The organism is Mucilaginibacter sp. GW822-FHT03E02, from assembly GCF_058801545.1.
This window is the reverse complement of record NZ_JBXANJ010000001.1, coordinates 692,057-807,399: the sequence shown is the minus strand read 5'-3', so window position 1 is coordinate 807,399 and position 115,343 is coordinate 692,057. Positions and strand designations below refer to the sequence as shown.

Genomic DNA, 115,343 nt, shown 5'->3' with positions numbered 1-115,343 from the left:
ACACTTTCGTCGCATCCATGAAAACCAAGTATTAATCCTGATCTATCGGAATACATATATCTCTATATTGCCTTTTTACTTTTCCCTCCCGATTGAGCAATCCAATGTCAGTGAGAAATTTTTTTGATTTATCTTCATCTTTGGCAATATCATTAGCTTCCTTTCTTATTTTAGAAAGGTATGTTTTCAACTCTTTGTCGCTCATGATTAATTGATTGATAGTTCAATAACAAATATACGATTTTATCAAATATAATTGAAAGCACCATTTCGTTAAAAAACTACTTCCATTGGGAACTTAACAAGTTCAGAAATATTTGTACCAAACCTCGACAACGTTTACCTAACCAGGAAAAAAATCACAGCTATTAAGGCAATTACGCACAATTCAATAATCCACAGCTTTTTAAGTTCGGCAAAAAAGTTGCGGAACATCAGATCCATAAAAAACACAACCGCAGCAAATAACAGGAATATCCAACCAATGGTACCGCTCCAGTTTTCTAAAGGTCGGCCGGCAATGGCTGCTCCGTTTATCCAGATATAAACAGCCACCACCAAAAAAAATGTGGTTGCAAAATTTAACGGGGTAATGCGCAATTTCATGTAATTGACTGTCTGTTTAAAGTTTTTAAAATCGGTTAACGTTTTTTTCGGGAGGATGATGACCTGGTTTTTCCGCCGGCGGCTTTATAGGCTTTGCCATATTTTACCTTGTTCTTGGCCTCGTCAAACTTTTTATGCTGATTGAGGGTTTTCTTTTCGTGGAAAGCGCCTTTAAAATCCGGGTCGTCTTTACGCTTTTGCATATCAATTTCCTTGGCAATTTCCTGGCGCTCATCGTAGCCTGTTTCCTCAATAAAAACATCATCCGGAATAGCCGAAACCGGAATACTTTGCTTAATGAGTTTTTCTATCTTTTTAAGGTAATATTCCTCGGCAGGGCCGCAAAAAGTAATGGCTTCGCCCGATTGCAGGGCCCGGCCGGTGCGGCCTATCCGGTGTACATAATCCTCTATAACAACAGGTACGTCGAAATTAATTACGTGGCTTACATCGCTTACATCAATACCGCGCGATGCTACATCGGTTGCTACCAGTATTTTAACCTCGTCGTTTTTAAACGAGTTGATAGAGTTGATACGAGTGTTTTGCCCTTTATTGGCATGTAACACTTTAACACCTCCTTCGCCAAATTTGCGCAGCAGAAATTTGTAAACATCATCGGCCACAACACGGGTTTTGCAAAATATCATCAGCTTGGTAATCTCTCCCTCGGCCTCCAAAAGTTTTTTTAACAGGTGAATTTTGGTTTTTACATTGGGTACATAGTACAACAGTTGGTTAACCGTTTGCGCAGGCGTGGCCTGCGGAGTAACCTCAATAATGGTTGGATATTCCAGGAAGTTGTTGGACAGCTCATGAATCTTATCGCTCATGGTGGCCGAAAAAAGCAGGTTTTGCCTTTTTACCGGTACCACTTCAAGCAGGCGGTTAATCTGGGGCATAAAGCCCATGTCCATCATTTTATCGGCCTCGTCAAGTACAAGCACCTGCAGGGTTTTGGTAACTATATGGCCTGCCAGGTATAAATCCATAAAGCGGCCGGGGGTGGCTACAATGATATCTACACCTTTATTGAGGTTTTCTATCTGTGTTTTTGGGCCAAGGCCGCCGTATAGTACCACAACCCTAAGGTCGGTGTTGGCGGCAAAGGTTTTAACGTTTTCCTCAATCTGCATGGCCAGTTCGCGCGTGGGCGAAATAATTAGCGCGCGCGGGGCTTCGCCCTGGGCATATTTAAGCTTCATGATGATGGGCAAAACGTAAGCGGCCGTTTTACCGGTACCGGTTTGCGCTATGCCCATTACATCCTGCCCGTTCATGATAGGAGGGATGGCTTTTTGCTGTATAGGCGTAGCTTCGGTATAACCGGCATCGGCAATGGCGTTTAAAATTTGCCGGTTAAAATTAAATTCTTCAAAAGATACACCCATGGCGCAAAGATAGGCTTTTTGTTGATAGGGCTATTGGATGCCATATCTAATTGTATGCAGGCAGTTCAATTGAATCATAGGCTAAGGTATATCAAATAATAACTTATGAAATTAAGCAAAGTGAGCCATCGATAAAAAAGCGCGAAAGGACTTGCAAGTCTTTGCGTTGCTGCTTTAATCAATTTACGCTACCTTCCCGAGTATTCCTTTAAAATACTCCCGCTTTTAACCCCGTTAGTTGTTGTTGACCAATCATAAAGCATGCCCAGGCTGTTATTTGTAAGCCTTATAACTTTAACCGTATACGTCTCTGCATCATAATTACCACCATTTAACACGTACGCGGCGGCCTTAATAGTTAAGTTGCCCGCCGAAAAATTATATGTGAATCTGGTGTTTTGGTCGTTACCGGTACCGTCCTGATTAAAAACCCACCAGGCATCGCCGTGGTATGATGAATCAACCTGCATTTTTACACTCCCCTTGTTGTAAAAATACATGGTATCCCTTAAAATATTCCATTTACCGCCTGCAAGCTTACTATTGGCTGCTAAAGTTACACTGCCTGAAGAATCTTTTTTACAGGCATTAAATACAAAACAGGCTATCAGGATCACTAAAATATTTTTCATTGTAATAAGTTTAGGAAACTATTTTACAACGAAAAAATCAATTTATATCAATTTATTTTTTAATATTTTCATTCAATACGAAACTGCCTGACATTTAGTTATATATGATATATCGAGCGAATAACCTGAAAGTCTTTACTTATCTTGGCCTAACCTTTAGTATCACTTTTACGTTTAAAGCCGTAATAAAGGATGCATGAGATGTTAACCATATGCAGTACTTTACCTTATCTGTTTTATTGCCTGGTGGTTATATCCCGTTGCTTTCGTTTTTTACACCTATAAAATTCAGCAATGAAAAAACACTTATTTACACTTTTATTTATTGTGGCGGCTTCTTTTGCTGCAAAAGCTCAAATTGGCACCGGCCGGTATTACACTGGCGGTAGCCTTAACTACAATTATGATGGGTATGGCTACACCAATACCTATTCGTTCGCGGCGGGTACCACGGTTTATACCAATCATGGTATATCTAACCTGCAAATTAACCCCGATTTTGGAATGTTCCTGTCAAAAAACTGGACTATTGGTATCCAACCCGGTTACTCACGTACAGGCGGTACCGAAACATCTGTTTACACTGCCCTGGCCGGTAGCGGCACTACCAGTTATCGCTATGATCATAAATACCATACCGAAGCTCTGTCGTTAGGTATCCACTTCAGGTACTATTGCATGCTGAATGACAGGATAGGCATATTCCCGCAATTTGGCGTTACCGAGGCCAATGACATCAACAACTTTAATTCCGGCTCGATAAGTGTTGGCGGCAACCCCAACATCGTGTTTTTTGCCACAAAAAAGCTGGCCGTAAATCTTGGCTTTGGCAACATTTTGTATACTCATGACTATCAAACCAAAGCCAATTCCTTTAACATAGGCTTGAATACCAACATTGGTTTTGGTATAAATTATTACTGGGGGAAACAGTAGTATCTGATTTACGATTAGTCGGAAGCCTTAAGTTATGTCTGCCCTGAATAACGAAATCAGGGCAGGCATTAGTAAGGGAAAGGAGGTAATAAAAGATTCAACCATTCCCACGAACCCCGCAACACGCTCCCCGCAACCGAACCTCATTGTAAAAATCTTATATCAACATCTTATATCAACAAATAAATACTTTGGCAATTCATGTTGCGTTCATAAAAAATGCTTTTTTTAGTAGCTTGAATAATTATTTCAGTATTTTTAGTTAATGCGGCCAATCCGGATAGTTTTTATAGCCTTTGTTTTATTATGCCCGTTGTTTGTTTTGGCGCAATCCGCTACTATTACCGGTAAGGTGGTGCACGGCGAAAGCAAATCGCCATTGGCCAATGCCAGCGTGTTTTTAAATAATGCTACTTACGGTACCTCAACCGCCGAAGATGGCACATTTACCCTATCGGGTGTTAAACCCGGCCAGTATGAATTAATTGTTACCGTAGTGGGGTATGAAGACTATGCACAAACTGTGCAGGTAGGTAATGTGCCATTAAAGCTCGATATATCGCTCACCCAAAAAGTACTCATGCTGCGCGAAGTGGTGATAAGCAGCAATGCCGACTGGAAAAAAAACTATGAGCAGTTCAGGAGGGAGTTTATAGGTACTACCGAGAATTCTAAATTATGCAAGGTGCTTAACCCGCGCGTGCTTAACCTTAATTACCACCGTAGCAAGCAACGGCTGGAGGCAGATGCCGATGAGTTTTTGGTAGTCGAGAACAAGGCCTTGGGCTATCGTACCAAATATTTGTTGAAAAACTATGTGAGCGATGGTATTGAGCATACCATACAATACTCGGGCAGGGCATTGTTTGAAAACCTGCCGGGATCTGCCGAGCAAAAAAAGGTGTGGAAACATAAGCGGGAGGAAGCTTACTACGGCTCGCCCCAGCATTTTTTCAGGTCGTTATATAAAGACAAATTAAAGGAAGAGGGTTTTGAAGCTCACGACTTTACCCGCGCCCTGAACCGCGAACGGCCGCCAGAAGAACTGATTCAACAAAAAATAAAAAGGTATAAAGAAACCAACCGCGACTCGGTTATGCACTGGTACAAACTAAGCAACCTTACCAAATGGAGCGATGAAAATGTGGTGAAGATTCCATATCAGCCGATGGAGATTTTGCGCAGCACACCCGAGGCTGGGATTTATGCCATCGCCTTTCCGCACTTTTTGTACGTTGTATATACCAAAAAGCACGAGCTTACCGAATTTAAGGATGTATACCGCCCGCTGGATATGGAAAACTTTGAAACCAGTATAATTACCCTGTATGGGAGTTATGCCTTGTTTGATAATAACGGCACCGTAATATCAAATCCGGCCCCACTTTACGAAGGCACCTGGTCAAAAGCCAAACTATGCGATTTGCTGCCGGTTGACTATGAGCCGGGAGATTAAGCTTCGCGTCATTAGTCATTGTCGCTTCGCTTGTCATTGGTCATTAGTCATTTCGCTTGTCATTGGTTATTGTCGCTGCGCTTGTCATTGGTCATTAGTCATTTCGCTTCGCTGTCATTAGTGGATTATTTGAAAATTTTTAAAACAAGGACTCCCCAATAAAACTTGGCCCTAAATGACCAATGACCAATGACCAATGACCAATGACCAATGACCAATGACCAATGACCAATGACCAATGACCAATGACCAATGACCAATGACCAATGACCAATGACCAATGACCAATGACCAATGACCAATGACCAATGACCAATGACCAATGACCAATGACCCAATTAAACCACCTTCCCTTTATCCAGCGTTAAAACCTTATCAACACTGTTTGGGATTTCATGTTGATAGTGGGTTACATATATCATGGTTACATTGCTTAGTTTGCAAATGGTATCTACCATGTTTTTAAAATGAAGCTGCTGATGGTCATCCATGCCCTGGCAGGGTTCATCAAAAATAAGGAGTGAAGGGTTTTTTACCAATGCACGTGCAAGTAAACACAAACGTTGTGCACTTGCAGGTATGTTTTTTAAAAGCATCCGGGCATACTGGTCAATTTCAAGTATTTTCATCCATTGTAAGGCTGTGGCGGCCATTTGTTGGTTGCCTGGCCTAAATAATCCAAGGGTGTCGTAGTATCCCGATTCAACTACCTGAAGGCAGCTGTTATCAGTAGGGAAATATTGGTGCAACTCCGGCGATACAAAACCTATTTTCTTTTTTATATCCCAGATACTCTCTCCGGTACCGCGCTTTTTATCAAATAAAACAATGTGGTTGGCGTAAGCTTGCGGATTATCACCATTTATTAAGCTGAGTAGTGTTGATTTGCCTGCCCCATTGGGGCCAAGCAGGGCCCAGCGCTCGCCTGTTTTAATTTCCCAGTTTACATCATCCAGTACTACCTTATCGGCGTATTGAATGTGTACCTTTTCCATTTTTACAATATGGTTGTAGGCTATGCGCGGTTTATCGGGATTTAAAAGTATGTTAAGTGCCGCTATATCAATGCTGTCGGCAACATCGGTCATAAACTCTTCCGGCCTAAAATCGGCCCTGGTAGTTTCATGAATAATTGCGCCGTTTTGTAACACGGCTACGTTGGTGATACCTTCCGGAATTTCGTGCGCTGGCGTGGCAATAATTAAATTGATGCCAGATGCGGTAATCTGGCTGACAATGCCATTAAACTCTTGTCTTGTTTTTACATCAAGTCCGGTTAATGGATTGTCGAGTAATAATAAAACGGGGTTTTTAAGTAGGGCAGCTGCCAACATCAGGCGCTTTGTCTCGCCGTTTGATAGCTTTATTAATTCCTTATCCTGCAGATAATCAAGGTTTAACAATAGTATTACCTTATCTAAGGTCCAGTATTCGCCAACAGTATCAGTGGTAATGTTGTTTAAGTAATTGTTAACGGTTAGGGCATCCTCCGAGTCGGACGAGTTATATCGCTGCTGATAGTAAAAATCGGAAGTGTTTGATAAGTTACGGAAGTGGTGCCTGGGCTCAACAATGGCAACCAGTTTTGTTTTAATGCTAATGCCAGTTGTAACCAGGCTTTCGCCATCCTGCTCGTTTTCAGGATGATAAACGATGGAACCGCCTGTAATATTAAAGCGGCCTGCAATAGTTTGTAACAAGGCACTTTTGCCCGAGCCGCTTGGGCCTACGAGCGCCCAGTTTTCGCCTTTGTTTATTGTAAATGTAAGATCCTTGAACAAGGTGTTGTTCAAAAATCTTACGGTTGCATTCTTTATCGAAAAAATAGCTTTATTCATGGTTGCTCAATGGCGGGCAAAATTAACCATCTGCCCCGAAAAGCACCCAGGTGTGATGCTATTTTTATTTTACCATGAATAATTGGATGCGCACTTAAGCGGTTTTCTTAAGGGGTTGATTAGGTGCAATGTTGGCGCTACTCTTGTTTAGCCTGTTCCAGCCCTCTATATCAACCAACTCACCTTTAACAAAGTTATTACATTTTTTATTTGGACAAGTAACAATCCAGTATTTTTTTGATTGTTCAATTTGAGGTCTTGTGCCACATTTAATGCAATTTTCGCATTGAATGTTTGGTTGTATTTGAAAAGTCATAGCAATATGTAGTTATAAATAGATAATTCAAAATTATGATAATGTCGCGATACCACCAAAAATTTAGCAAAAACCTGCGCTATAAGTATGTTAATACTTATAGTGTGCTGCGGCCGAAATGTTGTTGACGCTTTCTTCTCAAATTAGTATTCTACAATAAGCGTTCCGTTTTTTTAATTGTTTGTTGATTGGCACCTATTTGATATATTAATAGATAAATAAAAAGCGTGTTGTGGATAGCCCTTCAGTTAAAGGCAATTATTGGGTGTTTATCCAATTAATATATAGCCGGATATGTCGAAACCGGCGTATGTTTTACTATACATTTTGAGTTAAATTTAGGCATTGGGGTTCTACGGGGTAATAAAGCGCTAAATGCAAAAAAGGCCTGATTCTTGCGCTGGCTAAAGCGCGATGGCAAATGGCTGTCACTACACTTCATTAACTCAAATATTATTATGAAAAAGATTCATTTACTGATGATCGCACTGATCATGTTTACGTTAAACAGTTGCTCGGTTATCACCGGCATATTTAAGGCAGGTGCCGTTGTTGGTATTATCGCCGTTATTGTTGTTATTTTGGTTATCGTTTGGTTGATCTCATTATTTAGGAAGTAAAGGATTGTTATTTCCTATGGGGATAATTAATAATTATTTAATTAAACAATTTAATTTTTGATAGGTTGTAATTGTATAAAAACATATTTATCATGAAAAATACACAAGCAACAGCAGAAGTTTTGAATGATCTGGTTCAGATTAATAACGACAGGATAAAGGGCTATGAACGTGCCCTTAAAGAATTGAAAGATGGCGAAACTGATTTAAGGATGCTTTTTTTAAGCTTAATTGACGCAAGTAACCGTTATAAGAACGAATTGGGCAAAGAGGTTGAAGTTTTAGGAAAAGATATTGATACAGGTACTTCAACCGGTGGTAAAATACACCGCGCCTGGCTTGACGTGAAGGCCGCTTTTACCGCTCATGATACACGTGATATTTTGGAAGAATGTGAGTTTGGCGAAGATGCTATTGTAAAAGCTTACCGTGACGCATTGGCCGAAGAATACATTCCCGAATTTTTACGCGACCTGATAACCGGGCAAAGGACCGAAATACTGGAAGCCCATGACGAGATAAAAGCATTGCGGGATAGTGTTCACTGAATTTAGTATCAAGTATCAAGACAGCGCAGATGCGCTATCTTGATACGACGCGGTATCCCGAAACTAGATTTTCCCAAAAAAATCTTGACACTAACTGCTTGGTACAAAAAAAACGCCTCCGAAACCGAAGGCGTTTTTTTAGAAATCTAAAAAAAATAAGATTACATTTTTTTAGCAGTGTCTTTCTTAGTTGTGTCTTTCTTAGCAGTGTCAGTTTTAGCTGTATCTTTCTTAGCAGTGTCCATTTTTGCAGTGTCCATTTTAGCGGTATCTGTACCTGAAGCAGAACCAGAACCTTTACAAGCTGCAAATGAAGTAGCGATAGCTAAGGCAACTAAGCCTAATTTGAATGAATTTTTCATGTTCAATTTTTTAATGAGTGATTTATTAGTTTTTCTGTTAATACAGTAAACAAAAAAAGGTAACCCATAATTTTGAAAAAAATTATCGATTACCCTTTTATAATTGTAAAAAAACTAAAAAATCAGTAAAAAGGGCCCCAAAATTATACTAATAAGCCCTTTTTACAGTGTTGGACAGTTATTTTTTAACTGTGTCTTTTTTTGTAGTGTCGGTTTTAGCAGTATCTTTCTTTGCTGTATCAACGGCAGCAGTATCTTTCTTTGTAGTATCAACTTTAGCAGTATCAACATCTGTTTTTGAAGCGCTACCGCCACAAGCCGAGAAAGAAACAGCAATAACTAAAGCAACTAAGCCGGTTTTTAATAAATTTTTCATGTTCTTGAGTTTAAATTTTAATGTTTTTTGATCGTTTTCGGTAGTTAATACCAATCTTTAAAAAAGGTAACCCATAAAAATTAATAAAAAAATAAATTCTATAGGTTTTGTAGTGTATACTGTTGAATGTAATTTTTTGTAGCCCGTTTTTTTATTGCAGATTTGCCCCGGTAATTATTTTGACCAGGGTTACCTTAGCTGCATTCGCAGTATTAATTTAGGGCGAGGGTGGGAAATTAAGAATCAAGGCAGTATAATGGTTGGTATTCAACCTTGATATTGTTTGCAGTTAAAAAAAGCATTGGTGCAGAAACAGGTAAAAACAAGACCGTTCGTCTTGAATCTTGATTCTTAACTCTTGATTCTGCTTCACTGGGTAATTATTTTTTACAACGTTGGGTTACATTTTGGCATAAACAGTATTAATAGTGAGTAAAGACTTAAAAGCTTCGGCACCAACAGATAGCGAAATAGTTCTTGGGATACTTAACAATTCGGAAATAGTTCTGAAAAGACTATATACAACCTATTTCCCGATGATATTACAGTTAATTATCAACAATAACGGAAACGAGGATGATGCCAAGGATATATACCAGGAAGCTATCATTGTTCTTTATAACAAGATAAAATCGGGCGAATTTGAATTAAGCAGCAAGCTTAAAACATACATTTACTCGGTTTGCCGCAGGCTTTGGCTTAAAAGGTTAAGCCAGATGAACAGGTACGGGGGCGATATCAGGGATTTTGAAGAGTACCTGCCTGTTGATGATGAGGTTGAAAAACATAATGACCGGGATATACAGTTTAATAAAATGGAGGCGGCCCTTCAGTTATTAGGAGAACCCTGTAAAACTATTATGGAAGATTTTTATATACATAACAGATCGATGCAGGAGATCTGTGAACGTTTTGGGTATACCAATGCCGATAATGCCAAAACGCAAAAGTATAAATGCCTGCAAAGGCTGAAGAAATTATTTTTTCAGCAGAAGTAAAAGGAGTGTAAAGAGATGAGCGAGAACCTTATTCTGGAATTGATTGACAGGTACCTTAACGGCGATATGACCGCTGCCGAGCGTGCCGAATTTGAGACATTGCGTAAAAACGACGCTAATGTTGACAGCAAGGTAATAGAACACAAACTATTTGTAGGGCTAATCAAACAATACGGCGAACGCGTTGAGCTGGAGAAACGCCTGGATGCTATCCACAGCGAGATTGATGTGCATACATTGAAAGAAGAGCTTTTAATTAAGCCCAACTGGATAGTAAATATGTGGAGGCACCACCATTCAAAAATATCGGTAGCGGCATCGATAGCTATTTTTGCTGTATTGACCACTTTGATTTTTACGGGGAAGCTTAATAATCATCAATCTAACTATGAGAAGTTAAGCGAGGAAATAGGCAGAATAAAAAAATCGCAGGCGACACTCGAAGGTAGAACCAGTGGTTTGTTAAAAGATATGAAAGGCAGTAAAACAAATACCAATCCCGGTAAATACCGTGGTACGGGGTTCGCTTTATCATCTAACGGTTATATAGCCACAGATTTTCATGTTGTAGAGGGTGCCGATTCGGTAGATGTTCAGAATGCAGCAGGCGAATCATTTCATGCTAAGGTGATCTATACTGAGCCACAATATGATATAGCAATATTGCAAATTAATGATCCTGCATTTAAAGATCTTGGTAATGTGCCTTACAATTTCAAAAAATCACTTAGCGATTTAGGCGAAGATGTTTATACCTTCGGATACCCAAGTGGTGAAGAAAATTTCGGTCCCGGATCGTTAACTGCGAGGAATGGTCATTCCGGAGATTCTACAGAATACCAGGTTTCTATCCCGGTTAACCCGGGTAATAGCGGCGGCCCGTTATTGGATAGCAAGGGGAATGTTATTGGTATCATCAGTGGCAGACAGCCCGATGTGGCCGGTGCAGGATTTGCAAAAAAATCGACCTTTTTACTAAAGGCGATACAGAATATACCAGCTGACTCATTGAGTAAAGATTTAACCTTAAGCACAAAGAATACCCTTGCCGGCCTAAGCCGCCCGCAACAAGTCAGAAAACTAAAAAACTATGTATTCATGGTTAAAGTTTATTAACAACGCCCAATTCCAATAAAAATTAATAATTAAAAGGAGATACCGTAAGGTGTCTCTTTTTTTGGTTAGGGGGCTTTTTTTTCTGAACCGGGATTAAGCAGATTTATTGGATTTTTTTGATTTTGATTTGCAGACGGAGGAATAGTTGATAGTTTAAGAAAAAAAAACCGAAAAAATCTGATAAATCTGCTTAATCCGAGTTCAGAGAAATGCGTTAGGGATTGGCGCGGATACCGGCCGGGCGAAGGGACAAGAGGGCAGGCAGCGGCTAAGGCCTGTGCAGTATGAGCAAAAAGCCCGGCCGCAGGCAACGCCCATTTTAGTATCAAGTAGTAAGTATCAAGTAGCAAGACAGTAGTCTACCGATCTACTTCCCCAAGTACAAAATCTATCGACCCTACAATGGCAATCAAATCGGCAATTAGTACGCCTTTTGAAATTTCGGGAAGTACGGAGAGGTTGTTAAAGCTTGGTCCGCGGGCTTTTACCCGGGTGGGGATCTCGGATTTGCCGTCGGCTACAAAGTAGAAACCCAGTTCGCCTTTGGCGCCTTCGCAACGTACGTAGTAATCCTGTGCTTTGGGGATAGTTTTGCGGGGCATTTTGGCGCGCGGATCAAAATCGGGCGTGCGTTTCAGTTCTTTTTGCAGGCGGTCGAGGCATTGCTCTACAATTTTTACAGATTGTTGAATTTCGTCGACACGCACTTTGTAACGGTCCCAGCAGTCGCCCATTTTGCCCATCAGGCCGGTACCTATGGGAATCTCGAAATCAAGCTCGGGGTAGGCCGAATAATTATCAATACGACGTAAATCCCATTTAAGGCCCGATGCCCGCAGCATAGGGCCGCTGCATCCGTAGTTAATGGCCACATCTAAAGGCAGTACGCCAACATTTGCCGTGCGCGATATAAATACCTGGTTATCGGTTAGCAGCTGGTTAAGTTCAACCATTTTGGGTTTAAAATACTCCACAAAATCGCGGCAACGCTCCTCAAAGCCAACCGGCAAATCGTAAAACAAGCCGCCTACCCAAATGTAATTATACAGCATACGCGAGCCCGAAGCCCACTCCAGCATGCCCATAATATGCTCCCTATCCCTAAAGCACCATAAAAAAGGAGTAAAAGCGCCAATATCTATACCGTAGGTGCCAATAGCTATCAGGTGCGATGCAATGCGGTTAAGCTCGCAAACCAATACGCGGATGTATTCGATACGTTTAGGGATGTCTTTATCGATACCCATCATCCGTTCAACCCCCATTACAAAAGCGTGGCTGTTGTTCATAGATGCCAGGTAATCAAGCCTGTCGGTAAACGGGATGGTTTGTTGGTAGGTTAATGACTCGGCATGTTTTTCGAAGCAACGGTGCAGGTAACCAATATGCGGTATCACTTCCTTTACAATTTCGCCATCGGTTATCAGCTCCAAACGCAAAACGCCATGGGTAGATGGATGCTGCGGGCCCATATTGAGCACCATATCCTCTACGCTGGCATCGGCAATTTTTTTATTGTAGTTGAGAAGCGCTTCTTCGTATTTTGAATTAGTAATAACCAATGTTGCGTGCTGTTTTGTTGGAGCCAAAAATCAGTATTTTTTTCATTTATCGGGCAAAATTCGCGTAAAATTAAATACAGGGCATAAATTTTAATGAGCTTTTAATTGCACCGCTGCCGGCATTCTTTAAAATACTTTAGGCTTTTTTACTGTCAGGTATCGCCCGGTAATTATAATTTTATAGTTTTATGGCAAATTATTTCCCTGCATAAATAATTCAAAACTCAAAGTATTTAATCACCAATCAAAAAATGAAAAAAGTAATTCTTGTAACAGGGGCATCATCCGGTTTAGGTTTGGCTACCGCAACAGCACTTGCTGCCCAGGGCCATACTGTTTATGGTACCACGCGCGATATCAAACGCATCAGTGATGTATCATTTATGCCTTTACAAATGGATGTTACCGATGACGCATCTGTAAACGCGGCTATTGCAACTATTATTAAAGCCGAAGGCAAGATTGATGTTTTGGTTAACAATGCAGGTAACGGTATTACCGGCCCGCTTTATGCCATGCCGGTTGATGCTGCAAAAAAACAGTTTGAAGTTAACTTTTTTGGCGTTGTACGTGTAAGCAGCGCCGTTTTGCCGGGTATGATTGAAAAGGGTACAGGGCTTGTTATCAACATTGGCTCGCTGGCTGGTTTGTTTGGCCTCCCTTACCAGGGCTTATACAGCGCATCAAAATTCGCGATAGAAGGCTACTCCGAAAGCCTGCGTATGGAATTGCAAAATACAGGTGTTAAGGTATCGGTTGTAAATCCTGGTGACTTTAAAACCGACTTTACCGGCAACCGCGAAAAGCTGCCTTTTACCCTTAAAAATGATAAACTGAAAGCCGAATTTGACGCAGCCGTTGCCGCCATGGAAAAAGATGAAAGCATTGGCGCTGCGCCTTCAAAACTGGCAGCTCAAATTGTAAAAATAGTAGGCAAATCAAAACCTGCCCACAGTTATCTGGTGGGTGCCATTGGCCAAACCATTGTACCTACCCTGAAGGCCATTTTACCAGGCCCCATCTTTGTAAAATTAATGAACGACCATTACGGGATTAAGTAGGTAGGTGAGTGGTTGATTTAATTTGAGAATTTGAAGATTTGAGAATTTGAAAATGCTTCTTTTTCAATTCTGCTTATTCTTTAATTCTGATTCAGAATATTAACTACTCACCATCGACCCCTCACCAAAACAATGCAAGAAAAAAACAACAAGAAAACCATCTGGGGATGGGCTATGTTCGATTGGGCCAACCAGTCGTATAATATGGTGATAACATCTACCATATTCCCGGCTTATTATGTAGGTATTACGCAGTACAATAATCCGAAGGGTATGGTTACTTTTTTTGGGCATAGGTATGCAAACACGGTACTGTCAAACTATATCCTCGGGCTATCGTACCTGATCATTGTAGCGCTATTGCCAATTTTAACTTCCATCGCCGATTACAAGGGCCACAAAAAACTGTATATGCAACTGTTTACCTGGCTGGGGGTACTTGCCTGTTTTGGTTTGTATTTTTTTGACATGAAGACCTTTGAGTTTGGGATGATATGTTTCGGACTGGCCTCTGTGGGGTATTGTGGCGGCTTTGTATTTTATAACTCCTACCTGCCGCAAATAGCCACCATTGATAAACAGGATGCTGTAAGCGCCAAAGGCTTTATTTATGGCTTTGCCGGTAGTATTGTGGTGCAGGTACTTTGTTTGGTGTTTGTGCAATGGCATGCCTGGTTTGGCATGACAGAAGACAAATCGGCGCAGCTTTCGTTTCTGATAGTTGCCTTATGGTGGATAGGCTTCTCGCTTATTCCATTTTACCTTTTACCCAAGGGGACGCCAAATGCAGGATCGCATGAGTATAATGTGGTTACCGGTGGCTTTAAGGAGTTGGCTAAAGTTTTCAAAAAAGTTAAGCAGCTGCCCTTATTAAAACGGTTTTTACCGGCATTCTTCTTTTACTCGGTAGGCGTGCAAACCATTTTGCTGGTGGCGGCCAATTTTGCCGCCAAAGAGCTTAAAATGCCCGATGATGCATTGATAGGCATAATACTGGTTATCCAGGTGGTGGCCATCATTGGCGCTGCAATAACCGCTAAAGCATCAGAAAAATATGGTAACGTTAAAGCCCTATCGGTTATAGTAGGACTGTGGTGTGTAATATGTGCATGTGTTTATTTTATTGCAAACGCAAACCAGTTTTATGTTGCCGCCGTTTTTGTTGGCCTGGTTATGGGGGCGGTACAGTCGTTATCGCGCTCAACTTATTCTAAATACATACCGCCAAACATTCCCGATACAGCGTCGTATTTCAGCTTTTATGATGTTACCGAAAAATTATCAATTGTGGTAGGTTTGTTCACCTTCGGCTTTGTAGAAGGCTTGACAGGCGAAATGCGCGATTCGGCCCTGGTGCTGGATGTTTTTTTTGCTATCGGGTTTATTTTACTGATCACGTTGTTGCTATTTGAACGCAAAGTGAAAGCTGCCGAAACGCTGGCGTAAATTGTCTGAATCAGAATTTTTCACCTTTTGTTTGTTTTTAAGAGGTGTTCAAGAAGGCTACGCCGCTTACAGAATTTAAGAATTAACAGGATAAAAGTTGCATGGTAACTTCTGGACATTCTTAAATTCTGCAAATTTTGATTCAGACAAAAAAATCCTGTTAATCCTGCAAAATCCTTAAATCCTGTTCAATAAATAAGCCCGATGAATTGCTTCAACGGGCTTCCTCACTGTAACTATTTCCCCCTCAGAAAATGATGTGATAAGGTCGTATATTTTCTAATTACTCAGCTTTTATAGTCTATAACAGGTTTGGTTGAACAAACATAGCTTATATATGAGGTTTATAAAATACCCCGAAATAGGTATTTATGAGAAATAATACGTGGCTAATTGAAGTTCGGCAGGTCTGTTTGCCTGATTTTGATAATTAGAGATTGAAAAGACACAGCATCTGCCAAAACTGAGTACATTTGCGGTTTGTTAAGTAAAAGTAATGGCTAAAGTTTCTATCAACCTGGCAACAGGCTCGCTGCAAAAAGAAGATATCATTGTAGGTATCGATCTGGGTACTACCAATTCGCTGGTGGCTTTTATTAATCCCGATAAGCAACCGCATGTTATAAACGATACGGGTAAGGGCGTATTGGTCCCTTCAGTAGTCCATTTTGGGCCTACAGGCGATGTTTTGGTAGGTAACGAGGCTAAAGAATATCTGGTAACCGATCCGCAGAATACCGTTTTTTCGGTAAAACGTTTATTGGGGCGCAGCTATCATGATATCGAAAATTATAAAGATTTTTTCTCGTACAAGGTTATTGACGATGATACCGAGAGCCTGGTTAAAATTAAAGTAGGCGATAAATTTTATACGCCTATTGAACTATCGGCGCTGATACTAAAAGAGTTGAAAGCTCGTGCCGAGCATGCGCTTAAAACCCCGGTTAACCGCGCAGTAATAACGGTTCCGGCTTATTTTAACGATTCGCAACGCCAGGCTACCCGCGATGCCGGTAAACTGGCCGGGCTGGATGTTTTACGTATTGTTAACGAGCCAACTGCAGCAAGTTTAGCCTATGGTATTGGGCTCGACCCCGAAGAAGTAAAAACCATAGCCGTGTATGACCTGGGCGGCGGTACGTTTGATGTATCGATACTGCAAATCCAAAACGGCATTTTTGAAGTATTGGCCACCAACGGCGATACCTTTTTAGGCGGCGATGATTTTGACCGCATTATTGTTGATTACTGGATTGAAAAAAACAACCTCAATAAAACCGAAATAATAGCCAATAACGAACTTGCCCAGCAACTGCGACTTAAGGCCGAGGAAGCCAAGAAAGCATTTGCCCACCAAAGTTTGTTTAACGAAAAGATAGGCGAGATATGGTGTACGCTGGACAGGAACAGGTTTGAAGAACTGATTATGCCCAAGGTGCAGCAAACCATTACCAGCTGCCAAAACGCGCTTAAAGATGCCAAACTGACCGTAGCAGAGATTGATGAAGTGATCATGGTAGGCGGATCAACCCGTACGGCATTGGTTAAGCAAATGGTGGCCGAATTTTTTAACCGCCCGGTACATGATGATGTTAACCCCGATGAGGTGGTTGCATTAGGCGCTGCTATACAGGCCGATATATTGGCCGGTAACCGTAAAGACATCTTATTGCTGGATGTTACGCCATTATCCCTCGGTATCGAAACCATGGGCGGTTTGATGGATGTAATTATCCCCCGCAACAGCAAGGTGCCTACCAAAGGCGGCAGGCAATACACTACATCGATAGACGGGCAGGTGAATATGAAAATTGCCGTTTACCAGGGCGAGCGCGACCTGATCAAGGAAAACCGTAAACTGGCCGAGTTTAACCTGAAAGGCATCCCGAGTATGCCAGCCGGTTTCCCGAAAGTAGATATCAACTTTTTGCTGAATGCCGATGGCATCCTTACCATACAAGCTATTGAATTGCGCAGCGGCGTTAAGCAGGAGGTAGAGGTAAAACCCACCTACGGCATTACCGACGAACAGGTAGAGCAAATGCTGATGGATAGCATTACCCACGCCAAAGACGACGTAGCCGAGCGTATGCTGATAGAAGCACGTACCGAAGGCGAGCAGATGGTTTATACAGTGGAGCGGTTTTTGCAAAAGAACGGCAGCTATGTATCGGCAGAGGAAACCGAACAAACGATCAGTTATATAACCGCTTTAAAAAATGCCATTGCTACCGGAGATAAAGACCTCATTTTGAAAAATATAGACAAAGTAAACGAATTTACCCGGCCCTTTGCCGAACGTTTAATGGATCAGGCAATAAGCACTGCGATGCGTGGCAAGAGTATTGAATAATATACAGAACTAACTTTATAGATGAGAAGAATTACAGCAGTACTTACATTTTTGGCCCTCGCGGCTGTTTTTTTACCAGGTTCATTTAATAAAGTTTATGCCAATAGTTTTACAATCCGGGATACTACACTTAAAAGCGGGGCTACGCTTGATACCGCGAAGTACGATTCGCTGATGAAATATATGGCCAATGGCGATAAAACAGGTAAATGGCCTGTAAAAAACGCACCGCTACCCTTACCTGGCGCTATTTTGCCGTTTAACCGGGTAGTCGCTTATTATGGTAACATGTACTCCAAAAACATGGGCATATTAGGCGAATATGAGCCAAAAGTGATGATGGCTAAACTAAAAGCCGAATGCGAGGCCTGGGAAAAGGCCGATACCCTTACGCCAGTGATACCCGCCCTGCATTACATATGCGTAACTGCCCAGGCCGATGCCGGCCGCAATGGCTTACATAACCTGCGGATGCCTTTTAGCCAGATAGATAAAGTAATAGCCATGGCAAAAACCATGAATGCCCTTGTTTTTCTTGATCTGCAGGTTGGTTTCAGCACCGTACAAATCGAGATTCCCAAACTTGAAAAATATCTGCTGATGCCTAATGTACATTTAGGTATCGATCCGGAGTTTAGCATGAAAGAGGGGAGTGTACCCGGTAAACGCATTGGTACATTTGATGCCGACGATATTAACTATGTATCCAAATACCTGGCTGGCCTGGTCAGGAAAAATAACCTGCCGCCTAAAATTTTTATCATACACCGCTTTACCAAACGCATGGTAACCAATTATAAAGACATCAAACTAAGCAGCGAAGTTCAGTTGGTGATGGATATGGACGGCTGGGGCGGCCCCGACCTTAAAAAAGGAACCTACAAATATTTTATTGCTGCCGAGCCTGTACAATTTACCGGCTTCAAGCTGTTTTATAAAAATGATATCAAAAACGGCCCTAAACGAATGCTAACACCTAAAGAGGTTTTGGCACTGAAACCGAGCCCTGTTTATATACAGTATCAGTAAAATAGAATCAAGAATTAAGAGTCAAGAATCAAGACAGGATTTTTTTTGCTTAGCTGCCGCGAGGTTTTACCTCGTGGTGAACCATGGCTTCAGCTTTCAGCTGAAGTAGATAAAAGAGCTTAACTCAGTACGGTTAAAGTTATACGTCATCCTACGGAGGAAGCTGTTTTGTCATTCTGCTTATTCTTTAATTCTGTAAACGGCGTAGCCTTCTTGAACACCTCTTAAAAACAAACAAAAGGTGAAAAATTCTGATTCAGACAATTTGCGATAGGGATAAAAGCGGATACCGGCCTGTGAATAAGGCCTGTGCAGTATGAGCGGTTAGCCCGGGCCTCAGGCATCGCCCTTACTATTAAAACATTGCCATTTTCTTGATTTTTATATAGAGGGTACGCTTTATATGCTTTTCAAATGATATATTAGCCTACCTAAATAATCATAATGAAGCCGTTTTGTAAATATCTTCTGATCTTTTTAATTGTTTTGGCCGGGAAAATATCTTCGGCCCAGAATATGGGAGCAATGAATTCTATGCAGGCGCAAATGCGGATGAGCTCGCAGATGCAAATGAGTATGATGGCCAGGATGCATTCAGATGGCAATCTTAAATATAAGTTTTTTGTAACAATGGCGGATAGCAGCCGGAAAGAAGTAACCTCAACAATACTAATTGATAAAAGCACGCATAAAAATTATTTGTTATATGTAGATAAGAGCCTGCCAAAAGGTGATACAAACCGAAACCAACGGATATATCCCAATCAAACAATAAGTATCGAACGTAGTAGTCCCCTGATAGTTGAGTTGAGGGCGCCTGTAAATACTCCGCGCGAAAAACTCTATAAAGGAATAGCTAAAGATAGTTGCTGGATGTTTAAGGTTTTATCGGGCAGTATTAATGTATACGCGTATTTAAGTTTCGAAACTGATCGGTATTTTGACGAAGGAACGATAGTTGGAATCCAATTGCACGATGATGGCCCCATAGTAAAATGCACAGAGGAAAACTTAAAACAGATGGTGGGAAATGATATTGATGCATTGGAAAATATCCAGCGCAAAAATTATGTAAAGGCAATAAATAAATATAACCGTAACAGGAGGAAAGAAGCTGAAAAGGCAGCGGGGAAATAAATAGCGAGCGTCTGTTTGGATCAAAGAAATGATCACATAAAAAGCGCCTTAGTTCAAGGCGCCTTTTTTATGTCGCAACAAATTTTTACAATTTGCCAATGGCTTCCTGCTCTCTTAGCGCGGTAATGTTATTTTTATCGCTGTAGCTTTCGGTTTGGCTGGCAAAGTCTTGCAGGATGCTGGCAATAGTGTCCAGGTTATCGGCAACACGCTGGTGCATGTCGGGCAAATCTTTTTCCAGGCGTTTATCGCCAAGGTCAATGTTATCTACTTCTATTTTAGCCAGTTTGGTGATGATTGCCTGCTGGCTGTTTTTTAAATCTTCCAGTTCATGGACAATTTTCTCCATCAGTCCGAATTTCTTTAGCTTATCCATAAGTTGTGTTTTTTAATTGTTATATCTACTCAACCTCAAATAACAAAAATTGTTTACCATTTGGATATTTGATATATAACTAATACTTTAGTTTAAAGTAACTAATGTGTTAGTTGATATGAAGAATATAATAATCTGCCTGTTTTTAGCGTGCTTAATTAAACCTGCAATTGCCCAGCAAAACACAGTCGCAAGTGATGCTTTGCTGTTAGATTACTACCAAAGCCAGCGGTTTGCCGAGGCTGCCGACCTGTTAAAGCAAACTTATCCGGAGCCTGTAACCGATATAAAAATACTGGGCAAACTGGCCTATACATCGCAAATGGCCGGCAAGCTGCCCGATGCCGAGGGGTATTACCAACGCATGTATGCGATAGATTCGACCAGTAAGGCGGTACTTTATAGCCTGGGTTCTATCAACTTAAGGCGGGGCAATAATGTTAAGGCGTTAATGTACTACCAGGTATTAGCTCAAAAAGATTCGACCAATTTTTATGTTTTTAAACAGCTGGCAAAAATTAGCCAGGATAAAAACGACCTGGATAAGATGACCATGTACCTGCAAAAAGCCAATAAGCTAAACCCTGCCGATGCCGATGTAGCATCGGACTTAAGCGATATGTATGTAACCCTAAAGCTTAACGCACAGGCCGAAAAGGTGCTGGATGGAGCTATTAGCCAGGATCCCGAAAATATCGTGCTATTGCAAAGCCTGCTGAAGCTTTCATACGCCGAAAAGAAATATGATATAGTAAAAAGCACCTGCCTGAAACTGATAGCGTCCGGGGCCGATAATGGTTTGGTACTGACTAAACTGGAATCGGCCTATTACAACCTGAAGCAATATGAATGCAGTATAGATGCTTTTAAACGGATCCCGGAAGTAAGCCAGTCGGAAACCAGCTACTATATTGCCGCGCTGGCTTATAAAGAACTCAAAGATCAGCCTATGGCGATTGAAAACCTGGGCAAGGCTATTGAAGCAGGCATATCGCCCAATATAAGTGATTATTACACCGAAATGGCTGATAGCTACGATGTACGGAAAAAATACAAATCGGCGATAGCGGCCTATGAAAAAGCCCTTCAATTTGATGAGAAGCCGATTATTTACTACCTGATGGCTACGATGTACGATGGATCGCTTAAAAACAAAAAAATGGCCGTTAAGTACTACAAAAAATTCATGACCAGTAAGCCAACCGGTAAACAGCAAAAGTATGTAAGCTATGCAATGGCAAGGGTTACGGAGTTATCGCGGTAGGGCGTGCTTTTAATGCAGCGATGGATTTCAATGTTATAGTCTTCACCAGAAAAGAGCATGGAATTGTGCGATTCCTTCCTTGGGGGAAGGGGAGGTAGGGGTTAAATCAGTCGTTCAAGCAACTTTGTAATTCGCCGCTCGTAAAACCCCTCCCTGCCTTTGCGCTCATTGCCGGCCGCACCCCTCCCGTTGGGAGGGAATAAAAAAAAGCGCGTATCTACTACCTATTCATCAACCGTGCCACGTACTTACCTATAATATCAAACTCCAGGTTCACTACTGATCCTTCGCGCACGTTGTGCAGGTTGGTGTGCTCAAAAGTGTAGGGGATAATGGCTACCGAAAAGCTATTGGCCTGCGAATTAACAACCGTAAGGCTGATGCCGTTTACGCAGATAGAGCCTTTCTCGACAGTTACATTGCCCGTGGCCGCATCATATTCAAAGGTATATTCCCAGCTGCCGTCAAGCTCTTTAAAGGCGGTACAAACGGCGCTTTGGTCAACATGGCCCTGTACTATGTGGCCATCCAGGCGGGCGTTCATTTGCATGCAGCGTTCCAGGTTTACCGGTTCGCCAATTTTAAGGTGCGACAGGCTGGTTTTATTCAGCGTTTCTTCAATAGCGGTAACCACATGCAGTCCGTCGGCTACGGCCACTACCGTTAGGCAAACGCCGTTATGCGCTACCGACTGATCGATTTTTAACTCGTGCGCAATAGCCGATTCAACCGTGATATGTAAATTGCCCTGATCCTGTTTCAGATCGGCTATTTTTCCTAAAGTTTCTATAATGCCTGTAAACATAAGCGAAGTCCCCTAACCCCTGAAGGGGGAATTTTTTGATTGACAAAGCTATAATTATACAGCGGTTTGTTTGTCAGTGTAAAATGAATTTATTTGAAATTACTGGCTACATCCAGCCGCTTATTGCGGAGGTCGTTGCCACCTTCGATAACCGATTTCAGGTTGGCCAGGTAAAACGTCCAGCCTATCTGGCATTGCACAAACAGGTTTTTTGACGGATCATCTTCTTCAGGAATGTTTTCCTGGGTTAATTCAACAACAGTTAATCCGTACTTGCTTTGGATATCGACGGTAACAATGCTGCCGCCCGAAAAAGTGAACTTCAGCAAATCGGAGCCATTGTTGTCAAGTACCTGCCCGTTCTCTACGGCGGTATCATCAAAACCATGCCAGTACCAGGAATAGGTATCTTCTTTTTTGATAAACTCTTCGGGTTCGCGTAGGCGGCCTGCAATGGCATAAAAATCGGCCTTACGTAAAAACCATTTTTCGAGGCCGGCCGAAGTGGCCCATGCCTCATAAATGCTGCGTACATCGGTGTCAAAATCCGCAGTAATTTTAAATTTACTCCATCTTTCGTCTGCCATGGATTTAATTATTTTAGGTTGTAGTTGGATATAAAAATAACAATATTACTTTACGCTTGTATAATAAAAGCTGAAAGCTGCCATTGATAAGATTTATTTCGCGCAAAGACGCAGAGGCGCTAAGTGATTTGGTTATTTTTTCTTTGCGGCTTAGCAACTTTGCGCGAAAAAATTAATATTATTGATATTGGGTAACGGAATATGGTTGACCATGAAATTTAAAATGCTTCCCTGCCGAAAGCTTATAAACCTTAAAAAACTATGCCCAAACAAAGTGCAGGATTACTGCTTTATCGCAAATTTAACGATGTGTTACAGGTTTTCCTGGTTCATCCGGGCGGCCCGTTCTGGAAAAATAAGGATGATGGCGCATGGTCAATCCCGAAAGGCGAATATGAGGGCGACGAAGACCCGCTTGCAGCTGCCAAACGCGAGTTTTACGAAGAAACCGGGCAATATATCGACGGAGAATTTATACCCTTAAAACCCATTAAACAAAAAAGCGGCAAAATAGTGCAGGCATATTTGGTGGAAGGTGACATAGATGCCCACAACATTAAAAGCAATTTATTTGAAATAGAATGGCCCCCAAAATCGGGCAAAATGCAGCCGTTTCCCGAGGTGGATAGGGCAGGATGGTTTACTGTTGACGAAGCGAAGGTAAAGATTAATGCGGGGCAGGTGGGGTTGGTGGAGGAGTTGGCGCACAGCCCCCTCTAAATCTCCCCCGGTTGGGGAGACTTTAAATAATTTTCATAATTTTATACTTGCAAAGCCCTCCCTTCCGGGGAGGGTTGGGAGGGGCTCCTCCTCAAATATTTAACTTAGTACAATGAAGTTTTTCAAATACATTCCCGCCGTTTTATTATTGATTACCATAGCATCATGTAAGCCCAAACCAAAGGCAGTAAATATCCCGGTTGTTGGTTTTGTTGATGCTTTTGAAGATGCAACCATATCCCAGGCCCGTACCGGCTTTACCGATGCCTTGAAAAAGGAGGGCTTTAGCGAAGAAAAGAAAACGGTACAGATAGAGTACCGCAATGCGCAAAGCAATATCCCCACCCTTACACAGATCACCAATTACTTTATATCCGAAAAGGTTGACCTGCTGGCTACCTGCACCACTTTGGCCACGGTAACAGCCCTGCAAAACACCAAAACCATTCCCGATTTTGCGATGGTATCGCCCGTACCCGAAAGGATGAAGCTATTGAATGATAAAGGCGAGGCCCCTGCAAACCTGTTTGGTGCTTTGGAGGATCTTAATTATATCGACACCTCGTTCTCTATCATTCCCAAACTGCTGAAGCCCAAAGGGGCTAAATTGGTTATCGGGATGATTTATAATCAAGCTGAACCACAATCGGCAGATGCACTTAACCGGATCAAATCATTGGCCGAAAAGCAGCATATAACTATTGTCGCCTTGCCGGTAAACACTTCGGCAGATGCCCAGCTGGTTACGCAGTCGCTGTTAAGTAAAAATATTGATGCCTTTTTTGCCAACCCCGATAATACCGTTTTTGCATCCTTTGAAACCATCCTGAAAAGCTGTAATGAAAAAAATGTTCCCATTTTTACCAGCGAAGCCGGTTTGGTACAACGCGGCGCTGTAGCCGCTTTTGGTGCCGATATTTACCAATGGGGGTACCAGGCAGGCACTCAGGCTGCCCAGTACTTAAAAACACATAAAACCGGCGGCCTGAAATGGGAAATGGTAAAAGTGAGGAAGCGGGTATACAATCCCGCTGCTGCAAAAAAATATAACATTACCGTACCATCAAACTTCGAAGCTGTTAAATAATCACTTTACTGTAAATTAGCTTTCAGCTTTACACATTAAGCTTTCAGCTCCAAAATATGGATTTTTACCTTACCGCTTTGTTGCAGGGATTGTGCTTTTCGGCCATTGCGCTGGGAATTTATATCTCTATGAAGATTTTTAATATTCCTGATATCACCACCGATGGCAGTTACGCTTTAGGCGGTGCTGTTACGGCTGTAATGCTAAGTCGCCATTTATCACCCTACCTTATTTTACCAACTGTGATTATAGCTGGCGGGCTTGCCGGAGCTTTAACGGGGCTTATTCATACCAAGCTAAAAATAAATGCTTTGCTGGCCGGTATCCTGGTCATGACTGCCTTGTACTCCGTCAATCTTACTATTATGGGGCGCTCCAATTTGCCGCTTATAGGTACGGCTTCGTTGTTCTCGCTTTTAAACATCGTGGCCGATCCTAACCAAAACACATTTATCCTGCTCTCGGTGTTCGTGGTCATAATAACCTTACTTATTGGCTACCTGCTCAAAACAGATTTCGGCATAGCCATGCGGGCTACCGGCAACAGCGAATCGATGATCCGTGCATTGGGTGTTAATACCGACAGGATGAAAATTACCGGCCTGGCTCTGGCCAATGCGCTTACGGCACTCAGCGGATACCTCATCGTACAGTTCCAGGGTTTTGCGGATATCAGCATGGGTATCGGGATAGTTATTGTAGGTTTAGGTTCGGTGATTATTGCCGAAACGCTCATCAACTGGTTTCGTATTACCAAAGTATGGGTTAGTTTGGCCCTGGTTTTAGCGGGCGCGGTAATATTTCAGCTGGTGTTGGCTTTTGTATTGGCCATTGGTGTTGATGCCAATTTGCTTAAGTTGGTTACCGCCGCCTTTGTGTTGCTCATTGTTAGTCTTCCCCGTTTATCATTCAATAAAGCCTCATGATAGCTATAAACAATGTACATAAGGTTTTTAATAAGGGAAAGGCCAACCAGGTAAACGCGGTTAATGGTATCACGCTTCAAATTAAAAGCCAGGAGTTTTTGGTGATAGTAGGCTCCAACGGATCGGGTAAAACCACCCTGCTCAATCTGGTTGCAGGCAGCGTTATGCCGGATAGTGGTACAATTGCTATTGATGATAACAATGTAACCAAACTGGCCGACTATAAACGCAGCCAGTGGATAGCCCGTGTTTTTCAAAACCCCATGAGTGGTACAGCATCAGACCTCAGCATCCTGGATAACTTCAGGCTGGCGGCTATTCGTACCAGGTCCAAGGGTTTATCTATCGGTATTAATGATAAATTTAAGCGCGAAGTAAAAGATAAGATTGCCACCCTGGGCATGGGGCTCGAAAATAAAATTGAGCAGTCCATGGGCACGCTTTCGGGTGGGCAAAGGCAGGCCCTTACGCTTTTGATGAGTGTAATGGATAGCTGCAAGGTTTTACTGCTTGATGAACCTACGGCAGCGCTCGACCCCCGCTCGGCCGACGTAGTGATGCGCACTGCAGATAAGCTGATTAGCGATTTTAAGCTTACCGCCATACTAATTACCCATAACTTAAAAGACGCCTACACCTATGGCACACGAATAATACAAATGGGCGAGGGGTTGGTAATCAATGATTTAAATAAAAAAGAAAAGGCCGCGTTGAAACAAAATGATCTTTTTGACTGGTTTGCTTAAAAACTGGCAAAGTAATTGTAATGGTATTAGTACCATGAAAAACAATAATTTTGAAAATATATTCGACGCCTACCAGTTGGTAGCCGGCGCAAAAATAAAAGGAAAACAACAAGACGAAATTTTCGAGCTTGGAACCTATGATGCCCTTAAACGCGGCTACACCCTTTATCCGCTTGATCACGGCGTTAGATACGACGATTTTAGCGTACTGGTATCTGAACGGGAATTGAAAAATAATTTTATGATAGAAAGCGGTAGAGGGAATACGGCTATTGCGGCGTAGTTGCTCTTACAACACTGTCAGGCAGACGTAATCTGAAAGAGGGAATGATGACGATTTAATCCCCAATGTCATGCTGAACTTGTTTCAGCACCCCACATGCCAGGTGTACTTCATGTGGGTTACCTGTCCTGTGAGATCCTGAAACAAGTTCAGGATGACTTCCGTTTTCAATGTGTCATTCTGAGTGGTAAAATTTCGCGAAATTCTGAAAGGGAAATGACATTCAAAAATAAAAGACTGTCATCCTGAGGAACGAAGGATCTATTCGCGAACTTTTCTATCGGTCATGCACAGCTGATAGATCCTTCGTTCCTCAGGATGACAGGGAAATCGAACATGTCATGGGTAGGTACATAGCATCTATTGTACCCACGCAAACCACCCCTGCAAAGTTCATTATTAGATTCTTCGTACCTCAGAATGACAGGATGTGTTAGGTTTTAGACAAAGGCAAGATGCTCCTCGGAGTGCATAGAAGATCTTAGGTTGCGGCGGTTGAATAGACACACTGCTGGCGTCTGTTTTAAGGCGAGGTATCATAATTCCCCCCCATTTTGCAAATTGCCACATTAATTGTAAATTTGTAAAAAAATAAATGATGCTGTTTAAAAATTCATTCTGTAAAACTATAATGTGGCCCATGGTGCCGCAGCAGAAGGGTTATGCATCAATCATACGCTTCTCCACCCCGGTATAGCGGCAATACTTTTTATACCGAAACATTTTTATTACACATCATTATTTATTACAACAAGTGCTGAGTTTTAGCACAATTTTTATACAACAAAAATTTATGGACACTTATTATACTATCGAAGAAAAGTATTTGCAGGCCGTGGATAAACTCTCTTATGGTAAAACTACCAAAGGGCTTAAATTACTGAACGAAATTATCAGCAACGATCCTTTATACGCGCGTGCCCATCACCAATTGGGTATGTTATACTATTACGAAGTTAAAGATTACCAAACCGCGGGTTACCATTTTAAAACCTGTATGGAGCTGGAGCCTTCATTTCCGGATAACTACACACATTATCTTGATTTGCTTGTGTTTTTGAATATGGAAAAACTGGTAAACAACGTATCTGTTAAAGCCCTGAATACGCCCGGAGTTGATACCGCCGAAGTTTATAGCCTGCTTGGCTTGTTCCACGAAAAAAGCAAAGACTGGACAAAAGCCTTAATTAACTATCAAAAAGCCTTTATGGAAGTAACCGACCATAACGATAAAATTGATATTGAGCAAAGCATGAAACGCATCCGCTCAAAAATGAAGCACACGCTGGCTTATACTTACCAGATAACGGAGTAAGGTCAAAGGCGAAAGGTAAAAGGTGAAAGGCGAAAGGTAAAAGGGGAAAGACCCAAGGTCCGACATAGAAGGACGAAAGCAAAAGAGGCTGTATCATAAATCATGATCAGCCTCTTTTTTGTGCAATTCATTCGTGTACCTGATGGAGGCAATTTTCGTACAAGCGATGCTACCCATGACAAGTTAAAAAACGGAAGTCATCCTGAACTTGTTTCAGGATCCCACAGGACATGTGACCCGCATGAAGTATACTTAGCACGTGGGGTGCTGAAACAAGTTCAGCATGACATTAGGGCGAAATCATTGTCATTCTTCCTTCAGAATTTCGCGAAATTTTACAACTCAGACGGTCGTTTTGATTTATGATAAAGCCTTTGAAAAACCTTTTCAGTTTTTTTAACCTTTAACCTTTAACCTTTCGCCTTTCACCTATTTCGCCGCCCTTACTGTTTTTACCTGCGCCGCGCTTACTGCCGATGCTTTGTTGCCAAAGCTATTCCTTACATAAGTAAGTACATCGGCAATTTCCTTATCCTGCAAAAAATCGTGCGAGGCCATGGTGTTGGAGTAGCGTTCGCCGTTAATGTCCACATCATCGCTAAAACCGTTTAGCACAATCTTTATCAGCCGTGTTTTATCGCCGGTTACGTAGGTGGTTTTGGCCAGCGGAGGGTTCATATTGGGCACGCCCATACCATCGGCCTGGTGGCAGGTTACACAGTACTCCATAAATACTTTGCTTCCGGCGTCCATAGCTGCTTTTAGTGCTGCCACATTAGCTGTTCTGTTAACCGGCTTATGCTTTTTGGTTTGTGCCTGTAATCCGGCAATGGTAAAAAATGTAATTAACGGTATTAGTACGAGGGCTTTTTTTAAGTCCATTGTTATTTTTTATACGTGATTTTGTAAATAGTTCCCTGGTTATCGTCGGTTACGTAAAGCGAGCCATCTGGTCCCTGCGCCAATCCGCATGGGCGATGCTCGGCACTGCCTTTGGCCGCTTTTTCGGCACTTCCTGCAAAATTATCTGCAAATACCTCATAAGCCCCGCTTGGCTTGCCATCTTTAAACGGCTGAAAAACTACAAAATATCCGGCCTGCGGTTCTGGCGCACGGTTCCACGAACCATGGAAAGCTATGAAAGCGCCGTTTTTATACTTTTCGGGAAATTGGCTTCCGGTGTAAAACAATAAGCCGTTGGGTGCCAGGTGGCCAGGAAATGCGGCCGCCGGATTTATGGCTGTTTCGCCACCTTCTTTTTTACCATCGCCGCCATACTCGGGCATTAATATTTTTTTGTTTCGCTGCCAGTCGTAATACATATATGGCCAGCCGGCGTTATCGCCTTTTTTAATGGCATACATGCACTCGGCAGGTAAATCGGCCGATTGTTTGGTGGTAAAATATTCAGGGAACAGGTCATGAAGCTGGTCGCGGCCATGCTGCATTACAAAAAGTTGGTTGTTTTGTTGGTTCCAATCCATCCCCACCACATTACGCAAGCCGGTGGCATAACGGATGCCATCGCCATAGTGCTGGTTAAGCTTATCAGCTTTAAACTGCCAGATGCCGCCTGCCGAATCTAAAATAGGGCAGCCTTTTTGGCCCGGCGAGCCTTTTTTTCTATCGGCTACCTGGCAGGCGTTGGAATACGCGCCAATATTAACATACAGGTTGCCATCGTTATCAAGCGTTATGGCTTTGGCCTCGTGCTCGTTGCGGCTTAACAGGCCTGTTACAATTTTTTCGGGCTGACCGGGGTTTATTACTTCACCTTTGTCATTCAATTTATAACGGAAAACTTCTTCGTCAGATGAAGCGTACAGATAGCCGTTTTTCACAAAGGCGCCGGTGCCTTTATAATCGCCAAAGCTTGTTTTCAAAGTGGCTTTATCACCATCCTGTGTTAAATACAAAATGGTTTTGCCATCTTTTATGGTGTTAAGCTTTACGTAAATGTTGTTTTGCGGCGTAATGGCTATTTCCCTGGTACCACCCAGTTTTTCGGCAATTGCGGCTGCGCTGAAACCTGCAGGAAGCTTAAGACCGGCACTGCCTGTAGTTGCTGTTGTGCCGGTAGTGTCGCTGCCATTTTTATTATCGGTGTTGCCGCTTTTGCAACTGTTAAACAGTATAGCACCGGCAATAGCTGCAACAGGCAGCATTGTCCATACGATGTTTCTTTTTTTCATGGCTTCTGATTGATTATCAAAATAAATAAATATACAGGGAATCCCGAAATCTGATTTGTAGTAATTGTATGACAATTAGGATTTTTCGGAAATCATTCCAGATAGCGGTTAATACGAGCTATAGGTAATACCGCCAAATTAAATTTCTCACAATCGATGCCGTTAACAAATTAAGTACTGATTTATAGCTGTTGTAACATATATAGCAACAATGGATTAAACCATTGCCTTTGCAAGTGGTCATAGCTATATAAAATTTAACAAAATGAAAAAGTTATTCATATTATCGGCAATAGCAATGAGTGGTTTAATAGCTAATAAAGCAAACGCTCAATTATCAATACATGTAGGTTTTAATGTTCCTGTGCACCGTGTTTATGTGCCAAGCCCTCCGCCTGTTGTGGTTGAAGAGCAACCGGTTTATAACGATGATTATGCCCAGGTAAACTACAACGATGATAGTGATGATTATTACTATTTACCCGAAGTAGAGGCTTACTATAGTGTTTCTAACCATTACTACTACTATAATAATGGCCGTGACTGGGTAACCTGTGCCTACTTGCCAGGCGCTTACCGCAACTATGACTGGCGTACCGCTACAAGATACGAGGTACGTGGAAACCGCCCTTATATGCACCACGATGTATACAGGCAAAGGTGGGGTGGTTATGCCGGCGACCGCGGCAACTGGGGTCACCGTTTTGAAAGACGATACGATGGAGGATATGCTTACCAAAACCGCGATAACAGGTTCAACAACCGTGGATGGGACAGGGGAAGAGATAATAACCGCGACCGTGGTAACTGGGGTGGCAGGCCAGATAACAGAGGCGACCGTGGTAACTGGGGCGGCAGGCCAAACAACAATGATAACCACGGTGGCGGCAACCAAAACCATGGCAACTGGGGCGGGCAGGATCATGGCAACCAAAACCAGGGTGGCGGTCATGACCGCGGCAGCAATGGCGGTGGTCAGGACCATGGAAACCGCGGCGGTGGACGCGATTTTGCCGGAAACCGCGGCGGGTTTGGTGTAAGGCAATAAGCTTTCTGCTGATACCAGATAATACAATTCATCTCCCCATATATATAAATGAAAAGGCTGCCTATACGGGCAGCTTTTTTTATGCAATGTTCCGGAGGATGAGGCCGATGCCCCCAATAAAAAGTAGTAGTCTGTTTACCTACACATTTCGTTTTATTAAGCAAAAAATCCTACTTTGTATCCAAATTATAAACCTCTCCCCGGGATATGAAAAAGATTGTTGCTTTACTGCTGTTTGTTGCGTTTGCTGCTGATGCCCTTGCGCAGGGTAATACTTTGCAAATTGGTACACCGGCCAATGAAAAATTCTCTGCCGACCGCTTGCAGCGTATTGATAACATGATTGAGCAAACCATCGATTCGGGCTATATCAATGGGGCAGTAGGGTTGATAGCCCGCAACGGCAAAATGGTTTATTATAAATCATTCGGCATGGCCGATGTTGAACAAAAAAAGTTGATGAATAACGATGCTATCTTTCGCATCGCCTCGCAAACAAAGGCAATTACCAGTGTAGCTGTAATGATGCTGTTTGAAGAAGGTAAGTTTTTGCTGGATGATCCTATCTCCAAATACCTGCCAGCGTTTGCTCATCCAAAGGTGATAGATACCTTCAATCCTAAAGATACTACTTATACCACTGTACCCGCCAGGCGGGAAATTACCATTCGTGATTTACTTACCCATACTTCGGGGATAGCTTATGCCCAGATCGGCTCGCCCACGATGAATGCCGTTTATGCCAAAGCCCATATTCCGGCCGGCTTTGTTACCGATAAAATACTACTGGCAGATGCCATGAAAAAACTGGGCCCATTACCATTGGAGCACCAGCCGGGCGAACGCTGGACTTACGGCCTTAACATAGATGTTTTAGGCTACCTGGTCGAAAAACTATCGGGCAAAAGCCTGGACCAGTTTATGAAGGAACGCATTTTTGATCCCCTTGGGATGAAGGATACCTATTTTTATATCCCCACAGCCAAGCAAAACCGGCTGGTGGCAGTGTATACCCCCGATAAAAAAGACCACCTTATTAAATGGAATGCATCTACTTTTGAGGGCCTTAGCGCCGATTACCCCACTGTTAACGGCACCTATTATGCGGGCGGGGCTGGTTTAACATCCACAATTAAAGATTATGCCACTTTTTTGCAAATGATGCTGAATGGCGGCGTTTATAACGGCCAGCGTTTATTAGCACGGCACACTGTTGAACTAATGACCACCAACCAGATCGGCGACCTTTACATTAACCCCGGTAAAGATAAATTTGGATTAGGCTTTGGCCTGACAACCGATATAAGTTCAAAAAAGCTGGGCATAAGCGAAGGCTCATTTGCCTGGGGCGGCTTCTTTGGCACCCTGTATTGGGTTGACCCAAAAGAACACCTCGTGTGCCTGTTGTTTGTTCAGAATTGGCCATTGCCACACAACGCCTTCCAGGATAAATTCCGGGCGATGGTATACCAGGCGCTTACGGATTGAGTTTTTGAAAATATTGTAAATTGGAATATTTTTATTCCCTCCCAACGGGAGGGGTGCGGCGGACGTCGTGCGCAAAGGCAGGGAGGGGTTTCGCCGCGCGACTATGAACCTTGTACGCGAACGCTTCATAAACCCCTACCTCCTCCTTCCCCAAGGAAGGAATCGCACAACCCTCTGTCTTTTTCGAAATTGTACTGATACTAATACGTGCCCTTAGGATTCTCCAACTCACCTTTCAAAACCTCCCAAACATTCCCGGCAACAATTTTAGCGCCTTTTTCTGTTGGGTGGATGCCATCGCCCTGGTTAAGGTCGGGGTGGCCGCCTACGCCTTGTAACAGAAATGGCACCAGGGCCATATTATTTTTGGTGGCCAATGTGGGGAACACCGCTTTAAACTTGTTTACATAATCGGCGCCCATATTTGGCGGTACCTGCATGCCCAGCATGACCAGTTTGGCCGAGGGATATTTTGCCTTTACCTTATCAATAATAGATTGCAGGTTTCTGGCAGTTTCGGTAGGCGATATGCCGCGCAGGCCGTCATTTGCACCCAATTCCAGTATAAATATATCAACTTTTTGTTTTAATGTCCAGTCTATCCGGCCGTTGCCTCCGGCAGATGTTTCGCCGCTTACCCCGGCGTTAATCACTTTATAGGGCAGCTTTAACGAATCTATTTTTTTTGCGATAACACCGGGAAAAGCATCAGCCGGGTCATCCAACCCGTAGCCTGCTGTCAAACTATCGCCAAAAAATAAAATCGTTTGCACTTGTGCCGATGCAGCAGACTTCGCGGCAGTATCGGCCGGCGCTGATGCATTGGAGTTTGATTTATTGCTTCCGCCGCAACTTGCCAAAGCAAATGTGGCCGCAAGCATAAAAAAGATTTTTACTTTGTTCATAAAACTAAATACAACGCGGTTAAGCGTTTGTTCTTAATATCTCTAAAGGCGGCTTGTTCAATACGCCCCTGCTGTTTAACAAACCAATAATTACCGTTAGCAAAGCGATGATAAAAAATAAAATCAGCGCGGGTATAAAGCTAACCGAATAGGGGATCTCGAAACTATATTTCGCTAAAAACCATGTACCTGCCACGGCTATTAATATACCTGTTAATGCCGATAAACTACCTAAAAACAGGTATTCTAACGCTGTTATAGCTAATATTTGTTTACGGCTGGCCCCCAATGTTCTAAGCAAAACGCTTTCCTGTATGCGCTGGTACTTGCTGATGCGTACCGAGGCTATGAGTACTACTATACCCGTAATGATGCTGAACGCGCTCATAAAACGGATTACATAACTGATTTTGCTTAACAATTCATCTAAAATACTTAAAACCAAACCCAAATCGATAATGGATATGTTAGGGAACTGCCTTACAACTGCCTGCTGAAACGCCGCCGACACTTTGCTTGAGGGCACATGCGTCATCAGCACCTGGAATTGCGGTGCATCTTCCAGCACACCGGTAGGGAAAACCACCTGGAAATTGGTTTGTACTTTGCCCCAATTAACTTTACGCACGCTGGCTACATAGGCAGGCATGGGCACACCCTGAACATTAAACACCAGCTTATCGCCAATTTTAAGGTGCGCACGTTTTTGCAGGTTCTGTTCTACCGAAACGGGGATGTCTTTCCCGGCCTCGGCCTTGCCTATCCATTTGCCGTCCAGCAGTTTCTCTGATGATGATAATGTATCCCTGAACGTTACCCTATACTCCCAGGAAAACACGCCATGCGGGATTTTGATGGTGGTATCTTTAATTACATCAGCGGCGGTTTTGCTGTTTATTTGCTCCAATCGTACAGTTACTATCGGCACCTGCTGTAAAACTGGCAATCCGTTTTTACGGGTTACATCGGCTACCGCATCCTTCTGGCTTTTTTGGATATCAAACAAAATCATGTTGGATTGATTGCCGCTGCTTGATAAATTTACCTGGCTAATGAGGATACTCTGGATAAAAAACAGCGTACAAATAAAGGCCGTGCTTAGCCCGATAGAAACCATCAGGATTAAAGTTTGGTTATTTGGTCGGTATAAGTTAGCAAAACCCTGTCGCCATAAATAGCTCCAGCCGCTGTTGATAAGCAGTTTCATCACGCGCATCAGCAACCAGGCCACGGCGGCCAATATCATAAAGGCCACTAAAATACCGATAGTGAAAAAGATACTGCCTATCCAGCTATCTAACTGTAAATAGGTAAAGCCCAAAACAAAAGCGATAATAAGCAGGTAAACCAGCCAGCTTAAAGGATCGCGTTTGCGGCCTGCCTCGTCAAATGACATGCGCAGCGTGTTCAGCGGTGATATATTACGCACCGATATCAGCGGCAGCAAAGCAAACAATATCGATATAATTACCCCCAATAAAATACCCTGACCAATTGCCAGCCATGATATCTCGACAGAAATAGTGAAGGGCAAAAAGTCTTTAAAAACTATAGGCAGCAAATGCTGGATGGCCGTACCCAAAGCCGCGCCCGCTACGGAGCCTATCAGCCCGATGCCAACGATCTGGATCAGGTAAATCAAAAACGCCTCAGACGCTTTAACGCCCAAACAGCGCATAATGGCTATGGAGGCTATCTTTTCGCGTACATAGATATGGATGGCGCTGGCTACGCCCACGCAACCCAACAATAAGGCAATAAAGCCCACCAGCGATAAAAAACGGCCCAGGTCGCCAAAGGCCCTGCCGGTGTTTTCCTTGCGGGTTTCAATGGTATCGTAGTTCATGCCATTTTTATCCAATATGGGGTCCAGCTTTTTGGTTAGCTTTTCCATATCAACTTTATGGTCGTACTTGTAGTAAAAAGTATAGTTTACGCGGCTGCCCGTTTTCATGAGGCCGGTTTGCTCCAGGTATCGCATCGGGATGTACACCACCGGGGCTATGCCCGCCATAGCGCCACTTTGCCCGGGGGCTTTATCTAACGCGCCGGCAATCAGGAAATGTTCGGTGCCTATGCGTACCGAGTCGCCAACCTTGGCACCAAATTGCAGCATCAGCGTTTTATCAACCAGGGCTGTTTGGCCTTGCTTAAAGGAGGTGCCGGCAATCTCGGGCGTGGTTTCTATAGCGCCGTAGTAAGGGTAATCGCCCTGCAAAGCCCTGATCTGTACCAGCCTGGTGCCTTTGCTTTTAGGGAAATAGGCCATCGATGCAAAACTCCGCTCGGTTGATCTTTTATCGCCCAGCGAGTCGAGCATCTTCTTCAGCTTCGGATCTACGGGTCTATTGCCCGATATCAGCAAATCGGCGCCAATGAGGGTTGCGGCCTGGCCATTTACATCGTTTTGCACATTGTACCTGAACGAGTAGATAGCCACCAGCGCGGCAATCCCAAATATGATGGCCGATATGAACAGGAACAACCTCGACCGGTTTTTCCTGCTATCGCGCAAGGCCATGTTAAACAGCCAGGCAACGTTTGTTTTTCGTTTATAATTAACCGGATTGGTGTCCATAACTTACCCGTTAATTGTTTTTTCGTCGGATACCAGCTTGCCGCCTTTTATCCTGATGATGCGTTGTGTTTTGGCGGCCAGGTCAAGGTCGTGGGTTACTACAACCAGGGTAGTACCGGCTTCCTTGTTTAGGTCGAAGATGAGTGTAATCACCTTTTCGCTGGTTTCGGCATCCAGGTTTCCGGTTGGCTCATCGGCAAACAGGATCTTGGGCGCGTTTGAAAACGCACGTGCCAATGAAACCCGCTGCTGTTCGCCGCCGGATAGCTGGGAAGGGTAGTGATGCCCGCGGTCGGCGAGGCCAACTTTGTCCAATAAATCCAGGGCACGCGCTTTAATGTTTTTTTCGTTCCGTAACTCCAGCGGCACCATCACATTCTCTAAAGCGGTAAGCGTTGGCAGCAATTGAAAATTCTGAAAAATAAAGCCCACGTACTGGTTACGCACCTGCGCGCGCTGGTCTTCGGTTAAATTGCCCAGGCTGATGCCATTTAACTCTACCGATCCTGTACTTGATCTATCCAGCCCGGCACAGAGCCCCAGCAGGGTAGTTTTGCCGCTGCCCGATGGCCCGACGATGGCATTGGTAGAGCCTTCGGTTATCGCGAAATTGATGTTGTCAAGCACGGTGAGCGTACGCCCTGCGCTTTGGTATGTTTTACTGAGATCTTGAATTTTAAGGATAGTTTCCAACGGATAATTTTTATGCTTTGATGATTTACCAACCAATTTGTTACCACATCGGTTTGCATAAATATCCGTGAAATAGCCTGTTTATAGCTATAAGCTGATGTGTTTTTTAATTTAATGACATAACCGTGTTTTAAGTCTAAAGTCCGGAGTTCTAAGTCTAAAGTATTTAGCCCCAAAAAATCGAAATAGGTACCGGTGACTAAACAATTTTAAGATAGCATTTCCGGTTTTCCGCCAAAGACTTCCGACTTAAGACTTCCGACTTGATAACCCCTCGCTAATCTTCGATGTTTGCGTAGCCACAGCAGCGTAAGCATACATAGCAACGGCCTTCAGTTTACTCTGGCGTTTTTTAAATGTCCACACATCCTGCATAAACTCCTTGTGGTTTTTGCTGTTGAGGGTATCAAACGCTACCGAAATGGTTGGCGTAAGCGAGTAAGCCGTATGCCAGGTGCCAAACGGGATAAATAATGTTTCGCCGGGGCCAACTACAAAATTTATTGGGGTGGCATCTTTAAACAGCGGATGTTTTTCGTAATCGGGTTCAAATACGTTCACTTCCGAGCGCCATGGATCATCCGGGCGTGGGTAAAGCAGGTGCTCCTGTCCGCGTGGGAAAACGGTAAAACGTTTTTGGCCGTACAGTTGGGTTATCCAGGCGTTTAAATGGTAATAATCAATATGCATGTACGGAAATCTGCCGCCCGGGCCGCCAATAAACAGTTCGGTAGCGCCGCCCCATTTGCCAATGCTGAACATTTTATTTTTTAACCAGTTTGGCGATGCGTAATTTAAATCCAGCGGATCTAAAAGCGGCATCAACTCCGGTATGGTTGCCGGGATATCAAAAATAATAGGATATACAGCGGGTTTTTCTTCGGTACTGGCTTCTACCATGTCCATAGCATCCTTCATGGTAAGGATATTGCCACGTACATCCGTTTTCCTGTCGGGATAGTTTTCCCTGAACCAATCGGGAGTAAACAGTCCATTAGCTTTCCAAACTTTGGCGGCATTTGTAAAAACCAGCGGAATGCCCGGTTTATAATGTTCTTCCATAAATTCGTCGTAGGTAATGTTGTCTCTTCTGATAATGTCCATGGTTTGTATTGGGGTTTATTGATACAATGCTAAGTAAAAGATTTAACTATTTGATTGATATTTAAGCCATAGCGCCAGGCTTTTTTTAGCGATGGTTTTTACGTGAATAATTAAGGATGGGTTATAGAAGAAGGCTCGCGATAGTCCCTTGATTTGAACGCTGGCCACGACTCACCCCGGCTACGCTGCGCTGGCCGACCCTCTCTCCGGCTGCGCCGCAAAGAGGGTTAAAACGTATTTTTCTTTTCGAGCCCCTCTATGCGACGCAGTCGGAGAGGGGCAGAACGAGCGTAGCGATGTTCGTGGTGAGTCGTCGCCGCTATACTATAAGCCAGTGATTTTACCACTAACAATCGGTGTAACCGTTACCAATCATTTCCAATCAAACGTTACCTTTGCGCCTAATGAAAGTATCCGGATTTACCTTTATCAGAAACGCGGTTAAAAACGATTATCCAATTGTGGAGGCTATCAACTCCATTTTGCCCCTTTGCGATGAGTTTATCGTAGCCGCAGGCAACTCTGACGATGGCACCCGCGAACTGATTGAAGCCATTGGATCGCCAAAAATCAAGATCATCGATACCGTTTGGGACGATTCGCTGAAAGATGGCGGGCGGGTGTTCGCGGTAGAGACGGATAAGGCTTTCGCGGCCATATCGCCTGATAGCGACTGGGCATTTTACATCCAGGGCGATGAGGCGGTACATGAGAAATATCATCCGTTGATAAAAAAGGAGATGGAGGATGCGCTTAACAAACCTAACATTGAAGGCCTGCTGTTTAAATACCTTCATTTTTACGGCTCCTATGATTACTACGGCGATTCGCGCAGGTGGTACCGCCGCGAGATCCGCCTGGTTAAAAACATCAAAGGTATGCATGCCTACCGCGATGCGCAGGGTTTTCGGTTAGATGACCGTAAAATAAAAGTAAAGCTGATTGACGCATACGTTTACCACTACGGCTGGGCCAAGCCCCCGCAGGGATTAAATAACAAGATCCGCAACTTTAACAAGTTTTACCACGATGACGCCTGGATGGAGCAAAACCTGCCCGAAACTTTTGAGTTTGACTACAGCAACGCCGATAAGCTGGTCCGCTTTACCGACACTCATCCCGCATCCATACAAAAACGCATTGCCGCCACCAACTGGAACATTGATTTCAGCACCAAAGAACTGCGCAAAGCGATGACCTTTCGCCGTAAATTTTTGCAGTTTGTAGAGAAGTATACCGGCTGGCGGATAGGGGAATATAGGAATTATGAGATAGTGGAGCGGTAGGTAATAAGCCCCACCTAAATCCTCCCCGGTAGGGAGGACTTAAAAAAACGAAGCGGACGAAGCTAAAGTCTCCCCTTCCGGGGGAGATTTAGAGGGGGCTTTGTGCTTCGTTTTCCTTAATGACCGTACCCGTCAGTTGATAAGTATAAAAAAAAATCAAATATTCTGCGCAATCACAAACCCGCTGGCCCAGGCCCATTGAAAATTGTAGCCGCCAAGCCAGCCGGTTACATCTACGCATTCGCCGCCGAAGAACAGGCCGGGGATTTTTTTCGCTTCCAGGGTTTTGGACGATAGCTCGCCGGTTGATACCCCGCCGCGCATTACTTCGGCTTTGTCGTAGCCTTTATCGCCGGCGGGTTTTACTTTAAATTCGTGGATTAATTGACTAATGTCTTCGATTTCGGTTTTGGTGAGCGATGCGAGGTTTTTCTCTACGGGCAAGCTATCGCTCAACGCTTCGGCAAATTTGCGGGTGTATAGGCCGGCCAGGTAGGCCAGCAGCATTTTTTTGCCGTTGGCTTCTTTTTCCTGCTGAATCAGGTCGGCGATGTTTTGGTTGGGGAGCAGGTCGATGTAGATGGTTTCGCCGGGTTTCCAGTAGGATGAGATCTGCAATATGGCCGGGCCGCTTAGTCCCCAGTGCGTAAAAAGGATGTTTTCTTCAAAGCTGATCCTGTCGTTCCAAACGCGGCAAAAAATGCTGTTGCCGCTTAGTTGCTCAAACCAGGGCTGATCTTTGCCGGTAATGGTAAGCGGCACCAGGGCAGGGGCGGTATCGGCTATTTTTAAATCGAACTGGCGGGCAGTGCGCAATCCAAAATCGGTGGCGCCCATTTTGGGGATAGGCAGGCCGCCGGCGGCAATAACCACGCTTGGCGCGCTTAAAAATTCCTGTTTGCCATTAACCTCAGCCCTAACGGTAAAACCATAGTCAGTTTTTTCCACCATTTTCACCTCGGCATTGCACCATATCTCCTGTTCCATATCGGCACACAGGTTGGTGAACACTTCTACTATATCTTTAGCCTTATCACTTTCGGGGAATAGCTGGCCCAAGGTTTTTTCTTTGCCTATAATGCCGTAGGTTTCAAAAAAACTGATGGTATCGTCCACCGTCCATTGCGAAAAGGCTGATTTACAGAAGTGTGGATTTTGCGATATAAATTGCTGGTCGGTAGCGTACAGGTTGGTGTAATTACAGCGGCCGCCACCACTTATCAGGATCTTGGCGCCTACGCGGTCGGCTTTTTCCAGCACCAGGGTACGCTTGCCCAAAAAGCCGGCTTGCACCGCGCACATGAGGCCGCAGGCACCGCCGCCAATAATTATTGCGTCAAAATCTGTTTGTTTTGTTAATTTTGTTGTCATGACCGAGGTTTCGCAAATATCAGAATTTGGAAAGATACTCATCTTTCTTATCACCGGGATAATAATGGTGTGCGTGATATTTTTTTTCAACCGTTTACTGGCGCCCAGTAACCCCAATTACGAGAAGCTAACTTCCTATGAATGTGGCGAAGAGCCTACCGGCAATGCCTGGCTGCCCTTCAATTCGCGTTTTTACGTTATCGCCTTAATATTTTTATTGTTCGATGTCGAGATGGTGTTTGTATTCCCCTGGGCTACCGTTTTTGGCAACCACGAGCTCATAGCTGCCGATAACCGCTGGGGGTGGTTCTCGTTAGCCGAAATGTTTGTTTTTTTAGGCATCCTGATATTGGGCCTGGTTTACGTTTGGGCCAAAGGCGATTTGGAATGGATAAAAGCCAAACCAACCGTACCCACAACCGATGTAAACATCCCGTTATCGTTTTACCAACAATTGAACCTGGAGCAAGGCAAATTTGTTGTAAAACCATTTAGCATGACCAACGAACCTGTTGCACCGGAGCCTGTTGCTGCCGAAGTAACTGAGGAAGCAACCCCGGTACGCAAGCCCATGTTTAAACCCACCTTTAAAAAGCCCACAAATGAGTAGCGATATAACCAGCGAAGACGGCGGTGTAGTGATCACCAAAATGAACGACCTGCTTAACTGGGCGCGTTTATCATCCCTGTGGCCCCTGAGTTTCGGGATAGCCTGCTGCGCTATTGAAATGATGGGTTCCATGGCATCTACGTATGACCTCGACCGTTTTGGAGTGTTCCCCCGCCCGTCAGCCCGCCAGGCCGATGTGATCATTATAGCAGGTACCGTTACCTTTAAAATGGCCGAACGCATTAAACGCTTGTACGAGCAAATGCCCGAACCCAAATACGTGATCAGCATGGGCTCATGCTCCAACTGCGGCGGCCCGTATTGGCAGCACGGTTACCACGTGGTAAAGGGAGTTGACAGGGTGATCCCCGTTGATGTATACGTGCAAGGCTGCCCACCCCGCCCCGAAGCTTTGATTGGCGCAATTTTGGAATTGCAGAAGAAGATTGAAGGGGAGAGGTTGATTGGGGCGTAAACATTGATTAAACCTTACTTCCATTAAAAAGATTCGTTATGCTTGAAAATGAGTTAGTCGAAATTAATAAAAAGGCAAAATCTTTTTTTTATTTGGAGCTGGCCATACTTTCATATTCATTTCCCATCCGGGAATTGAATATAGCCGCAAGCGAGGATTTTCTTTATTATCACGATTTTGAAATAAAATTCAGAAATGTTTTTTCGATGATCGTAAATTCAGATTGGAAAGTAAATACGGCGGAGGGCATTATTGAACTCGTTACCGATCTAAATGAGTTAAGAGCGATAAACTTGAAATATAGTGTAGAGATTGGTAATAATATCTTCAAACTCAAAAATGAGGATAATATTGATTTTTATGTAATAGCAGAGAGCGTAGAGCTTGTAGATAAAGTTGTTACATACCAATAGCATTTTATAAAATCAGCTCAAAAGGTGTTAAAGTAAATGATTTAGAATGAACTGTTTTAATGACCAAACTGCATCAATTTAAAAACTATATCACTCTTTTAGTGATCGCCATTATTTTAGTTGGCGCTTTGTTTATTTTAGTAAAAAAGGTCGACAAAGATAAAGCAGCTAAGGTTGTTGAGATTCGTAAGCATCCCCTATATTTGAAGGGAGTGATAACAAAACTATCTTCGTTCAAAGGACACAGTGTCCGGATTAATTTTGTTGTTAACGGAACCACATATGAATATGATGGTGGTTGGGACAAGAATCCCAACGATTTAGATAAAGGGGATTCTGTTTGGCTTAAATGCTCGGTTGACAATCCGGAGGTGGCTATTTCGGAGCTGGAAAAGGACTACTAAAATTTGTTTAATCAGTTTAATAAAGGCGCAATAAATGTCTGCACGTATATGGCCGAAGTACTTTATAAATCATCACCAAAGCTTTTTATTATAGCAATAACATCCCTGGGTACTTTTTTCTTCGCGCTTTTATCCCGGCTGGCCTGGTCGCAATATGTAATTGCAAAAGGTAAGATGGCTCTGTTTTTTTTCTTTTTGTTTCTTGCGGTTTCTTTAGTTTTTTTTTATTTGTTCATTACTGTCAAAAGGGTGAAACTTACTGCGGATAGTCTCATTATCAGCTATTTTTTACTTCCTTTTAAAGATAGGTTCTTGTTTTCGGAAGTTAAAAGTGTATCTCAGAACTCAAAAAAAATCGAGGCCTCGGTCGGTAGTTCGTGGCAAATGGCAACAATATTTGTTAATGTAACTACCACATTCAATTTCACAGATGGAAGACAAATAAAATTGAATAGTATTGGTGAGTTAGATTTTGACATTTTCGTTGTAGTATTTAACAAATTAAAACGGAAGGAAGGAAAAGTGAGAAAACCAAAATGGGACGGCATTCTTTACCTCATCGACAACTTTAGCGGAATTTCCTGGTTAATTTTATTGATGGTTTTAATTTGCGGGTTATCATATGCATTGATAACGAAATAAAATTGACAAGCAGATATGTTTAACTGGTTTAAGAAAAAGAAAAGCTTAAAAGATCAGGTACTATCATTACTCCGTATTGCGGAAATATTGGGGCTTAATCAGCGCGATTTAGATAACTCAAAAGAATACCTGGAATATAACGAGTATGGATTATGCTTCGATATCCTGATAACCCAAATGCATGAGTATAATATCGAGATAGATAACGATATATACTTACTGATAAACGATATTGCAGCGAAGATGAAGTTACCTGTTGAAGAATATTCCTTTATGCAGGAGTTGGTGCGAAACGAGCATTAAATTCCCAAACCTGTTAAAGATGAGTTGGGTAAAATTATTGGTAGCTTTAAGTGATTTTTTAGCTAAGCTACCCAGCCAGACCTATCCATGAAAAAACTATTGTTGATTCTGTCAATTATATTAACTGCAAAAGCTTGCTTTGGGCAGCACCCCGATCAAAAGGTTATTATTCAATTATACTCAAAAACAATAGAGAACTATTTTAACCAATTAGCTTCGCAAGCTGTAAAATCCAATAGTTTGGACATCAAGCCTCAATTTATATTAATTGGAGACTCCGTTACTTCCGAAATCCCGACCATCTACCCCAATTTTACCCTCAAAATTGTAAAAGATCAAAATGATGGCATCCGCGAAGTTGAAAAACTGCCCAACAAAAAGGGAATGGTTAACGTCATCAGCAAAAAAATCAATATCGATACACTGGATATCAGCATAAATAATTGGATGGTAAGCGTAAGGAGAACCTTCGAAATACACGACTGGCAACTTGTTACCAAACATGTTCATTTGCGCGCAAACTGTGGTGGTACTCTTGGCTATATTCCTACAGGCAGAATGGTTTATAATGCCCGGTCAAAAGAGTGGAGCTATGTGTCGGGAGGGGAAATACTGGCTGAAAAGAGAAAGCGTAGCCCTTATCTTTGATATTATAATTAGAAAGTATAAAAGTCCTCGTAGTCCTATTGTCAGCTTTCATTCTTTCTTCAATTGTTTCTCATTTTTTTGTTGGGGAAACACAAATTGTTGGGTAGTAATGTGGCATTTGGATTATCCAAACATTCAAATAAACGCCGGCTACGACTCACCCCGACCAGGCTTCGCCGGTCGACCCTCTCTCCGGCTAAAGCCGCATAGAGGGCGAATCCCATTTTTGCTTTTTTTCTTTTATTTTTTTGCCCCTCTATGCGACGCAGTCGGAGAGAGGGGCAGACGGGCGCAGCCTCGTCGGGGTGAGTCGTTTACGCCATGCTTCCTCGGGTCCAAGGTTATTACCCCTCCGGGTTCAACCGCCAAATACACCTTTTATCACATCCGCGCTGCGTTGGCCATTGTTTCGCTAAATCCAAAGGTTACAAAGATTTTTTAGGTGAAAAACAGCTATCTAAAACCTATCTTTAAACAACCAATAAATTATGAAAAAACTTATCGCTTTATTCCTGCTGTTTAGCAATTGGGCTAACGCCCAAACATCCACCCCCAAACAATCATTTTTCCCGAAGGGGACGGTACTTTATGGCGACATTAATTACGCCGGCGATACGTTAAAAAAACACCTGCTGGATATTTACCTGCCGCCGGTGGTAAAAAGCAGTTACCCGCTTATTGTTTGGGTACATGGCGGCGCCTGGATGCTGAATGATAAATATGCCGATATGGGTTACATGACCGAAACTATTAAAGGTTTTATTGACAGGGGGTATGCCATAGCCTCGATAGATTATCGCCATAGCACAACCGCGCCTTTCCCTGCGCAGATTCAGGATTGTAACCAGGCGGTGGAGTTTTTATACCAACACGCGGCTAAATACAAACTGGATAAGGATAAAATTGCTCTTATCGGGTTTTCGGCAGGCGGGCACCTGGCTTCGCTGGTGGGGTTATCCAATAACGATAATATTAAAGCATTTTATGCTGATGGCAAAAAGCCTTCGTTTAAAATTAAGCTGGTTCTTGATTTTTATGGGCCGTCGGATTTTCTGTCGATAAAAGGCAATGAATCAACCGACCCTAACAGCCCGCTAACCCTGTTGCTTGGCGCCAGGGTATTTGACCGGCCCGACCTGGCAAAAATGGCCAGTCCGGTTACTTATGTTGATAAAAACGACCCGCCATTCCTGATTGTACAAGGCGAAAAGGATGAATCTGTAAACCCCGGCCAATCTATTTCGCTCAGTTTACATCTCAAACTTGCCGCCGTAAAAAATGAATTGATTATTGTGCCCAACGCCCCGCACTATGGGGTAATGTTTGATGCGGAAGATGTCAGGAACAAGGTGTTTGCCTGGCTGGATGAGTATTTGAAGTAATTTTTTGTAGAGACGCATCACATGCGTCTCCCGCGTTTAAGTTTACGCACAAAGTTGGCCTACATGGCGAGAGACGCATGTGATGCGTCTCTACATTTTTCTTACGATAGCATCACATTGCGCTCTTTAACAATCTCTTTCAGCAGTACCTGTAATATCACCGCGTTCCAGTCATTGGCGAAGTTTTTGCTTTTGCACTGCTTTTTGTTTTGGCAGTTGTAAATCATAAAATAGGTACTATAACTGCTAACGGCTATGGTGTGCCAGGGTAAAATATCTTGCTGGTCCCAGCATATACCGTCAAAATGAAAACTGATACCGCAAAGCTCAAAAGTCTGGTGAATTTTGTAAAGGTCGTGGTAATAGTTAAACAGGTTTACAAAATAGTTTTGCCATAATTGCTGGATAATATCATTCCAAAGCTTGCCATATAATTCTTTACGGATACCGTAATAACTACCCAGTTTAATGCGCGAAATTTTACGGTCGTAGGTTTGCACCTCGATAAAATACTGGCGGCCAAAAACAAACTGATAGCCGCTTACCCAGCTAACCCCATACCTAAAAGCTGCAATATTGGCGGCAGGCAAAAAAGCAGAAGAAGCAAACGGCGATTTTTTTTGTATAGTAATGCCATCTGTATTAAATACCAGCTTTCGGGTTATTTTTTGCGTAATAAGGCCCGGTATTTCAATTGTGTTGATAGCATTCATCCGCATAAAAATAAGCATCAGTTTTAATATTTTTTTACAGATAAAAAATAAAAGGCCCTGTACGTACGGTTTTTATAAAAAGCATAACTTTATACCATAAAATAAACCGCCATGGCAGCACAAAACCAACCATCAAAGTTCAAAGATGCCTTGCCTACTATTTTCTGGCTTGGTTTTTTAACCGGCACGCTTGATGGTATGGCAGCCATCATCTGGAGTTTTATTACCAACCCCAAGGTGGGCGCCGATGTTATTTTTGAATTTATTGCAAGCGCCGTATTTGGCAAAGCGGCTTTTACCAGCGGCACGCAAATGGTAGTGGCTGGCGTGTTTTTTCATTACCTTATAGCGTTTTGTTTTACCACTGCTTTTTACCTGCTTTACCCGTTTTTTGATAAACTCACCCGTAATAAATACATTATCGCTGTAGTTTATGGCATTATTGTTTGGCTGGTAATGAACCTGGTTGTAGTGCCCTTAAGTAAAATTGGTTACCATCACATCAAAGTGCATGTAGCTTTAACCGGGCTGGTTATCCTCATCGTTTGTATTGGTATACCTGTTGCGCTTATTGCGGATAATAAATACTGGAAGGCTAAATTTTCGCCAAAAAAATAATGGGCATTGTTTTTCCATCAGCTGTTTTCCCGCAATTAAAAACCGACAGATTGGTTTTAAGGGAACTTGTACCTGCAGATAATGAGCAGCTTTTAGCCATCCGCAGCAATGCCGCTATAAACCGTTTTATAGGCCGTAGTAACCAGCAAACTATGGAAGCTATTAATCAATTCATCCAGGCCCGCAAACAGGATAGGATTAGCGGGAAAGGCGTGTACTGGGTTATTCAATTAGAAAGCACTCCCGGCGTTATCGGCACCATTTGCTGTTGGAATTTTGATTACGACACGGCAACAGCCGAGATTGGCTACGAGCTGCTGCCAACATACCAGGGCAAAGGCCTTATGCGCGAGGCCATTGAAAAGGTTATAGCGTTCGGGTTTAACAACATGCTGCTTAAAACTATAACCGCCTGGCCAATGCCACAAAATGAGCCATCGGTTAAACTATTGGAACGCAACGGATTTACTTATTCGGAAACGATAGACGGTCAACTGGTTTATAAATTGAACAATACCGGGCCGGTTGATTAATAGCAGCCAATAAAAAGGGCCTGGCGTTTTACTGCCAAACCCTTTGGATTTAAAATTGATCATTAATCCCGTGTTTATACCGGGATGCCTTTCAGCTTTATTAATGTTATTACGGCATCAATACGCCATTTATGCCATGGATAACCCCGTTTGAAGCCATGGTATCAAACGAGATAACTAATGCGACATTCCCTTTGGGATCTACTATTTGTAAATTGCTTTTGTCGTTTACCGACAAGGTAAGGCTATCACCATCAATGGTTTTTAACACTGCTTTCCCTTTACCGGCAGTTAACGCTTTAATGATATCGGCTTTGGTGTATTTACCGGCAACTACATGGTAGTTTAATACCTTAGCCAGTTTGCCATGGTCTTTAGTCAAATCGTCCATAGTTGGTTTTGGTACTTTGCTGAATGCTACATCATTTGGAGCAAATACAGTGAATGGGCCGGGGCCTTTTAATTCAGGTTCCAGGTCGGCAGTTTTAACGGCCAGTGCTAATGGAGCAAAATCTGTAGTGCTGCTTAATACGCCAACTACATCGCCCGATGCGGCAGCAGGAGCCCCGGTTGTTGTTGCAGGAGCTGTTTTAGTTGTATCGGTTTGTTGGGTTTGCGCCATTACGTTGTTCGATAAAAAACCGATGCCTAACGCGGCCACTGCAATTAAAACTGACTTTTTCATGTTCATCTTTCTTTTTGATTTTGTTCGTAAATTAAATGTAAATGAGTAGCAGTTTATCTGATAGTATTTTCTTTTAAGTTATATAATTCGCTTTGTTTTACAGGTATTATAACTAATAATTACACAAGATGTTTTGAATTGACACGAATTTCACGAATTAGGGCGAATTTCGCGAATTGGAAAAGAAGGCGAATTTCTTGAATTTGAGCAGGTTAAACCGGTGTGGATGCTGTAATTATTTTTTGAAAGAAATTCAAGCCGGGGGCGCAATTGATTGTTGAATAAGGCGTGGCAGGACGGAAAACTACCTGAAAGCGCATTTATTCCTGGGCGTAAATAGCGGTCTTTAATCAGTATTTCTATTTCGGCAATAAAAATGTAGTTTTAAAAAATTTGCCATTCAGCCTTCCGGGGCTTGTTATATATATTATGAAAATCTGGAAATTACTTTTGTTGCTGTACCTGTTTTCGGTGCTATTATCCATCGTGCTCAGTTTTGCATTCTTTTTAATCACGGTTAAGGGGCAGTGGGATAGTCACCTGGTGCCATCAACCCTGGTTGGCGCTTTATTGCTTAATCTCCCATTAACCCTGCTCTGGATCCCGGGCCTTTTTATGTCTATCAACTTTAAAAACGAAAAAAATAAGGCATTTATAGTGTGTTTTATAACACCCATTGCAATTTTGGGTTATGTGCTGTTTGGCGCGAAGCTGCAATACGGCGATAAGGAGTTTTACGCCACCCACATAATTTCGCAGATAATTGTACTTTGCTTTATGTTTTTCAGGAGGTTGACGCCTGATAATATTGTTGAGGAAGATTGAAAGAATGCTTATGTCATTTTGTGACATTGATATTAAAGCTTTAAGCAAGCTATTGCCTTATTTTGCACCTGCATACAAAACATGGCCTGCGGGCTATGCTTAAAAACATTTAACTATGAAAGTACTCGCCAGGCAGCTATTTAAAACGGTTATATTTTCTGTCATTTTATCAATTGCGGTTAACAGTATTTACTACGCCATTACCCAAAAAGGGGCCGACTACTCCACCGCTTTGCCTAAAATTTGCGAAGGGATAGTATTGCTCAACATTATTGTTTTTATAATGTCGCTGCCATCGTTATTTCTGGTGAACCCAGCTTACTGGAATAACCTGCCAGTAAGGTTGCCGCTGTATTTTGGCGGGGCGATAGCTTTTATAGTAACCATATTTACCATGCAGTTGCCCCCGCAGTATAAGGTGATTTACCTGTTAACCGGGTTCATCTTTTTAGTAGTGCACAGCGTTTTTTACTACCTGAGGGTAAAAAAAGGATAACAACCCAGATATAAAAGCAGGTTATGGGTTTTTGAAAGATTTCAGGTAAACTTGCAACATCAAATGAAAGCATTTTACGGAGATTTAAAATTAGGTATTTTGGGCGGCGGCCAGTTAGGGCGCATGCTGATACAACAGGCTATAAATTATAACGTTACGGTTAAAATCCTCGATCCGGACAGGGAAGCACCCTGCCGCAAACTTTGCGACGAGTTTACCGTAGGATCGTTAGGCGATTACGAAACTGTATACAACTTTGGTAAAACTGTTGATTTGCTTACCATCGAAATTGAGAAGGTAAATGTAGATGCGCTGGAGCAGCTGGAGAAAGAAGGTGTGCTGGTTTATCCCCAGTCGCGCATCATCAGGCTGATACAGGATAAAGGTTTGCAAAAGCAATTCTTCAAAGAAAACGATATCCCTACTGCCGATTTCCAGATCATATCATCGCACCGGGAATTACAGCAAAGCACCATTCCTTTTCCTTATATCCAAAAACTCCGCAGGGATGGTTATGATGGTAAGGGTGTTTACAAGGTAGTTGATGAAAGTTACCTGGATAAGGCTTTTAAAGAACCCAGCCTGATTGAGCAATGGGTTGATTTTGAAAAGGAAATAGGCGTAATAGTAGCCCGCAGCGAAAATGGCGAAGTAAGTACTTTCCCGCTGGTGGAGATGGAATTTAACCCAGAAGCCAACCTGGTTGAGTTTTTGATTTCGCCATCCACCCTGCCATTTGAAGTGCAACAGGAAGCAGAGCAGATAGCCAAAAAAATAGCCGAAAGCCTGAAAATTGTAGGCCTGTTAGCCGTTGAGATGTTTTTAGATAAAAACGGCAAAATATTGGTTAATGAACTGGCCCCGCGCCCACATAACAGCGGGCACCAAACCATTGAGGGCAACGTGGTATCGCAATTTGAGCAACATTTAAGAGCCATATTTAACCAGCCATTAGGCAACACCGCCTGTCTGAACAACGCCATTATGGTAAACGTTTTAGGCGAAGCCGGCTACGAAGGCCCCGCCGTTTACAAAGGAATAGAAAAAGTACTGAAGGTGCCAGGTGTATATATTCACCTTTACGGCAAAGCGCTGACAAAACCGTTCCGCAAAATGGGGCATGTAACGATAGTGGATGCGGACAGGGAAAAGGCGATAGAGAAAGCGAGATTTGTGCAGAAGACGCTGAAGGTGATAAGTTAGCCGCGATATGTCATTGCGAGTATCCATCAGGATGATCCTGAAAAAAATGGGGATGACGTGCAACGAAATATAGTTAAACCAATGTCCAAAACTACCGTCATTGCGAGGCACGAAGCAATCCCAAACTATGTGGGACTTAGCATGTCGGGGATTGCTTCGTGCCTCGCAATGACGGATATTTGATATTGACAATCAGTAACTTACGGATAAGTCATTATAAGGAACGAAGCAATCTCCTCGTATGCGTGACCGCTGTGCATGCGAAGAGATTGCCACGCTATTGCTCGCAATGACATAAGCTATATTGGTGTGGGTAGATACTGGCTGTTATCGATAAAGCGAAAAAAGTTATCACTTATTGAATTGTTAAACCCCTTATCATGAACATTAAAATAATTGTACTAACAGTCCTTGCTGGATGTATCGCAACGGCGGCTTTTGCCCAATATTCTTATAAGCAAAATCTCGGAGGTATAGCAACCGTAATGTTGCCAGATACTCCTAAACTCAAGCAAGTAGATGGTGTTAATAATTATCTTATTAATTACAAGGGCGTAATATTTATGGCGCAGGTGGCTGATGTGGCTGGAAGTCTGAGAGATCTTATTGACAACCAACCTATCGACTCCACCTATGCAACTTATATAAACAGTTTGCTGAAAAGTTCGAAGGCTAAGCTGGTTTATAAAAATAAAATAGATATTAGTGGAGTTAAGGGAGTTGAATTTGGGTACAAAACAAAATTGAAGGGACAAGATACTTACGGGTATCATCGTTTGGTGTGTTTAAATGATTCATTGGTATCCTGCGGAATACTGGCCGCGGATTCATTATCAAATAAAGACAAAAATCTGAAAGTATTTTTTGACGGATTTAGAGTTCTGAATGCCAGCGAGGCCCGACAGGATGTCTCTTCTAACCTGGCGTACAAAACAGGGAAGGTAATAGGTTTCTTGATGTTTTTGTGTATCCCGATTTTAATTGGTGTTGGGATAGTGTTTTTGATCAGAAGAATAATTTATAAGAAACATAAAGATAGATAGCGCCCCATCGCAAAGGGAAATCTTTTTACCTTGCATAATTGCGTTGCAAATCAGGAGATTGCTTCGTGCTTCGCAATGATGGTGCTAAAACCTCTTATCATGAACATTAAAATATTTGTACTAACTGTTCTTGTTGGCTGTATTGCTACGGTTACCTTCGCTCAATACCCTTATAAGCAAAGGCTTGGAGGGATAGCGAGAGTAATGTTGCCAGATAGCCCTGCATTCCAAAGGGTAAGTGGTGTAAACGTTTACATGGTTAACCATAATGGGGTGACGTATACGGGGGCGATAGCGGACGCAGAAGGAGGACTATTGGATCTGTTTAAAAATGATAATGTCGACTCCGTTTACAACAACTACATAAGGGGGGCATTAAAACGAACTAACAGCAAAACGTTTTATAAAAATAAAATAAAAATCAGTGGACTCGACGGAGTTGAGTTTGGTTATAAAGCACATTATAACGGGTATGATACGTATGTATATCAACGTGTGGTATGTTTAAATGATTCCATGGCAATATGCTCATTATCTTGTTCCAATTTATTGCCGAGTACGGATAAGAATTTAAAGGTGTTTTTTGACGGTTTTAAAGTTTTAAATACATGGCATGCCCGGCAAGACATGTCTTCGTTTGAGTACAAATGGGGGAAAGTGGCACATTACCTGATGTTTTTATGCATCCCAATTTTGATTGGCCTTGGTATAGTATTTTTGATAAGAAGAATAGTTTACGAAAAAAAACAATGAATAAATAACACGTTGCTGCAAAGCGAGAAATCTTTTTACCTTGCATAATTGCCTTGCAAATCAGGAGATTGCTTCGTGCCTCGCAATGACGGTGCTAAAAATATAAATACAATAACAACAACATGAGCCAACCAAAAGTAGCCATCATTATGGGCAGCAAATCTGATTTGCATATTATGCAGGATGCCGCCGATGTATTAAAAGAATTAGGTGTTGAATACGAAATTACGGTAGTATCGGCACACCGCACTCCGGATAGGATGTTTAGCTACGCCCGTGCCGCTGCCGACAGGGGTATTAAGGTAATCATCGCCGGCGCCGGCGGCGCTGCGCATTTGCCAGGAATGGTAGCCTCACTAACCCATTTGCCGGTTATTGGCGTACCTGTAAAATCAAGCAACTCTATAGATGGATGGGATTCGATCCTTTCGATACTCCAGATGCCAAACGGGATCCCTGTTGCAACTGTAGCCCTTAATGCAGCCAAAAATGCAGGCATACTTGCCGCCCAAATCCTGTCGACTGCCGACGAATACCTGGTTAAAAACCTCATCGACTTTAAAGAAGACCTGAAGAAAAAGGTAGAAGAATCGGCAAGGGAAATGGAGGGGTAGTTTGCAGTTTGCAGTTTGCAGTTTGCAGTTTGCAGTTTGCAGTTTGCAGTTTGCAAAATTTGGTAAACAAGTTAGCCAAAAATCCGGCAATCCATTAATCTGTTTAATCCGGGTTCAGATAAGATTCTGCCCATTCTTAAATTCTGTAAATTCTGATTCATACAACTGCAATAGGGATGGGCGCGGATACAGGCCTGTGTGTAATGCCTGCAGGCGTATGAGCATACAGCCCGGGCCGCAGGTATTGCCATAATTTAATAAGCTACGCACTAAATACCGCAACCCGTACCAGGCAACCGGCAACAGATATCACCTAAATTCAGCAACCCGCACCAGGCAACCCGCAACCGATACCTCAATTCAACGCCGGGTTTTCCGGAAAGTTGGCTATATGCGCGTAGCGATTGCCGAGGCCTTTGATTACGTCTTTCCACAGGTTGTGCTCTTCGCCTTCAAAAAGGGTTTCGGGGGCAAACTTGTCGGTTACTATCCAACTGTCGGCGGCAATTTCTTCGTCGAGTTGCTGGGCTGTCCAGCCGGAGTAGCCTGCAAAAAACTTTATTTCTGTTTCGTTAAGCTGGTAGTTACTCACCAGCTTTTTTATTTGCTCAAAATCGCCGCCCCAGTATACGCCGGAAGCAATTTCAATGCCGCCGTCAATTTTTTCGGGTACCCGGTGGATAAAGTGCAGGGTGTTTTTGCCTACCGGTCCGCCTTCATATACAGGCATTTCGGAGTACGATACATCGGGCAATACGTCGCCAAGCATATATTCGCCCTGGTGGTTTAAAATAAAACCCATGGCGCCATCGGCAGAAAATTCTGTGAGGATGATGACCGATCTTTTAAAATTCGGGTCTAACATAAAAGGTTCAGAAATAAGCAGGCGTCCGGCGGCTGCCGATATAGTACTTAACATACAGGTTTAAATTTAAATGACACAACAAGCATAGTAAAAATATGTTCAAATATGAAAATGAAAATATATCAATATATACGGATTAATTAATTAGTAAGTTTGCACAAATGGACGAGCAGCAACTACAAAATTTAAGGCAGGAGTATTCTGCCGCTACTTTATTGGAAAACAGCACCAAGGCCGACCCGATGAACCAGTTTGAACAATGGTTTAACGAAGCACTGGCCGCAAAATTGCCCGAGCCTAACGCCATGACCCTGGCTACGGCAACTACAAACGGAAAGCCATCGGCCCGTATTGTTTTGCTGAAAGGTATTAATAAAGAGGGATTTATGTTTTATACCAATTACCTGAGCCGCAAGGGTAAAGAGATAACTAAAAATCCGCATGGCGCCATTACCTTTTTTTGGGGCGAACTGGAACGCCAGGTGCGTATTGAGGGTACATTGGAGAAATTGAGCAAGGAAGAATCTGAACGGTATTTTCACTCGCGCCCTGTAGACAGCCAGATTGGTGCATTGGTATCGCCGCAAAGCCAGGAAATTGAAGACCGGAAAGTACTGGAAGAAAAACAAGCCCAACTTACAGCCGAATACGAAGGCAAAGAAATCCCGAAGCCATCATATTGGGGGGGATACATTTTAAAGCCGCAACTGGTAGAGTTTTGGCAGGGCAGGCCAAGCAGGCTGCATGACCGTATCCTTTACAAAAAAACTGATAAAAAAATCTGGAAAAAAGTACGTTTGGCCCCATGATGTTTAACGACATTAAATTATTACTTATCCAAAAATTTGGCGAGGCTGTTATTGCCGGCGAAGAAACCGGTGGCCTGCAGCCTGCCTTGCTAATTAACCCCGACGATATTGACCGGGTGTGCCTGGAGTTGCGTAATAACCCCAAAACATACTTCGATTTTTTATCGAGCATCAGCGGGCTGCATTATAACGATGAAACTAATCGCTACGGCGTGGTTTATCACCTTGCATCTATTCCGTATAAAACCCAGCTTACCCTAAAAATAAGCAAGCCCCATGACCGGGAAAGCGACCAGTTACCCGAATTTAAAAGCATCACCGCCATATACCGCACGGCCGACTGGCACGAACGCGAAGCTTATGACCTGTTAGGCATCTTCTTCACCAACCATCCCGACCTGCGCCGCATTTTATTACCTGATGACTGGGATGGTTTCCCGTTACGCAAGGATTATAAGGCCGCCGAGCATTATAAGGGGATTAAGATAGATTAGGGAAGCCCCTTTTTAATTTATGCAGGTTACTATAAACTTCGATCAGATTTACCCTCCGCTAAAATTGGTGGACACCTTGACAGAGATGACTTTTGAGGCTCCGCAAGTCGACGGCTCGACGCAGGAAATACTCATCCTTATTGGTCCACATCCAGATCCGTTGTTGCCAGATGTATTCAACCTTGGCTTTGGTCCTCCTGACGGGAGGGGCGGATTTAAGGATAATGTTAAATTGAGACATCTTAATCTGGATAAGGTATTTTCCACTGTTTTATTTCTTGGCCTTACGTTTTTACAGCAAAACCCTAATTTAACTGTTGGCATTGATGGGTCAGATGATTTTCGGGCCAGATTATATCATAGAATGTATAAGTATAATAGAGAATACCTCAGTAACTACTTTACTGCTATTGGTGTTGATTGGTATGTACGTATTTTTAGAAACGGAGATTACGAAAAAGATGATGATGGTCATGCTATCGCAAAACCAAGACCCGAATCTTTTGATTATGCACGGGAAAATAAAGATTTGTATCGCTATTATATGTTTCGTCTAAAATAAGCGATAGTATATTTGTTTATAATAATTGAACTTTAGTTATATTTGTATATGGATCAGCAAATGTTAAAGAAGATTGAGCAGTTTAAAAAACTTGCTACCGTTAAAGGTGGTGCGCCGGTTGCATCAAATGGTAAAACCATCAATAACGACAGTTTGAGCCAGGTGATCCGCTCAAAAAAGGATGCTGATGATTTTATGGCCGAACTTGAGGCTGTGGCTAAACGTGCTAAATAAATAAACTGCAATTAAACTATGATATTAAGAAGCCGCTTTTAGCGGTTTTTTTTATGCCAAATTTTCAATACGATAACATCCAATTCTTGGCTTTGTTAATTTTTGTTAAATAATTTTGTTATTTACGAGCTATTCGTAGATTTACGAAATAATCGTAATTAATAATGGAGAAATTATCAAAACAAGAGGAAGAAGCCATGCAGGCGGTATGGCAATGCGAGGTGGGTTTTATAAAAGATTTTCTTGACCAGATGGAGGAACCCAAGCCGCCATATACCACGCTGGCATCAACCATAAAAAACCTGGAGCGCAAAGGATTTTTGCAAAGCGAAAAAATGGGCAACTCCTTACGCTACAGTGCGGCCATAAAAGAGGAGGAATACAAAAAACGCTTTATGAGTGGTTTTGTGAACGATTACTTCCAAAACTCCTACAAAGACCTGGTTACCTTTTTCGCTAAGGATAAAAAACTAAGCGCCAAAGACCTGCAAGAGATCATTAAACTGATTGAAAAACAATAAACCCTAAAGCCATGCCAGCACTGTTTGTTTTTTTGCTTAAAGTAAATATTGCCCTGTTGTTGTTTTGCGCCGGTTATTACCTGGTATTAAGGCACCTTACGTTTTATACCCTTAACCGCGTTTACCTGCTTGCAGCTATATTGTTTGCCAGCATTTACCCCCAAATAAACCTGTCGGATTTTATACAGCGCCACCAGCAATTGGCCCGGCCTGTTCAGCAGGTAGTTATAAACTGGCAGGCGCCCGCGCAAGCCCTGGCAAAAACAGTTGATAAGCCCGGTTACTGGGCTTATGTTGAGCTTATATTTTGGGTAGGAGCAGCCTTGCTGGCCATCCGCTTGTTTGTGCAGCTGTTTTCGTTGTACCGTTTATATAAAAATTCCAAGCCTGCTACCATTGGCAACCACCAGGTTAGGCTGATGGATAAAGATGCTGCGCCATTCTCATTCTGGCAAAGCATCTTTGTTAACCCGGCCAACCATGAGCCTGCCGATTTAAAGGCAATTTTACTGCACGAGCAGGTGCACGTAAACCAATGGCACACGGCCGATATTTTGCTGGCCGAACTAAGCAGCATTTTTTATTGGTTTAACCCGGGCATTTGGCTCATGAAAAAAGCCATCCGCGAAAATATTGAGTTTATAACCGATCAAAAGATCCTTAAAAAAGGTATCGATAGCAAAACTTACCAGTATAGCCTGGTATCGGTAAGTTTTAATAACACGCAACCTGGCATTGTAAACCATTTCAATTTATCAACCATTAAAAAACGTATCATCATGATGAACGCCAAACGATCTTCAAAAATAAACCTAACCCGGTACGTGTTTATGGTGCCGGTTGTAGTTGGCCTGTTGTTGGTTTTTAGTATTTCAAAAGCCGATTTTGTGAAAAAAAGCGCCGCATTTAAATCGATAACCATATTATCAAATAATGTAGGTAATGCTGTAGGCATAAATAAGCTGGCTGCCACCATAAAATTGATTTTACCAGGTAAGGATGTAAACACAGCTAAGGGTAAAGCCGATGATGGCAACACCAGCCCTGTATTTTACCTGGATGGGGTACAGGTATCAAATGCCAATGGCTTTGCCGATGATACCGAAAGTATAGATTACCTTACAGCAACTGATGCCAAAAAGTATTTTAATGCCGGCGATGGCAACCATGCAGTGGCCTTTGCAACAAGGAAAAGCTCGATTGCCGGTAAAGCCCTGAGAGAAAAAATAGCACAACTGGTAGCAGCAGGCAAAATTAAGGTAAACAGCGTTAATAAAGGGGCTACTGACCACGTGAATGCCAAAGTGAATTTTATTTTAAAAGATATGGTAAACGCCGATACCACCAAACGGGCTTTTGCTATCCACATCAACGGCAACGACTCGGTTGTATATTATATTAACGGTAAAAAGGGCGACATCAAAAATGTAAATCCCGACGATATACTTAGTGTTAATGTTTTTAGAAACAGCGATGCGGCACAGCTTGTGGATGATAAGGTGGCCGATAACGTAGGGCTGGTATTTATCACCACAAAAAACTCGGCCGAGGGCTTAAAATTTAAAGAGAAACTGGATAAATTTAAAGGCACAACAGATGCCGGGTTTGCTACAGTAATGGATTTTAGCCCCACTCATACAAAAGGCCGCGTTGATAAAATTTTTGTAAGGGATATGAAAATTGCCGGTGATACTTTAAAGGATGCAAACGGCAAAACGAAACATGTTTATTACACGTACTCCGTTAACTCTGCCGATCCTGTAGTAGTAGGTAAGGTTAAAGGCCTCAGCAAAGTAACCGTGTCGGCCAAATCCACGAAGGTAATTAAATCTAACCTGAAGATAGATGATGTTGTTGTAGGCACTGCAGATGATAACGACGATGCTGAACCCGTTACAGTAACAGGCACAGGGGTAAGCAGTGTAAGGGCCACCAAAAGACTTACCGGCAGTGCTGCTTCGGGCGCTACAACAGTTACCAGCTGGAACAGCAAGCCAATCCGTAAAAACATAGTTGTAAAAGGTAATGCCATTACCTTAAATGGTACCACACCAATGGATACCATTGTGATGGTGACAGCCGATGGTGATCCGGTAACTATGGTTGATAGCAAAAATGGAATAAGTGCTACCGCAACTAAAATTTTGCGGATACGCCCCCGGAATGACGATAAAGCAAGCCCGCTGATTTTGGTAGATGGTAAAGAGGTTACCCAGGCCGAATTTAAAAAGGTAGACCAAAGTAATATCAAAAATATAAGCATTCTTAAAAACGATCCCGCCACCGATAAAAAATATGGCGAAAAAGCCAAACAAGGTGTGATTGTTATTGAGCTAAAAAAGAAAAAGTGAGTAGTTGATTAAGTTAGATTGGGTTGATTAAGTCGTTGCTAATCAAAATTTTCATTCAAAATAGCCGACCACTTAACAGAATCAACATAACAAACCATCCACTACAAAAAACAAGGTTGATTAAGTTAATAATAGGATCAGTTAAATGGTTAGTAGTTGATAAGTTTACTATCCCCGTTAGCTTAATCAACCATGTTGCTTGGTGAATGGTTGATTGTGTTATAAAAGGCTCCTTAATTCTGTTGATTTAAAAATTCTGAGTATTCTGATTCCCACAATCAACCAAATCAACTCGCTACCGCGAGTTTTTCTGTTTCCAGGAGTTGTAAAAGGGCTTTTTCGGCAATATTCAGCTCGGCGGCTTTTATATTATTGTCATTGTCAATTTTATCAATGTATTTAAATATGGTGCCTTCCTCGTAGCTTTTTATTACCGTTGGGTGTACATAGTATTTTTTGCAAACCGTGCGGGTGTTGCCAAGGTTAATGGCTACCTCGTCCAATACGCTTACAATTTTCTTTTTGCATTCGGTAATGTTTTGAAACTCGCCGGCCTCTTTAAAAGCGTAAAGGGCGCTTACGCTGCCGCTCCAGGTGCGAAAATCTTTGGCTGTAAAATCTTCGCCGGTAATGCCTTTAAGATAGTCGTTAACATCGCCCGAGCCGATACTACACCGTTCGCCATCGGGTTTATAATACTGGAAAAGTTCTTTGCCCGGTATATCGCGGCATTGCTTTACCAGGTTGGCCAGGCGCCTGCTTTGCAAGGCTATTTTATGAAAAACACCCTTTTTGCCCTTAAATTCAAACTTAATTTTTGATCCTTCAATGGCCACATGCTTGTTAAGCAGTGTGGTTAAACCAAACGACCCGTAAAGCTTTTTGTACGATTCATTGCCCACGCGAATGCTGGTCAGTTCCATAAGGCGTACCACCAGTGCCACAACTTTTTCATGATCAAGGTTGTGGCGGGCCAGGTCTTTATCTACCTGGGCGCGTATGGCAGGCAGGTGTTCGGCAAAGGTTTGCAGGCGGTGGTATTTGCTTTGATTACGGATTTGGTTCCAGCCGGCATGGTAACGGTATTGTTTACGTCCGGCCGCATCGGTACCTGTAAACTGCAGGTGGCCGTTTTCATAAGGTGAGATCCATACGTTGGTGTAAGCCGGGGGGATAACCAGTTTGGCAAAACGGGCAATCAATTCCTTATCCTTTACCAGCGCGCCACCGGCATCATAATAACTCCAGCCCTTGCCCGCTTTTTTGCGGGTATATCCAGGGGTTGAATCTGAGACATAACGTAAGCCAACTGCCTTTGCAGTAACTTTTGGGTCGCGACCAATTTTTTCGAGTTTTTGTACCAGGCGATTCATGCAAAGTACAACAAGGGGTAGGGGATTAAGTTTTAGGTGAAGGGCTAAGAATCAATAGCCCACAGGGGCATGTCATAATATTTTTACAGCATATGCAGGCTATCCTCAAAACCTATTTGTAGTTTTAGCTATTAATGTATTGTAAACATTTATTAACCAAATTCATGCTGCCTAACAACTGTAAAACATTCATTTTAAGCCTGTCGTTAACAGCCGGGATAGCTGCCTGCCATGCAGCCCCGCAACAAACTGCGGCTGCCGATACCGGCAAAGGTGCACCTGTTGAAACCATTAAGCCAAATAGCGATTATAAATCAGCCTTCCCCGGTCAAACGCGTATCACAGGCGTTAAAACCAAAATGGCGGTAACCGCAACCGTTATTAATAGCGAGTTAAAGCAGCCCTGGGCGCTTTGCGTATTGCCCGATGGCCGCTTTCTGATAAGCCAAAAGGGTGGTACTATGCGGATCCTAAAAGCTGATGGACAGGCCGATAAAACGATAAGCAATTTGCCTGCAGTGTTGGCCCAGGGCCAGGGCGGCTTACTGGATGTTAACATCGATCCTGATTTTAAAACCAACCGGATGATTTTTTGGGATTATGCCGAAGTAGCCCCCGAAGGTAACGTACTGGCCGTAGCTAAAGGTAAATTATCTGCAGATGAAACCCAGGTAGAGCATATTGAAGTGATATACCGTGCAAAGCCCGCTTATAGGGGTGCTTTACAGTACGGCAGCCGCATTTTGTTTGATAAGCAAGGCAACTTGTTTGTAAGCACCGGTGAACGTTCTGGCGGCGATATACGCATGAAAGCGCAGGACCTGAGCGCTGCTATTGGTAAAGTACTGCACTTAACCAAAGATGGTAAGGCGGTGCCGGGTGGCCCCTTTGCCAATACCCCAAATGCCTTGCCCGAAATTTATGCCTACGGTTTCCGCAACCCCGAAGGGATGGCCTGGAACCCCGCAACCGGTGAACTGTGGGAAGATGAGTTTGGGCCGCGCGGCGGCGACGAGATCAATATCATCCGTCCGGGTAATAATTACGGCTGGCCTGTGGTTACCTATGGTATCGAATACAGCGGCGAAAAAGTTGGTGATGGTATTCAGCAAAAAGAAGGGGTAACCCAACCCATTTATTACTGGGACCCTGTTATATCGCCCTGCGGTATTACATTTTACACCGGCGATATGATACCGGAATGGAAGGGTAACCTTTTTGTAGCCGCCCTCAGCGGATCGCACATTGCACGCCTGGTTATTAAGGATAATAAAGTAGTAGGCGAGGAGCGCCTGTTTAAAGACAAACGCGAACGCTGGCGGTCGCTTGCCACCGGTAAAGACGGCGCGTTGTACGGCGTAACTGATAATGGCAAAATGTACAGGATAGCCAAACAATAGTAAATACAAAGCATCGCAAAATCCCGGACGGGCAACCTATCCGGGATTTTGCTTTTAATAAAGATGGTTAAAAACGCCGCCGAATATTTGCCCGGTTTGATATTAATCGGTATTCTTGAATACATCACATATAATCTTTAAAAAGCGCTGTAGCTAATGGCCGGTGCAATAATTATTCATGAGCACTATTCCTGTAACTTTAAAAACCAAACAACACTTCGAGATACTGGACGGCCTGCGTGGCGTTGCCGCTTTGGCGGTAGTGGTATTTCATTTTACCGAGTTCCTTTTTCCAAGTTACGATGTAAACTTTATTGGCCATGGCTTCCTCGCTGTCGACTTTTTTTTCTGCCTGTCGGGTTTCGTAATAGGTTATGCTTATGATGACCGGATTGGTAAAATGGGCGTGCTGGAGTTTTTTAAATCGAGGATTATCAGGCTGCACCCGTTGGTTATTTTAGGTTCGGTGTTGGGCCTTATTGGTTTTCTTATTGATCCGTTTGGCGGTCATCCGGAAGCTTACAGCGTTGGCCGGCTGGCGCTGATATTTGTAAGCTCGATGCTGCTTATTCCGTTCCCGGCCATGCAGGAGCGGTATTTTAACCTTTTTAGTTTTAACGCGCCGGCATGGTCGCTATTTTGGGAGTATATAGCCAATATTGTTTATGCGTTAGTGCTTTACAGGCTTGCGCGCAAGTATTTGGTTGTATTGCTGGTTATAGCCGCGGCGGCGCTAAGCTTTGTGGCCTTCCATGCAAAAATATTATCGGGCGGCTGGGCCGGCGAAAACTTTTGGGAGGGCGGCGCCCGCATTTTTTATTCGTTTACAGCAGGGCTGCTTGTATACCGGTTTAACTTCATTATCAAAAACAGGCTTGGCTTTATTGGTCTTGCCTTGTTACTGTTAGTGGCCTTAATGATGCCCCATAGCAAATGGAACTGGCTTGCTCAATTGCTTGTGGTACTTTTTTATTTTCCGCTGCTTATCGCTTTGGGCGCTGGTGCCACGCTCTCGGGCGGACTTAGAAAACTCTGTAATTTTTCGGGTAATATTTCTTACCCGCTGTATATGACCCATTATGTGGGTATTTGGTTTTTTGGTAATTATGTAATAAGCCACAAGCCACCAACCAGCCAAATTGTTTATATAGTTATTGCAGGTGTAATATTGCTGGTTGGCATGGGCTACCTGGCCATGGTGGCTTACGATATCCCGGTAAGGAAGTATTTGAGTGGTAAGCGGAAACAGGGTTGAGATAGGCCACAACAAATGGTCGGTTTTTATTACCGTCAACTCTTTTTTTACTGGTAAATATTTCTTTATTATTGTTTGATGAGAAGAAAAGACGACATCCTTTGGAAAGGGATTTTGGAAGATGTTTTTGACGATTTCCTATGCTTTCTTAGTCCTGAAGCCACGGAGATTTTCGACTTTGATAAAGGATTTGAGTTTCTGGATAAAGAGCTGGAACAGGTTTTTCCGCCCGAAAACGACGAGTACTCGCCAAAGGTGATTGATAAGCTGGTTAAAGTATTTACTAAAGCAGGCAAAGAAGAATGGATTTTGGTGCATGTGGAAGTGCAGGGCCAGTATCAAAAAGATTTTGCCAGCCGCATGTACACTTATTTTTACAGGATACTGGATAAATATCAGAAGCCAATTGTAGCCTACGCCATATTTACCGAAGCCAATACTAAAGAAAGGCCCGATCATTTTGCCATAGACTTTATGGGCACCAGCTTACGTTATACGTTTAATACTTATAAAATAGCCAGCCAAAGCGACGACGCACTACAAGCCAGTAATAATCCTTTTGCCCTGGTTATACTTACCGCAAAGGCTGCACTTGCAGGTAAGGACCTGAAAAGCAGCAGGGAGCGTGATGAACTGCTTTTGAACTTGAAGCTTAACCTGACAAGGCTATTGCTGGCCAAACATATAGCAAAAGAAAAAATAAGGGTACTGATGAATTTTTTAAGGTATTACATACGCTTTGAAAATCAGGATATAAATACTAAATTTGAACAACAGGTAGAAATTTTAACAGAAAGGAGCAACACCATGGGCATTGAAGAACTTTTATTGGATAGAGCCGAGAAAAAAGGGGAGAAAAAAGGGGAGAAAAAAGGCAAGCAAACTATTGCCCGTGAAATGAAAAAAGAAGGCATGCCTGTTGCCCAGATCGAAAAGTTCACCGGGCTTTCGGCTGAGGAAATTGAAAAGCTTTAGAACCGCTGTAAACATTTAAAAATACCACTCGCTATTGTACGCCGGTTAATCGTAATTAGCTTGCCACCGGGACTTTCTATTAAAGATTTAAAAAAACTTTAGTTCTCTATAATATATCCGTTCTCATTATAAGCCATTTGAGGTTGAGCTGCAACCAAGTCAGGCCTACATTTCTGTATATCATTATATTTAGTCTATAGTTTCTGTACTATTGTTTAACGGCCTCTTGCTATCGTTTACCGTAGCAAGAGGCCGTTTTATACAAACCAATCAAACCGTTACTTATTCAGCAATTGCAAAGCCTTTTCCAGTGCGGCATCGGTACCTTTCCATAGGTCTTTAACAGTTTTGGTTATGGCCACATTGGGCGCAATGCCTACACCCACAAACTCCTTACCATCGGGGTAGGCATCATGTTTACCGCATACGCGTGCCGATCCGCCGCCTGGCAGGTTAAAGCCAAAGGGCTGGCCAGTACTGCCACCGGTAGTTTGTCCAATAAGCTGCCCGCGTTTCATATAATCAAAAGCCACGGTAAAATCTTCGGCTGCCGAAAACGTACGGGCGCTTATTAATACTACTACCGGCTTATCATAATATTGTTTGCCGTTGGCATCCCACTCGCCGGGCATGTTTTCGTGCCATTGGATGCCGTTAATAGTAGGCATATACCTTAATACTTTTGAATATGAGCCTTTAAATGGCTTATTGGTTAACGACGAAATAATGTGGTAACCAATACCACTGCTGCCGCCACCATTATTCCTGATATCGATGATAAGTCCCTTTGTGGTAGCTATCTGGGTAAATAACGAATCAAACTGCTTCATTATCTTTTCGTCTTCAAAATTGTTTACCGTTAAATAGCCAATTTGCCCTATGCGCTTATACTCCAGCGATGTCAAAGCATTTTTTACATCGTGGTACCCGGTGCGGGTAATATCCTGTTGCCAGGTTTTACCGGTGCTGCTGCGTAATTGTAAATGCAGGGCTTTAGTGGCCGGGCCCGCCAATAAGGCGTAGGTATAGGTGCGTACATCCAGGTCCTGCGCGGTCGAGCTGCTTTGGTAAGGCGCTACCTGCGTTTTGCCGTAGGTTGTAACCGGGATGCCATCTATACTCAATACTTCGGTGCCGGGGGTAATGCCCAGGGTTTTTAAGCTGTCGCTAAAAACCTGGCTTACAAATACCCTGCCTTCAATCAGTTCGGTTCTGAATGGCGGGCGGGTGTAAAATTCGGCCGATAATTCTTTTGGTACGTATACATTGGTATGCCCGTCTTTAAGTTGTGCATAAAACTGTTGCAGTACTTTATAATATTGCGCGGTTGATGTAGTGTTTTTTACCAGCGGAAGGTAATCAAGATAGGTTTTGTCCCAATCTATCGCAGCGTGGTCAAAATTGACGAAATTGTATTTTGCCTGCGACCATAGCAGCGATAATCCCGCTGTTTTTTCAGCATCCGATATGTTTTCCTTGTAGGGCGTTTTTAAAGATTCGTCTTTCCAAAGCGCCTGCCTAAGTTTAAGCCTGCTTAGTGCCGATTGAAACCTGGGGTTCGATCGCATGGGTATAAACAGTGAGTCGGTTTCATAAAAATCGATACGGTAGTAATCGCCTTCGTTTCCCATTTTGTCAAATATGTCCAAAGCCTTCTCATACTGTTTACTTAGGGTATAGCACAATATCATATCGTAATAAACATCACTTTTACGACCTTTTAAGTATAAATTATCCTGGGCAAGTTCTATCACCTCGGGCTTGTCCAGGAAATTTACCGCGGTATTTAAAATAGCCAGGCCGCTATCGCACTCAGCTTTGGTAGGATTATCCTTTTCGTAAAATTTACGGGCTTTTGCACGCAGGTTTTGCGCATTGTTATAGGCCTGGCTACCTGTTAAAGCCGTTTGCGACTTTACTTCAAAGCAGATAAAAGCTAAAAAAAATAAGGTTATAAGGTTGTGTTTCATAGGTTTATTATTAATTGAATGAGTTTTTTAAGGTTATATACTTTTGAATGTCTTTTGAGTTTAATCCCTTTTGCTTCATTGACGTTACATAGGCGGGGGTTACGCCAGCGTTTTTAAGTACAAAAAGCTGGGTTAAGGGTATGTTTTTAAACCCGAGATCGCTAAAGCCTTTAATAAATCCTGGGGTTATTTCTTTTACCTTAAGCTGCACCAATGTGGTGGGCTCAATATTGATGTAACCCATTGTTTTATAACCCATAACCAAATCGGGTGTGATACCCTGCGATTTAAAAAGCGTTAAGGCATTTAACGGGATGTTGTTGTACCCCACATCATGAAAGCCTTTGATATATTCGGGTGTTATTTTTGAAATTTTGAGACTTAGCAGTGTGCTTGCCGGTATATTGCTATAGCCTGAATTTTGCAGTCCGGTAATGTATTCGGGCGTGATGTTGAAGTTTTTGAATGAATGCAGCTGCGATGCTGTTAAATCATATCCAAAGCCGGCCAGTGCCCGCAGGTAGGCGCTATCAATATGCATGTATTTGGCTGTTGAAATTATGCTTACAGGTATTACCGTTCCGGTAGTATCGCCTGGTACCCTGGCGGCTAATTTTGCCCTGGTAAGGCCCTTAATGTAGTCGGCTGTTATGCTATCCGATTTAAGCAGGCATAGTTCGTTAAAGGTAATGTCGGGATAGCCGGCCTTCTTTATTTGGCTAACGTAACTGCTATCCATATTGGCGCTTTTTGCCCGCTGTAAATCCCTGGCAGTTAAATTTTTAAAGCCCGAATGCCCCCAGAATTTTATTTCGGAAGGTGTTACTTTAAATAAGGCCAACATAGATAGTTGTTCGGCGGTTAAGTCCTTAAATCCGTTATCTATCAGTAAATTGATATAATCCTCTTTTACATCGTTTACCACCAGGCCAATAAGGGCATCCTCATTGGTGTTTTTTACACCGGCTTTTTGCAAGTGCTCAAGGTAAGTTTTATTAAACGTCATTTTAAACCGGCCAAGTCCCTGGTCGCCTTCAAACTTGCCATTAAATAATATAGTGCCTGCATCGCGTTTTACATAAAAATCGCTTTGTTTTTTTAGTGGTAAAGATGAAAATGCGCTCACCGGGAAAACGAAGCCGTTATAGCTCCAATCCTGCTTCTTGATCACTATCTTCATGTCCATATTGAGTACATTTCCCTCTTTGTTGGCATACCAAAAACCCACGATATCGCCCTTGTATAAGGAATCGGGAATAATACCGGTATCCATCCCTTTACTCATCAACCGGTTTTTTCCGGCAGCAGGCTGATTAAGGATACAGGTTAATCCTGTAAATAGGGGCGCCAGTAAAAAATACTTCCACAACGTATGCAGGTTTGACTTTTTGATACTCATCATCAGGATGCGTTTTTTCAGGATCGACTGGTTATAATTGGTGGCAATTCGGAGCGATAGGTGAGGGGCCGATACCTTAAGCAGGCTTAATTGGTATAATGCGACATCAATATTATGTTTGCTGGTAACCGCCTCATCGGTAAGATACTCCAGGTTATTTTCCATTTCTGTACGGTACCACCAGGCAAAAGGGTTAAACCACTGTAGTACGATAACCAATTCGGCCAATAAAATATCGATGCTGTGCAGTTGGCGGGCATGCACTTTTTCATGTACTAAAATTTGGTTGTAGGTGTCCCAATCGTACTTTTCGGGGTTAATAAATATGTTATTCAGGAAAGAGCAGGGTACCTTATCGCCGGTAAGTTCAACAATACGGTAGGTGCCATCAATAATTACCGGACGGGCATAAGCCATGTAAAGCGTGTAAATAAGCTGTATAAGCAGGTTTAAAGCAAATACCGCCACACCGGCTATATAAATAATAAATAACCAGTGCACTATATCAGCCAAGGTAAAATGCGATGCGATTGTAGTTAACGGTTTTGCCAGGGGCGCCACGGCAGGCTTTGGTGTACTTGCCGGTTTTGAACCTGTTTTTGGCGGCTCGGGTACAATGGTTTTAACCGATTGAACTGGTTTTACCGGCAAGGTAACCTTCGGTAATTCATCCGCAATTACGATGTTTTGCGATTCGGTATTCCTTATCGACCATTGCTGCGGAACGTGTATAAGCGGGAGCAAAAAGGAAAGGGGTAAGCAGATGAGCAGTATCCACCTGTTAAGGTTATAAAAAGTTTCCCGTTGTAAAAACAGCTTATAAAACAACAGGCAAATTGTTATTAGCAATGCTACATGCAACAGGTAGGGTATCATTTTTTATTCGATTTAATGATTTCTATAATGTCATTCAATTCTTCTTCGGTAAGTTTTTGCTCTTTGGCAAAAAAAGCCAGCATACGTGAGTAGGAATTATCAAAATACTGGCTCACTACATCTTTCATGGCATGTTTTTGATATTCTTCTTTGGCAATTGCCGGGAAATACTGAAAAATATTGCCTACGCTATCATGTGCTAAAAAACCTTTTTCTTCCAGTATTTTTACTATGGTAGCTACCGAGTTATAGTGGGGTTTTGGCTCGGGCAACTCCTGTATAATCTCTTTAATAAATGCTTTATCCAGGTTCCATACGGCCTGCATTATTTGTTCTTCCCGTTTAGCTAATTTTTGCATCGATTTTCTGTTATAAACAAATGTAATACTAATTGGTTAGTATTACAACTAATAAATTAGTAATGTAACTAATTTGTTAGTATTTGGTGCTTTGCCAATCATATTTTATATTATTGTTTAATGAGAAGAAAAGATGATATTCTTTGGAAAGGCATTCTTGAAGATGTTTTTGACGATTTCTTGTGTTTCCTTAATCCTGATGCCAGGGATATATTTGATTTTGATAAGGGATTTGAGTTTTTGGATAAGGAACTGGAGCAGGTTTTTCCGCCCGAGGACGGTGAGTACTCTCCTAAAGTGATTGATAAATTGGTTAAAGTATTTACCAGAACCGGTAATGAAGAATGGATTTTGGTACATATCGAGGTGCAGGGTCAATATCAAAAGGATTTTGGTAGCCGTATGTTTACCTATTTTTATAGGATATTGGATAAGTATCAAAAACCTATAGTTGCCTATGCCATCTTTACCGAGGCAAACACAAAAGCACGGCCGGATCATTTTACATTAGACTTTATGGGTACAAGTTTGCGATATACTTTTAATACCTATAAAATAGCCAGCCAAAGTGATGAGGAATTGTTTGGGACTGATAATCCGTTTGCATTAGTAGTACTAACTGCCAGGGCGGCACTTGCCGGCAAAAACTTAAAAGATAGTAGTGCCAGGGATGAGCTGTTGCTTGAGTTAAAACTTAAATTGGCAAAATTGTTGTTAACCAGGCAAATATCAAAGGACAAAATAAGGGTGTTAATGAATTTTTTGAAGTATTATGTTCGTTTTGAAAACCCGGATATAAATACTAAATTTGAGCAAGGGGTAGAAATTTTAACAGAAAGGAGCGCCACAATGGGTATCGAAGAGCTTTTATTGGACAGGGCCAAACAGGAAGGCATACAGGAAGGTAAGCGGAAAGGTAAATTGGAAGGTATACAGGAAGGTATACAGGAAGGTAAATTGAAAGGTAAACACGAAGAAGCTGTTGCCATAGCCCGCGAACTCAAAAAAGAAGGTTTAGCGGCTGAATTTATTGCGAAAACAACCAAGCTTTCTATCCAGGAAATAGAGAAACTTTAAGTAAAGCTTATTTGTTATTAAGATATGATCACAAGGCCCTTTGGGGCTTTTTTTGTTTATATCACGATGGATATGTTTATCTGCCCAAAAAACATTAAATCTTGATTCCGTTTTCCTGATTGTTTTCCATTTCCCTAACTTCACCATCAACAAAACATCAAACTTATGAAATACAATTTTTTAGGCAATACCGGCCTGCTGGTGTCCGAAATTTGCTTTGGCACCATGACCTTTGGTGGCAAAGGCTATTGGGAAGCCATAGGCCAGATAAAACAGGAGGGCGTCAATGAACTGATGAAAACCGTTGTTGAGTCGGGTATCAATTTCATCGATACGGCCAACGTTTATTCCTTTGGCGAATCGGAAACATTGCTTGGCCAATCAATTATCGATCTTGGGTTAAACCGCCAGGAACTTATCATCGCTACAAAAGTACGCGGCCGCATGGGCGAGGGGCCAAATAATACAGGCCTTTCCCGTTACCATATATTTAATTCGGTTGATGACAGTTTGAAACGCTTACAGGTTGATCATATTGATGTGCTGTACGTTCACGGTGTGGATTTGGCAACCCCGGTTGAAGAAATTATGCGGTCATTAAACGATATTGTACTCACTGGCAAAGTACGCTACATTGCCTGCTGCAACTGGCCTGCCTGGATGGTAATGAAAGCCGCCGGTATAGCCGAAAAGAATGGCTGGCATAAATTTGTGGGTCTGCAATATTTTTACTCTTTAGCAGGCCGCGATATTGAAAGGGAACTGCTACCCGTAGCCAAAGATCAAAACCTGGCTGTGATGCCATGGAGCCCTTTGGCAGGTGGCTTTATTTCGGGTAAGTTTACCCGCGATAATCAAAAATCAGAAGGATCGCGCAGGGATACATTTGATTTCCCGCCAATAAATAAGGATAAAGCTTATGATATTGTGGATGTGATAAGCGAGATAGGCAAACAGAAAAATGTATCTGCTGCCCAAATCGCCCTGGCATGGGTTCGCCTGCAAAACGGTATCACCAGCACCATTATCGGAGCCAAAAACATCGATCAGCTGAATGATAACCTGAAATCAATTGAAGTAGAACTATCTGCCGATGAACTAAAACGCATCGACGAAGTGAGCGTCCTGCCAAAAGAATACCCCGGCTGGATGGTTGAACGCCAATCGGCTGATAGGGTACCGAAATAAGTTGGGAAGTCAGTAAAGTCCGAAAGACCGGAAGTCCGAAAGTAATTGTAGAATCAAGTTTTGAAGTGGGCTGTTATTTTCGGTCTTTCCTGACTTTCGGACTTCCGGTCTTCCTGACTTTCGGACTAAATTCCCTTCAGCACCCCAACCAAATATTCAACCTGATCTGCATGCAAATCAAGGTGTGTTACAAAACGGATGCGGTGTTTATCGGTATCGCTGGCTTTGATGCCTTTTTCGGCCAGTTTGGCCAGTACGGCTTTGGCGGGTTCTACAGTATCAAATAGTACAATATTGGTTTCTACCGGCATTACATGAGTTATCCAGCTTAAATTAGCCAGTTCTTCGCCCAAAATGCGGGCGTGGGCATGGTCTATCTTCAAACGCTCTACATGGTGGTCCAATGCGTAGATAGCTGCCGCGGCCAGGAAGCCTGCCTGGCGCATACCGCCACCCATTACCTTACGAATGCGGCGCGCGTATTTAATAGTCGCCTTATCGGCCAGTAAAACCGAGCCAACGGGTGCGCCCAGTCCTTTGGATAAGCAAACCGAAATACCGTCAAAATAGGTTCCATAATCAACAGCTTTATCGCCTGTATGGGCAAGTGCGTTAAAAATGCGGGCGCCATCCAAATGGAGTTTTAAATCTCTGGTCTGGCAAAGCTGAGCTATTGGTTTAATATCATTTAAAGTATAGCAACTGCCGCCGCCTTTGTTCACCGTGTTTTCTAATACCACCAGGCTGGTGTGTGGGTAGTGAATGTTTTCGGCATTAATTTCAGGCTCAATCATTTCGGCAGTGATAATACCGCGATAGCCGTTGAGCAAACGGGTAGATACGCCGGAGTTAAAGGCAATACCGCCGCCTTCATAACGGTACACGTGGGCTGTTTGGTCGGCAATCAGCTCATCCAGTGGCTGGGTAAAGCATTTAATGGCTATCTGGTTGGTCATGGTACCCGATGGGCAAAAAATGCCGGCCTCCATGCCAAACATGGCGGCGGCTTTTTCTTCCAGGGCATTTATGGTTTCATCTTCGCCAAAAACATCATCGCCAACTTTGGCGCTCCACATGGCTTCCAGCATGCCTGGAGTTGGTTTGGTAACGGTGTCGCTGCGTAAATCAACAGTCATCATATTAAATATCTAAAAATTACGTTCTTTGTATTTTATACTTGTTATGCGCTCAATTTTAATCATTTTATTTTTTATGCTGTGTTTTGTATCAGCAAAATCGCAAAAATGGCAGCCGGGTGCTTTTACCGATGTAAAAGGTAACCGCACTGCCGGTTTTATCCGCGTAAACCCCGGCGGCAAAGGCCCTATTAAAGATGAAGGCTTTATTGAATTTAAAGACGACGAAAAAATAAATCCCTATAAACTCAGCGCCAGCGATATCCGCTCTTTTGTGGCTGGCAAGGATAGCTTTGTGGTCGCCCACGCCCCACGCAACGAAGACTGGAGCAAAGAGGAAACCGATTTTGTACAGGTAGTGCTTGACGAACCACTTAAACTATACGCAGCCAAAGGCGCAACCGGCGGTGGTGGCGGTGTCCATTTTTCGCCGGGTGTAGCTATGGGCTACGGTAGTGGTGGTTACGGTGGCGGCCTTGGCGGCGGGGTGGGTGTTTCGCTTGGCGGCGGCGGCGGTAATGGTGGCGGTGGCAAAAGCTCAAAAACTACCTACTATTTTGGCGAAAACACCGCCGATATGCAGCGTATAACCGATGCCAATTTTGAAGATATTATGATTGAGATATTGGGCGATGAAGAGCAGGTGGTGGAAAGCATTAAACAGCACAAGTATAACCTGAAGAATATAGATAAGCTGCTTGACTATTATAACAAATCAGTAGCTGCACATAAAGGGCAGCCGGCGCAGTAAACCGGCTAATAAAACGTTTGAGATTACAGGTCGTTTCCAAAAGGAGCGACCTTTTTTATTGAACCGTTTTGTTTTTTAAATAATCCATACTAAGCCCGTAGATATTATCATAATTAAAAAATTATGGCATATCTTTTATTAAATCAATTAAAAAACTATCTTTAAGCCTTACATAATTGTAAAGCATAAAACTGATCTTATTGAAAACAATTACCCGCAGAGATTTTCTGGGTAAGGGTGCTATGCTGGCCGGTGGGGCTTATCCCGCTATGTTGGCACTGGGCATGCTAAAACCCGCTCCCGCGCACGCCTTTAATTTGGAGGGTGATGGCAAGGGCAAACACATTATTATATTAGGGGCGGGCCTTGCCGGCCTAACCTGCGCTTATGAGCTTAATAAATTGGGCTATCAATGCACCATACTGGAGGCCCGCCAGCGTACCGGTGGCCGTTGTTGGAGTATCCGTAACGGTGCAACTAACCAGGAGATTGACAAACCCGCCGTTACTGCCAAATTTGATGATGGCCTTTACTTTAACGCCGGCCCTTCGCGTATACCGCACAATCATGAGTTAACACTACATTACTGTAAAGAGTTGGGCGTACCCATACAGGTGTACAACAACGTTAATGAAGGCGCTTATTACTTTGCCGAAGGTAAAGGCTCGCTCTCCAATAAAAAAGTCCGTGTACGCGAAATTCATAACGATATTCGGGGTTATATGACCGAAATGCTGGCCAAAAGCATCGATCATGGCGGTTTGGATAGCGCCATGACCAAAGAGGACGGCGAAAAGATAATTGCCTACCTGCAAGCCGAAGGAGGCCTTGATATAGATAAGCTTTACAAGGCATCTGCCAGGAGGGGGTATACCGAGTCGCCAGGGGCTGGGGACAGGCCCGGCAAAATTGCCGAGCCGCATAAACTGGCCGATATCCTGCACTCGGGCCTCATGGATCCTGATTTTTACAACGTGGCCGAATATACCTATGAACTGCAGATGACCATGTTTCAGGCTGTTGGCGGGATGGATCAGATTGCCAAAGCCCTTGAAAAAAAGGTGGCCCCATCCGTAAAAATGGGTGCCGAAGTTACTTCGATCAATAACCTGGCCGAAGGGGTAAAGATCACTTATAAAGATGCCACAGGCGTTCATGAATTAACCGGCGATATGTGTATTTGCACTTTGCCGCTACCTGTTTTAAGCAACGTAAACAACAATTTCTCGGGCGATGTTAGCAGGGCTATCGATTATATCAGCTATATACAAACAGGTAAAATAGGCTTGCAGTTTAAACGCAGGTTTTGGGAAGAGGATGAGCATATTTATGGCGGTATTACCCACAGCAACAACGATTTAACACAAATTTTTTACCCATCTTATGATTATTTAGGAAAAAAGGGTATCTTGATTGGATATTACAATTTTAACGAAAAAGCCCAGAAAATCGGCGCTTTAGGTTACGCCGATCGTGAGAAGTTTGCGTTGGAAAAAGGCAGGCTTATCCACCCTCAATATGATAAGGAATTTGAAGGGTCTTTTTCAGTTAGCTGGCACAAAACAAAGTACAATTTAGGCGGATGGGCTGTTTACAGCACCGAAACACGCAAAACACAATACCCGGTACTATTAAAGCCCGATAAGCAGGTATACTTTGCCGGCGAACACCTAACCTATCTTAATGCATGGATGGCCGGCGCATTTGAATCGGCCCGTAGCACGGTTGCTGCCTTGCATGCCAGGGTAACCGAAGGAAGGGCTTCGTACCCGGCGGTAAAATAGGTTTTTGGAAATAGAATCAAGAGTTAAGATAGCTGTCGGGGAGTGGAAAATGTTTCGGGACTAAGATTGAATTGGTTAAAACTATAATAATACAAGATAAATAAATCTGTCATGCGTCAGGATCATCAGTCTTGATACTTGATACTAACTACTTGATACTTAAAAAAATGGCAAACTCACTTAACCGCAGAAACTGGATCAAGTCCAGCGCACTTATGGCCGGGGGACTGGCCTTCTTTTCGGGGACAATCAGTAAGCTGGCCGCTATGCCGGTTGCTAAGAAGCTGTCCCCGCTGGCTAAACGCTTTACCGATATGGATGCCATAGCAGATGCGCCACCGGTATTAAAAGCGCGTTTGCTGGCCAATGAAAACCCATTCGGCCCATCGCCCGCCGCAAAAAAAGCAATCCAGGAAGCTATCGACCTGGGTTACCAATACCCAATGCAATCAATGGGGATGCTTTATGATAAAATTGCCAGCTATGAGGGAATTTCGTCGGGTAATGTCCTGATGGAATCCGGCTCATCACCGCTATTGCTGGCTGCCGCCATGTATTACAGCAAGGGCGGAAAAAGTATCATCACCGGCGATCCATCTTATGACGATCTGCCATCGCATGCCGAAAGGTTGGAAGGCAAATGGGTTAAAGTACCCTTAACCGCCGATTACAAGCTTGATCTGGATGCCATGGAGGCTAAAATTGATGCCAATACAGGCCTGGTTTATATCTGTAACCCTAATAACCCAACGGCAACTATATTAGATACTGCAAAGCTGAAAGCATTTTGCGAACGGGTATCTAAAAAAGTAACTGTTTTTGTTGATGAAGCCTACATCGATTACCTGCCCGATCCTAAAGGTTCCTCGATGATAAGCACTATGAAAGCCGGCAGCAATATTATAGTTGCCCGCACATTCTCTAAACTATACGGGTTTGCCGGCCTGCGCTGCGGGTACATTGTGGCTCAGCCGGATACAATTAAGGCCTTATCTAATTACACCACAGGTTTCTCGCTGTCGGCAACAACAATTGCCGGTGCTATTGCCGGTTATCGCGAGGAGGCATTTTTGAAAGAAGCTTTAGAAAAAACGCTGGCATCAAAAGAGTATTTGTACTCGGTGTTGAAAAAGGAAGGCTACGAATATATCCCGTCATCGGCCAATTTTGTAATGTTCCCGCTAAAAATGGACAGCAAAAAATTTGTAAGCGAAATGATGAAACGCGGCGTGGGCGTACGCAGCTGGCAATTTAACGGTAAAGAGTGGTGTCGCGTAAGCATCGGCCGCATGGACGAAATGGAAGCATTTGCCGAGGCGTTTAAACAACTAAGTTAAAGCCCCACCCAAACCCTCCCCTAAAGGGAGAGGGCTTTACGAGTGTATTCGAAAATTATAAATTTAAAAAAATAAAGTCTCCCCTACCGGGGGAGATTTAGAGGGGGCTTATGCGTAAACTAACATTAACAATACTTTTAACCGGTTCTATTTATTTAAGCCGTGCACAAACAACAGCGGCGGTAAATCCTCGTCCGCTTACGATGGATGAGTACAACAAAGCGCAAACTTTTACCATTGCCGATCTGGATAAGGATACATATGTGAAATTTGAGAACGCCTACGTACTGGACAGGTATGAAAACCGGAAACCGTATTTTATCACCGGATCTGACGGGCTGAAAAAACGTGTAGACCTTTATAAGCTGATAGCTAAGGAAGGCATGCAGGAAATTGGGCTGATGGTGTTTTATACCAACGAAAAAGGCAAATTATATAAAGCCCTGGTGCCCGATTTTACTGCCGATGGCAAAGTATGGGAGAAGTACTTTTTAGATATTGACAATATTAACAAGGTTGAAACCAATTTTATTCTGAAGCTATCGTATGTATTGTCAAAAGAAGTAAGTTTTCAGCAATATAAAGTGCTGAACGGCGGCAAGGATATGAAGGAAGAATCGGCTACTTACGGTAACGATATTTGTTTCCCTGGCGATGAGATGGTAACCATGGCAAATGGAGGCAAAAAAATGCTGAGCACTATTAAAAGCGGCGATGAAGTTATTACCATTGACCCGGCTACCAATAAAAGCTCGGTAGTTAAGGTAAAGGAGTTAACAACCCATGAAGCAAAAAATTACGCATTAACACGCCTGGTGCTTGTTGCCGCTGATGTTAAAAACACCAGGGCGGGCTGGTTGATAAAACTGAATACCAAAGTATTGCAGGCCACGCCAAACCACCCGATGCTTACCAAACAAGGCAACCAGAAAATGGGCGAGATTACTACCGGCCAAGAAGTGCTTTGCCTTAACGAGCAAACCGGAAAATACGAAGCTTTTACCGTACTTCAAAAAACGGAAAATGGCGGCGGTATCCAAAAAGTTTACAACATAGTAGCCGATGGCGGTAGTACTTTGTTGATGAACGGCGTTATGGTAATGCAGAAATAGACCCTCCCCAAACCCTCCCCCAATGTCATTAAGTTAAGAAAAACAGAAGTGAAAAATAATATCGAACACTGAATTCCGAATATCCAACACCGAAATTTTTCCTTCATTATTCGAAATTGGATATTCGGTGTTCGATATTAAGTCAACCTTAATTCCTTAACAAAAAACCTCTATCTTGCCAGTCAAAAAGCTCCCCCTTTAGGGGGCTGGGGGAATGGCAATAAAAACAACCGTTATTACAGGTGCCACATCAGGCATCGGGAAAGAAACCGCACTTTCATTGGCCCGGCAGGGGCATTCGCTTTACTTGCTGGTGCGCAACACACAAAAAGGCGAGGAATTCAAAGCCTATTTAATTAACGAAACCGGAAACAAGGAGGTACACGTTATTAAATGCGACCTGGCCGATTTACAAACCGTGCGCGATGCCGCCGCCGAATTATCCGGCAAGTTATTTGCCATTAACACGCTCATTAACAATGCAGGTGGTATTTTTGCAGAACGCGTGCTAAGTAAAGATGGTTTTGAATTAACCTTCACCGTCAATCACCTCGGGCATTTTTTGTTAACTAACCTGTTGATGCCGCTGCTGCAAAAAGGGCAGGCACGTATTATCAACGTTAGCTCAGAAGCGCACAAGCGCGGTACTCCGCAGTTTGATGATTTGCAGTGCGGGAGGTCATACAACGCCTGGAAGGTTTATGGGATGAATAAACTGTTCAATATTTATTTTACGCAATCGCTGGCGTCAAAATTTGCAAATAAAGGTATTCTCGCTTTTTCATTGCACCCCGGTGTAGTCAATACCCATTTTTGGGATGATTTTAAAGGGCTGGGCAAACTGATGACCACCCTGATCCGCCCGTTTATGATCAGTGCGCAGCAAGGCGCTGCAACTACCGTATTCCTGGCAACTGCGCCACGCCTTGATAAGTATAACGGAGGCTATTTTAAAAAGAAAAAAATTGCCAAAACATCGGCTATTGCCACAGATACCGCCGCCCGCGACAAACTTTGGGCTATCAGCGAGAAATTAAGCCCCCTAACCCCCTGAAGGGGGAACGAAGTTGCCCAGCTTAAAGCCATTTGCAAATCAAAAAGCACCCCCTTTAGGAGGCTGGGGGGGCATGTATCTAAAAAGTTACCAATTAATCGTCATTTTGAAGGTTGTAACATTCAAACTTAATATCTACATTAGATGACTTAAATATGACAATTATGCTGGTAAACAAAAAAATATTAGTTACCCTTGGTTTAATGTCGGTAGTGGTAGTAGGCGCCATGACATCGATGACGCCCAAAAAGGCCGATGAGCCAGGTTGGAAAAACCTGAAGGTATTGCCCAAAAACATCACCAAAGATCAACTTCATGGTGTTATGGAAGAGTGGGAGCACTCATTGGGTGTACATTGCAACTTTTGCCACGTACGTGATGAAGCTGCAAAACAGATGGATTGGGCAAGTGATGCCAAGCCAGAGAAGAAAATGGCCCGCGATATGTTCAAAATGATGAACAAAATCAACCAAAAATATTTTGATGCTAAAAAAGACTCATTAGGCTTAACGTTAAAGTCAGGTGTTAACTGCTACAGTTGTCACCGCGGCGCGGCGCATCCCGAAGTAACATTGCCGGCAGGCCGTGGCCCGGGCGGCCCCCCTCCAGGTGCTCCTGGTGTTGGTCCTGGTGGCCCGCCTCCGGGTGGTCAGCCTGGCCCACCGCCGGCAGGTACACCCGCGCCGGATAAAAAGGAATAATATAAAAAGGCCTGTGGTACTAACTACAGGCCTTTTTATATGGCCAAAGTGGAAAATAAATACATAATAAGCTAAAAATACCCTTTTTAAATGTTTTACTAAATGTTCATTATAAATTCATAATCTTTTGACTACATTGGGGCTTGAAAGTACCCCTTAATAAATAAACAATATGACAGCCGAATTAGATGCAAAAAGCGGCATTGATAACATCGCGAAAATAAAACCTGTAACGGCCCAAAAAGACTTGCGTTGCCGTGGATGCGGCAATGTTGGTTTATCCCGGATAAAAAGAGGCCCTTTGGTTAGAACGCTGTTTTTTTGGTTGCCGCTTAAACATTATGTTTGCTATCGTTGTAGCCGGAAAAGCTACAGAATTGATAGGTCTGGCAGATAACCGCGTATTGCCCGGTTAGAGTCTCTTCAATGCTTTTAAGTTAAAAACAAGTGAGGTCGGTTTAAATACCGGGCGCTGACCGTTTAGTGTCGAATAAACACAAAAGCCCCGGTTGTTGGATGTGAAAATTCATTATCTGATATTATTTATATCCAATGTTTTTCCGGGCTTAATAAGTATTATCAAACCTAAAAATTTCCGGCTGTTAACCGTTAAATCAGCTACATTTGTTTTATGCAAAAAATACTGGTAGCCAACCGGGGCGAAATAGCTTTAAGGGTAATGCGTTCGGCCCGCGAAATGGGTATTAAAACTGTCGCCGTTTATTCGGATGCAGATCGTAATGCATTGCACGTGCGGTATGCTGATGAAGCTGTTCATATTGGCGCTGCCCCATCTAATCAATCGTATCTTGTTGGCGAAAAGATTATAGCGGCCTGTATAAAAACCGGTGCCGAAGGCATACACCCTGGTTATGGTTTTTTGAGCGAGAATGCCGCTTTTGCAAAACTGGTGCGCCAGGCGGGCCTTATTTTGATAGGCCCATCGCCCGAAGCCATGGAGATTATGGGCAATAAGCTATCGGCCAAAGCAGCTGCGCTAAAATATAATATCCCTATGGTACCCGGTACCGAAGAAGCGATAACCGACGTAGCCGAGGCAAAAAAACGTGCAGTTGAAGTTGGCTTCCCTATATTAATAAAAGCAGCTGCAGGCGGCGGCGGTAAAGGCATGCGTATAGTTGACGGTCCCGGTGATTTTGAAGAACAAATGCAGTTAGCTGTATCAGAGGCTACTTCGGCCTTTGGCGATGGATCCGTATTTATCGAGCGCTATGTTTCGTCGCCAAGGCATATCGAGATTCAGATTCTGGGCGATACGCATGGCAATATTGTGCACCTGTTTGAGCGCGATTGCTCGGTGCAGCGCCGCCATCAAAAGGTGATTGAAGAAGCGCCTTCAAAAGTGCTTACTCCGGCCATAAGGGAGCAAATGGGCAAATGCGCGGTTGATGTAGCCCGGTCTGTAAATTACACTGGTGCCGGTACGGTGGAGTTTATTATGGATGACGCGCTCAACTTTTATTTCCTGGAGATGAATACACGTTTGCAGGTTGAGCACCCGGTTACAGAATTAATTACCGGGATTGACCTGGTGAAGGAGCAAATTAACATAGCCCGCGGCCTGCCTATCAGTTTTAAACAGGAGGATTTGCAAATACGCGGCCATGCCATGGAACTACGGGTTTATGCAGAAGATCCCGCCAATAATTTCCTGCCGGATATTGGCACCCTGCAAACCTATATAACGCCAAAGGGGCCGGGTGTACGGGTTGACGATGGTTTTGAACAGGGCATGGAAATTCCCATTTATTACGACCCGATGATAGCTAAACTGATAACTTATGGCAAGGACCGAGCCGAAGCCATAGAACGCATGATAAGGGCAATTGACGAATACCAGATAACCGGCATTACAACTACTTTGGGCTTTGGCAAATTTGTGATGCAGCACGAGGCTTTTACATCTGGCAATTTTGACACCCATTTTGTAAAAAAATACTTTAGCCCCGAGGATTTACAAACCGGGACTGAAGATGAAGCAAAGATTGCCGCAATATTGATGGAACAATTGCTCGGCAACAAGAAAGCCATTGTGGCGACTAATGTTATTGCCGAACCAAGTAATTGGGTAAAAAACCGGAGCCGGTTGTAGTTACAAAAGCTTGGTCAGTTCAGCAAAGCTATCCACCGTAGCCACCATGCCGTCGGGCACAACCCCGAAACCATAGCTTGCAAAAATGAATGGTAAACCTGCTTTTGTTGCCGATGTGTAATCGCCCATGGTATCGCCTACGTAAACAGGTGCCTGCAGGCGATGATCGTTTACAATATCCTTAATATTATCTGCCTTGGGGGTGCCTTTGGTGCCAAAGCACTGGTGCGCCAGAAAATAAGGGTGCATGTTATTTAAATCCAGGAATACCTCAATATATCCATTTTGGCAGTTACTCACGATGTACAGCTTGTATTTTGTGCCCAGGTATTTCAGTGTTTCTTCCAGTTCAGGGTAAAGCTCACCACCTTTTTTATGCAATATTTCCAGTTCGCTTACAGCGCATAGGGCCTGCACTTCCTTACGCTGTTCATCGCTCAGGGTGGGGAATAGCTTATCAAATATGGCATCATAGGTCATGCCGGTAATTGATCTTACACGTTCAACTGTCATATCTTCGTTCAAATAATCAACCTGGTTAATGGCGTGTTGCCAGGCCAGCGCCACGTTTGCGGTGCTATCCCAAAGGGTGCCGTCCAAATCAAAAATTATACTGTCGAATTTGTTTTTTAGTGAAGTGCTCATGATGGCGGCAAAAATAGGAGTTTATTTATTGAAGCGGCAACGGGATTGCCCAGTAATTGATAATTTAGGCTGAAATTACTGGCAGATGATCTACTTCAAGAAAGTTTACTTCAACTACGATGACAGGGCTGTTATCGAAGCTGCATTACGCAAGGTTTCACTTAAGCGAGGGCGCGCGCTGGATTGGGAGTCAACGAAGTCAAACATCGGGTCAGATAAATATTTTCTGGGTCATGAAGGAAAAGAGGCTTTGAGTTTCACTCGCTTAAAAAGCTCGGTCGAAATTTTACCTAAAATTATAATCAGCCTGCCTAAAAATCCAACGGATACCTATTATAAATTTCGTTTAGCTTTGTTTCCTTTTATGCTATATTGTGTTACACTCCTGTTCCTGTTGGTAATGATAGTATCATTAATATCCGGGCGTTCGGACTTTGAAGGTTTTATGGGGGCAGCATTCTTTCCGGTCCTTTTTATCGGGCTGTTTTTTCTGGAGTTGAAACTAACGTCTATGATGATTAATAAAGCAATGGCAAAATATAAGATTATTGAATAGGAAGATTTTTGCTTTTTGTAAATAGTATTTAAAAAGAGGTTCATTTTGTCATCCACCCCTCACAAATGCTTGCGCTGTATGTCAATCCCTTACCAATTGATTATTTTTGTTTAAATACATTAAACAACGAAAGATTTATATTGAACACCAACCGCCCGCCCAAGAACACCATCGACAATAAAATAACCTTAAAAGAACGTTTCGACGCGTTGCGCAACCTGCCTGCTTTTTTTAAGCTGGTATGGCAAACCAACCGCTGGATGACTGTAGTTAACGCCCTGTTGCGTATTGCCCGTTCGGCCATGCCGCTTGGCTTACTATATGTGGGCAAGCTGATTATTGATAAGGTGGTTACCATAAGCCACAGCCAGGTAAAAGATATGACCCAGCTTTGGGAACTGGTTGGGCTGGAGTTTGCTTTGGCGATATTGACCGATGCATTAAGCCGCGCTATCACCCTAATGGATAGCCTGCTTGGCGATTTATTTAGCAACCATACATCTGTAAAAATTATGGCGCATGCTGCCACGCTTGATCTTGACCAGTTTGAAGATTCGGTTTTTTATGATAAACTGGAGCGTGCCCGCCAGCAAACCGTTGGCCGTACCATTTTACTATCGCAGGTAATGAGCCAGGTGCAGGATTTAATTACCATGGGCTTTTTGGCTGTAGGGCTCATGACATTTAATCCATGGCTTATTATATTGTTGCTGATAGCCATAATCCCGGCTTTTTTGGGCGAATCGTACTTTAACGACCGTAGCTACGCCCTTACCCGCGGCCAAACGCCCGAAAGGCGGGAACTGGATTATATCCGCTACCTGGGCGCAAGCGACGAGACCGCCAAGGAGGTAAAGATTTTTGATCTTTCGGGCTTTATCATTAACCGGTTTAAGCAGCTTTCGAATAAATTTTATGCCGATAATAAGCGGCTGGCCATCAACCGGTCATTATGGGGTACTTTTTTTGCCATGCTGGGCAGCCTGGGCTATTACGGCGCTTATGTAGTGATTATTATGCGCGCGGTACAAGGCAGTGTAACTATAGGCGAATTGGCTTTTCTTGCAGGCTCGTTCAGGCAGCTAAGGGCTTTGCTTGAGGGAATACTTACCCGATTTACAGCCGTATCGCAAGGTGCTATTTACCTGCGCGATTTTTTTGAATTTTTCGAGATCGAACCTAAAATTAAACTTTCGGTAAGTGGCCTGCCATTCCCTGAAACTATTCGGCATGGCTTTACTTTTGAGGATGTTGGGTTCAGGTACCTCAACTCCGAGAAATGGGCTAACAGGCACCTTAGTTTTACCCTGTACCCCGGCGAAAAGCTGGCGCTGGTAGGAGAGAACGGGGCCGGAAAAACCACCCTGGTTAAATTATTAGCCCGTTTATATGACCCCTCGGAAGGACGCATTTTATTAGATGGCATCGACCTGCGCGAATATGACCTGGCCGATTTGCGGCTTAACGTAGGTATTATCTTCCAGGATTATTTACGATACCAAATGAGTTTTGCACAAAACATAGCAGTGGGTAAAATAAGCGAACAGGATAACCGGCCACTGATAGAGCACTCGGCCCGCCAAAGCCTGGCCGATGTATTGGCTGCCAAACTACCCGGCGCGTATGACCAGCAGCTGGGCAAGCGCTTTGCCGATGGCGTTGAACTATCGGGCGGCGAATGGCAAAAGGTTGCCCTTGCCCGCGCCTACATGCGCGATGCTCAGCTGTTGATATTGGACGAGCCAACATCGGCCCTTGACGCCCGCGCCGAGTTTAATGTTTTTGAACGTTTTGCCGAGCTTACTAAAGGCCGGTCGGCGGTACTGATCTCGCACAGGTTTAGCACCGTGCGCATGGCCGACAGAATACTGGTACTGGAAAAAGGCGAACTTGTTGAAATTGGCAGCCACGAAGAGTTGCTCCTGAAAGGCGGCCGCTACGCCGAGTTGTTTGACTTGCAGGCGGCAGGGTATAGGTAGTTGTGAGTTTTGAGTAGTGAGTTGTGAGTTTTGAGTTTTGAGTTTTGAGTTGTGAGTTGTGAGTTGTGAGTTGTGAGTTGTGAGTTGTGAGTTGTGAGAAAATAGAAAAAGCCATCAAGTTAATCAAAATCCTCTGCCACGCGTATTTACAATTCACTCAATTTAAATGTATCCTTTACCCTGATACCTTTTTCTGTTTGTTGCAGTGTGCAGCACTCGTTTATCGGGTCGTGTTCAAAGTAAAGTACGTAATCCTGCTCCAGGGCCTCAGTAAGGAATAATTTTTTCTCTTTGAGGGTAGTGAGGGGGAACATATCATAAGCCATTACGTAGGGCAGCGGAAGGTGCCCCACTGAAGGCAGCAGATCGGCCATGTAAAGTATTTTTTTGCCTTTGTAGCTAATAAGCGGCAACATCATCGCTTCGGTATGGCCGGATACAAAACGGATATCAAATCCTTCGGCGAAGGTTATCCCGTCCTGTGCATCTATAAATTGCAGCTGGCCGCTTTCCTGTAGGGGTAATATATTCTCTTTTAAAAAAGAGGCTTTTTCCCGGTCGTTAGGGTTTATTGCCCAATCCCAATGTTTTGGGTTACTCCAGTATGTTGCATTTCTGAAGGTGGGCAGCAGCTTTTCGCCGTCGCGTACTACCGCACCACCTACGTGGTCAAAATGCAGGTGGGTTAAAAATACATCGGTAATATCGTCGCGGTGAAAACCAAGTGCAGCAAGCGAACTATCCAGCGTGGCATCACCATGTAAATAGTAATGGCTTAAAAACTTTTGGTACTGCTTATCGCCAATGCCGGTGTCTATCAATATTAAACGGCCTTCATCTTCAACCAGCAAACAACGCATGGCCCAGGTGCACAGATTGTTGCTATCGGCAGGGTTGGTTTTGTTCCAAATTGTTTTTGGTACCACCCCGAACATGGCGCCTCCATCTAATTTAAAAAAGCCGGTATTTATAGTGTGTAGTTTCATTTTAAGTCAAAATTCAAAAGTCAAAATTCAAAAAGGATTAGCAAAATTGAAATTCAAAGGTCAAAATTCAAAAAGCCTTTCTGACGTAATATTAAAGAAAAAATTAAAAGGCCGACAGTTTATGACTATCGACCTTTTAATTTTTATACGCCATGCCCTAAGGACAAGCATTTTTGACTTTTGAATTTTTACTTTTGACTTACAAGTGTATTACTTCGTCGTAAGCGGCGGCGGCAGCTTCCATTACAGCTTCGCTCATGGTTGGGTGCGGGTGAACCGATTTGATGATTTCATGACCGGTAGCTTCCAGCTTGCGGGCTGTAACTACTTCGGCAATCATTTCAGTAACGTTAAGGCCCAGCATGTGTGCGCCCAGGAATTCGCCGTATTTGGCATCAAATATCAGTTTTACAAAACCATCTTTAGCGCCGGCAGCACTTGCCTTACCCGATGCCGAGAATGGGAATTTACCCACTTTAATTTCGTAACCTGCTTCTTTAGCGGCTTTTTCGGTATAACCTACTGATGCAACTTCGGGCGAGCAATAAGTACAGCCCGGAATGTTGTTATAATCTAAAGGATGCGGATTTTGGCCTGCAATTTTTTCAACGCAGATAATACCCTCGGCAGATGCTACGTGGGCAAGGGCCTGGCCTTTTACAATGTCGCCAATGGCATAAACACCATCAATATTGGTTTTGTAATAATCATCAACCAAAACTTTGCCACGCTCGGTTTTCACACTAACTTCTTCCAGGCCGATGCCTTCAATGTTGGTAGATATACCTACGGCTGATAAAACGATTTCGGCTTCGATAACTTCGGTTCCTGTTGCCGTTTTTACATTTACCTTGCAAAGTTCGCCTGTGCTGTCAACAGATTCCACGTTGGCGCTGGTAAGTATGTTGATGCCTTGTTTTTTAAGAATACGCTGTAGGTTTCTTGAAATTTCTTCGTCCTCAAGCGGCACAATATTATCCAAATACTCAACAACGGTAACTTTGGTGCCTATTGAGTTATAAAAATAGGCAAACTCGATACCGATAGCGCCCGACCCTACCACAACCATTGACTTTGGCTGTTTTGGCAATATCATAGCCTGGCGGTAACCTATAACTTTAACGCCATCCTGTTTTATATTTGGTAACTCGCGGCTGCGGCCACCTGTTGCAAGAATGATGCTTGTGGCTGTAATTTGTTTAGTGCTGCCATCGTTTAATTTTACTTCAACAACGCCTTTTGATTTTAATTTACCAAAACCGTTAATTACTTCGATTTTGTTCTTTTTCATTAAAAACTGTACGCCTTTGCTCATGCCATCGGCTACGCCGCGGCTGCGTTTGATAACTGCGCCAAAATCAACCTCGCCTGTGCCGTTTATTTTGATACCATAATCCTGTGAGTGATTAAGGTATTCAAAAACCTGGGCGCTTTTTAATAAGGCTTTGGTTGGGATACAGCCCCAGTTAAGGCAAATGCCGCCCAATGATTCTTTTTCGATAATGGCAGTTTTTAAACCGAGCTGAGAAGCGCGGATAGCTGCTACGTAGCCACCCGGGCCCGACCCTATAACAATTAAATCGTAGTCCATATTTTTAATGATATACTTTGATAACTAAATTTTTGTTTTGAACGGATTTATAGCCGGATGTGTAATGAACGCAGGGGGCTACATTTTAAAGGCGCAAAGCTAAGTAAAAAGGGGCGAAATGAGAAAAGTGAACATTTGACCACGGCGATAAAAAAATATTTTTACAGGCGTATGTTTGGTAGTGGATTAAGTAACAAGATAATTACAAATATTACATTAAATCTACCTTTTTACTATGCATTTTATGTGATTTTATGACATTATGTTGAAAAATATATAAAGATTGTTAACATAAACTTAACATTGACAATGAGGGGATTAGTTATCTTTGTCGACAATTAACTCAAAGTATAATTAAAAAAGCAATTTATGAGGAAGCATTTACTTCTTTTATTATTATTAACCGGTTTTACATTCTTTATGAACAGGAATGCGGCTGCCCAGGGTGTTACCACCGCCAGCATTAACGGTATCGTTACCGACGCTAAAGGTGCCATCCCGGGTGCTACGGTAACCATTACACACGTGCCAACCGGTACCGTGTATGCAACTGTTAGCCGCTCAGACGGCCGGTTTAACATCCCCAACTTAAGGGTTGGCGGTCCGTACACCTTTAAAGTAAGCTTTATTGGTTACAAAACTTATCAGCAGGATAACATTACCTTGTCTATCGGCCAGGATCAAAAGCTTTCTGCCGCACTTGAGGATAATACAGCTACTTTGGGCGAAGTAAAAATAACAGCTTCGGGAAGTAAAGTAATTAACTCTTCGCGTACCGGTGCCCGCGAAACCATCAGCCGCCAGCAAATTGAAAGCTTGCCTACCATTAACCGTTCATTATCTGATTTTACTAAATTGACTCCATCTGCAAACGGTTTAAGCTTTGGCGGCCGTAGCAGCGGTTACAACAACATCACCGTTGATGGTGCGTTGTTTAACAACTCATTCGGTTTATCAGGTACTTTAGGTGGCCAAACCGCTTCACAGCCAATTTCATTAGATGCGATTGACCAAATCCAGGTTGATATTGCTCCTTATGACGTTCGCCAGGGTAACTTTACAGGTGCAGGTGTTAACACGGTAGTAAAATCGGGTACCAACGAATTTAAAGGTACTGTATATGATTACATCCGCAGCACCGGCCTTACCGGTTACCATGCAGGTGTTACTGATATTGCCAAAACGCCTTTTAACTATCACCAGGATGGTTTAAGCATTGGTGGCCCAATCATCAAAAATAAATTGTTCTTCTTTTTATCAGGCGAGCAGGAACGCATCAGCAATCCGGCTACTGCATACGTTGCTGCTGCCCCAGGTGTAAGTGGTGCTACTGTGTCACAAGCTGATGCTGCAACATTAAACTCAATTTCTGATTACCTGAAATCGAAATATAGCTATGATCCGGGTGCTTACCAGGGCTACAGCTATACTACACATAGTGATAAAATCACCGTTAAGTTGGATTGGAACATCAATAAAAATAACACTTTGAGTGCTAAATATTTTTATTTGAAATCATACAAAGACCAACCTGCAAGTAACTCAGGTATCACAGGTATCAGCAATACTACCCGTGCGCCAGGTGTTACAACTTTACCATTCTATGGTTCAGGTTACCGTATCAACAATAACTTTAACATCGGTATTATCGAGTTAGATACACGTATCAGCAATTCATTTTCAAACAGGTTAACTGCCGGTTACTCGGCCCTGCGCGATTACCGTGCATCATTGGGCGGCGCTAAGATACCTTTGGTTGATATTGGTAACGGCGTTTTTGATCCATCTACAGGTAAAGAAACTACCGCGTCGGCTGTTACAACCAGTTTTGGTTATGAGTTGTTTACCGCAAACAACTTATTAAGCACAAACATTCTTCAGTTTTCTGATGATTTAACTTACTACGCAGGTAAACACGAGGTTACTGTAGGTATCACAGGCCAGGCACAACGTTATACCAACGGTTTTGCGCCAAACTATAATGGCTTATATACTTACAACTCGGCTTACGATTTTCTGAATGGCTTACCGGCTACTCAGTATTCAACACGTAACTCTGCATTGCCAGACGGTTCATTCCCTTATGCTAAAATCAACGCTTCTATTTATAGCGCTTACATACAGGATAAATGGCATGTTACTGATAACTTAAGGGTAACTTACGGTTTACGTGCTGATTATGACGTTTTCCCAACTACTTTACAGCAAAATGCTAACGTACCTCCTTTAACATTCCAGGGCGGTACGCATGTTGATCCATCGGTATTACCTAAAAACAGGGTGCAATTATCACCACGTTTAGGCTTTAACTATGATGTATTTGGTGATGGTACTACACAACTACGTGGCGGTACAGGTTTATTTGCCGGTACAGTTCCATTTGTATGGGTATCTAACCAGGCATCAAACAATGGTGTGTTATTTGGTTCATACACTGTTAACAAAAGCGCAACTCCTAACGATCCTCGTTTAATATTTAACCCCAATGTTGATGCTTACCGTGCCCAGGCAGGTGCTGCAAATACATCATACGAGTTAGATGTAGCTAACCCTAAATTGAAGTATCCTAAAATCTGGAGGTCGAACTTAGCTATCGATCAAAGATTACCAGGCGGTATCATTGCTACAATAGAAGGTTCGTACACTAAAGATGTTAACGCTATTTACCACCAAAACCTGGTACTATCTGATGGTTATTCAACATTAGCTGGTCCAGAGGGTCAAATCCGTTACGATTCAAAAAATACAACTCCGGCCGCTGCTGCTGCAACTGCTGCAAACCCAGCCATTACAGGTTTGTATTACATGACCAACACCAGCAAAGGTTATTCATACTTTGTTACTGCCCAGTTACAAAAAAGCTTCAGCAATGGTTTATATGCTAACGTGGCTTACACCCATACAGGTTCAAAAGATGTTAACGATGGTGGTTCAACCGCGTCAACTATCTGGAGCACACGTTATGTAGCAGGTAATCCAAATGCCGATAACCTTTCAAACAGTTCATATGTACAGCCAAACAGGGTAATTGCTTCATTCTCATACAAACATGAGTACTTTAAACATGCTGCAACAACCATTGGTTTGATATTTGAAGCAGCTAACAATGGTGCCGTATCATACATAACCTCGGGCGATCCTAACGGTGATGGTGCTACTAACGATTTGATGTTCATACCTAAAAATAAAGGTGACATTACACTGGTGCCAAATGATGCAAAGGATTTGCGTACAGCAGATCAACTTTGGAACCAGTTAAATAACTTCATTAACCAGGATCCATACCTGAGCAAACACAGAGGTGAATATGCTCAAAGGAATGGCGCTATATTGCCAACCTTTAAAAGAGCCGATTTACACATTGCACAAGATTTCTTTGTAACTGCAGGTAAAGTGAAAAACACTATTGAAATATCTTTAGATATCATCAACATTGGTAACTTACTTAACCGTAACTGGGGTGTATATCAAAACTCATTTACCGGTTTCAGCAATGGTTCATCAACTGTTACCAAATACATGGGTACAATTACCAATGCAGCAGGTCAAAAACAAGCTACATACTCATTCCCGTATCTTGATGCAACTAACTTAGTGCCATTGCAATCATCGTACAAAGCCGATATCAGCCAGGCTTCACGCTGGCAGGCTCAGTTAGGATTACGTTATATATTTAACTAATATCATCTAACTATAAAACAGAAAACCCGGCCAATTTGGCCGGGTTTTTTTGTGGATCTTAAAATTCGTAAACGGATAGGTATCAACGCGATTAATTTTCGGCTAATTTTTATAGGTTTTGAAAAGCCTATCCCAAATAGTAGTGTAAAACCCATAATTATAATGGATGTTTAAATGATGATTATGATGAAATGACGATGTGCCGAAGTATCTGAAAGGAATAGCTTTCCTGATAGCCGCCGGAACAGGCTCGATACCCAAATGCCCCATGATGCCAAAAAATACGTTTACGGTTAGGTAAATTATAACTGCGTAAAAATTAAAATTAAACATCGCGATTATGATAAGCCATAATGATCCAAAGCCAACAGTTTCTACCGGGTGCAGTACAAAAAGATCAATGGGGATAGGATCGGCATAATGATGATGGAAACGGTGAATAGCTTTGTAAACGGCTGAGTGATGTATAGCGTAATGGAAAACAAACATGGCCAGGTCCATCAGCATAAATAAAGCCACAAAATCAACCAGGATAAACCAATTGATGGCAAAGCCCATCACGATATACCCATGCTGCCAAAGCCAGAAACCGGCATAGGTTATGGCCGTATTAATTAAATTGGTAACCAGGCAAATCAATACCTCGTTACACGATGCTGCTTTTACCGGCTTCCGGTTAAGTTTGAGTACAAGGTAACCAAAGGCCAGGGCCATTGCGGTAACCAGCAGGTTTTCGGCCAAAAATATGACCCATAAATTAAATGGTGGCTGTGCTGATAGAAACTTGAACATACAGGATTTATTTTTTTAAAATAAATCTACTCAAATCGTATTTTTTTGTGGCAGACAGTAGTGGTTTATAAAAACATGGCTACACGAAGTATTGCAGTGCCAACTAAATCCATCATCTGCATATCTGCACATTTAAAATCTGCACATCTACTCGTACTCAAACACCCCAAACTCCGATGTTACGGTTACTTTTTTGGTGTCAGCTTTTTCCACCCGGCCAATAACCTGTGCATCAACACCAAAACTTTGCGATATGGCTATTAAATCCTGCGCTACCTCTGCAGGTACGTAAAGCTCCATGCGGTGGCCCATATTGAAAACCTTATACATTTCCTGCCAGCTGGTTTTTGACTCTTGTTGAATGAGTTTAAATAGTGGCGGAACAGGGAAAAGATTGTCTTTGATAATATGCAGTTCATCAATAAAGTGCAGTACTTTGGTTTGCGCGCCGCCGCTGCAATGTACCATGCCGTTAATCTGGCTGCGGTATTTATCAAGTATGGCTTTTATAATAGGTGCATAGGTGCGCGTAGCGCTTAATACCAGTTTACCCGCAGTAATGGTTTGGCCGTTGCCAATATCAACCAGGTCGGTAAGGTTTTTACTGCCGCTGAAGATAAGGTCATAAGGGATGGCCGAATCGTAACTTTCGGGATATTTTTCGGCGATGGTTTTGTTAAACACATCATGACGGGCAGATGTTAATCCGTTTGAGCCCATGCCGCCGTTATATTCTTTTTCATAAGTGGCCTGGCCGTATGATGCCAAACCCACAATAACATCACCGGGCTGGATGCGGTGGTTTGAGATAACATCGGTACGTGGCATACGGCAGGTAACGGTAGAATCTACAATAATAGTGCGCACCAGGTCGCCTACATCAGCAGTTTCGCCGCCGGTGGAGTAAATACCTATTCCGGCATCGCGCAATTCGCTTAAAATTTCTTCGGTGCCGTTTATGATGGCAGCAATAACTTCGCCCGGTATCAGGTTTTTGTTGCGGCCAATGGTTGATGATAACAGGATGTTATCCGTTGCGCCAACGCAAAGCAAATCATCAAGGTTCATAATAATAGCATCCTGGGCTATCCCACGCCATACCGATATGTCGCCGGTTTCTTTCCAGTAAGTATATGCTAATGACGATTTGGTGCCCGCGCCATCAGCATGCATAATATTGCAATAGGCATCGTCGTTTGTTAATATGTCGGGGACTATTTTGCAGAATGCTTTTGGGAAAATGCCCTTATCAATGTTTTTAATGGCATTGTGTACATCATCTTTAGAGGCGGATACACCTCTTTGATCATATCTTTGCGAAGAAATCATGGGCAAATATAAATAATCAGACACGAATTCCACGAATGGGGCGAATTGTTACGAATGCTTGTTAAATTGCGTAAATTGTAAAGCATCGATAGGAACCACGTTTAATTAATGAAATTGGTATAGTTCAATCATGAAATTTGCCTTCAATTGTTTGCGTTAAGTTTGGTGCCAATTCGCCTTATTCGTGGCATTCGTGTTAAATAATTATGTTAAAATCTATCTCCTACAAAATAAACCGCTGGCGCCTGAGGCGTAATAGTCAACGGAATTTTTTGATTTATTGTAGCGTGTTTGTTGGTTTTTTTGGCGGCCTGGCAGCAATAGCCTTAAAATTCCTGGTGCACTTTATGGAGGATGTAAGCCGTAATATTTCATCGCACCTGTATTATCATATAGCTTACGTGTTTTTGCCCGCTTTGGGTATTTTTTTAGCGGTAACCTGGCAGCACCTGGGCAATAGGGATAAAATTCAAAAGGGGATAGGCAGCATCCTGGCCAATATTAAAAAGAACCGGTCGAACATCAGGCTCAATAACATTTACTCGCATATTGTAACCAGTTCGTTAACGGTGGGTTTTGGCGGCTCGGCAGGGTTAGAGGCGCCTATCGTAGCAACCGGGGCTGCCATAGGCTCAAACGTGGGTAAGTTTTTTAAGCTTACCCCTTATGAAAAAACAGTACTGCTGGCTGCGGGGGCATCGGCAGGTATCGCTGCAGTATTTAATAGCCCCATAGCCGGGGTGCTGTTCTCGTTAGAGATACTGATAGGCGAAATTACAATCCCCACCTTTATTCCTTTACTTATAGCATCGGCAACGGGAGTTGTGGTATCCAAGTTGTTATACTCGGGGCAGTTATTTCACCTGGTTACCGAGGGTTGGGTAGTTACCGCTATTCCTTTTTACATTCTGCTGGGCCTGTTTAGCGGCTGGATGGCTATATATATTAATAAGGTAGGGGGTAAGTTGGAGGGTGGTATTTTAAAAAAGCAAAACAGGTATGTGCGTGCACTTTTGGGGGGGCTGTTCCTGGGCCTTATTATTTTGGTTTTTCCGCAATTATTTGGCGAAGGGTATCATTACCTGCAAGCTATTTTAAACGGCAACATTGATGCGCTTAAAGACGAATCGTTGTTTGCAGGCTGGCTGTCAAACCAGTGGTTTATGCTGGTGTTTATTATCGCGCTGGTTTTTATGAAGATAATTGCCAGCGGCATAACCCTTGGCTCGGGTGGTAATGGCGGCTCGTTTGCGCCCACCATGTTTACCGGGGCTTTTTTGGGATTAACAGTGGCTTACGGAGTAAACCTTACCGGGCTGATACATTTAAATACCGTTAATTTTATAGCAGTGGGCATGGCGGGCGCTTTAAGTGGCGTAATGCATGCTCCGCTTACCGCCATATTTTTGATTGCCGAAATTACCGGGGGGTATGTATTGTTTATCCCGCTGATGATTGTATCATCTATATCCTACATCATATCGCGCCTGTCCTCGCCTCACAATATTTACTGGCAGCACCTCGTTCACGAAAAAAATATCCATCCCGGGCAGGATTACGGCATGCTGAACGCGATATCACTTGATAGCATCATCAACAAGAAATATACCGCGGTTGACAAGCAAATTACCGTTAATGATTTTTATAAGATACTTGCTGTAACCGATGCCAATATATTCCCGGTACTTAAAGAGGATGGAAGGTTGGAAGGGGTAGTACTGATTGATGATATCCGCAGGCGCCTGTTTAACCGGGAGATGGCGGATAACATCATCGCCGATATTATGACAGCGCCGCCAACAATAATTGATTACGAACAGCCCGCCAGCAGCGTAATGGAAACTTTTGATGCCATTGATGTATGGCAGCTGCCGGTAGCAAAGGATGGCTTATTCATCGGCTTTATATCCAAATCGGCATTGTTAAGCAAATACCGCGAGGCAATTATTGAGCAGCATAAGGCGAGTGATTTGTTTGCGTAGACACGAATTTGAATAGACACGAATTTCACGAATTAAGCGAATTAGCTCGAATATTAAGTTGATACGAATAAAACGAAGGCGACAATAAGTGGTAACGCTTGTGTATAAAAATGCCACCAACTCCTAAAATTGGTGGCATTATAAAAAAGATGAATTCGCGTTAATTTGCTTAATTCGTGAAATTCGTGTTTATTTAAGAAACAACAGCTCCCTGAATTTAGGTAATGGCCACATGCCGTCATCTACCAGTTGCTCCAGCTTATCAACCCTGTAGCGGATAGGGGCAAAAAATGATTTTACCTTTTCATCATAGTCAATGGCGCGCTGGCGAATGTCTTCTACCGCGTTTGCTGTTTTACGTGCATCAACCATTTGGTCAACATTAGTTTTAATGAAGTTTACGTGTTCGGCAATTTTTGTGATTATATCAAGCTGGGCCTCATAGGTTGATGCCGGAAGGCCTAAATCTTTTAAGCCTTTTACATTGTTTATCAGATTGGTTTGATAAGCTATTGCAGCAGGGATAATTACATTTTGCACAAGTTCGCCCATTACGCGGGCTTCTATCTGTAACTTTTTATAAAAGCTATCTAAAAGTATTTCATGACGGGCATGTGCTTCACGGGGAGTAAAAACACCGGTTTCGGCAAACAGGATCTCTGCTTTTTCGGCCAAAAATGCGTCCAGCGCCTTTGGCGTGGTTTTAATATTGGCCAAACCGCGCCGTTCGGCTTCTTTTTCCCACTCCTCGCTGTATCCATTGCCTTCAAAACGGATGTTTTTTGATTCTTTGATGTATTTTTTAATAACAATCAGGAGCGCAAGATCTTTCTTTTCACCCTTTTTAATCAGTTTATCTACATCGTATTTGAATTTCCTGAGCTGCTCGGCCACAATCAGGTTAAGGATTGTCATCGGGCTGGCCGAATTGGCCGATGAGCCTACTGCCCTTAATTCAAATTTATTACCGGTAAATGCAAAAGGCGAGGTACGGTTACGGTCGGTATTATCGGGCAGTATCTGCGGGATCTTCGGAATACCCTGCCATAACAGGTTATCCTCTTTTATTTTTTTGCTGATGCGCGATGTTTCTATTTCATCCAGCACATCATTTAGCTGGCTGCCCAGGAAAATAGATATAATAGCCGGAGGGGCCTCATTAGCACCCAGGCGATGATCGTTATTAACCGATGCTATTGATGCCCTTAACAAGTCGGCATGTTCATGAACCGCTTTGATGGTATTTACAAAAAAGGTAAGGAACATCAGGTTGTTCTTAGGCGTTTTGCCCGGTGATAACAGGTTTTTACCCGTATTGGTAATTAACGACCAGTTGTTATGCTTACCAGATCCGTTAATGCCGGCATAGGGTTTTTCGTGCAGCAACACCTTAAAGTTATGCCTGCGCGCCACACGGTCCATCAAATCCATCAAAAGTTGGTTATGGTCAATGGCCAGGTTTATTTCTTCATAAATGGGGGCGCATTCAAATTGCGATGGCGCAACCTCATTATGACGTGTTTTTAAAGGTATACCTAATAATAAGGCCTCGGCCTCCATATCCTGCATGTAAGCATACACCCGCTCCGGTATCGAACCAAAGTAATGATCTTCTAACTGCTGGTTTTTGGCAGATATATGGCCAAAAAGTGTGCGACCAGTTAAATAAAGGTCGGGGCGGGCGTTAAATAAGGCAATATCAACTAAAAAGTATTCCTGCTCCAATCCTAATGATGCATTTACCTTCTCGATACCTTTGTCAAAATAATGGCAAACGTCAACCGCCGCTTTATCAAGTACACTTAATGCCTTTAATAAAGGTACCTTATAATCCAGGGCTTCGCCGGTATAGGAAACAAATACAGTAGGTATACATAAGGTACGCGCCATTAAAAAGGCGGGCGAAGACGGGTCCCATGCGGTATAACCGCGGGCTTCAAAAGTATTACGGATACCACCGCTCGGGAAGCTGGAAGCATCAGGCTCCTGTTGCGATAAAGCATCGCCGCTAAAGCGCTCAATAGCGCCGCCATCGGCTGTAGATTCAAAAAAAGCGTCGTGCTTTTCGGCAGTTGTGCCGGTAAGCGGCTGAAACCAGTGTGTATAGTGGGTAGCCCCTTTGCCCAAAGCCCATGATTTCATGGCCGAGGCTATTTGTTCGGCCAGGTCGCGGGGGATGGCTTCACCTTTTTCTATGGAATTAACGATACCCTGGTACGCTTCTGTAGAAAGGTATTCCTTCATTTTCTTTTTATCGAAAACATTGGCGCCAAAATATTCTGAGATTTTGGCTGCAGGCGGTTTCACCTCGGGGATGGTTCTGCTTAGAACGTCCTGAAGCGCTTTAAATCGGATGTTAGGCATTTTTATATATAGGTTTATATACGGTTTTAAATAAAGACAAATTCAAAAATAGAACTATCCTTTAAAATATGCATCAAAATTTAACGAAATAAAATGATTTGCAGTGCCATTTAGCTATTCAAATACTAAATCTTTTGAACGTTATAGATGTATTTCAGGAAAAGATGGGGTTGAAATTTGCTTTTTGTGTTAGTTTTTTCAAGTTTTTTTGATAAAACAGGTGCTTTTTGGTATTTTATATAGTAAAATGTCTTTTTTGTTTTTGTAAATCTGTTTTATAGGTATTTATTGCTTTTTGCAATTAAAAATTCATTAAAATTTAACCTGTTTTTTAGTTTTGAATTGCGATTATGATAATTTTTATAATTTTTATCATGTTTTTTTTGTTAAAAATTTGTTATTGTTAAAATAACTACCTAATTTCATGAAATAATTTACATAAACCCTATAAATATTATATTTTTTATAAAAAAGTGTAGTGTTTATTGGTCAAAACCTAAAGAGTGCTTTTTTAAGGTTGTTTTTTGAAGAATTAACGCTGTGCAATCAAACTATTTAAACAATACAACAATCAAACTAAAATTAAACTATTAAAAAACAATCAAACTAAATTAAAAGACAAATGAAAGTAAGTTCTACAAAATTAAACCTCCTAAGTTCAGTCCGACAGCTGACACGTGAGAAATGGGCGCTGGGAGCTACCATTTTTACAGGAAAAATGATTGGCCTATTGCTGGTTTTTGCCGCAATGATGGTTTTACCTGGTGTACTTGGCACATCTGCACACGCTGCCGAAACCTACACCGCTCATGAAACATCGTTAATTAATACAGTTAACACTGTTTGGACACTGGTTGCTGCCTTTTTAGTATTTGGTATGCAAGCTGGTTTCGTTATGCTTGAAGCAGGCTTTGCCCGCAAACGCGAAACCGTGAACGTATTAATGGAGTGTATTTTTGATACTTGCCTTTGCGGTTTGTTATTTTACGCTGTAGGTTATGCCTTCATGTTTGGTAATGGTAACGGCTTTATTGGCTGGGGCGGCTTAGGTGCTGATGGAAAAACCATCACCAACTGGTTCTTCCTGCAAAACACGCCTGATACTTATGGTTCAACAGGTATTCCTGTATTGGCACACTGGATATTCCAGTACGCTTTTGCTGATACTTGCTCAACTATCGTATCTGGTGCAATGATTGGCCGTACCAGCTTCCGTGGCGATATCCTTTACAGTATAGGTATTACAGGTTTTATTTACCCAATTATAGGTCACTGGGCCTGGGGACCAGATGGTTTCTTAGCATTAATGGGTACTTCTGGCATTTTCCAATCATTAAGCGCTCAGCCTTTCCGCGATTTCGCCGGTTCAACAGTGGTGCACACTATTGGTGGTGTGGCATCAATAGCAGGCGCAATGGTATTAGGCCCACGGTTGGGTAGGATATTTGCCCGCGATGATAAAGAAAAAGGAGGATTGCCATCAGGTCACAACTTATTAGTTGCCGCAGTGGGTGGTTTCATCCTGTGGTTTGGCTGGTATGGTTTTAACCCTGGTTCAACATTATCGGCAATGGATATGCAAGGTATTGGCCGCGTTGCTGCCAACACTACGCTTGCTGCCTGCGCCGGTGGTTTTACTGCTATGCTTGCTGCGTTATGGTGGGGCCCAACCAAAGGTAAATTCGATCTTGGTTTTACCATTAACGGTTTCCTTGGCGGCCTTGTAGCTATTACCTGCCCATGTTACTGGGTAAGCCCTTTCGGTTCAATTATGTTAGGTGGTATTGCTGGTTTTGTGATTTTTGCAGGTATTTACATAGTAGAATGGTTCCGCATTGATGATCCTATCGGTGCATTTTCTGTACATGGTTTAGGAGGTATCTGGGGTACTTTATCATTAGGTTTATTTGCATCTGGCCAATATGGTGCTACCGGCCCAACCGGAGCTGATAACTCTGCACCTGTTGCAGGTTTATTTTACAAAGGTGGTTTTGCAGTGCTAAAAGCGCAGGCAATAGGTAGCTTTACCATTACGGCAGCTGTGTTTATAGTAACCTTTGCAATGATGTTTATTATCAATAAATTGCCTAACCCATGGAAATTGCGTCTTGAAGAAGAAGGTGAAACCGGACCAGGCGGTATCGATGTATTCGATCACGGTATCGAAGTTTACCCAGCTCAGGATGATGAGATCAGCTTAAGTGGCCTTTTTGATAAAGGTGTAGCATCTCCATCTGCCGTATAATAAAATTCTTTAATGCCTTGTGCGGTTGGTTGGTAAAAAACACCGACAATCTTTTACAACCAACCGCACAGGTATTTTTATCAATCTTATAAAATTTAACCGCTTTTTACTAAAGGCTATGTTGTGCATTAGCTTAATGGGAAAGCTTTATTTCAACCCAAATCAAATTCAAATCAATTAAATCGTTATCATGAAAAAAACACTTTTACTTTTATCAGCTCTCGTTGCCGGTTCTTTCGTTGTTAAAGCGCAGGATACCGTTAAAACCACTGCAGATGCCCCTTTGGTTATCTACGGTTCGGTAGATACCTACTTCAAAAAAGATTTTGCTAATAAGCCAAACATCCAAACCTCTTTCGGTTCTGATAATAATTCGGTATCAATTGGTATGATTGATCTTGGTTTAAAGAAAAAAGTAGGCAAGGCATCGTTTGTGGGCGAAATGTCTTTTGGTCCGCGTGGCCAGGAGCAATCAATTCCTGACGCTATTTATGGGTCATTGCCGGCTGGTACTTCAAGCTACCACATTCAAAACTTATACGTTTCTTATGATGTAACCGATAAGTTTAACTTAACCGCAGGTTACATGGCTACATTTGTAGGTTACGAGGTAATTAGCCCGGTAGGCAACTTTAACTATTCAACTTCTTATTTATTCAGCGCAGGCCCGTTCCAAAATGCAGGCTTTAAAGCAACTTACGCTTTCTCTGATAAAGTAAGTTTGATGGCCGGTATTTTTAACGACAACTGGAATACCTACAAATCAAATTCAGCTACACCAGAAGTATCAACCTTTGGTAGTCAATTGTTTTTAGCACCTGTTAAAGGATGGACAGCTTACATTAACTTTGCAAGCGGCAAATACTCTGGTACCATATTGGATTTAACTACTGCTTACCAGATTACCGACTCGTTTAAATTAGGTTTAAATGCTGCACGTAAAACAGGTATGGGTGCTTATAACTACTTTGGTTATGCCTTGTATCCTCAATTGGCTGTTTCAAAAGCAGTTACTTTTGGTTTAAGAGAAGAGTATTTCAAAGCTAAAGCAACAAATGGTGGTGCTGATATTGGCATTACTCCAGGTAACTCGGTTATTGCTTCAACTTTAACTTGCAGCATCAAATCAGGTCCGTTAACTTTCATTCCTGAGTTTAGGTTAGATCATACAAAAACTGGTGATGTTTTCTTGAAGAGTGATGGTACTGCTTCAAAATCAGCCGGTCAGTTTTTGTTAGCCGCTGTATACGCGTTCTAATTTAAAATAAAACATTATTTTACAAAAAGCCTCCCGATATAACCGGGAGGCTTTTTATCTTTATAGCTACGTAGAGTCAAGAGTTAAGAATCAAGAATTAAGATAAGAATTTCAAGGTAGGATAATTTGAAATTCTTAGTTTGGTTCCTTAGGTATTCAATAACAACGCAGATATGCTTTTGTCTTAACTCTTGATTCTTAACTCTTACTTATTTATATGAAAAATATTTTTGTTGCCCTAATCTGTATTCTTTCTGCAAAAAGCGCCATTGCCCAAAAAGATACGCTGGCTTTTGATGAACGTAATAAATACATTTACTACCAAACGGTTGATCAGCCGGGTTTAAGCAAGGATACCTTGTATGGCAGGGGATTGTATTTTATGCACAAGGCATATCCTAAAGGCAAACTAAAAATTACCAAAACTGACGAAGCCCTGGGTGTGTTGAGCGGGGATGGCAGCTTCGCTGTATCAAAACGGTCGCTTTTATCTGGTAGTCTTGGCGGCGAAATAAGTTATACTTTAAGGATAGAAGTTAAAGATTCAAAATACCGCTACTGGTTTACCGATTTTAAGTTTACCCCTTATAAGCGCGACAGGTATGGTATGGAGGTTTTAGATCCTGGCATTACATTCCCGATGGAGGAGGCAAAAAATAAACTGGAGAAAAGGGATGTTGTCGTCTATTTAGATAAGATACTCAATTACAGCAGGCAAAACGGCACGGTTTTAAAATCGTATATGTTAAAAGTTGCGCCAGTGAAAAAAGCCGCTCCGGCATTAAAAAAGATATCGACGAAAGATTGGTAGGTCATTGGTCATTGGTTCATTGGTTCATTGGTTCATTGGTTCATTGGTTCATTGGTTCATTGGTTCATTGGTTCATTGGTTCATTGGTTCATTGGTTCAAATTGCCGGGGCGATTTTGTTTTAAATATTTGATTTTTTGCCGCGGTGGCCGTGCTGGTTGCTTGATGTTCTTTTCTTCGATACAATAATTCATAAACACCACCTTTCTTATTGAGAGCTTTCAAAGCAGATTTGTGAAATTCGCCCCAATTCGTGACATTCGTGTGAATCAAATTGGTGTGAATAAAAAAAGCCGCCCCTCAAAATTTAGGGCGGCTTTAGTTTTTAGTTAGCCTTGGCGAGACAATAGTAAAAACGTTAATTCTTTTTTGTTAATTGATATTTGTTTGATTGTTGTTTGTCTGATTCTCTTTTTTCGATACGATAATTCGTAAACACCTCCTTTCCTATTAATAGCTTTCAAAGCAGATTTGTGAAATTCGACCCAATTCGAGAAATTCGTGTGAATCAATTCGTGTTATTACAATTCTTCATCGTGCTGGCTGATATCCAAACCAGCTAATTCCTCTTCAGGTGTAACACGTAATGTGCTTATCATGTCGGTTATTTTTAACAGTAATAACGAGCCGAAGAAAGCGAATGCTGATACGCCAACCAAAGTTACCAGGTGAAGGAAAAATAAGTGGGTTTCGCCATAAAATAAGCCGTTGCCTGTAGTGTTTGCACTATTTACATTTTGATGCGCGAATACACCTGTAAGTAGCATACCAACCATACCGCCTACGCCATGGCAAGGGAATACATCAAGTGTATCATCAATGCTGGTTTTGCTTCTCCAGATAACTACCAGGTTGCTTACAACTGCTGCAACAATACCAATTATTAATGAGTGGGGGATGGTTACAAACCCCGCAGCAGGCGTAATAGCAACCAGGCCAACTACGGCACCAATACACGCGCCTAACACGCTTGGTTTTTTGCCACGCAGGATATCAAAAAACATCCAGGCCATTGCTGCTGCTGCAGATGCGGTTGTAGTAGTAGCCAAAGCCGTAGCCGCAAGCGTGCCCGAACCTAAAGCAGAGCCGGCGTTAAAGCCAAACCAGCCAAACCATAATAAGCCGGTGCCCAATAATACGTAGCTGATACGGGCCGGATTGTGCGATGTTTCGTTACGTCCTTTTAAATATAGTGCCGATGCAAGGGCTGCCCAGCCGGCGCTCATGTGTACAACGGTACCACCTGCAAAATCAAGTACTCCTTTACCAAACAGGAAGCCATCCGGATGCCAGGTGGAGTGGGCCAAAGGCGCATATATAAATACCATGAACAGGCAAAGGAAAATAACATAAGAGTTAAAGCGGATACGCTCGGCAAATGCGCCGGTAATAAGGGCCGGGGTAATAACCGCGAATTTTAACTGGAACATAGCAAACAGTACCAATGGGATGGTTGGCGCAAGTTTCCAGGTGGCGTTACCCAGGGTGCCCTTCATCATAAAAAAGGTACGCGGATCGCCAATGAAGCCGCCAATGGTATCGCCAAACGCAAGGCTAAAGCCAAAAATAACCCAAATTACAGTGATAACGCCCATACATACAAAGCTTTGCAGCATGGTTGATAGTACATTTTTTTTGCTCACCATACCACCATAAAAAAAGGCAAGTCCTGGTGTCATGATCAATACAAGGGCAGTACTTACCAATAGCCAGGCGGTATCGCCGGTGTCAATTTTACTGTCTTTAACAGTTGTTAAAGTAACCGAAGGAAATATAAGGGCAAGTACTATAATAAGTATAAGTATGCCAAATGGGATGAATTTTTTCATGCTTAGGGTTTTAGGGAATAGTTAATAAAAAGCTAAGGGCTTAATGCCTGAAGCAAAAAGCCAGGTTTTAAAAAAGCCCGGTTTATAAAATATTGATGGCAAACTACAATAACTGACCTTATTGCAATAGCGACCAACTGTTGAAGCTTCGCCCTTGTGCAGGCATGCTTAACGTTGTATAAACAAGGTTGGTTAATGTTTTTAGTTTAATTGCAGTTAAAGAAACTGCCCGGTACCCAATCAAAATACCGGGCAGTTCAACAACTATACTTGCAGGGCACCCAATCAAAATGCCAGCAAGTATTTAAACTAAGTTTTAAAAAACAATAAACACGGTTGTGTAATCAGCACAGCCGCATGTAATTGTTTAACTATTACCAAAAAGCGTGGAATGGAAAAAGAATAAGTTTGCGGAACCGCGATAGCTCGCTTGTACCCCTGCCGCAAATAAAATTGAGATACTTTACGTGTATGATGTAAAAATTGGGGTTTGTGTAAAGGAATGGCAGCGAATGCGAACCCCGGTGCTGCTGCAGATTTATAATTTGTACCGGTACATTATTAAGGCTGTAATCATAGTTGTAAGGGCTATGATGATTGGTTGTGGCCGATACGGATGTTTTTTTATCGTCTTTATGGTTGGCATGATACAATCCTCCCCTTGCCGAAGCCGAAAGCCCCGAAAATAAAAGGAAAATTAACGCCGTAAACCGATAAAGGCTATTGAACATGTCTAAAAGTAATAAAAAAATAAAATAATTGCACTTTTTTTACAAGTTTTTTAACTTTTTGTGCATTTGTGTGAAAAATATGTATAGGTTTTGTTTTTTTAAGTCGCTGAATACAAGAAAAAGTATACGATAATGCGGCTTTTGTAGGAAATAATCGACAAAAATGAAATTTTGCAGGTTTTTCATTGGACGGTAGGTTTTGATCTGGTTTGTTTAATTTATATGTGTATTATATAGGTTTTGTAAAATATAATATCTTTAAAATCGTTATTTATGTATAAATAATTCTTTGAAATATGCAATCGGCCAAATTTAGTTTGTACAAAGCCGAGTGGCTCGACTTTGTATTTGACCATCGTAACAAAGTGTACGGTGCTTACGAATTAAGGCAGCATTATGGGCGTACTTTGGCAAAAGCACTGGCCATTACTTTGGCCGGTGTGGCTGTTTTTGTAGTGCTAAGCCTGATTTTTAAACCAAAATCGCCCGAAATTTTTAAAATAACAGAAGTGGACCTCAGTGCTCAACTGGTGAGACCGGTTACGCCGGTAAAACCGGTTGAGCCTCCAAAGCCTGTAGCCCCGGTTAAACCGGCGCCGCGGGTAACAACTACCCGCTTTGTTACCCCGGTGGTTGTAAGTTCGGGGCCAACTGTTGAACCGCCCGTAATCAGTAAAATTGAAGGTGCCATTGGTAACGTGGATGTGAAGGTTCCTGGCAGTGGTATTGTTGATAACGTGCTTGATGATAATTCAGGAACAAGTAAAGGTGCCGCAGGCGGCACTGCGGAGGTAGTGGTTCCTGTGGCAGATAACTCGATACATGATTTTAGCGCGCTGGAAGTTATGCCCGAGCCTGTTGGCGGGCCTGCTGTATGGAGTGGATTTTTGCAAAAAAATTTAAGGTTCCCGGTGATAGCGCAGGAGCAAGGTGTATCCGGCCGGGTGATAATGAGTTTTGTTATAGAAAAAGATGGCCGCTTATCAAACATAACAGTTGAGCGCGGCGTAGGATTTGGGCTTGACGAAGAAGCTATAAGAGTGCTAAAACTGGCCAAACCCTGGAAGCCGGGCATGCAGAACGGTCAGCCGGTACGGGTTAAATATGTAATAGCAATTAAGTTTCAATTGGCCGAGAGTAATTAACAGTGGGCCTACAGGTTGCCAGGCCCCCGTGTTATGATGGGCAGGAGTGGACGATTGGCCCCGCACAATGCGGGGCCTTTTGCTTTCCCGATATGAATGTTTTTGGCATATGGCAGAATTTTATTTGGCAAATATTGATTTATTCAAAATAAAATATACTATTTGTTTTGATTTATCGTTATTTTTGAAATAAAATTCTTTAAATCATGTCAGCAACAAAATTTAATTTGTACAATGCCGAGTGGCTCGACCTTGTATTTGATCAGCGTAACAAAACTTACGGTGCTTACGAACTGCGGCAGCATTACAGCCGCACCATGGGTAAAGCCATGGCAATAACCTTTGCCGCCATCACTGTTTGGGCGATGGCGAGTTTGGCATTCAGGCATAAACCTGATGATGTTATTATGCATGACTATGATATGCCAAAGCCAATGCCGCCGCCGCCAACTGAAAAAGAACACAAAATTTTACCCCCAAAATCGCCGGATCTGCCTCAGCCCAAAACACTTTCAAAAATACTGCGCTTTCCGCCCCCTGTTGTGGTGCCTGCAGAGCAGACGGTTGACCCGCATACTGCGGCAGAGCTCCAAACAGCAATTATCGCCAGCACCGACCGTAAGGGTGATGATGCAGCCGGAAATATAATAGACGAGGGTATAAAAGGAGGAAGGGGTGATGTTGCTCCCGTTACAGAGGATGAAACAGTACACCCATTCGGATCTATCGAGGTATTACCACAGCCCGACGGTGGAATGGCCGGCTGGGCTAAGTTTTTACAAAAGAACCTGCAGTACCCAGCTCTGGCACGTGAAAACAACATATCGGGTAAAGTATTTGTGAGTTTTATTGTGGAGAAGGACGGACAGCTAACGGATATAAAAATAGTGCGCGGACTTGGTTACGGCCTCGACGAAGAAACCATACGGGTATTGAAACTGGCCAAAGCATGGAAACCTGGTATCCAGAATGGGCACCCGGTCCGCGTAGCTTACAGTATACCATTTGCTTTTCAGCTGGCGGAGGAGAATTAGTGCCAGGTTTGTGTTGCGTGTCGCGAGGTTCGGGGTGTCAGGTCCAGGTTGCGTGTTGCGCGGTTCGGGCAGAACAGGAGCCAGGCAACTGGCAATCCGCTACCCGAACCCCGCAACCCATAAGAAAATGAAATTTTGATGAAATTTATTTTTTTGATAATGCGATATTTTTTCATGTTTTGTAAAATATAACAAATGCTTATTCGTTATAATAGAAATTTAATTCTTTAAATTATGCCTATCACAAAATTTGATTTGTACAACGCCGAGTGGCTCGACCTTGTATTTGACCATCGTAACAAAGAATACGGAGCTTATGAATTAAGACAACACTACGGTCGAACCATGAGTAAAGCTATGGGATTGGCTTTTGCAGGTATCGCGGTTATTGTAATATCAACCTTTGTTTTTAAAGGCAAACCGGTAGAAATGGTTAAAATGACGCCGGTTGATTTGACCAGGGTTTTAGTTCAGCCCCCGGTTGCGCCGCCAAAAAAAGCTGAGCCACCAAAATCTACCGATCCGCCTAAACCTGTTGAGCCGATAAAAACGGTTGCAAGCCTGCCACCTGTTGTGGTACCTAATGACCCCATTGTACAACCACATACTACTGCCGAATTACAGGCAAGCACAATTGGCCCCACAGATAGTAAAGGAGCTGATAAGCCCGGTAACGCCATGGACGTTAATACAAATAAGGGTACAACAGGTACTGGCCCTGCAGCTGATAATGCCATACATGATATGGATGGCAACCTTGAAGCAATGCCCGAACCGGTAGGTGGTGCAGCGGCGTGGAGTAAATTTTTGCAAAAGAACTTGCGGTTCCCGGTGGTAGCGCAGGAGCAGGGCGTATCTGGTAAGGTATTGATGAGTTTTGTGATAGAAAAAGATGGCTCGTTATCAAATATAAAGGTTGAACGCGGTGCGGGTTTTGGGTTTGATGAAGAAGCTTCCCGGGTACTAAAGCTGGCCAAAGCCTGGAAGCCAGGCATGCAAAACGGGCAGCCCGTGCGCGTTAAATATGTAATACCAATGAACTTTCAATTAGCCGATCAGTGAGTAGTGGATAGTGAATGAACGAAAGTGATGAATGAGCAGTGTGTGTAGAATGGTGATTGTGTTTAGCCTCCGGAGTTTGTCTGGGGGCTTTTTTATCCAATATTGCCAGCTATCCGATTGTAGATGCTTGATAATATTACATTCCGGGCTTTGCCCAGGCGCATCCTTTTAGCCATGCGTATTTCTTTGTACCCGTTTTGATACAAAAAGTTTACAGCAATGCTGTTATTTTTAGGGAACGCAATTTTATCATTGGTGCTTAAATGTAGTTTCATCAACTCAATGCCCGCCTGCGGGGTATTAGCAATTATTAAGCCCTCGCCAAGGCCTGGTAAATAATAGCCTTCAACTGTATCATCATTGCAATATATTAACCCTGTTTTAATATGTTCGCGGAGTAGTGGTTCCCTGTTCTCTTGTGCGTTTGTTTGGTCGATAGCCAGAATTTGCTGTAGGAATTTGTCCTTGTACGGTTTGATGTTAGGTGTGGGTAATCCTGGTTTTTGTATCTGTATATCTTTAAAAAACAGGTATTCAGTATCGATGATAAAACCAGCTTTTTCATAAACAGGCGCACCCATCGCGGTAGCAATTAAATTGATGGTTTGGCAGTGCTGTTGGTGGGCAATATCAACCAGGGCTTGGGTAATATAAAGGCCAATACCTTTGTTTCTGTGTTCGGGGTGCACAATGATGTGGCCCAGCCATGCTACATCGGCATGTATGATGGCAGCGCCGATGCCGGCAATGGCGCCATTAACAACTATTTTAATTGGGAAACAGAAAGGCGAATCAACATAAAAGTAAAAATTAGGCACAATATCTGGCCAGTCGGCTGGTTGTAACCGATTAAGCAGGCCAATGTCTGGTCGGGTAAATATTGAAGTGTCCATTCCGGGGAAGAATATTAGTAGTCTTAAGTTAATAGTCCTAAGTCTCGAGTCAAATTTATTCTTTTTGACTTAGAACTTAAGACTTTTGACTAAGGACTATCCGTCATTACATAATTACATGACAGTAACTACAATGCCTTCCTGAAACAGATGCTATCCGGCAAATCAACATATGGCCCATATTGTGGGATGGGCACGTAGCCCGATTTTGGATATAAACTCAACGCCTCTACCTGTTTTTCGCCGGTTTCAAGCACAGTATATTTATAGCCTAAGCTATACGCCCATGTTTCCAGTTCATTTAATACCATTTTGCTTATGCCGTTGCCACGCGCGCCAGGGCGAACAAACATTCGTTTAACTTCCACAGCTTCGGCATCGTACCATTTAAAACAGCCGCATCCGGCGGGCTCGTTATCAACATAAGCTATCACCACAGTATCATTTTTTTCGATCACGTTGTGCTGGTCGTAAATATCCATCATGTCGCCATTGCGGTCGCGCAAGTCTGTATCAAGCAGGTTTACGAGCGTTCGGAAATCGGCATCGTCGCTGGTGGTCCGGGTGAGATGTACTGTTTTCATTGGGGGTAAAAATAGCAGAAGATAAAGATAAGTTGGATTGGAGATAAGATAATTTTAAGGAATCGAATTTTATCAACCATGAGCCATGGAAGCTGCATGCTTATAGGGATAAATTATATGTGCACGAATCAAACCTTTTTGATAATGCATTGTCGTACCTACAAATTAACTTTATATGAAAAAAATAATTTTCGCCGCAATGGCACTGTTAAGCTTTTTTAGCTTTAAGGCAGCCGATGCCCAGGTAAGTGTTAGCCTTGGTATTAATATAGGAAGCCAGCCTGCATGGGGACCAGTTGGCTACGATTATGCCCGTTACTATTACATGCCGGATATTGATGTATACTACTCGGTGCCAACACATCAGTATGTTTATTACCAAAACAACGCCTGGATAACGGCAAGTGTATTACCAGGCCGGTACGGTAATTTTGATCCTTATCAAAGCTATAAGGTAGTAATAAACGAAAGGGACCCTTGGTTAAGGAATAATGTTTACCGTACAAAGTACGCAACTTACAAGGGACGTCATGACCAGGTTATTATCCGCGATAGCCGTGACGAGAAATACCGTAACCATTGGGATAACGGTAAACACAAAGGCTGGGATAAGCAAAAATATAAAAAGCAAAAGAACGATGAGGGCGATGACGACCACGGCAAGGGTCATGGTCATAAAGACAAAGATTAATTGCCTGTTTTTTACTAAAGCTTATTTTTTACCGAAAATTAAACTATTTTACCAATAGTAAAAATGTGGATTATTTAGTGTATGTTTGCAACTTATTAATATACAATATAATGCAACAAGGAACAGTAAAATTTTTTAATGACGAAAAAGGTTTCGGATTTATTACCCCGGCAAATGGCGGAAGCGAAATCTTCGTACACTCATCTGGTTTAATTGACAACATTCGCGAGAATAACTCAGTTAGCTATGATGTAGAAGAAGGTCGTAAAGGCCCAAATGCAGTAAATGTTAAAATAGTTTAATACCCTATATAATCATTTGTAAAGCCCGCTCCTGCAAAGGAGCGGGCTTTTTTTGTACTTTTTAGTCGTAGTGTGGTTTTCTATCGGTTACGTAAATCAATTTTGACTTTTAACTTTTGAATTTATAAAATCAATTTCTTCATTCCCTTGTTAAGCAACCAGTAAAAGTCGCCGTGGTGGTTGCTTAATGCAAAAGCAAATAGAATATGACGGCTTGGGTTTTTAAAAACAGGGGGCGAAAAATAGTTACAATAAGCGGGGCCATACTGGCCGTCATCCTGTTGGCTGTGGTACTTTTTTTAAATAGTTTTTTAAGCGGAATGCTTTCGGCGAAGCTCAAGGAAGCTGTGCTTAAAAGCACCGACAGCCTATACCAGGTAAATTTCAGCAAACTTGATGTTAATGCATTTAACGGTGGTGCCATATTGCACGATATCACTTTTACACCCGATACTGCGGTATGCCAGCGCCTGCAACAGGCAGGCCGTGCGCCCGGCCGCTTACTGGAGCTGAAAGTGAAACGGCTTGAAGTTTCCGGTGTGCACCCGCTCGATATCTGGCTGCATAAAAAGATAGAAGTAGCTTTGATCGACCTGAATAACCCAGAAATATACATCAGCAAAAACGGCGATGAGCATCAGCCTAAAAAACCTGCAGACAAGCGTACCCTTTATCAAAAGCTTTCTGCAAGTTTTAAGCTTATCCATGTAGCCAACATCCGCCTGGGCGAAATCAGCTTTACCTACCGGGATAAATCGGGCCCCAGGCCATCGGTTCATGTATTAAAAGAAATGGACGTACACGCTACCGACCTGCTCATTGATTCGGCCACTCAGGCTGATACATCCCGCACGCTGTATTGCCGCGATATTGTTACCCGGCTTAAGCATTATACAGGCAAATCGGCAAACGGGTTGTATACCTATAAAATAAACTCGGTAAAGTTATCAACCAAAACCTCGAGGCTGGACATTGCAGGGGTAGATGTGCAGCCGCTTGCCCTGAGTGCCTACCTGGCTAAAAGCCGCACAGATCGTTTTGGCCTGCACCTGGATGCCGTTACCCTGTACCATTTTAATTACCGCAACTACCGCCGCGGCCAGAGTTTAGATGCAGAGAAGGTGGTATTAAGTAAAGGCGAATTCAGCATATTCAGTAACCCAAACGGTCCGCTTAAAACTACTGATAGGCTGGTCACCTTTCCTAACTGGGCCATCCGCCAGTTAAAAATGGGGCTTCAGATAGATACGCTCGATGTTAAAGATCTTGATGTGAATTACAGTGAATTCAAAAAAAACGAATCGCGCAAAACCGGTACAGTAAGGTTTAGCGCAGTTACAGGCAGGTTCTTTAACCTTACCAATAAAAAGGCTTTGTTACAAAAGCAACCCCTGGCTACAGTACACCTGAGCACCATGTTTATGGGCAAGGGGCGGCTAAACCTGCAATTTGGCTTTAACCTTGCCGATGATGCCTATAGTTACAGCTACAAAGGCCATATGGGCGCCATGAATATGGCCGATGCCAACCCCGCTGTTATGCCGCTTGGTTTGGTGCGCATTACATCGGGCACGGTAACCAGCCTTGATTTTGATATTCACGGCAACCAGCATAGCTCGGCAGGTAAGGTTACCTTTTTGTACCATAATCTTAAGGTTGATGTATTAAAGCCCGACGATGAAAAAGGTTATGCAAAAAAAGGCATCATTTCGTTACTGGCAAACGCCGTGATTCTCAAAAGCGATAATCCCGACAACGGCAAAACCATTCCACGCGTGGCCGACGTTGCCTTTATCCGGCCCAAAAACTTCCCGTATTTTAAAACCATCTGGTTTGCCCTGCTTAACGGCCTTAAAGCCTGTGCCGGCGTAGGAAAGGCCGATGAAAAAGAAAAAAATCAGCCGCTTACCGAAAAAGAAATCAAGGAAAAGGCCGGGGCGCAAAAGAAAGCCAAGGAGTATAAACAGAAGGAGGATAAAAAGTTTAAGCAAAAGCTCATCGAAAAACAAAAGCCTTAATCACACCGGGCATAAACTTTAACAATAGGGCTGTGTTTTCAACATCAAAACAGAATCAGATGGTAACTTAAGCAGTGATATTACGTTAACAGCACTAAGTAATAAATTAAAAGGTTGTTTTTAAGACTTACTGCTTACCGTTACCGACTGGAGATTGAAGGCCGATTTGCCACTAACACCATGGTACCTTGGGCCTTAATGTAAGGTTAATGGATAATTAATATGAATAACTAAATACTTCAAACAACTTTTTTTACGTTTAATCAATCAACTTGCTACTTACTTTTTGTAACCCCGACATAAAAATAACTTTGCTGATACAGGGAAAACTCCGCTTTTATAAATTTTTTATCGTTAATAAATTAAACGCAGCCGGCCTGGCTATTTTACTGTTATTTTCAATACATGCTGCCGCGCAGCAAACAGATAGCCTTAAAACAAGCAAAGCCACAGTTACCACTGTAACCGGGCATATTGTTGATGATGTTTCGGGCTTGCCGCTGGCCTATATCAGCATCACTTTTAATGGTAGTCGCTTTGGTACTACATCAGATAAAGACGGCAATTTCCGGTTAAGCAGCGTCGGTTTGTTTAACCGTATTACGTTTAGTTACCTGGGGTACACATTGCTTACCCGGGCTATAAAACCCGGGCAGGCCAGCCAGTTGCAGGTGCGCATGCACAGCAAGCAAACCCAGTTAAAAGAGGTTTCGGTTACATCTGGCAAAAAAGCGCGTTACCGCAATAAAGGCAATCCTGCCGTCGAGCTTATTCAACAGGTAATTAATCATAAAGATGAAAACAGAATGGCGGCTGCCGACTACTATCAGTATAACCAGTACGAGCGTATCGGCATGTCGTTTTTCCATTTATCGCCCAAGTTTATTAATGGTAAGTTTTTTGGCAAATACAAGTTTATGCTCGACAGTTCGCAGGTGATTGACGGGCGCAAAGAAACTTCGTTGCCAGTTTACTTTAGCGAAAAGCTTTACCAGCAGTATTACCGTAAAGAGCCTGCCAAATCCATCAGCATACTGCAGGCGCAAAAAGAAACCAACATTATTAAGTTTGTTGATACCGCCGGGCTTGATACCTATCTTAACCGCTTCTATGGCAATAATATTGATATTTACGCCAACAACATTTTTATTGTAACCAACCAGTTTTTAAGTCCGATATCCAATCACTCGCCCGATTTTTATAAGTTTTTTATTACAGATACTATACAAACCGATAAAGGGAAACTGGTAGGCATCAGCTTTACACCCCGCAACAAAGGCGACCTGCTTTTTGAAGGTCGCTTGCTGGTTTCACTGGATGGCCATTATGCGGTACAATCATGCGAGCTTAATGTAAACAAGCAAATCAACATCAACTTTATGCGCAGCCTTAGGGTGAAGCTTGATTTTCAGCAATTTCCCGGCGGGCGCTACTACCTGCAGAAAAGCGATGTAACGGCTGATTTTGGGATTTTAAAAAACAAGGGCATAGCCGTATACGGCCAGCGTACGGTTTTTTATGATAACTATAAACTAAACCAGCCCCAGCCGGCCGAATTTTACGAGGGCAAAAGCGCCCAAACCATGGCCGACGCCAACAAGCCCGATACCGCTTACTGGGCGCAACACCGCAGTGATACCCTTAACAGCCAGCAAAAACAGCTGTACGCACGCATTAACCGGCTGGAAAGCATGCCATCATATAAACGACTCACCTGGATAGCGGCTACACTTACCGGGGGCTTTGCCGTGGTAGGGCCGGTACAGATTGGCCCCATAGGATCGATATTTGCGTATGATAACCAGGAGGGTGCCCGGTTCCAGTTAGGGGGGCGCACAACGCCTGCCCTGAGCAAAACGATCTATTTTGACGGCTATACCGCCTACGGTACCAAAGATAAAGCCGCCAAGTACGAATTGAATACCTATATATCGCTCAACAAAACAGCACCATACCGCTATGCCAACAACTACTTTAAAATAGGTTACCGGTATGATGTGGACCTGCCGGGGCAAAGCCTGGCGGTAAGTAACCAGCAAGCCGCGCTTACATCGTTCCATACCGGTACTACCAATTACTGGTTGTATAACCGCACATTTACGCTGGCCTATGTAAGGGATTTCGACAATCATTTTTCATACAACCTGGCCCTGCGCAACTGGAACCAGCGGCCCGCAGGCACCCTTCAATTTCAATCAAATACCGATAATAGCCTTATTCCCAGCCTTACCACTACCGAGGTTGCCCTGGGCATGCGTTACGCCCCGCATGAGCAGTTTATACAAGGCACCATATTCAGGCATACGGTATTTAGTAAATACCCCATTTTTAACCTGCAAATCAATCACGGTTTTGCGGGCCTGTTAAACGGGGCTTATAGTTACAACAACATATCGGCCAATATTTTTAAGCGTTTTTACATGTCGCAATTGGGCTTTACCGATATAACGCTGTTGGGCAATCTTGTTACCGGCAAAGTCCCGTTCCCGCTGTTGAATATGCCCGCGGCAAACCAATCGTTAAAGTACGATCCCGCCGGCTACAACAATATGAACTACCTTGAATTTGTGAGCGATCACTCAGCGGGCATCAACATTACCCACAACTTCAACGGCTTTATCCTCAATAAAATTCCGTTGATAGAGCACCTCAAATGGCGCGAGTTCCTGTCGTTTAAAGCTATATACGGCGGCTTACGTACCGAAAACAATCCGCTGCTATCGTCCAACCTGTATAACCTGCCCCCGGCCCTGGGCAATGCCAATGGCACTTACGCCCTGGGTAGCACCCCCTACATTGAGGCAGGCGCCGGTATAGGCAATATATTTAAATTGCTAAGGGTTGATGTGATCAAACGTTTCAACTATCTGGACCATCCGGGGGTGAACCAGTATGGTATTAAATTTAGTATTACGCCAGATTTGTAGGGGGGAGGGGCTTAGCCGCCATGCTTCTATTAAAAAACTTTCGGACTTCCAGACTTCCAGACTTTAGAAGATTGAGCAGCAAGAGTTTACAGTATCTGGATGGCACGTGGTTATTACGGAAGCGCGTTAACGATTATAAAAATCAGCCGGAACAGGCTATAGATTTTGATACCGCGATGGGTGATATCGAAAAAGATTTGTAAATGTATAAGGTTATTATTAAACAAGCAAAGAGGTTGACCTTTTTGAGCCAACCTCTTCGCCTTATCATTTTTATTGACACTTATTTCTTTGGTAAACGCGCTGGAAGGTAGGTGTTTACATGAAATTATTTGGCTTGTGCAGCTTTATCCAAAACAAATGAGGATATTGGTGTTATTTTAAACTCACACCTACGGCAGCCCTTGTTTCGTCATAAAACAAATTCAATGTTTTGGGTTTGGTGCCTGTTGGCAAACGGTAGGTTATCTCGTTTGATTCTTTTGTAGATTCAGCCTCGGCAGAAACATACCCTCCGGACGTTTGCGATATGGAAGTATTATTATCAAGCACCAACCTGAAATCCGACGGTGAAACACCAACGCTGCTGCTGCCAATTTTATTTTTGTTGGTAACCGTAATTTTAAAGGTCATCTCAATACCTTCCGATTTTCCGTCTGGGTCGCTCAGGTCTGTCGCGCTTACAGGAGTTACTTTTATGCTTGCTTCTTTTTGTTTGCCAAGTAGGGCGCTATCGGGCGTAAACGATATAGTGTACGTTTTTGGGGCGCTACCGGCTGGCGCATCGGCATGGGCTGCAGTCTCTTTTGGGGCATCTTGTTTAACTGTACTATCAGGTTTGGCATTAGCTTCGCCGCCGCCGTTTTTTGGCTTACAGGCAAATACGAGCAGTGAAACAGAGAGAACGGCTAATAACGATTTTTTTTTCATAGTGATTTTTATTGTGGTTGATAAAATATTGAGTAGTTAACAGGAACCCCAAAAAAAAGTTTCAAAAAATATTGGGCAACCTGGTATCCGATTGCGGATTACAAAACAAACGGCCCAATTTTAGGCGACCGGCGTATTAAGTGCTTACCGGCTAATTGCAGTTGGCTATACGTGGGTTGGTTGCACTGCCGCAGGTAAACTGATATTTATTTTGGCTGTATTTGGGGCTTGGATTATCGGTAACCTCCAGCGGTGCCATAAATTGCCCCTTATAACCGGGCATGGTCACCTGTTCGGCCGAGCCATTGCCCAGTGCCACATTTTTGCCGGCAGCGCTGCCGTTGAAACTGTAGTCCATCAGCGCAT

At 42.9% G+C, this 115,343-nt stretch carries 108 protein-coding genes (2 of these 108 running past the window's edge); 69 read left to right on the top strand and 39 right to left on the bottom strand.

Annotated features, from left to right (window positions below; genetic code table 11):
• The 5 genes from AC1RM2_RS03100 to AC1RM2_RS03080 form a co-directional block, all read right to left on the bottom strand.
• On the bottom strand, window positions 1-56 hold the 5' end (the start) of the coding sequence (locus AC1RM2_RS03100; RefSeq protein ID WP_492983267.1) for a hypothetical protein. It extends 520 nt beyond the left edge of the window; only the first 56 of its 576 coding nucleotides appear in the window; it begins with the start codon at window positions 54-56; its stop codon lies off the left edge, out of view.
• On the bottom strand, window positions 32-205 hold the full coding sequence (locus AC1RM2_RS03095) for a hypothetical protein (RefSeq protein ID WP_492983265.1): 174 nt from the start codon (window positions 203-205) through the stop codon (window positions 32-34). Before AC1RM2_RS03095 ends, AC1RM2_RS03100 begins: the two co-directional genes overlap by 25 nt.
• Window positions 206-339: 134 nt before the next feature.
• Entirely contained in the window at window positions 340-606 is a 267-nt protein-coding gene (locus tag AC1RM2_RS03090) for a hypothetical protein (RefSeq protein ID WP_492983263.1), read from the bottom strand.
• A gap of 35 nt (window positions 607-641) precedes the next feature.
• Window positions 642-1,997: a DEAD/DEAH box helicase gene (locus AC1RM2_RS03085; RefSeq protein WP_492983261.1), complete on the bottom strand. Its 1,356-nt coding sequence runs from the start codon at window positions 1,995-1,997 to the stop codon at window positions 642-644.
• Window positions 1,998-2,185: 188 nt separating this feature from the next.
• Window positions 2,186-2,629: a hypothetical protein gene (locus AC1RM2_RS03080; protein ID WP_492983259.1), complete on the bottom strand. Its 444-nt coding sequence runs from the start codon at window positions 2,627-2,629 to the stop codon at window positions 2,186-2,188.
• Window positions 2,630-2,923: 294 nt separating this feature from the next.
• Between AC1RM2_RS03080 and AC1RM2_RS03075 the strand changes: the two genes are divergently transcribed.
• Window positions 2,924-3,565 (top strand): hypothetical protein, encoded by a 642-nt coding sequence (locus AC1RM2_RS03075; RefSeq protein ID WP_492983257.1) that lies wholly within the window; start codon window positions 2,924-2,926, stop codon window positions 3,563-3,565.
• 265 nt (window positions 3,566-3,830) lie between these two features.
• On the top strand, window positions 3,831-5,021 hold the full coding sequence (locus AC1RM2_RS03070; protein WP_492983255.1) for a carboxypeptidase-like regulatory domain-containing protein: 1,191 nt from the start codon (window positions 3,831-3,833) through the stop codon (window positions 5,019-5,021).
• Window positions 5,022-5,359: 338 nt separating this feature from the next.
• Here AC1RM2_RS03070 and AC1RM2_RS03065 read toward each other — a convergent pair whose 3' ends face one another.
• On the bottom strand, window positions 5,360-6,859 hold the full coding sequence (locus AC1RM2_RS03065; protein WP_492983253.1) for an ATP-binding cassette domain-containing protein: 1,500 nt from the start codon (window positions 6,857-6,859) through the stop codon (window positions 5,360-5,362).
• A 774-nt stretch (window positions 6,860-7,633) separates the two neighbouring features.
• Between AC1RM2_RS03065 and AC1RM2_RS03060 the strand changes: the two genes are divergently transcribed.
• Together AC1RM2_RS03060 and AC1RM2_RS03055 are read left to right on the top strand one after the other, a co-directional pair.
• Window positions 7,634-7,795 carry a hypothetical protein gene (locus tag AC1RM2_RS03060; protein WP_492983251.1) on the top strand — a complete coding sequence of 54 codons (162 nt, stop codon included), beginning with the start codon at window positions 7,634-7,636 and terminating at the stop codon, window positions 7,793-7,795.
• A 92-nt stretch (window positions 7,796-7,887) separates the two neighbouring features.
• Window positions 7,888-8,343, top strand: a complete 456-nt coding sequence (locus AC1RM2_RS03055) for a PA2169 family four-helix-bundle protein (RefSeq protein ID WP_492983249.1) — start codon at window positions 7,888-7,890, stop codon at window positions 8,341-8,343.
• 161 nt (window positions 8,344-8,504) lie between these two features.
• On the opposite strand, the gene AC1RM2_RS03050 is transcribed toward AC1RM2_RS03055, so the two are convergent.
• The gene (locus AC1RM2_RS03050) at window positions 8,505-8,705 is read right to left on the bottom strand and encodes a hypothetical protein (protein WP_492983247.1); all 201 of its coding nucleotides are present in this window, start codon (window positions 8,703-8,705) and stop codon (window positions 8,505-8,507) included.
• Between the two features lie 178 nt (window positions 8,706-8,883).
• Window positions 8,884-9,081 (bottom strand): hypothetical protein, encoded by a 198-nt coding sequence (locus AC1RM2_RS03045; RefSeq protein ID WP_492983245.1) that lies wholly within the window; start codon window positions 9,079-9,081, stop codon window positions 8,884-8,886.
• Between the two features lie 428 nt (window positions 9,082-9,509).
• Between AC1RM2_RS03045 and AC1RM2_RS03040 the strand changes: the two genes are divergently transcribed.
• Both AC1RM2_RS03040 and AC1RM2_RS03035 read left to right on the top strand, forming a co-directional pair.
• Complete coding sequence (locus tag AC1RM2_RS03040) at window positions 9,510-10,079, top strand: RNA polymerase sigma factor (protein ID WP_477361346.1); 570 nt, start codon at window positions 9,510-9,512, stop codon at window positions 10,077-10,079.
• Between the two features lie 15 nt (window positions 10,080-10,094).
• A complete protein-coding gene (locus tag AC1RM2_RS03035; protein ID WP_492983243.1) occupies window positions 10,095-11,195 on the top strand; it encodes a S1C family serine protease in 1,101 nt (366 codons plus the stop codon).
• Window positions 11,196-11,554: 359 nt separating this feature from the next.
• Here AC1RM2_RS03035 and AC1RM2_RS03030 read toward each other — a convergent pair whose 3' ends face one another.
• Window positions 11,555-12,751, bottom strand: a complete 1,197-nt coding sequence (locus AC1RM2_RS03030) for an NADH-quinone oxidoreductase subunit D (protein ID WP_492988232.1) — start codon at window positions 12,749-12,751, stop codon at window positions 11,555-11,557.
• 257 nt (window positions 12,752-13,008) lie between these two features.
• Here AC1RM2_RS03030 and AC1RM2_RS03025 point away from each other — a divergent pair, with 257 nt between their 5' ends.
• The 5 genes from AC1RM2_RS03025 (at window position 13,009) to AC1RM2_RS03005 (ending at window position 19,783) form a co-directional block, all read left to right on the top strand.
• The gene (locus AC1RM2_RS03025) at window positions 13,009-13,818 is read left to right on the top strand and encodes an SDR family oxidoreductase (RefSeq protein WP_492983241.1); all 810 of its coding nucleotides are present in this window, start codon (window positions 13,009-13,011) and stop codon (window positions 13,816-13,818) included.
• A 132-nt stretch (window positions 13,819-13,950) separates the two neighbouring features.
• Window positions 13,951-15,264, top strand: coding sequence for an MFS transporter (locus AC1RM2_RS03020; RefSeq protein WP_492983239.1), 1,314 nt, complete (start codon window positions 13,951-13,953; stop codon window positions 15,262-15,264).
• A 496-nt stretch (window positions 15,265-15,760) separates the two neighbouring features.
• Window positions 15,761-17,617: a Fe-S protein assembly chaperone HscA gene (gene hscA / locus AC1RM2_RS03015; protein ID WP_492983237.1), complete on the top strand. Its 1,857-nt coding sequence runs from the start codon at window positions 15,761-15,763 to the stop codon at window positions 17,615-17,617.
• A gap of 21 nt (window positions 17,618-17,638) precedes the next feature.
• Window positions 17,639-18,646: a hypothetical protein gene (locus AC1RM2_RS03010; RefSeq protein WP_492983235.1), complete on the top strand. Its 1,008-nt coding sequence runs from the start codon at window positions 17,639-17,641 to the stop codon at window positions 18,644-18,646.
• Between the two features lie 444 nt (window positions 18,647-19,090).
• Window positions 19,091-19,783, top strand: a complete 693-nt coding sequence (locus AC1RM2_RS03005; RefSeq protein ID WP_492983233.1) for a hypothetical protein — start codon at window positions 19,091-19,093, stop codon at window positions 19,781-19,783.
• 85 nt (window positions 19,784-19,868) lie between these two features.
• Here AC1RM2_RS03005 and AC1RM2_RS03000 read toward each other — a convergent pair whose 3' ends face one another.
• Window positions 19,869-20,159 (bottom strand): hypothetical protein, encoded by a 291-nt coding sequence (locus tag AC1RM2_RS03000; RefSeq protein ID WP_090653013.1) that lies wholly within the window; start codon window positions 20,157-20,159, stop codon window positions 19,869-19,871.
• 118 nt (window positions 20,160-20,277) lie between these two features.
• Here AC1RM2_RS03000 and AC1RM2_RS02995 point away from each other — a divergent pair, with 118 nt between their 5' ends.
• The gene (locus tag AC1RM2_RS02995; RefSeq protein ID WP_492983231.1) at window positions 20,278-21,423 is read left to right on the top strand and encodes a tetratricopeptide repeat protein; all 1,146 of its coding nucleotides are present in this window, start codon (window positions 20,278-20,280) and stop codon (window positions 21,421-21,423) included.
• A 220-nt stretch (window positions 21,424-21,643) separates the two neighbouring features.
• Here the strand turns inward: AC1RM2_RS02995 and AC1RM2_RS02990 are convergent, their stop codons facing one another.
• Together AC1RM2_RS02990 and AC1RM2_RS02985 are read right to left on the bottom strand one after the other, a co-directional pair.
• A complete protein-coding gene (locus AC1RM2_RS02990) occupies window positions 21,644-22,228 on the bottom strand; it encodes a riboflavin synthase (protein WP_492983229.1) in 585 nt (194 codons plus the stop codon).
• 89 nt (window positions 22,229-22,317) lie between these two features.
• A complete protein-coding gene (locus AC1RM2_RS02985; protein ID WP_492983227.1) occupies window positions 22,318-22,815 on the bottom strand; it encodes an SRPBCC family protein in 498 nt (165 codons plus the stop codon).
• Window positions 22,816-23,076: 261 nt separating this feature from the next.
• Here AC1RM2_RS02985 and AC1RM2_RS02980 point away from each other — a divergent pair, with 261 nt between their 5' ends.
• From AC1RM2_RS02980 to AC1RM2_RS02955, 6 genes are all read left to right on the top strand, one after another.
• The gene (locus AC1RM2_RS02980) at window positions 23,077-23,535 is read left to right on the top strand and encodes an NUDIX hydrolase (protein WP_492983225.1); all 459 of its coding nucleotides are present in this window, start codon (window positions 23,077-23,079) and stop codon (window positions 23,533-23,535) included.
• Between the two features lie 112 nt (window positions 23,536-23,647).
• Window positions 23,648-24,622 (top strand): ABC transporter substrate-binding protein, encoded by a 975-nt coding sequence (locus AC1RM2_RS02975; RefSeq protein WP_492983223.1) that lies wholly within the window; start codon window positions 23,648-23,650, stop codon window positions 24,620-24,622.
• 56 nt (window positions 24,623-24,678) lie between these two features.
• Window positions 24,679-25,548, top strand: a complete 870-nt coding sequence (locus AC1RM2_RS02970; protein ID WP_492983221.1) for an ABC transporter permease — start codon at window positions 24,679-24,681, stop codon at window positions 25,546-25,548.
• On the top strand, window positions 25,545-26,294 hold the full coding sequence (locus tag AC1RM2_RS02965) for an ABC transporter ATP-binding protein (protein ID WP_492983219.1): 750 nt from the start codon (window positions 25,545-25,547) through the stop codon (window positions 26,292-26,294). The genes AC1RM2_RS02970 and AC1RM2_RS02965 overlap by 4 nt, the downstream gene beginning before the upstream one ends.
• Before the next feature lie 34 nt (window positions 26,295-26,328).
• Window positions 26,329-26,577 (top strand): hypothetical protein, encoded by a 249-nt coding sequence (locus AC1RM2_RS02960; protein WP_492983217.1) that lies wholly within the window; start codon window positions 26,329-26,331, stop codon window positions 26,575-26,577.
• Window positions 26,578-27,370: 793 nt separating this feature from the next.
• On the top strand, window positions 27,371-27,892 hold the full coding sequence (locus tag AC1RM2_RS02955; RefSeq protein ID WP_492983215.1) for a tetratricopeptide repeat protein: 522 nt from the start codon (window positions 27,371-27,373) through the stop codon (window positions 27,890-27,892).
• Between the two features lie 429 nt (window positions 27,893-28,321).
• On the opposite strand, the gene AC1RM2_RS02950 is transcribed toward AC1RM2_RS02955, so the two are convergent.
• Both AC1RM2_RS02950 and AC1RM2_RS02945 read right to left on the bottom strand, forming a co-directional pair.
• Window positions 28,322-28,774 (bottom strand): c-type cytochrome, encoded by a 453-nt coding sequence (locus AC1RM2_RS02950; RefSeq protein ID WP_492983213.1) that lies wholly within the window; start codon window positions 28,772-28,774, stop codon window positions 28,322-28,324.
• A 2-nt stretch (window positions 28,775-28,776) separates the two neighbouring features.
• Entirely contained in the window at window positions 28,777-30,084 is a 1,308-nt protein-coding gene (locus tag AC1RM2_RS02945; RefSeq protein ID WP_492983211.1) for a PQQ-dependent sugar dehydrogenase, read from the bottom strand.
• 265 nt (window positions 30,085-30,349) lie between these two features.
• Here AC1RM2_RS02945 and AC1RM2_RS02940 point away from each other — a divergent pair, with 265 nt between their 5' ends.
• Together AC1RM2_RS02940 and AC1RM2_RS02935 are read left to right on the top strand one after the other, a co-directional pair.
• Window positions 30,350-31,132 carry a hypothetical protein gene (locus tag AC1RM2_RS02940; protein WP_492983209.1) on the top strand — a complete coding sequence of 261 codons (783 nt, stop codon included), beginning with the start codon at window positions 30,350-30,352 and terminating at the stop codon, window positions 31,130-31,132.
• A gap of 207 nt (window positions 31,133-31,339) precedes the next feature.
• Window positions 31,340-32,620, top strand: a complete 1,281-nt coding sequence (locus AC1RM2_RS02935) for a serine hydrolase domain-containing protein (RefSeq protein WP_492983207.1) — start codon at window positions 31,340-31,342, stop codon at window positions 32,618-32,620.
• Between the two features lie 200 nt (window positions 32,621-32,820).
• On the opposite strand, the gene AC1RM2_RS02930 is transcribed toward AC1RM2_RS02935, so the two are convergent.
• From AC1RM2_RS02930 to AC1RM2_RS02915, 4 genes are all read right to left on the bottom strand, one after another.
• Entirely contained in the window at window positions 32,821-33,525 is a 705-nt protein-coding gene (locus tag AC1RM2_RS02930; protein WP_492983205.1) for an arylesterase, read from the bottom strand.
• Between the two features lie 19 nt (window positions 33,526-33,544).
• Window positions 33,545-36,103, bottom strand: a complete 2,559-nt coding sequence (locus tag AC1RM2_RS02925; RefSeq protein ID WP_492983203.1) for an ABC transporter permease — start codon at window positions 36,101-36,103, stop codon at window positions 33,545-33,547.
• Between the two features lie 3 nt (window positions 36,104-36,106).
• Window positions 36,107-36,796, bottom strand: coding sequence for an ABC transporter ATP-binding protein (locus tag AC1RM2_RS02920; protein ID WP_492983201.1), 690 nt, complete (start codon window positions 36,794-36,796; stop codon window positions 36,107-36,109).
• 249 nt (window positions 36,797-37,045) lie between these two features.
• Entirely contained in the window at window positions 37,046-37,900 is an 855-nt protein-coding gene (locus AC1RM2_RS02915) for a cupin-like domain-containing protein (protein WP_492983199.1), read from the bottom strand.
• Window positions 37,901-38,304: 404 nt separating this feature from the next.
• Here AC1RM2_RS02915 and AC1RM2_RS02910 point away from each other — a divergent pair, with 404 nt between their 5' ends.
• Window positions 38,305-39,186 (top strand): glycosyltransferase family protein, encoded by an 882-nt coding sequence (locus AC1RM2_RS02910; RefSeq protein WP_492983197.1) that lies wholly within the window; start codon window positions 38,305-38,307, stop codon window positions 39,184-39,186.
• A gap of 156 nt (window positions 39,187-39,342) precedes the next feature.
• Here the strand turns inward: AC1RM2_RS02910 and AC1RM2_RS02905 are convergent, their stop codons facing one another.
• Window positions 39,343-40,557 (bottom strand): BaiN/RdsA family NAD(P)/FAD-dependent oxidoreductase, encoded by a 1,215-nt coding sequence (locus tag AC1RM2_RS02905; protein ID WP_492983195.1) that lies wholly within the window; start codon window positions 40,555-40,557, stop codon window positions 39,343-39,345.
• Here AC1RM2_RS02905 and AC1RM2_RS02900 point away from each other — a divergent pair.
• From AC1RM2_RS02900 to AC1RM2_RS02865, 8 genes are all read left to right on the top strand, one after another.
• Entirely contained in the window at window positions 40,556-41,167 is a 612-nt protein-coding gene (locus AC1RM2_RS02900) for an NADH-quinone oxidoreductase subunit A (RefSeq protein ID WP_492983193.1), read from the top strand. The genes AC1RM2_RS02905 and AC1RM2_RS02900 overlap by 2 nt on opposite strands.
• Complete coding sequence (locus tag AC1RM2_RS02895; protein ID WP_090653327.1) at window positions 41,160-41,642, top strand: NADH-quinone oxidoreductase subunit B; 483 nt, start codon at window positions 41,160-41,162, stop codon at window positions 41,640-41,642. Before AC1RM2_RS02900 ends, AC1RM2_RS02895 begins: the two co-directional genes overlap by 8 nt.
• A gap of 38 nt (window positions 41,643-41,680) precedes the next feature.
• Complete coding sequence (locus tag AC1RM2_RS02890; RefSeq protein WP_492983190.1) at window positions 41,681-42,055, top strand: hypothetical protein; 375 nt, start codon at window positions 41,681-41,683, stop codon at window positions 42,053-42,055.
• A 59-nt stretch (window positions 42,056-42,114) separates the two neighbouring features.
• Window positions 42,115-42,459, top strand: a complete 345-nt coding sequence (locus AC1RM2_RS02885; RefSeq protein WP_492983188.1) for a hypothetical protein — start codon at window positions 42,115-42,117, stop codon at window positions 42,457-42,459.
• A 48-nt stretch (window positions 42,460-42,507) separates the two neighbouring features.
• Complete coding sequence (locus AC1RM2_RS02880) at window positions 42,508-43,101, top strand: hypothetical protein (protein ID WP_492983186.1); 594 nt, start codon at window positions 42,508-42,510, stop codon at window positions 43,099-43,101.
• A gap of 15 nt (window positions 43,102-43,116) precedes the next feature.
• Window positions 43,117-43,404: a MafI family immunity protein gene (locus AC1RM2_RS02875; RefSeq protein ID WP_492983184.1), complete on the top strand. Its 288-nt coding sequence runs from the start codon at window positions 43,117-43,119 to the stop codon at window positions 43,402-43,404.
• A gap of 87 nt (window positions 43,405-43,491) precedes the next feature.
• The gene (locus tag AC1RM2_RS02870) at window positions 43,492-44,052 is read left to right on the top strand and encodes a hypothetical protein (protein ID WP_492983182.1); all 561 of its coding nucleotides are present in this window, start codon (window positions 43,492-43,494) and stop codon (window positions 44,050-44,052) included.
• A gap of 488 nt (window positions 44,053-44,540) precedes the next feature.
• Complete coding sequence (locus AC1RM2_RS02865; RefSeq protein WP_492983180.1) at window positions 44,541-45,434, top strand: alpha/beta fold hydrolase; 894 nt, start codon at window positions 44,541-44,543, stop codon at window positions 45,432-45,434.
• A gap of 101 nt (window positions 45,435-45,535) precedes the next feature.
• On the opposite strand, the gene AC1RM2_RS02860 is transcribed toward AC1RM2_RS02865, so the two are convergent.
• On the bottom strand, window positions 45,536-46,165 hold the full coding sequence (locus AC1RM2_RS02860) for a hypothetical protein (protein WP_492983178.1): 630 nt from the start codon (window positions 46,163-46,165) through the stop codon (window positions 45,536-45,538).
• A 93-nt stretch (window positions 46,166-46,258) separates the two neighbouring features.
• On the opposite strand from AC1RM2_RS02860, the gene AC1RM2_RS02855 reads away from it, so the two are divergent.
• Both AC1RM2_RS02855 and AC1RM2_RS02850 read left to right on the top strand, forming a co-directional pair.
• Window positions 46,259-46,765 (top strand): hypothetical protein, encoded by a 507-nt coding sequence (locus tag AC1RM2_RS02855; protein WP_492983176.1) that lies wholly within the window; start codon window positions 46,259-46,261, stop codon window positions 46,763-46,765.
• A complete protein-coding gene (locus tag AC1RM2_RS02850; RefSeq protein WP_492983174.1) occupies window positions 46,765-47,298 on the top strand; it encodes a GNAT family N-acetyltransferase in 534 nt (177 codons plus the stop codon). Before AC1RM2_RS02855 ends, AC1RM2_RS02850 begins: the two co-directional genes overlap by 1 nt.
• 109 nt (window positions 47,299-47,407) lie before the next feature.
• Here AC1RM2_RS02850 and AC1RM2_RS02845 read toward each other — a convergent pair whose 3' ends face one another.
• Window positions 47,408-47,983, bottom strand: a complete 576-nt coding sequence (locus tag AC1RM2_RS02845; RefSeq protein ID WP_492983172.1) for a fasciclin domain-containing protein — start codon at window positions 47,981-47,983, stop codon at window positions 47,408-47,410.
• A 429-nt stretch (window positions 47,984-48,412) separates the two neighbouring features.
• Here AC1RM2_RS02845 and AC1RM2_RS02840 point away from each other — a divergent pair, with 429 nt between their 5' ends.
• The 6 genes from AC1RM2_RS02840 (at window position 48,413) to purE (ending at window position 52,917) form a co-directional block, all read left to right on the top strand.
• Window positions 48,413-48,808 (top strand): hypothetical protein, encoded by a 396-nt coding sequence (locus AC1RM2_RS02840; RefSeq protein WP_492983170.1) that lies wholly within the window; start codon window positions 48,413-48,415, stop codon window positions 48,806-48,808.
• A 115-nt stretch (window positions 48,809-48,923) separates the two neighbouring features.
• Window positions 48,924-49,304, top strand: a complete 381-nt coding sequence (locus tag AC1RM2_RS02835) for a hypothetical protein (RefSeq protein WP_492983168.1) — start codon at window positions 48,924-48,926, stop codon at window positions 49,302-49,304.
• 63 nt (window positions 49,305-49,367) lie between these two features.
• Window positions 49,368-50,507 (top strand): 5-(carboxyamino)imidazole ribonucleotide synthase, encoded by a 1,140-nt coding sequence (locus tag AC1RM2_RS02830; RefSeq protein ID WP_492983165.1) that lies wholly within the window; start codon window positions 49,368-49,370, stop codon window positions 50,505-50,507.
• 380 nt (window positions 50,508-50,887) lie between these two features.
• Window positions 50,888-51,550, top strand: a complete 663-nt coding sequence (locus tag AC1RM2_RS02825) for a hypothetical protein (protein ID WP_492983163.1) — start codon at window positions 50,888-50,890, stop codon at window positions 51,548-51,550.
• 99 nt (window positions 51,551-51,649) lie between these two features.
• Window positions 51,650-52,303, top strand: coding sequence for a hypothetical protein (locus AC1RM2_RS02820; protein WP_492983161.1), 654 nt, complete (start codon window positions 51,650-51,652; stop codon window positions 52,301-52,303).
• Between the two features lie 122 nt (window positions 52,304-52,425).
• Window positions 52,426-52,917 carry a 5-(carboxyamino)imidazole ribonucleotide mutase gene (purE, locus tag AC1RM2_RS02815; protein ID WP_147058527.1) on the top strand — a complete coding sequence of 164 codons (492 nt, stop codon included), beginning with the start codon at window positions 52,426-52,428 and terminating at the stop codon, window positions 52,915-52,917.
• Between the two features lie 355 nt (window positions 52,918-53,272).
• Here the strand turns inward: purE and AC1RM2_RS02810 are convergent, their stop codons facing one another.
• Window positions 53,273-53,836, bottom strand: coding sequence for a YqgE/AlgH family protein (locus AC1RM2_RS02810; RefSeq protein WP_492983159.1), 564 nt, complete (start codon window positions 53,834-53,836; stop codon window positions 53,273-53,275).
• Between the two features lie 107 nt (window positions 53,837-53,943).
• Here AC1RM2_RS02810 and pdxH point away from each other — a divergent pair, with 107 nt between their 5' ends.
• The 6 genes from pdxH to AC1RM2_RS02780 all read left to right on the top strand — a co-directional run bounded on the left by pdxH (window position 53,944) and on the right by AC1RM2_RS02780 (window position 58,753).
• The gene (gene pdxH / locus AC1RM2_RS02805; protein WP_492983157.1) at window positions 53,944-54,591 is read left to right on the top strand and encodes a pyridoxamine 5'-phosphate oxidase; all 648 of its coding nucleotides are present in this window, start codon (window positions 53,944-53,946) and stop codon (window positions 54,589-54,591) included.
• Entirely contained in the window at window positions 54,588-55,085 is a 498-nt protein-coding gene (locus AC1RM2_RS02800) for an NADH-quinone oxidoreductase subunit C (protein WP_090653321.1), read from the top strand. The genes pdxH and AC1RM2_RS02800 overlap by 4 nt, the downstream gene beginning before the upstream one ends.
• A gap of 19 nt (window positions 55,086-55,104) precedes the next feature.
• The gene (locus AC1RM2_RS02795; RefSeq protein WP_492983154.1) at window positions 55,105-55,647 is read left to right on the top strand and encodes a DUF6934 family protein; all 543 of its coding nucleotides are present in this window, start codon (window positions 55,105-55,107) and stop codon (window positions 55,645-55,647) included.
• Window positions 55,648-55,695: 48 nt separating this feature from the next.
• Window positions 55,696-55,881, top strand: coding sequence for a hypothetical protein (locus AC1RM2_RS02790; RefSeq protein ID WP_090653319.1), 186 nt, complete (start codon window positions 55,696-55,698; stop codon window positions 55,879-55,881).
• 164 nt (window positions 55,882-56,045) lie between these two features.
• Window positions 56,046-56,402 (top strand): BlaI/MecI/CopY family transcriptional regulator, encoded by a 357-nt coding sequence (locus AC1RM2_RS02785; protein ID WP_090653318.1) that lies wholly within the window; start codon window positions 56,046-56,048, stop codon window positions 56,400-56,402.
• Window positions 56,403-56,413: 11 nt separating this feature from the next.
• On the top strand, window positions 56,414-58,753 hold the full coding sequence (locus AC1RM2_RS02780; protein WP_492983151.1) for a M56 family metallopeptidase: 2,340 nt from the start codon (window positions 56,414-56,416) through the stop codon (window positions 58,751-58,753).
• Between the two features lie 287 nt (window positions 58,754-59,040).
• On the opposite strand, the gene AC1RM2_RS02775 is transcribed toward AC1RM2_RS02780, so the two are convergent.
• Window positions 59,041-60,126, bottom strand: a complete 1,086-nt coding sequence (locus tag AC1RM2_RS02775; RefSeq protein ID WP_492983149.1) for a DNA topoisomerase IB — start codon at window positions 60,124-60,126, stop codon at window positions 59,041-59,043.
• Between the two features lie 164 nt (window positions 60,127-60,290).
• Here AC1RM2_RS02775 and AC1RM2_RS02770 point away from each other — a divergent pair, with 164 nt between their 5' ends.
• The 3 genes from AC1RM2_RS02770 (at window position 60,291) to AC1RM2_RS02760 (ending at window position 63,756) form a co-directional block, all read left to right on the top strand.
• Entirely contained in the window at window positions 60,291-61,526 is a 1,236-nt protein-coding gene (locus tag AC1RM2_RS02770) for a PQQ-dependent sugar dehydrogenase (RefSeq protein ID WP_492983147.1), read from the top strand.
• A gap of 178 nt (window positions 61,527-61,704) precedes the next feature.
• Window positions 61,705-62,781, top strand: a complete 1,077-nt coding sequence (locus AC1RM2_RS02765) for an acyltransferase family protein (protein WP_492983145.1) — start codon at window positions 61,705-61,707, stop codon at window positions 62,779-62,781.
• Window positions 62,782-62,859: 78 nt separating this feature from the next.
• Window positions 62,860-63,756 (top strand): Rpn/YhgA-type helix-turn-helix domain-containing protein, encoded by an 897-nt coding sequence (locus tag AC1RM2_RS02760; protein WP_492983143.1) that lies wholly within the window; start codon window positions 62,860-62,862, stop codon window positions 63,754-63,756.
• 278 nt (window positions 63,757-64,034) lie between these two features.
• On the opposite strand, the gene AC1RM2_RS02755 is transcribed toward AC1RM2_RS02760, so the two are convergent.
• The 3 genes from AC1RM2_RS02755 to AC1RM2_RS02745 are packed head-to-tail and all read right to left on the bottom strand — an operon-like array spanning window position 64,035 to window position 68,360.
• Entirely contained in the window at window positions 64,035-65,726 is a 1,692-nt protein-coding gene (locus AC1RM2_RS02755) for a S41 family peptidase (RefSeq protein WP_492983141.1), read from the bottom strand.
• Window positions 65,727-65,736: 10 nt separating this feature from the next.
• The gene (locus tag AC1RM2_RS02750; RefSeq protein WP_492983139.1) at window positions 65,737-68,001 is read right to left on the bottom strand and encodes a M56 family metallopeptidase; all 2,265 of its coding nucleotides are present in this window, start codon (window positions 67,999-68,001) and stop codon (window positions 65,737-65,739) included.
• Entirely contained in the window at window positions 67,998-68,360 is a 363-nt protein-coding gene (locus tag AC1RM2_RS02745) for a BlaI/MecI/CopY family transcriptional regulator (protein WP_492983137.1), read from the bottom strand. Before AC1RM2_RS02745 ends, AC1RM2_RS02750 begins: the two co-directional genes overlap by 4 nt.
• 120 nt (window positions 68,361-68,480) lie before the next feature.
• Here AC1RM2_RS02745 and AC1RM2_RS02740 point away from each other — a divergent pair, with 120 nt between their 5' ends.
• Together AC1RM2_RS02740 and AC1RM2_RS02735 are read left to right on the top strand one after the other, a co-directional pair.
• Window positions 68,481-69,437: an Rpn family recombination-promoting nuclease/putative transposase gene (locus AC1RM2_RS02740; protein WP_492983135.1), complete on the top strand. Its 957-nt coding sequence runs from the start codon at window positions 68,481-68,483 to the stop codon at window positions 69,435-69,437.
• A gap of 165 nt (window positions 69,438-69,602) precedes the next feature.
• Window positions 69,603-70,625 (top strand): aldo/keto reductase, encoded by a 1,023-nt coding sequence (locus tag AC1RM2_RS02735; RefSeq protein ID WP_492983133.1) that lies wholly within the window; start codon window positions 69,603-69,605, stop codon window positions 70,623-70,625.
• A 125-nt stretch (window positions 70,626-70,750) separates the two neighbouring features.
• Here AC1RM2_RS02735 and AC1RM2_RS02730 read toward each other — a convergent pair whose 3' ends face one another.
• Window positions 70,751-71,764, bottom strand: a complete 1,014-nt coding sequence (locus AC1RM2_RS02730) for a threonine aldolase family protein (RefSeq protein ID WP_492983131.1) — start codon at window positions 71,762-71,764, stop codon at window positions 70,751-70,753.
• A gap of 73 nt (window positions 71,765-71,837) precedes the next feature.
• Here AC1RM2_RS02730 and AC1RM2_RS02725 point away from each other — a divergent pair, with 73 nt between their 5' ends.
• The 7 genes from AC1RM2_RS02725 to accC all read left to right on the top strand — a co-directional run bounded on the left by AC1RM2_RS02725 (window position 71,838) and on the right by accC (window position 80,613).
• Window positions 71,838-72,512 carry a hypothetical protein gene (locus AC1RM2_RS02725; protein ID WP_492983129.1) on the top strand — a complete coding sequence of 225 codons (675 nt, stop codon included), beginning with the start codon at window positions 71,838-71,840 and terminating at the stop codon, window positions 72,510-72,512.
• Window positions 72,513-72,712: 200 nt separating this feature from the next.
• A complete protein-coding gene (locus AC1RM2_RS02720; RefSeq protein ID WP_492983127.1) occupies window positions 72,713-74,296 on the top strand; it encodes a flavin monoamine oxidase family protein in 1,584 nt (527 codons plus the stop codon).
• A gap of 167 nt (window positions 74,297-74,463) precedes the next feature.
• Window positions 74,464-75,633, top strand: a complete 1,170-nt coding sequence (locus tag AC1RM2_RS02715; protein ID WP_492983125.1) for a pyridoxal phosphate-dependent aminotransferase — start codon at window positions 74,464-74,466, stop codon at window positions 75,631-75,633.
• Window positions 75,634-75,743: 110 nt separating this feature from the next.
• Window positions 75,744-76,745: a Hint domain-containing protein gene (locus AC1RM2_RS02710; RefSeq protein WP_492983123.1), complete on the top strand. Its 1,002-nt coding sequence runs from the start codon at window positions 75,744-75,746 to the stop codon at window positions 76,743-76,745.
• Window positions 76,746-76,959: 214 nt separating this feature from the next.
• Window positions 76,960-77,799: an SDR family NAD(P)-dependent oxidoreductase gene (locus AC1RM2_RS02705; protein WP_492983121.1), complete on the top strand. Its 840-nt coding sequence runs from the start codon at window positions 76,960-76,962 to the stop codon at window positions 77,797-77,799.
• Between the two features lie 164 nt (window positions 77,800-77,963).
• On the top strand, window positions 77,964-78,500 hold the full coding sequence (locus tag AC1RM2_RS02700) for a c-type cytochrome (RefSeq protein ID WP_492983119.1): 537 nt from the start codon (window positions 77,964-77,966) through the stop codon (window positions 78,498-78,500).
• Window positions 78,501-79,131: 631 nt separating this feature from the next.
• On the top strand, window positions 79,132-80,613 hold the full coding sequence (gene accC / locus AC1RM2_RS02695; RefSeq protein WP_492983117.1) for an acetyl-CoA carboxylase biotin carboxylase subunit: 1,482 nt from the start codon (window positions 79,132-79,134) through the stop codon (window positions 80,611-80,613).
• Here accC and AC1RM2_RS02690 read toward each other — a convergent pair whose 3' ends face one another.
• Window positions 80,614-81,258 carry an HAD family hydrolase gene (locus tag AC1RM2_RS02690; protein ID WP_492983115.1) on the bottom strand — a complete coding sequence of 215 codons (645 nt, stop codon included), beginning with the start codon at window positions 81,256-81,258 and terminating at the stop codon, window positions 80,614-80,616. It abuts the gene before it with no gap.
• An 85-nt stretch (window positions 81,259-81,343) separates the two neighbouring features.
• On the opposite strand from AC1RM2_RS02690, the gene AC1RM2_RS02685 reads away from it, so the two are divergent.
• Window positions 81,344-81,814, top strand: a complete 471-nt coding sequence (locus AC1RM2_RS02685; protein ID WP_492983113.1) for a hypothetical protein — start codon at window positions 81,344-81,346, stop codon at window positions 81,812-81,814.
• 140 nt (window positions 81,815-81,954) lie between these two features.
• Complete coding sequence (locus tag AC1RM2_RS02680; RefSeq protein WP_492983111.1) at window positions 81,955-83,793, top strand: ABC transporter ATP-binding protein; 1,839 nt, start codon at window positions 81,955-81,957, stop codon at window positions 83,791-83,793.
• A 146-nt stretch (window positions 83,794-83,939) separates the two neighbouring features.
• Here the strand turns inward: AC1RM2_RS02680 and AC1RM2_RS02675 are convergent, their stop codons facing one another.
• Both AC1RM2_RS02675 and lpdA read right to left on the bottom strand, forming a co-directional pair.
• Window positions 83,940-84,779: an MBL fold metallo-hydrolase gene (locus AC1RM2_RS02675; protein WP_492983109.1), complete on the bottom strand. Its 840-nt coding sequence runs from the start codon at window positions 84,777-84,779 to the stop codon at window positions 83,940-83,942.
• Between the two features lie 199 nt (window positions 84,780-84,978).
• Complete coding sequence (gene lpdA, locus AC1RM2_RS02670) at window positions 84,979-86,370, bottom strand: dihydrolipoyl dehydrogenase (RefSeq protein ID WP_492983107.1); 1,392 nt, start codon at window positions 86,368-86,370, stop codon at window positions 84,979-84,981.
• Between the two features lie 369 nt (window positions 86,371-86,739).
• Here lpdA and AC1RM2_RS02665 point away from each other — a divergent pair, with 369 nt between their 5' ends.
• Window positions 86,740-90,051, top strand: coding sequence for a TonB-dependent receptor (locus AC1RM2_RS02665; protein WP_492983105.1), 3,312 nt, complete (start codon window positions 86,740-86,742; stop codon window positions 90,049-90,051).
• A gap of 102 nt (window positions 90,052-90,153) precedes the next feature.
• On the opposite strand, the gene AC1RM2_RS02660 is transcribed toward AC1RM2_RS02665, so the two are convergent.
• The gene (locus tag AC1RM2_RS02660; RefSeq protein WP_492983103.1) at window positions 90,154-90,843 is read right to left on the bottom strand and encodes a sterol desaturase family protein; all 690 of its coding nucleotides are present in this window, start codon (window positions 90,841-90,843) and stop codon (window positions 90,154-90,156) included.
• A 147-nt stretch (window positions 90,844-90,990) separates the two neighbouring features.
• The gene (locus AC1RM2_RS02655) at window positions 90,991-92,172 is read right to left on the bottom strand and encodes an AIR synthase related protein (RefSeq protein ID WP_492983101.1); all 1,182 of its coding nucleotides are present in this window, start codon (window positions 92,170-92,172) and stop codon (window positions 90,991-90,993) included.
• Window positions 92,173-92,378: 206 nt separating this feature from the next.
• On the opposite strand from AC1RM2_RS02655, the gene AC1RM2_RS02650 reads away from it, so the two are divergent.
• Window positions 92,379-94,154: a chloride channel protein gene (locus tag AC1RM2_RS02650; protein ID WP_492983099.1), complete on the top strand. Its 1,776-nt coding sequence runs from the start codon at window positions 92,379-92,381 to the stop codon at window positions 94,152-94,154.
• Between the two features lie 189 nt (window positions 94,155-94,343).
• Here the strand turns inward: AC1RM2_RS02650 and AC1RM2_RS02645 are convergent, their stop codons facing one another.
• Window positions 94,344-96,518, bottom strand: a complete 2,175-nt coding sequence (locus AC1RM2_RS02645) for a glutamine synthetase III family protein (RefSeq protein ID WP_492983097.1) — start codon at window positions 96,516-96,518, stop codon at window positions 94,344-94,346.
• A gap of 622 nt (window positions 96,519-97,140) precedes the next feature.
• Here AC1RM2_RS02645 and AC1RM2_RS02640 point away from each other — a divergent pair.
• From AC1RM2_RS02640 to AC1RM2_RS02630, 3 genes are all read left to right on the top strand, one after another.
• Window positions 97,141-98,763: an ammonium transporter gene (locus AC1RM2_RS02640; protein ID WP_492983095.1), complete on the top strand. Its 1,623-nt coding sequence runs from the start codon at window positions 97,141-97,143 to the stop codon at window positions 98,761-98,763.
• Window positions 98,764-98,953: 190 nt separating this feature from the next.
• A complete protein-coding gene (locus tag AC1RM2_RS02635) occupies window positions 98,954-100,021 on the top strand; it encodes a porin (protein WP_492983093.1) in 1,068 nt (355 codons plus the stop codon).
• Between the two features lie 217 nt (window positions 100,022-100,238).
• Window positions 100,239-100,832 (top strand): DUF4468 domain-containing protein, encoded by a 594-nt coding sequence (locus tag AC1RM2_RS02630; protein ID WP_492983091.1) that lies wholly within the window; start codon window positions 100,239-100,241, stop codon window positions 100,830-100,832.
• 520 nt (window positions 100,833-101,352) lie between these two features.
• Here the strand turns inward: AC1RM2_RS02630 and AC1RM2_RS02625 are convergent.
• Both AC1RM2_RS02625 and AC1RM2_RS02620 read right to left on the bottom strand, forming a co-directional pair.
• Window positions 101,353-102,660, bottom strand: coding sequence for an ammonium transporter (locus AC1RM2_RS02625; RefSeq protein WP_492983089.1), 1,308 nt, complete (start codon window positions 102,658-102,660; stop codon window positions 101,353-101,355).
• 374 nt (window positions 102,661-103,034) lie between these two features.
• Complete coding sequence (locus tag AC1RM2_RS02620) at window positions 103,035-103,391, bottom strand: hypothetical protein (RefSeq protein WP_492983087.1); 357 nt, start codon at window positions 103,389-103,391, stop codon at window positions 103,035-103,037.
• Between the two features lie 296 nt (window positions 103,392-103,687).
• On the opposite strand from AC1RM2_RS02620, the gene AC1RM2_RS02615 reads away from it, so the two are divergent.
• The 3 genes from AC1RM2_RS02615 (at window position 103,688) to AC1RM2_RS02605 (ending at window position 106,632) form a co-directional block, all read left to right on the top strand.
• Window positions 103,688-104,536, top strand: a complete 849-nt coding sequence (locus tag AC1RM2_RS02615) for an energy transducer TonB (RefSeq protein WP_492983085.1) — start codon at window positions 103,688-103,690, stop codon at window positions 104,534-104,536.
• 206 nt (window positions 104,537-104,742) lie between these two features.
• Window positions 104,743-105,570 carry an energy transducer TonB gene (locus AC1RM2_RS02610; RefSeq protein ID WP_492983083.1) on the top strand — a complete coding sequence of 276 codons (828 nt, stop codon included), beginning with the start codon at window positions 104,743-104,745 and terminating at the stop codon, window positions 105,568-105,570.
• A gap of 234 nt (window positions 105,571-105,804) precedes the next feature.
• Window positions 105,805-106,632 carry an energy transducer TonB gene (locus AC1RM2_RS02605; RefSeq protein WP_492983081.1) on the top strand — a complete coding sequence of 276 codons (828 nt, stop codon included), beginning with the start codon at window positions 105,805-105,807 and terminating at the stop codon, window positions 106,630-106,632.
• A gap of 92 nt (window positions 106,633-106,724) precedes the next feature.
• Here AC1RM2_RS02605 and AC1RM2_RS02600 read toward each other — a convergent pair whose 3' ends face one another.
• Both AC1RM2_RS02600 and AC1RM2_RS02595 read right to left on the bottom strand, forming a co-directional pair.
• The gene (locus AC1RM2_RS02600) at window positions 106,725-107,525 is read right to left on the bottom strand and encodes a GNAT family N-acetyltransferase (RefSeq protein ID WP_492983079.1); all 801 of its coding nucleotides are present in this window, start codon (window positions 107,523-107,525) and stop codon (window positions 106,725-106,727) included.
• 128 nt (window positions 107,526-107,653) lie between these two features.
• Complete coding sequence (locus AC1RM2_RS02595; RefSeq protein ID WP_492983077.1) at window positions 107,654-108,109, bottom strand: GNAT family N-acetyltransferase; 456 nt, start codon at window positions 108,107-108,109, stop codon at window positions 107,654-107,656.
• 175 nt (window positions 108,110-108,284) lie between these two features.
• Here AC1RM2_RS02595 and AC1RM2_RS02590 point away from each other — a divergent pair, with 175 nt between their 5' ends.
• The 4 genes from AC1RM2_RS02590 (at window position 108,285) to AC1RM2_RS02575 (ending at window position 114,047) form a co-directional block, all read left to right on the top strand.
• The gene (locus AC1RM2_RS02590) at window positions 108,285-108,800 is read left to right on the top strand and encodes a hypothetical protein (protein WP_492983075.1); all 516 of its coding nucleotides are present in this window, start codon (window positions 108,285-108,287) and stop codon (window positions 108,798-108,800) included.
• 110 nt (window positions 108,801-108,910) lie between these two features.
• Window positions 108,911-109,102 carry a cold-shock protein gene (locus AC1RM2_RS02585; protein ID WP_090648758.1) on the top strand — a complete coding sequence of 64 codons (192 nt, stop codon included), beginning with the start codon at window positions 108,911-108,913 and terminating at the stop codon, window positions 109,100-109,102.
• A 206-nt stretch (window positions 109,103-109,308) separates the two neighbouring features.
• Window positions 109,309-111,120 carry a hypothetical protein gene (locus AC1RM2_RS02580; protein ID WP_492983072.1) on the top strand — a complete coding sequence of 604 codons (1,812 nt, stop codon included), beginning with the start codon at window positions 109,309-109,311 and terminating at the stop codon, window positions 111,118-111,120.
• Window positions 111,121-111,392: 272 nt separating this feature from the next.
• Window positions 111,393-114,047 carry a DUF5686 and carboxypeptidase-like regulatory domain-containing protein gene (locus AC1RM2_RS02575; RefSeq protein ID WP_492983070.1) on the top strand — a complete coding sequence of 885 codons (2,655 nt, stop codon included), beginning with the start codon at window positions 111,393-111,395 and terminating at the stop codon, window positions 114,045-114,047.
• 375 nt (window positions 114,048-114,422) lie between these two features.
• On the opposite strand, the gene AC1RM2_RS02570 is transcribed toward AC1RM2_RS02575, so the two are convergent.
• Window positions 114,423-114,977 (bottom strand): hypothetical protein, encoded by a 555-nt coding sequence (locus AC1RM2_RS02570; protein ID WP_492983068.1) that lies wholly within the window; start codon window positions 114,975-114,977, stop codon window positions 114,423-114,425.
• A gap of 151 nt (window positions 114,978-115,128) precedes the next feature.
• Window positions 115,129-115,343, bottom strand: the 3' end of a protein-coding gene (locus tag AC1RM2_RS02565) for an alpha/beta hydrolase (protein ID WP_492983066.1). It continues 850 nt past the right edge of the window; the window shows 215 of its 1,065 coding nt (coding positions 851-1,065); the start codon falls outside the window, past its right edge; its stop codon occupies window positions 115,129-115,131.

Bases quoted from the DNA above. Each gene is read 5' to 3' on its own strand.
- AC1RM2_RS02880 (WP_492983186.1), top strand. From the start codon at position 42,508: ATGGCCGAAGTACTTTATAAATCATCACCAAAGCTTTTTATTATAGCA.
- AC1RM2_RS02970 (WP_492983221.1), top strand. From the start codon at position 24,679: ATGGATTTTTACCTTACCGCTTTGTTGCAGGGATTGTGCTTTTCGGCC.
- AC1RM2_RS03020 (WP_492983239.1), top strand. From the start codon at position 13,951: ATGCAAGAAAAAAACAACAAGAAAACCATCTGGGGATGGGCTATGTTC.
- AC1RM2_RS02650 (WP_492983099.1), top strand. From the start codon at position 92,379: ATGTTAAAATCTATCTCCTACAAAATAAACCGCTGGCGCCTGAGGCGT.
- AC1RM2_RS02950 (WP_492983213.1), bottom strand. From the start codon at position 28,774: ATGGACTTAAAAAAAGCCCTCGTACTAATACCGTTAATTACATTTTTT.
- AC1RM2_RS02850 (WP_492983174.1), top strand. From the start codon at position 46,765: ATGGGCATTGTTTTTCCATCAGCTGTTTTCCCGCAATTAAAAACCGAC.
- AC1RM2_RS02610 (WP_492983083.1), top strand. From the start codon at position 104,743: ATGTCAGCAACAAAATTTAATTTGTACAATGCCGAGTGGCTCGACCTT.
- AC1RM2_RS02955 (WP_492983215.1), top strand. From the start codon at position 27,371: ATGGACACTTATTATACTATCGAAGAAAAGTATTTGCAGGCCGTGGAT.
- AC1RM2_RS02900 (WP_492983193.1), top strand. From the start codon at position 40,556: ATGACCGAGGTTTCGCAAATATCAGAATTTGGAAAGATACTCATCTTT.
- AC1RM2_RS02590 (WP_492983075.1), top strand. From the start codon at position 108,285: ATGAAAAAAATAATTTTCGCCGCAATGGCACTGTTAAGCTTTTTTAGC.
- AC1RM2_RS02760 (WP_492983143.1), top strand. From the start codon at position 62,860: ATGAGAAGAAAAGACGACATCCTTTGGAAAGGGATTTTGGAAGATGTT.
- AC1RM2_RS02835 (WP_492983168.1), top strand. From the start codon at position 48,924: ATGAAAGTACTCGCCAGGCAGCTATTTAAAACGGTTATATTTTCTGTC.
- hscA (WP_492983237.1), top strand. From the start codon at position 15,761: ATGGCTAAAGTTTCTATCAACCTGGCAACAGGCTCGCTGCAAAAAGAA.
- AC1RM2_RS02990 (WP_492983229.1), bottom strand. From the start codon at position 22,228: ATGTTTACAGGCATTATAGAAACTTTAGGAAAAATAGCCGATCTGAAA.
- AC1RM2_RS02735 (WP_492983133.1), top strand. From the start codon at position 69,603: ATGAAATACAATTTTTTAGGCAATACCGGCCTGCTGGTGTCCGAAATT.
- AC1RM2_RS02655 (WP_492983101.1), bottom strand. From the start codon at position 92,172: ATGATTTCTTCGCAAAGATATGATCAAAGAGGTGTATCCGCCTCTAAA.
- AC1RM2_RS02980 (WP_492983225.1), top strand. From the start codon at position 23,077: ATGCCCAAACAAAGTGCAGGATTACTGCTTTATCGCAAATTTAACGAT.
- AC1RM2_RS02895 (WP_090653327.1), top strand. From the start codon at position 41,160: ATGAGTAGCGATATAACCAGCGAAGACGGCGGTGTAGTGATCACCAAA.
- AC1RM2_RS02845 (WP_492983172.1), bottom strand. From the start codon at position 47,983: ATGAAAAAGTCAGTTTTAATTGCAGTGGCCGCGTTAGGCATCGGTTTT.
- AC1RM2_RS03000 (WP_090653013.1), bottom strand. From the start codon at position 20,159: ATGGATAAGCTAAAGAAATTCGGACTGATGGAGAAAATTGTCCATGAA.
- AC1RM2_RS03035 (WP_492983243.1), top strand. From the start codon at position 10,095: ATGAGCGAGAACCTTATTCTGGAATTGATTGACAGGTACCTTAACGGC.
- AC1RM2_RS02840 (WP_492983170.1), top strand. From the start codon at position 48,413: ATGAAAATCTGGAAATTACTTTTGTTGCTGTACCTGTTTTCGGTGCTA.
- AC1RM2_RS02700 (WP_492983119.1), top strand. From the start codon at position 77,964: ATGCTGGTAAACAAAAAAATATTAGTTACCCTTGGTTTAATGTCGGTA.
- AC1RM2_RS02890 (WP_492983190.1), top strand. From the start codon at position 41,681: ATGCTTGAAAATGAGTTAGTCGAAATTAATAAAAAGGCAAAATCTTTT.
- AC1RM2_RS02770 (WP_492983147.1), top strand. From the start codon at position 60,291: ATGCTGCCTAACAACTGTAAAACATTCATTTTAAGCCTGTCGTTAACA.
- pdxH (WP_492983157.1), top strand. From the start codon at position 53,944: ATGGACGAGCAGCAACTACAAAATTTAAGGCAGGAGTATTCTGCCGCT.
- AC1RM2_RS02710 (WP_492983123.1), top strand. From the start codon at position 75,744: ATGCGTAAACTAACATTAACAATACTTTTAACCGGTTCTATTTATTTA.
- AC1RM2_RS03085 (WP_492983261.1), bottom strand. From the start codon at position 1,997: ATGGGTGTATCTTTTGAAGAATTTAATTTTAACCGGCAAATTTTAAAC.
- AC1RM2_RS02905 (WP_492983195.1), bottom strand. From the start codon at position 40,557: ATGACAACAAAATTAACAAAACAAACAGATTTTGACGCAATAATTATT.
- AC1RM2_RS02865 (WP_492983180.1), top strand. From the start codon at position 44,541: ATGAAAAAACTTATCGCTTTATTCCTGCTGTTTAGCAATTGGGCTAAC.
- AC1RM2_RS02930 (WP_492983205.1), bottom strand. From the start codon at position 33,525: ATGAACAAAGTAAAAATCTTTTTTATGCTTGCGGCCACATTTGCTTTG.
- AC1RM2_RS02615 (WP_492983085.1), top strand. From the start codon at position 103,688: ATGCAATCGGCCAAATTTAGTTTGTACAAAGCCGAGTGGCTCGACTTT.
- AC1RM2_RS02705 (WP_492983121.1), top strand. From the start codon at position 76,960: ATGGCAATAAAAACAACCGTTATTACAGGTGCCACATCAGGCATCGGG.
- AC1RM2_RS02910 (WP_492983197.1), top strand. From the start codon at position 38,305: ATGAAAGTATCCGGATTTACCTTTATCAGAAACGCGGTTAAAAACGAT.
- purE (WP_147058527.1), top strand. From the start codon at position 52,426: ATGAGCCAACCAAAAGTAGCCATCATTATGGGCAGCAAATCTGATTTG.
- AC1RM2_RS02985 (WP_492983227.1), bottom strand. From the start codon at position 22,815: ATGGCAGACGAAAGATGGAGTAAATTTAAAATTACTGCGGATTTTGAC.
- AC1RM2_RS02600 (WP_492983079.1), bottom strand. From the start codon at position 107,525: ATGGACACTTCAATATTTACCCGACCAGACATTGGCCTGCTTAATCGG.
- AC1RM2_RS02685 (WP_492983113.1), top strand. From the start codon at position 81,344: ATGATCTACTTCAAGAAAGTTTACTTCAACTACGATGACAGGGCTGTT.
- AC1RM2_RS02925 (WP_492983203.1), bottom strand. From the start codon at position 36,103: ATGGACACCAATCCGGTTAATTATAAACGAAAAACAAACGTTGCCTGG.
- AC1RM2_RS02780 (WP_492983151.1), top strand. From the start codon at position 56,414: ATGCCAGCACTGTTTGTTTTTTTGCTTAAAGTAAATATTGCCCTGTTG.
- AC1RM2_RS02870 (WP_492983182.1), top strand. From the start codon at position 43,492: ATGAAAAAACTATTGTTGATTCTGTCAATTATATTAACTGCAAAAGCT.
- AC1RM2_RS03080 (WP_492983259.1), bottom strand. From the start codon at position 2,629: ATGAAAAATATTTTAGTGATCCTGATAGCCTGTTTTGTATTTAATGCC.
- AC1RM2_RS02755 (WP_492983141.1), bottom strand. From the start codon at position 65,726: ATGAAACACAACCTTATAACCTTATTTTTTTTAGCTTTTATCTGCTTT.
- AC1RM2_RS02640 (WP_492983095.1), top strand. From the start codon at position 97,141: ATGAAAGTAAGTTCTACAAAATTAAACCTCCTAAGTTCAGTCCGACAG.
- AC1RM2_RS02675 (WP_492983109.1), bottom strand. From the start codon at position 84,779: ATGAAACTACACACTATAAATACCGGCTTTTTTAAATTAGATGGAGGC.
- AC1RM2_RS02885 (WP_492983188.1), top strand. From the start codon at position 42,115: ATGACCAAACTGCATCAATTTAAAAACTATATCACTCTTTTAGTGATC.
- AC1RM2_RS02570 (WP_492983068.1), bottom strand. From the start codon at position 114,977: ATGAAAAAAAAATCGTTATTAGCCGTTCTCTCTGTTTCACTGCTCGTA.
- AC1RM2_RS02605 (WP_492983081.1), top strand. From the start codon at position 105,805: ATGCCTATCACAAAATTTGATTTGTACAACGCCGAGTGGCTCGACCTT.
- AC1RM2_RS02645 (WP_492983097.1), bottom strand. From the start codon at position 96,518: ATGCCTAACATCCGATTTAAAGCGCTTCAGGACGTTCTAAGCAGAACC.
- AC1RM2_RS02965 (WP_492983219.1), top strand. From the start codon at position 25,545: ATGATAGCTATAAACAATGTACATAAGGTTTTTAATAAGGGAAAGGCC.
- AC1RM2_RS02715 (WP_492983125.1), top strand. From the start codon at position 74,464: ATGGCAAACTCACTTAACCGCAGAAACTGGATCAAGTCCAGCGCACTT.
- AC1RM2_RS03065 (WP_492983253.1), bottom strand. From the start codon at position 6,859: ATGAATAAAGCTATTTTTTCGATAAAGAATGCAACCGTAAGATTTTTG.
- AC1RM2_RS02620 (WP_492983087.1), bottom strand. From the start codon at position 103,391: ATGTTCAATAGCCTTTATCGGTTTACGGCGTTAATTTTCCTTTTATTT.
- AC1RM2_RS02975 (WP_492983223.1), top strand. From the start codon at position 23,648: ATGAAGTTTTTCAAATACATTCCCGCCGTTTTATTATTGATTACCATA.
- AC1RM2_RS02630 (WP_492983091.1), top strand. From the start codon at position 100,239: ATGAAAAATATTTTTGTTGCCCTAATCTGTATTCTTTCTGCAAAAAGC.
- AC1RM2_RS02625 (WP_492983089.1), bottom strand. From the start codon at position 102,660: ATGAAAAAATTCATCCCATTTGGCATACTTATACTTATTATAGTACTT.
- AC1RM2_RS02825 (WP_492983163.1), top strand. From the start codon at position 50,888: ATGAACATTAAAATAATTGTACTAACAGTCCTTGCTGGATGTATCGCA.
- accC (WP_492983117.1), top strand. From the start codon at position 79,132: ATGCAAAAAATACTGGTAGCCAACCGGGGCGAAATAGCTTTAAGGGTA.
- AC1RM2_RS02790 (WP_090653319.1), top strand. From the start codon at position 55,696: ATGGATCAGCAAATGTTAAAGAAGATTGAGCAGTTTAAAAAACTTGCT.
- AC1RM2_RS02745 (WP_492983137.1), bottom strand. From the start codon at position 68,360: ATGCAAAAATTAGCTAAACGGGAAGAACAAATAATGCAGGCCGTATGG.
- AC1RM2_RS02660 (WP_492983103.1), bottom strand. From the start codon at position 90,843: ATGTTCAAGTTTCTATCAGCACAGCCACCATTTAATTTATGGGTCATA.
- AC1RM2_RS03010 (WP_492983235.1), top strand. From the start codon at position 17,639: ATGAGAAGAATTACAGCAGTACTTACATTTTTGGCCCTCGCGGCTGTT.
- AC1RM2_RS02595 (WP_492983077.1), bottom strand. From the start codon at position 108,109: ATGAAAACAGTACATCTCACCCGGACCACCAGCGACGATGCCGATTTC.
- lpdA (WP_492983107.1), bottom strand. From the start codon at position 86,370: ATGGACTACGATTTAATTGTTATAGGGTCGGGCCCGGGTGGCTACGTA.
- AC1RM2_RS02935 (WP_492983207.1), top strand. From the start codon at position 31,340: ATGAAAAAGATTGTTGCTTTACTGCTGTTTGTTGCGTTTGCTGCTGAT.
- AC1RM2_RS02750 (WP_492983139.1), bottom strand. From the start codon at position 68,001: ATGATACCCTACCTGTTGCATGTAGCATTGCTAATAACAATTTGCCTG.
- AC1RM2_RS02830 (WP_492983165.1), top strand. From the start codon at position 49,368: ATGAAAGCATTTTACGGAGATTTAAAATTAGGTATTTTGGGCGGCGGC.
- AC1RM2_RS02580 (WP_492983072.1), top strand. From the start codon at position 109,309: ATGACGGCTTGGGTTTTTAAAAACAGGGGGCGAAAAATAGTTACAATA.
- AC1RM2_RS02995 (WP_492983231.1), top strand. From the start codon at position 20,278: ATGAAGAATATAATAATCTGCCTGTTTTTAGCGTGCTTAATTAAACCT.
- AC1RM2_RS03005 (WP_492983233.1), top strand. From the start codon at position 19,091: ATGAAGCCGTTTTGTAAATATCTTCTGATCTTTTTAATTGTTTTGGCC.
- AC1RM2_RS02915 (WP_492983199.1), bottom strand. From the start codon at position 37,900: ATGGACATTATCAGAAGAGACAACATTACCTACGACGAATTTATGGAA.
- AC1RM2_RS03075 (WP_492983257.1), top strand. From the start codon at position 2,924: ATGAAAAAACACTTATTTACACTTTTATTTATTGTGGCGGCTTCTTTT.
- AC1RM2_RS03055 (WP_492983249.1), top strand. From the start codon at position 7,888: ATGAAAAATACACAAGCAACAGCAGAAGTTTTGAATGATCTGGTTCAG.
- AC1RM2_RS03095 (WP_492983265.1), bottom strand. From the start codon at position 205: ATGAGCGACAAAGAGTTGAAAACATACCTTTCTAAAATAAGAAAGGAA.
- AC1RM2_RS02945 (WP_492983211.1), bottom strand. From the start codon at position 30,084: ATGAAAAAAAGAAACATCGTATGGACAATGCTGCCTGTTGCAGCTATT.
- AC1RM2_RS02665 (WP_492983105.1), top strand. From the start codon at position 86,740: ATGAGGAAGCATTTACTTCTTTTATTATTATTAACCGGTTTTACATTC.
- AC1RM2_RS02860 (WP_492983178.1), bottom strand. From the start codon at position 46,165: ATGCTTATTTTTATGCGGATGAATGCTATCAACACAATTGAAATACCG.
- AC1RM2_RS03050 (WP_492983247.1), bottom strand. From the start codon at position 8,705: ATGAAAAATTCATTCAAATTAGGCTTAGTTGCCTTAGCTATCGCTACT.
- AC1RM2_RS02585 (WP_090648758.1), top strand. From the start codon at position 108,911: ATGCAACAAGGAACAGTAAAATTTTTTAATGACGAAAAAGGTTTCGGA.
- AC1RM2_RS02635 (WP_492983093.1), top strand. From the start codon at position 98,954: ATGAAAAAAACACTTTTACTTTTATCAGCTCTCGTTGCCGGTTCTTTC.
- AC1RM2_RS02875 (WP_492983184.1), top strand. From the start codon at position 43,117: ATGTTTAACTGGTTTAAGAAAAAGAAAAGCTTAAAAGATCAGGTACTA.
- AC1RM2_RS02800 (WP_090653321.1), top strand. From the start codon at position 54,588: ATGATGTTTAACGACATTAAATTATTACTTATCCAAAAATTTGGCGAG.
- AC1RM2_RS02765 (WP_492983145.1), top strand. From the start codon at position 61,705: ATGAGCACTATTCCTGTAACTTTAAAAACCAAACAACACTTCGAGATA.
- AC1RM2_RS02740 (WP_492983135.1), top strand. From the start codon at position 68,481: ATGAGAAGAAAAGATGATATTCTTTGGAAAGGCATTCTTGAAGATGTT.
- AC1RM2_RS02810 (WP_492983159.1), bottom strand. From the start codon at position 53,836: ATGTTAAGTACTATATCGGCAGCCGCCGGACGCCTGCTTATTTCTGAA.
- AC1RM2_RS02940 (WP_492983209.1), top strand. From the start codon at position 30,350: ATGAAAAAGTTATTCATATTATCGGCAATAGCAATGAGTGGTTTAATA.
- AC1RM2_RS03070 (WP_492983255.1), top strand. From the start codon at position 3,831: ATGCGGCCAATCCGGATAGTTTTTATAGCCTTTGTTTTATTATGCCCG.
- AC1RM2_RS02820 (WP_492983161.1), top strand. From the start codon at position 51,650: ATGAACATTAAAATATTTGTACTAACTGTTCTTGTTGGCTGTATTGCT.
- AC1RM2_RS02855 (WP_492983176.1), top strand. From the start codon at position 46,259: ATGGCAGCACAAAACCAACCATCAAAGTTCAAAGATGCCTTGCCTACT.
- AC1RM2_RS03060 (WP_492983251.1), top strand. From the start codon at position 7,634: ATGAAAAAGATTCATTTACTGATGATCGCACTGATCATGTTTACGTTA.
- AC1RM2_RS02690 (WP_492983115.1), bottom strand. From the start codon at position 81,258: ATGAGCACTTCACTAAAAAACAAATTCGACAGTATAATTTTTGATTTG.
- AC1RM2_RS02795 (WP_492983154.1), top strand. From the start codon at position 55,105: ATGCAGGTTACTATAAACTTCGATCAGATTTACCCTCCGCTAAAATTG.
- AC1RM2_RS03025 (WP_492983241.1), top strand. From the start codon at position 13,009: ATGAAAAAAGTAATTCTTGTAACAGGGGCATCATCCGGTTTAGGTTTG.
- AC1RM2_RS02725 (WP_492983129.1), top strand. From the start codon at position 71,838: ATGCTGTGTTTTGTATCAGCAAAATCGCAAAAATGGCAGCCGGGTGCT.
- AC1RM2_RS03090 (WP_492983263.1), bottom strand. From the start codon at position 606: ATGAAATTGCGCATTACCCCGTTAAATTTTGCAACCACATTTTTTTTG.
- AC1RM2_RS02960 (WP_492983217.1), top strand. From the start codon at position 26,329: ATGAAAAACAATAATTTTGAAAATATATTCGACGCCTACCAGTTGGTA.
- AC1RM2_RS02785 (WP_090653318.1), top strand. From the start codon at position 56,046: ATGGAGAAATTATCAAAACAAGAGGAAGAAGCCATGCAGGCGGTATGG.
- AC1RM2_RS03045 (WP_492983245.1), bottom strand. From the start codon at position 9,081: ATGAAAAATTTATTAAAAACCGGCTTAGTTGCTTTAGTTATTGCTGTT.
- AC1RM2_RS02775 (WP_492983149.1), bottom strand. From the start codon at position 60,126: ATGAATCGCCTGGTACAAAAACTCGAAAAAATTGGTCGCGACCCAAAA.
- AC1RM2_RS02730 (WP_492983131.1), bottom strand. From the start codon at position 71,764: ATGATGACTGTTGATTTACGCAGCGACACCGTTACCAAACCAACTCCA.